The organism is Pantoea sp. Taur (genome assembly GCF_009830025.1).
GTDB lineage: Bacteria > Pseudomonadota > Gammaproteobacteria > Enterobacterales > Enterobacteriaceae > Pantoea > Pantoea communis.
In genome coordinates this window covers 1-115343 of record NZ_SZZZ01000005.1, presented here as the reverse complement: position 1 = coordinate 115343, position 115343 = coordinate 1, and the positions used below count along the sequence as shown (strand labels likewise).

General features: G+C 51.3%; 94 protein-coding genes, 1 tRNA gene, 1 riboswitch and 1 other annotated feature (1 of these 97 running past the window's edge). Of the genes, 45 read left to right on the top strand and 50 right to left on the bottom strand.

Annotated elements, in window-relative coordinates:
• Together FD744_RS09250 and FD744_RS09245 are read right to left on the bottom strand one after the other, a co-directional pair.
• Nucleotides 1–1167 carry the 5' portion of an APC family permease gene (locus tag FD744_RS09250; RefSeq protein ID WP_058962044.1) on the bottom strand. Its footprint begins 189 nt before the window's first position, so the window shows 1167 of its 1356 coding nt (coding positions 1–1167); the start codon lies at nt 1165–1167; its stop codon lies off the left edge, out of view.
• 358 nt (nt 1168–1525) lie between these two features.
• A complete protein-coding gene (locus FD744_RS09245) occupies nt 1526–2941 on the bottom strand; it encodes a glutamine synthetase family protein (protein ID WP_058962043.1) in 1416 nt (471 codons plus the stop codon).
• A gap of 213 nt (nt 2942–3154) precedes the next feature.
• On the opposite strand from FD744_RS09245, the gene puuD reads away from it, so the two are divergent.
• The 5 genes from puuD to FD744_RS09220 all read left to right on the top strand — a co-directional run bounded on the left by puuD (nt 3155) and on the right by FD744_RS09220 (nt 7263).
• The gene (puuD, locus tag FD744_RS09240) at nt 3155–3919 is read left to right on the top strand and encodes a gamma-glutamyl-gamma-aminobutyrate hydrolase (protein ID WP_160868057.1); all 765 of its coding nucleotides are present in this window, start codon (nt 3155–3157) and stop codon (nt 3917–3919) included.
• A complete protein-coding gene (gene puuR, locus FD744_RS09235; protein WP_034824711.1) occupies nt 3916–4473 on the top strand; it encodes an HTH-type transcriptional regulator PuuR in 558 nt (185 codons plus the stop codon). The genes puuD and puuR overlap by 4 nt, the downstream gene beginning before the upstream one ends.
• 24 nt (nt 4474–4497) lie before the next feature.
• Nucleotides 4498–5775 (top strand): FAD-binding oxidoreductase, encoded by a 1278-nt coding sequence (locus tag FD744_RS09230; RefSeq protein ID WP_097116677.1) that lies wholly within the window; start codon nt 4498–4500, stop codon nt 5773–5775.
• 208 nt (nt 5776–5983) lie between these two features.
• On the top strand, nt 5984–6340 hold the full coding sequence (locus FD744_RS09225; protein ID WP_084935105.1) for a GtrA family protein: 357 nt from the start codon (nt 5984–5986) through the stop codon (nt 6338–6340).
• Nucleotides 6340–7263 (top strand): glycosyltransferase family 2 protein, encoded by a 924-nt coding sequence (locus FD744_RS09220; RefSeq protein ID WP_160868056.1) that lies wholly within the window; start codon nt 6340–6342, stop codon nt 7261–7263. The genes FD744_RS09225 and FD744_RS09220 overlap by 1 nt, the downstream gene beginning before the upstream one ends.
• A gap of 106 nt (nt 7264–7369) precedes the next feature.
• Here the strand turns inward: FD744_RS09220 and FD744_RS09215 are convergent, their stop codons facing one another.
• On the bottom strand, nt 7370–8197 hold the full coding sequence (locus FD744_RS09215; RefSeq protein WP_160868055.1) for an SDR family oxidoreductase: 828 nt from the start codon (nt 8195–8197) through the stop codon (nt 7370–7372).
• A gap of 180 nt (nt 8198–8377) precedes the next feature.
• On the opposite strand from FD744_RS09215, the gene hisL reads away from it, so the two are divergent.
• The 12 genes from hisL to FD744_RS09155 all read left to right on the top strand — a co-directional run bounded on the left by hisL (nt 8378) and on the right by FD744_RS09155 (nt 20230).
• The gene (hisL, locus tag FD744_RS09210) at nt 8378–8425 is read left to right on the top strand and encodes a his operon leader peptide (RefSeq protein WP_100396937.1); all 48 of its coding nucleotides are present in this window, start codon (nt 8378–8380) and stop codon (nt 8423–8425) included.
• Nucleotides 8401–8522: a sequence feature (His leader region), on the top strand. Its footprint overlaps the gene before it by 25 nt.
• A gap of 54 nt (nt 8523–8576) precedes the next feature.
• Nucleotides 8577–9476 carry an ATP phosphoribosyltransferase gene (hisG, locus tag FD744_RS09205; protein WP_034824735.1) on the top strand — a complete coding sequence of 300 codons (900 nt, stop codon included), beginning with the start codon at nt 8577–8579 and terminating at the stop codon, nt 9474–9476.
• 4 nt (nt 9477–9480) lie between these two features.
• Nucleotides 9481–10788 (top strand): histidinol dehydrogenase, encoded by a 1308-nt coding sequence (gene hisD, locus FD744_RS09200; RefSeq protein ID WP_160868054.1) that lies wholly within the window; start codon nt 9481–9483, stop codon nt 10786–10788.
• Nucleotides 10785–11855, top strand: coding sequence for a histidinol-phosphate transaminase (hisC, locus tag FD744_RS09195; RefSeq protein WP_160868053.1), 1071 nt, complete (start codon nt 10785–10787; stop codon nt 11853–11855). The genes hisD and hisC overlap by 4 nt, the downstream gene beginning before the upstream one ends.
• Entirely contained in the window at nt 11852–12919 is a 1068-nt protein-coding gene (gene hisB, locus FD744_RS09190; RefSeq protein WP_160868052.1) for a bifunctional histidinol-phosphatase/imidazoleglycerol-phosphate dehydratase HisB, read from the top strand. Before hisC ends, hisB begins: the two co-directional genes overlap by 4 nt.
• Nucleotides 12919–13509 (top strand): imidazole glycerol phosphate synthase subunit HisH, encoded by a 591-nt coding sequence (gene hisH, locus FD744_RS09185; protein WP_034824743.1) that lies wholly within the window; start codon nt 12919–12921, stop codon nt 13507–13509. The genes hisB and hisH overlap by 1 nt, the downstream gene beginning before the upstream one ends.
• Complete coding sequence (gene hisA, locus FD744_RS09180) at nt 13509–14246, top strand: 1-(5-phosphoribosyl)-5-[(5-phosphoribosylamino)methylideneamino]imidazole-4-carboxamide isomerase (RefSeq protein WP_160868051.1); 738 nt, start codon at nt 13509–13511, stop codon at nt 14244–14246. Before hisH ends, hisA begins: the two co-directional genes overlap by 1 nt.
• On the top strand, nt 14228–15004 hold the full coding sequence (hisF, locus tag FD744_RS09175; RefSeq protein WP_058962036.1) for an imidazole glycerol phosphate synthase subunit HisF: 777 nt from the start codon (nt 14228–14230) through the stop codon (nt 15002–15004). The genes hisA and hisF overlap by 19 nt, the downstream gene beginning before the upstream one ends.
• Nucleotides 14998–15609 carry a bifunctional phosphoribosyl-AMP cyclohydrolase/phosphoribosyl-ATP diphosphatase HisIE gene (gene hisIE / locus FD744_RS09170; RefSeq protein ID WP_034824749.1) on the top strand — a complete coding sequence of 204 codons (612 nt, stop codon included), beginning with the start codon at nt 14998–15000 and terminating at the stop codon, nt 15607–15609. The genes hisF and hisIE overlap by 7 nt, the downstream gene beginning before the upstream one ends.
• Before the next feature lie 172 nt (nt 15610–15781).
• Nucleotides 15782–16579, top strand: coding sequence for an ABC transporter substrate-binding protein (locus FD744_RS09165; RefSeq protein WP_160868050.1), 798 nt, complete (start codon nt 15782–15784; stop codon nt 16577–16579).
• Between the two features lie 170 nt (nt 16580–16749).
• Nucleotides 16750–17865: a succinylglutamate desuccinylase/aspartoacylase family protein gene (locus FD744_RS09160; protein ID WP_160868049.1), complete on the top strand. Its 1116-nt coding sequence runs from the start codon at nt 16750–16752 to the stop codon at nt 17863–17865.
• A gap of 319 nt (nt 17866–18184) precedes the next feature.
• A complete protein-coding gene (locus FD744_RS09155) occupies nt 18185–20230 on the top strand; it encodes a hypothetical protein (protein ID WP_160868048.1) in 2046 nt (681 codons plus the stop codon).
• A 56-nt stretch (nt 20231–20286) separates the two neighbouring features.
• On the opposite strand, the gene gndA is transcribed toward FD744_RS09155, so the two are convergent.
• The 29 genes from gndA to wbaP form a co-directional block, all read right to left on the bottom strand.
• Entirely contained in the window at nt 20287–21699 is a 1413-nt protein-coding gene (gene gndA, locus FD744_RS09150; RefSeq protein ID WP_160868047.1) for an NADP-dependent phosphogluconate dehydrogenase, read from the bottom strand.
• Between the two features lie 129 nt (nt 21700–21828).
• Nucleotides 21829–22740, bottom strand: a complete 912-nt coding sequence (locus tag FD744_RS09145; RefSeq protein WP_160868046.1) for an NAD-dependent epimerase/dehydratase family protein — start codon at nt 22738–22740, stop codon at nt 21829–21831.
• Nucleotides 22737–23987, bottom strand: coding sequence for a glycosyltransferase family 4 protein (locus FD744_RS09140; RefSeq protein WP_160868045.1), 1251 nt, complete (start codon nt 23985–23987; stop codon nt 22737–22739). Before FD744_RS09140 ends, FD744_RS09145 begins: the two co-directional genes overlap by 4 nt.
• On the bottom strand, nt 23984–24964 hold the full coding sequence (locus tag FD744_RS09135) for a glycosyltransferase family A protein (protein WP_160868044.1): 981 nt from the start codon (nt 24962–24964) through the stop codon (nt 23984–23986). The genes FD744_RS09140 and FD744_RS09135 overlap by 4 nt, the downstream gene beginning before the upstream one ends.
• 22 nt (nt 24965–24986) lie before the next feature.
• Nucleotides 24987–26273, bottom strand: a complete 1287-nt coding sequence (locus tag FD744_RS09130) for a hypothetical protein (protein ID WP_160868043.1) — start codon at nt 26271–26273, stop codon at nt 24987–24989.
• Between the two features lie 5 nt (nt 26274–26278).
• On the bottom strand, nt 26279–27112 hold the full coding sequence (locus tag FD744_RS09125; RefSeq protein ID WP_160868042.1) for a glycosyltransferase family 2 protein: 834 nt from the start codon (nt 27110–27112) through the stop codon (nt 26279–26281).
• Nucleotides 27109–28335, bottom strand: coding sequence for an ABC transporter ATP-binding protein (locus FD744_RS09120; protein WP_160868041.1), 1227 nt, complete (start codon nt 28333–28335; stop codon nt 27109–27111). Before FD744_RS09120 ends, FD744_RS09125 begins: the two co-directional genes overlap by 4 nt.
• The gene (locus tag FD744_RS09115; RefSeq protein WP_160868040.1) at nt 28325–29173 is read right to left on the bottom strand and encodes an ABC transporter permease; all 849 of its coding nucleotides are present in this window, start codon (nt 29171–29173) and stop codon (nt 28325–28327) included. The genes FD744_RS09120 and FD744_RS09115 overlap by 11 nt, the downstream gene beginning before the upstream one ends.
• A 40-nt stretch (nt 29174–29213) precedes the next feature.
• Nucleotides 29214–30167 (bottom strand): glycosyltransferase family 2 protein, encoded by a 954-nt coding sequence (locus FD744_RS09110; RefSeq protein ID WP_160868039.1) that lies wholly within the window; start codon nt 30165–30167, stop codon nt 29214–29216.
• Nucleotides 30148–30696 (bottom strand): dTDP-4-dehydrorhamnose 3,5-epimerase, encoded by a 549-nt coding sequence (gene rfbC / locus FD744_RS09105; RefSeq protein WP_160868038.1) that lies wholly within the window; start codon nt 30694–30696, stop codon nt 30148–30150. The genes FD744_RS09110 and rfbC overlap by 20 nt, the downstream gene beginning before the upstream one ends.
• The gene (gene rfbA / locus FD744_RS09100) at nt 30696–31577 is read right to left on the bottom strand and encodes a glucose-1-phosphate thymidylyltransferase RfbA (protein WP_160868037.1); all 882 of its coding nucleotides are present in this window, start codon (nt 31575–31577) and stop codon (nt 30696–30698) included. Before rfbA ends, rfbC begins: the two co-directional genes overlap by 1 nt.
• A 40-nt stretch (nt 31578–31617) precedes the next feature.
• Complete coding sequence (rfbD, locus tag FD744_RS09095) at nt 31618–32505, bottom strand: dTDP-4-dehydrorhamnose reductase (RefSeq protein ID WP_160868036.1); 888 nt, start codon at nt 32503–32505, stop codon at nt 31618–31620.
• Nucleotides 32505–33584, bottom strand: a complete 1080-nt coding sequence (gene rfbB / locus FD744_RS09090) for a dTDP-glucose 4,6-dehydratase (protein ID WP_034824771.1) — start codon at nt 33582–33584, stop codon at nt 32505–32507. The genes rfbD and rfbB overlap by 1 nt, the downstream gene beginning before the upstream one ends.
• 433 nt (nt 33585–34017) lie before the next feature.
• Complete coding sequence (gene galE / locus FD744_RS09085; protein WP_160868035.1) at nt 34018–35031, bottom strand: UDP-glucose 4-epimerase GalE; 1014 nt, start codon at nt 35029–35031, stop codon at nt 34018–34020.
• A gap of 44 nt (nt 35032–35075) precedes the next feature.
• Nucleotides 35076–35969: a UTP--glucose-1-phosphate uridylyltransferase GalF gene (gene galF / locus FD744_RS09080; RefSeq protein WP_034824775.1), complete on the bottom strand. Its 894-nt coding sequence runs from the start codon at nt 35967–35969 to the stop codon at nt 35076–35078.
• A 443-nt stretch (nt 35970–36412) separates the two neighbouring features.
• On the bottom strand, nt 36413–37753 hold the full coding sequence (locus FD744_RS09075) for an MOP flippase family protein (protein ID WP_045832317.1): 1341 nt from the start codon (nt 37751–37753) through the stop codon (nt 36413–36415).
• Nucleotides 37750–38973 carry a glycosyltransferase gene (locus tag FD744_RS09070; protein WP_034824779.1) on the bottom strand — a complete coding sequence of 408 codons (1224 nt, stop codon included), beginning with the start codon at nt 38971–38973 and terminating at the stop codon, nt 37750–37752. The genes FD744_RS09075 and FD744_RS09070 overlap by 4 nt, the downstream gene beginning before the upstream one ends.
• 3 nt (nt 38974–38976) lie before the next feature.
• Nucleotides 38977–40239, bottom strand: a complete 1263-nt coding sequence (wcaK, locus tag FD744_RS09065) for a colanic acid biosynthesis pyruvyl transferase WcaK (RefSeq protein WP_034824781.1) — start codon at nt 40237–40239, stop codon at nt 38977–38979.
• A 197-nt stretch (nt 40240–40436) separates the two neighbouring features.
• Complete coding sequence (locus FD744_RS09060) at nt 40437–42647, bottom strand: phage tailspike protein (protein ID WP_034825254.1); 2211 nt, start codon at nt 42645–42647, stop codon at nt 40437–40439.
• A 179-nt stretch (nt 42648–42826) separates the two neighbouring features.
• Complete coding sequence (locus tag FD744_RS09055; RefSeq protein WP_034824783.1) at nt 42827–43861, bottom strand: glycosyltransferase; 1035 nt, start codon at nt 43859–43861, stop codon at nt 42827–42829.
• An 85-nt stretch (nt 43862–43946) separates the two neighbouring features.
• Nucleotides 43947–44699, bottom strand: a complete 753-nt coding sequence (locus tag FD744_RS09050) for a glycosyltransferase family 2 protein (protein WP_058961436.1) — start codon at nt 44697–44699, stop codon at nt 43947–43949.
• Nucleotides 44700–44772: 73 nt separating this feature from the next.
• Nucleotides 44773–45690: a glycosyltransferase family 2 protein gene (locus FD744_RS09045; RefSeq protein WP_034824786.1), complete on the bottom strand. Its 918-nt coding sequence runs from the start codon at nt 45688–45690 to the stop codon at nt 44773–44775.
• A gap of 69 nt (nt 45691–45759) precedes the next feature.
• On the bottom strand, nt 45760–46848 hold the full coding sequence (locus FD744_RS09040) for an acyltransferase (protein ID WP_236699772.1): 1089 nt from the start codon (nt 46846–46848) through the stop codon (nt 45760–45762).
• Between the two features lie 126 nt (nt 46849–46974).
• Nucleotides 46975–47706: an SGNH/GDSL hydrolase family protein gene (locus FD744_RS09035; protein WP_160868034.1), complete on the bottom strand. Its 732-nt coding sequence runs from the start codon at nt 47704–47706 to the stop codon at nt 46975–46977.
• A 12-nt stretch (nt 47707–47718) separates the two neighbouring features.
• On the bottom strand, nt 47719–48855 hold the full coding sequence (locus FD744_RS09030) for an EpsG family protein (protein WP_160868033.1): 1137 nt from the start codon (nt 48853–48855) through the stop codon (nt 47719–47721).
• Nucleotides 48856–48917: 62 nt separating this feature from the next.
• The gene (gene wzc / locus FD744_RS09025; protein WP_034824794.1) at nt 48918–51089 is read right to left on the bottom strand and encodes a tyrosine-protein kinase Wzc; all 2172 of its coding nucleotides are present in this window, start codon (nt 51087–51089) and stop codon (nt 48918–48920) included.
• Between the two features lie 12 nt (nt 51090–51101).
• The gene (locus tag FD744_RS09020; protein ID WP_034824796.1) at nt 51102–51536 is read right to left on the bottom strand and encodes a protein-tyrosine-phosphatase; all 435 of its coding nucleotides are present in this window, start codon (nt 51534–51536) and stop codon (nt 51102–51104) included.
• A gap of 9 nt (nt 51537–51545) precedes the next feature.
• Nucleotides 51546–52676 (bottom strand): polysaccharide export protein, encoded by a 1131-nt coding sequence (locus FD744_RS09015; protein ID WP_155287990.1) that lies wholly within the window; start codon nt 52674–52676, stop codon nt 51546–51548.
• Between the two features lie 298 nt (nt 52677–52974).
• Entirely contained in the window at nt 52975–54408 is a 1434-nt protein-coding gene (gene wbaP, locus FD744_RS09010) for an undecaprenyl-phosphate galactose phosphotransferase WbaP (RefSeq protein WP_160868032.1), read from the bottom strand.
• Nucleotides 54409–55199: 791 nt separating this feature from the next.
• On the opposite strand from wbaP, the gene FD744_RS09005 reads away from it, so the two are divergent.
• On the top strand, nt 55200–56765 hold the full coding sequence (locus FD744_RS09005) for a TerC family protein (protein WP_160868031.1): 1566 nt from the start codon (nt 55200–55202) through the stop codon (nt 56763–56765).
• 49 nt (nt 56766–56814) lie between these two features.
• On the opposite strand, the gene asmA is transcribed toward FD744_RS09005, so the two are convergent.
• From asmA to udk, 3 genes are all read right to left on the bottom strand, one after another.
• Entirely contained in the window at nt 56815–58617 is a 1803-nt protein-coding gene (asmA, locus tag FD744_RS09000) for an outer membrane assembly protein AsmA (protein ID WP_160868030.1), read from the bottom strand.
• Nucleotides 58618–58752: 135 nt separating this feature from the next.
• Complete coding sequence (gene dcd, locus FD744_RS08995) at nt 58753–59334, bottom strand: dCTP deaminase (protein ID WP_034824828.1); 582 nt, start codon at nt 59332–59334, stop codon at nt 58753–58755.
• 87 nt (nt 59335–59421) lie between these two features.
• A complete protein-coding gene (udk, locus tag FD744_RS08990; protein ID WP_034824830.1) occupies nt 59422–60060 on the bottom strand; it encodes a uridine kinase in 639 nt (212 codons plus the stop codon).
• A gap of 229 nt (nt 60061–60289) precedes the next feature.
• Between udk and FD744_RS08985 the strand changes: the two genes are divergently transcribed.
• The 3 genes from FD744_RS08985 to yegD all read left to right on the top strand — a co-directional run bounded on the left by FD744_RS08985 (nt 60290) and on the right by yegD (nt 65032).
• Nucleotides 60290–60904 carry a phosphatase PAP2 family protein gene (locus tag FD744_RS08985; RefSeq protein WP_034824832.1) on the top strand — a complete coding sequence of 205 codons (615 nt, stop codon included), beginning with the start codon at nt 60290–60292 and terminating at the stop codon, nt 60902–60904.
• Between the two features lie 148 nt (nt 60905–61052).
• Nucleotides 61053–63617 (top strand): diguanylate cyclase, encoded by a 2565-nt coding sequence (locus FD744_RS08980; RefSeq protein ID WP_160868029.1) that lies wholly within the window; start codon nt 61053–61055, stop codon nt 63615–63617.
• 62 nt (nt 63618–63679) lie between these two features.
• A complete protein-coding gene (yegD, locus tag FD744_RS08975; protein WP_160868028.1) occupies nt 63680–65032 on the top strand; it encodes a molecular chaperone in 1353 nt (450 codons plus the stop codon).
• Nucleotides 65033–65163: 131 nt separating this feature from the next.
• Here yegD and FD744_RS08970 read toward each other — a convergent pair whose 3' ends face one another.
• Both FD744_RS08970 and FD744_RS08965 read right to left on the bottom strand, forming a co-directional pair.
• Nucleotides 65164–66504, bottom strand: a complete 1341-nt coding sequence (locus FD744_RS08970) for a carbohydrate porin (protein ID WP_160868027.1) — start codon at nt 66502–66504, stop codon at nt 65164–65166.
• 213 nt (nt 66505–66717) lie between these two features.
• Nucleotides 66718–67680: an aldo/keto reductase gene (locus FD744_RS08965; RefSeq protein ID WP_160868026.1), complete on the bottom strand. Its 963-nt coding sequence runs from the start codon at nt 67678–67680 to the stop codon at nt 66718–66720.
• 239 nt (nt 67681–67919) lie between these two features.
• Here FD744_RS08965 and FD744_RS08960 point away from each other — a divergent pair, with 239 nt between their 5' ends.
• The 10 genes from FD744_RS08960 to yegS all read left to right on the top strand — a co-directional run bounded on the left by FD744_RS08960 (nt 67920) and on the right by yegS (nt 82196).
• Complete coding sequence (locus FD744_RS08960) at nt 67920–69146, top strand: MdtA/MuxA family multidrug efflux RND transporter periplasmic adaptor subunit (protein WP_160868025.1); 1227 nt, start codon at nt 67920–67922, stop codon at nt 69144–69146.
• The gene (locus tag FD744_RS08955; protein ID WP_160868024.1) at nt 69146–72268 is read left to right on the top strand and encodes an MdtB/MuxB family multidrug efflux RND transporter permease subunit; all 3123 of its coding nucleotides are present in this window, start codon (nt 69146–69148) and stop codon (nt 72266–72268) included. The genes FD744_RS08960 and FD744_RS08955 overlap by 1 nt, the downstream gene beginning before the upstream one ends.
• Nucleotides 72265–75333, top strand: a complete 3069-nt coding sequence (mdtC, locus tag FD744_RS08950) for a multidrug efflux RND transporter permease subunit MdtC (protein ID WP_160868023.1) — start codon at nt 72265–72267, stop codon at nt 75331–75333. The genes FD744_RS08955 and mdtC overlap by 4 nt, the downstream gene beginning before the upstream one ends.
• Nucleotides 75334–75403: 70 nt before the next feature.
• Entirely contained in the window at nt 75404–75637 is a 234-nt protein-coding gene (vapB, locus tag FD744_RS08945; RefSeq protein ID WP_034824846.1) for a type II toxin-antitoxin system VapB family antitoxin, read from the top strand.
• Nucleotides 75637–76035 (top strand): type II toxin-antitoxin system VapC family toxin, encoded by a 399-nt coding sequence (locus FD744_RS08940; RefSeq protein ID WP_034824847.1) that lies wholly within the window; start codon nt 75637–75639, stop codon nt 76033–76035. The genes vapB and FD744_RS08940 overlap by 1 nt, the downstream gene beginning before the upstream one ends.
• A gap of 16 nt (nt 76036–76051) precedes the next feature.
• On the top strand, nt 76052–77458 hold the full coding sequence (locus FD744_RS08935) for an MFS transporter (RefSeq protein ID WP_160868022.1): 1407 nt from the start codon (nt 76052–76054) through the stop codon (nt 77456–77458).
• The gene (gene baeS, locus FD744_RS08930; protein ID WP_160868021.1) at nt 77455–78846 is read left to right on the top strand and encodes a two-component system sensor histidine kinase BaeS; all 1392 of its coding nucleotides are present in this window, start codon (nt 77455–77457) and stop codon (nt 78844–78846) included. Before FD744_RS08935 ends, baeS begins: the two co-directional genes overlap by 4 nt.
• 3 nt (nt 78847–78849) lie before the next feature.
• The gene (gene baeR / locus FD744_RS08925) at nt 78850–79557 is read left to right on the top strand and encodes a two-component system response regulator BaeR (RefSeq protein WP_097116631.1); all 708 of its coding nucleotides are present in this window, start codon (nt 78850–78852) and stop codon (nt 79555–79557) included.
• A 139-nt stretch (nt 79558–79696) separates the two neighbouring features.
• Nucleotides 79697–81064 carry a tRNA 5-hydroxyuridine modification protein YegQ gene (gene yegQ / locus FD744_RS08920; RefSeq protein ID WP_058961409.1) on the top strand — a complete coding sequence of 456 codons (1368 nt, stop codon included), beginning with the start codon at nt 79697–79699 and terminating at the stop codon, nt 81062–81064.
• 232 nt (nt 81065–81296) lie between these two features.
• A complete protein-coding gene (gene yegS / locus FD744_RS08915; RefSeq protein WP_034824860.1) occupies nt 81297–82196 on the top strand; it encodes a lipid kinase YegS in 900 nt (299 codons plus the stop codon).
• Between the two features lie 356 nt (nt 82197–82552).
• Here the strand turns inward: yegS and FD744_RS08910 are convergent, their stop codons facing one another.
• Entirely contained in the window at nt 82553–83674 is a 1122-nt protein-coding gene (locus tag FD744_RS08910) for a Gfo/Idh/MocA family protein (RefSeq protein WP_160868020.1), read from the bottom strand.
• A 308-nt stretch (nt 83675–83982) separates the two neighbouring features.
• On the opposite strand from FD744_RS08910, the gene FD744_RS08905 reads away from it, so the two are divergent.
• The 5 genes from FD744_RS08905 to FD744_RS08885 all read left to right on the top strand — a co-directional run bounded on the left by FD744_RS08905 (nt 83983) and on the right by FD744_RS08885 (nt 89333).
• A tRNA-Asn gene (locus FD744_RS08905) sits at nt 83983–84058 on the top strand.
• A 510-nt stretch (nt 84059–84568) separates the two neighbouring features.
• Entirely contained in the window at nt 84569–85579 is a 1011-nt protein-coding gene (locus FD744_RS08900) for a Zn-dependent oxidoreductase (protein WP_160868019.1), read from the top strand.
• Between the two features lie 172 nt (nt 85580–85751).
• Nucleotides 85752–87035, top strand: a complete 1284-nt coding sequence (locus FD744_RS08895) for an MFS transporter (protein ID WP_160868018.1) — start codon at nt 85752–85754, stop codon at nt 87033–87035.
• A gap of 52 nt (nt 87036–87087) precedes the next feature.
• On the top strand, nt 87088–88548 hold the full coding sequence (locus FD744_RS08890; protein WP_160868017.1) for a mannitol dehydrogenase family protein: 1461 nt from the start codon (nt 87088–87090) through the stop codon (nt 88546–88548).
• 98 nt (nt 88549–88646) lie between these two features.
• Nucleotides 88647–89333 (top strand): GntR family transcriptional regulator, encoded by a 687-nt coding sequence (locus FD744_RS08885; RefSeq protein ID WP_034824871.1) that lies wholly within the window; start codon nt 88647–88649, stop codon nt 89331–89333.
• 213 nt (nt 89334–89546) lie between these two features.
• Here FD744_RS08885 and fbaB read toward each other — a convergent pair whose 3' ends face one another.
• The 3 genes from fbaB to thiM form a co-directional block, all read right to left on the bottom strand.
• Nucleotides 89547–90599, bottom strand: coding sequence for a class I fructose-bisphosphate aldolase (gene fbaB, locus FD744_RS08880; RefSeq protein ID WP_045832840.1), 1053 nt, complete (start codon nt 90597–90599; stop codon nt 89547–89549).
• A 207-nt stretch (nt 90600–90806) separates the two neighbouring features.
• A complete protein-coding gene (gene thiD, locus FD744_RS08875; protein WP_160868016.1) occupies nt 90807–91607 on the bottom strand; it encodes a bifunctional hydroxymethylpyrimidine kinase/phosphomethylpyrimidine kinase in 801 nt (266 codons plus the stop codon).
• Nucleotides 91604–92389, bottom strand: a complete 786-nt coding sequence (thiM, locus tag FD744_RS08870; protein WP_160868015.1) for a hydroxyethylthiazole kinase — start codon at nt 92387–92389, stop codon at nt 91604–91606. Before thiM ends, thiD begins: the two co-directional genes overlap by 4 nt.
• 33 nt (nt 92390–92422) lie before the next feature.
• Nucleotides 92423–92518, bottom strand: a riboswitch (TPP riboswitch).
• Nucleotides 92519–92837: 319 nt separating this feature from the next.
• Here thiM and FD744_RS08865 point away from each other — a divergent pair.
• Nucleotides 92838–93041, top strand: coding sequence for a hypothetical protein (locus FD744_RS08865; RefSeq protein ID WP_160868014.1), 204 nt, complete (start codon nt 92838–92840; stop codon nt 93039–93041).
• A gap of 17 nt (nt 93042–93058) precedes the next feature.
• Here the strand turns inward: FD744_RS08865 and FD744_RS08860 are convergent, their stop codons facing one another.
• The 4 genes from FD744_RS08860 to FD744_RS08845 all read right to left on the bottom strand — a co-directional run bounded on the left by FD744_RS08860 (nt 93059) and on the right by FD744_RS08845 (nt 97857).
• A complete protein-coding gene (locus FD744_RS08860; protein WP_160868013.1) occupies nt 93059–94024 on the bottom strand; it encodes a fimbrial protein in 966 nt (321 codons plus the stop codon).
• Between the two features lie 10 nt (nt 94025–94034).
• Nucleotides 94035–96572, bottom strand: a complete 2538-nt coding sequence (locus tag FD744_RS08855) for a fimbria/pilus outer membrane usher protein (protein WP_237449377.1) — start codon at nt 96570–96572, stop codon at nt 94035–94037.
• A 61-nt stretch (nt 96573–96633) separates the two neighbouring features.
• Nucleotides 96634–97314, bottom strand: a complete 681-nt coding sequence (locus FD744_RS08850; RefSeq protein ID WP_160868012.1) for a molecular chaperone — start codon at nt 97312–97314, stop codon at nt 96634–96636.
• Between the two features lie 51 nt (nt 97315–97365).
• Entirely contained in the window at nt 97366–97857 is a 492-nt protein-coding gene (locus FD744_RS08845; RefSeq protein ID WP_160868011.1) for a fimbrial protein, read from the bottom strand.
• A 492-nt stretch (nt 97858–98349) separates the two neighbouring features.
• On the opposite strand from FD744_RS08845, the gene FD744_RS08840 reads away from it, so the two are divergent.
• Nucleotides 98350–99054 (top strand): response regulator transcription factor, encoded by a 705-nt coding sequence (locus FD744_RS08840; protein WP_160868010.1) that lies wholly within the window; start codon nt 98350–98352, stop codon nt 99052–99054.
• Here FD744_RS08840 and FD744_RS08835 read toward each other — a convergent pair.
• The 4 genes from FD744_RS08835 to ahpC all read right to left on the bottom strand — a co-directional run bounded on the left by FD744_RS08835 (nt 99020) and on the right by ahpC (nt 106055).
• The gene (locus FD744_RS08835) at nt 99020–101329 is read right to left on the bottom strand and encodes an ATP-binding protein (RefSeq protein WP_160868009.1); all 2310 of its coding nucleotides are present in this window, start codon (nt 101327–101329) and stop codon (nt 99020–99022) included. The two genes, FD744_RS08840 and FD744_RS08835, sit on opposite strands and share 35 nt — an antisense overlap.
• A 112-nt stretch (nt 101330–101441) precedes the next feature.
• Nucleotides 101442–103724, bottom strand: coding sequence for an ATP-binding protein (locus FD744_RS08830; RefSeq protein WP_160868008.1), 2283 nt, complete (start codon nt 103722–103724; stop codon nt 101442–101444).
• Between the two features lie 128 nt (nt 103725–103852).
• A complete protein-coding gene (gene ahpF, locus FD744_RS08825; RefSeq protein ID WP_160868007.1) occupies nt 103853–105421 on the bottom strand; it encodes an alkyl hydroperoxide reductase subunit F in 1569 nt (522 codons plus the stop codon).
• A gap of 70 nt (nt 105422–105491) precedes the next feature.
• Nucleotides 105492–106055: an alkyl hydroperoxide reductase subunit C gene (ahpC, locus tag FD744_RS08820; RefSeq protein ID WP_034824884.1), complete on the bottom strand. Its 564-nt coding sequence runs from the start codon at nt 106053–106055 to the stop codon at nt 105492–105494.
• Nucleotides 106056–106310: 255 nt separating this feature from the next.
• Between ahpC and FD744_RS08815 the strand changes: the two genes are divergently transcribed.
• Entirely contained in the window at nt 106311–106763 is a 453-nt protein-coding gene (locus tag FD744_RS08815; RefSeq protein ID WP_058961431.1) for a GNAT family N-acetyltransferase, read from the top strand.
• Here the strand turns inward: FD744_RS08815 and apbC are convergent.
• Complete coding sequence (apbC, locus tag FD744_RS08810; RefSeq protein ID WP_034824889.1) at nt 106760–107872, bottom strand: iron-sulfur cluster carrier protein ApbC; 1113 nt, start codon at nt 107870–107872, stop codon at nt 106760–106762. The genes FD744_RS08815 and apbC overlap by 4 nt on opposite strands.
• A gap of 88 nt (nt 107873–107960) precedes the next feature.
• Between apbC and metG the strand changes: the two genes are divergently transcribed.
• From metG to sanA, 6 genes are all read left to right on the top strand, one after another.
• Nucleotides 107961–110048, top strand: a complete 2088-nt coding sequence (metG, locus tag FD744_RS08805; RefSeq protein WP_283215549.1) for a methionine--tRNA ligase — start codon at nt 107961–107963, stop codon at nt 110046–110048.
• Nucleotides 110049–110105: 57 nt separating this feature from the next.
• Complete coding sequence (locus FD744_RS08800) at nt 110106–110480, top strand: CidA/LrgA family protein (RefSeq protein WP_034824894.1); 375 nt, start codon at nt 110106–110108, stop codon at nt 110478–110480.
• On the top strand, nt 110473–111165 hold the full coding sequence (locus FD744_RS08795; protein WP_058961433.1) for a CidB/LrgB family autolysis modulator: 693 nt from the start codon (nt 110473–110475) through the stop codon (nt 111163–111165). Before FD744_RS08800 ends, FD744_RS08795 begins: the two co-directional genes overlap by 8 nt.
• A 124-nt stretch (nt 111166–111289) precedes the next feature.
• A complete protein-coding gene (cdd, locus tag FD744_RS08790; RefSeq protein ID WP_160868006.1) occupies nt 111290–112186 on the top strand; it encodes a cytidine deaminase in 897 nt (298 codons plus the stop codon).
• 160 nt (nt 112187–112346) lie between these two features.
• Nucleotides 112347–114044: an NAD-dependent malic enzyme gene (locus FD744_RS08785; protein ID WP_034824900.1), complete on the top strand. Its 1698-nt coding sequence runs from the start codon at nt 112347–112349 to the stop codon at nt 114042–114044.
• Between the two features lie 136 nt (nt 114045–114180).
• Nucleotides 114181–114900: an outer membrane permeability protein SanA gene (sanA, locus tag FD744_RS08780; RefSeq protein WP_034824903.1), complete on the top strand. Its 720-nt coding sequence runs from the start codon at nt 114181–114183 to the stop codon at nt 114898–114900.
• Nucleotides 114901–115343: the final 443 nt, after the last annotated feature.

Sequence of the window (115343 nt, the reverse complement as noted above, 5' to 3'; positions counted from 1 at the left end):
CGTCTTGTTACGCTTTTCACGGATCCAGAACTGCGCAATCACGGACAGGTTGACGAAGGTGAATGCCACCAGCGCACCGAAGTTGATCAGCGCAGTGGCGGTCACCAGGTCGAAGTTAATCGCCAGCAGTGCCACAGCACCCACCAACAGCACGTTCAGCGACGGCGTGCGGTATTTCGGATGCACGAAGCCAAAGAAACGCTGCGGGAACACGCCATCACGGCCCATCACATACATCAGACGGGAAACGCCCGCGTGTGCCGCCATACCGGAAGCCAGTACGGTAACCACAGAGAAAATCAGGATGCCGATCTGCAAGGCTTTACCTGCCACGAACAGCATGATTTCAGGCTGTGAAGAGTCCGGATTCTGGAAACGCGAGATGTCCGGGAAGTACAGCTGCAGGAAGTAAGACACACCGATAAAGATCACACCACCAATCAGCGCGGTCAGGAAAATCGCGCGCGGGATAGTACGTTCTGCATCTTTGGTCTCTTCTGACAGCGAACTGATGCCATCAAAGCCGAGGAACGAGAAGCAAAGTATGGTTGCACCGGTAATCATCGGCACCACATGGGCATTCTCAGACCAGAAAGGCTTGCTGCTGGTCAATGTTCCTGCGCCAACACCGTGCGCCACACCGTAAACCACCATACCAGTAATCACCACCATCACCACAACCTGCAGCACGACGATCACGCTGTTGAAGTTGGCAACGGTTTTGATACCACGGAGGTTAGAGATGGTCATAAAGGCCACCAGCAACACCACGAAAATCCACGACGGAATGCCCGGCACCAGCGTCTCAAAGTAGCTTTTCGCCAGCAGGATGTTGATCATCGGCATGAACAAATAGTCCAGCAGTGATGACCAGCCCACCATAAAGCCGACGTGCGGACTGATAGCCTTCTGAGCATAGGTGTAAGCGGAGCCCGCAGATGGGAAGCGGCGTACCAGCTTGCCGTAGCTCACGGCAGTAAACAGTATCGCGATCAGCGCGAAAGCATAAGCGGTGGCGACGTGGCCGTCGGTCAATCCAGAGACGATACCGAAAGTATCAAACAGGGTCATTGGCTGCATATACGCCAGGCCCATCATGACAACCGGGATCAAGGTCAGGGATTTTTTCAGGTGTGCACGCTGTGGTGCGGCGGTGTTAAGCGACATTGTTCAGGCCCCCAACAGAGGTGATCTGCGGGATACTGCGCAAAGTGCTGCAGTGAGAAGTGATATTAGTGTTTGCGATTGTCGCCGCGCCGTAATCATCACGAAAGCGAGAACCAGCTTGCGCTGGTGCAATTGTAAACAGCCCCATCTTTGTTTTCCTCAAATCTCACGCCCAAGCGTGTTGTCAGTATCTATCTATCCGGATGCGTGTCCGGCCTCGGTAATGTGTGTGTGTACTGCAATCTGCAAAAAAATAACCGACGTGATAAGCGTCGGTTATGTTTCGAATTTTGCAGGGGACGTATTCTGCCCCAACTTATGCCATCGGCACAAGACGTTAGCGAAATTCTTCTGCGAGTCAGGCGTTCTTCAGCATCCAGTCAATCTCCGTGGCGGTGATAAGCCGTTCAAACTGCATTAACTCGTTCTGTTTGCAGCTGTGCCACACGCCGCTGAAATGCTCACCCAGCAGTTTTTGCAGAGGATAGCTATTCTCGAATTCGTACAGCGCATCGCTCTGTCGCACCGGCAATGGCAGCCCTTCTGCCTCATGTCCATTGCCCTGCACCGCATGCGGTAAGGGTAGCTGATTATCCAGACCGTGCAAAATACCGGCAAGAATTGTTGACACGACCAGGTAAGGATTTGCATCCGCACCGGCCACACGATACTCCACGCGATGGTTATCCACATCGCCGCAGGGAATACGTAAAGCAACGGTGCGATTGTTGTGCCCCCAGGAGGCCTGTAACGGCACGTAGGCTTCAGGTAAGAAGCGGCGATAAGCGTTCACGTTCGGTGCCAGCAGCGCCATTGAAGCCGGCATTAAATCGATCATCCCGGCTAACGCGCGTTTTAACAGCGGCGAATCGCTACCGTCGTCGAGCGAGAAAGCGTTGTGATCGGCGGCGTCCAGCATGCTGATGTGCACATGCATGCCACTGCCCGCATACTCTTCATAGGGCTTGGCCATAAAGGTCGCTGTCATGCCATGATTTTCAGCCACCTGGCGCACCAGACGTTTGAGCAAAATGGCATGATCGCAGGCTTTTAATACATCACGGGTGTGATGCAGATTGATCTCAAACTGGCCCGGCGAGGCTTCCGCCAGCGCACCATCAGCGGGTATGCCCTGCTGTTTGGCAATATCGTCGATATCACGCAGAACATCAGCGAAATGGTCGAGATTATCCACCGAATAAACCTGACTCTGGATATTACGTTCGTCACTGCCCGGCGCGCATGGCGGCTGGATGTACCCTTCCGCATCGCGCTTTTTATCGACCAGATAGAACTCCAGCTCTACCGCTACCACCGGGAATAGCCCTCGATTGCGTAGCTGCTGCCACAAGCGATTAAGGACATTGCGGGGTTCAACGTCAAAGGGAGTGCCATCTTGGTTACACATTGTCAGCAGCAATTGCGCAATGCGTTCAGGATCGGCGGCAGAAGGAATTAAAGTTCCGGGAACCGGGATACAGAGGTTGTCGGGTTCGCCCAGTGACTGTCCGAGTCCGGCTTCTTCGACGGTATTTCCGAGGATATCCATGGCGAAAACCGAGGCCGGGAAGTAACACCCTTTTTCCAGTTTTGCCAATGCAGAGATGGGAATGCGCTTACCGCGAAAGACCCCATTTAAATCATTAAGAAGAATATCGACATACTGCGTTTCAGGATGGCGTTCCAGCCAGGATTTAACCTCCAGCTGGAACGCGCTTGTTCGTTTCTCTTCACTATGCCGCGTGAAGTCTTCTACTTCTACGAGGTTCGTCATGTTCCCACCCGCCCTTTACCGTTTAGTATTGGTTCGCGCAATGCTCAAAATAACAGCCACTCTTCTAACATAGCGCTAACGCAAAAAGTGTGCAAATGTAACAATTCTATTGAAAGAACGAACAACCGGTTGCTAGATTGACAATATATTGCACACTTTTCAGGCCGGATGCGCAAAAACGGTGAAAATATTGAACAGCAACGCGGAGACGTTATGGGCATTATTTTTGACAAACCCTTGATTGGCGTAGTGATGTGTCAGAACCACATCGGCAGCCATCTCGGGCAAACGGTTCACAATAAGTATCTCGATGCCATCGTGCTTGCCGGTGGTGTGCCCTTGCCTTTGCCGCATCAACTGATGCATGCCCCTCATCTATTAGAAAACAGTATGACGCTGCTGGACGGCATTTTGCTTACCGGCAGCCCGAGTAATATCGAACCCTGGCATTACGGTGAAGAAGGTAAAGAGGAGCATGCCGATCCGGCGCGTGACCGCCTCGCCTTCGGCATCATCACTCATGCGATTGGCAAAAAGATGCCGATTTTCGGTATTTGCCGTGGCTTGCAAGAATTAGTGGTGGCCAACGGGGGTTCCCTGTATCGCCAGCTGCATATGACGCATCTGTTTCAGGAGCATCGTGAAGATGATGCGCTGCCGCTCGAACAGCAATATGCGCCGGTGCATGAGGTTCAGCCTGAAGCGGAAGGTTTGTTGAGCCAGGTGCTTGGCAGCGCGCAATCCTTTGCCGTGAACTCTCTACATGGACAAGGCATCCGCGAACCCGGCCCGCAGCTGCGTATTGAAGCGCGTGCGCCTGATGGGCTGATTGAAGCGGTGAGTTTGCGCCAGCACCCGTTTGCCCTTGCGGTGCAGTGGCATCCGGAGTGGCACTCCGATCACGACCCGGTTTCGCAACGCCTGTTTGCGGCCTTTATCCACGCGGCTCTCTGTTATCACAAGGAAAAACAGCCATGAATGATGCCACTCTGGCGCCCGGACGACGTTTATCCCAAATCCGGCAGGAGATGGGATTGTCTCAGCGTCGCGTCGCTGAGTTGTCAGGACTAACGCACAGTGCTATCAGCACCATTGAGCAGGACAAAGTCAGCCCAGCGCTGAGTACCTTGCAGAAATTGCTGAAGGTGTACGGCTTGTCGTTGTCAGAGTTTTTCTCGGAGCCAAAGGTAAACAGCACGCCGCGCGTGATCGTACGTCCGGAAGAGTGCGTGGAGATCGGCAGCCTCGGCGTGTCGTTGCGTTTGGTGGAGAACGGCGCTGAAAAACGTGCGCTGGCGATGTTGATTGAACGCTACGAACCGGGTTCCAGCACCGGAGAGAAACTGCGTCATCCTGGTGAAGAGACCGGCACGGTGCTGGAAGGAGAAATCACGCTGGTGGTTAATGGTCAGAGTTATCACCTTTATTGTGGCGAGAGTTACGTGATCGATACCGGCTTGCCGCACAGTTTTACCAATACGTCTGAGCTGCCGTGTCGCATCGTCAGTGCGCACACCCCAGCGAATTTCTGAGTTCACGCGCTAAAGGAGGATGTGATGCAACATGTGGGAAGTTATTACGCAGCAACCGCGAATGCGCATGAGCCGTGGCCCGAACTGCAGGAATCGGTGCAGTGTGATGTCTGTATTATTGGCGGCGGATTTACCGGCCTCTCCTCGGCGCTGTTTTTGACCGAAGCCGGTTATGACGTGGTGCTACTCGAAGCGGCGAAGATTGGTTTCGGAGCCAGCGGTCGTAACGGCGGCCAGGTAGTGAATTCTTACAGCCGCGATGTGGATGTAATTGAACAACGCTACGGCAAAGACGTGGCGAAGATGCTGGGCAATATGATGTTTGAGGGCGCGGAGATTATTCGCGATCGCATTGATCGTTATGCCATCGCCTGCGATTACCGGCCCGGCGGCATTTTTGCGGCGTTGAACCAGCGCCAGATGGGCCACTTACGCAGCCAAAAAGCCAACTGGGAGCGCTATGGTAACCATAATCTGGAGCTGCTGGATGAGCGCGCGATTCGTCGCGAAGTGGCGACCGATCGCTATGTCGGCGGCTTGCTGGATAAGCGCGGCGGGCATCTGCATCCGTTAAACCTGGCATTGGGTGAAGCGGAAGCGATTCGCCGTCACGGTGGGCGCATCTATGAACAATCTGCGGCACTGGAAGTAAAGTATGGCGAGCCGCATCGGGTAAAGACCGCTAAAGGTGAAGTCACTGCCACCTTTGTGATTTTTGCCGGTAATGCTTATCTCCCCTCACAACTGGAACCGCGCCTGAGCCGTAAAAGCATGCCGTGTGGCTCGCAAATCCTCACCACTGAACCATTAAGCCGCGACCAGGCGTTGGGTTTATTGCCGAACAATCACTGCGTCGAAGACTGTAATTATCTGCTGGATTACTTCCGCCTCACCGCCGATAACCGCCTGCTGTACGGCGGCGGTGTGGTGTATGGCGCCCGCGAGCCGGATGATATTGAAGCATTGATCCGCCCTAAGTTGTTACGCACTTTCCCGCAGCTAAAGGATGTGAAATTCAGCCATCGCTGGAGCGGTAACTTCCTGCTGACGCTGTCACGTATGCCGCAGTTTGGGCAAATCGAGAAGAATGCGTTCTTTATGCAAGGGGATAGCGGACATGGTGTGACCTGTACCCATTTATCGGGGCGATTGATTGCGGAGGTGCTGCGTGGGCAAGCGGAACGATTTGATGCCTTTGCGAAGCTGCCGCATTTGCCGTTTCCGGGTGGCAGACGGTTTAAAGTGCCGCTGACGGCGATGGGTGCGGTGTGGTACGCGTTAAGGGATCGGTTGGGGGTTTAATGAAAAGGGAGCACAGCTCCCTTTTTAAACAAGGGTGTATATTTTTAAAAACACCAGCAATCTTCATTCCCCATTCCCCATTCCCACCATAAAACCTCTCCCTGACATAACCTGCCCACTTAACGTTTCACCAACGTTCATTTACCAAAACTTGCTATAACGCTAAGGGAATGCGAGGATCAGGCACTTTAATTTTTAGGGTTATGCAATGCTGCGGTTGTTTGCCAGATATACATCTGTCGGGGTGATTAACACCCTCATCCATTGGGCAGTATTTGGCGCACTCTTCGCGAGTGGCGCGAACCAATCTACGTCTAACCTTGCGGCCTTTTGCGTTGCGGTGACGTTTTCCTTCTTCGCGAACGCCAAGTGGACCTTTAACGCCGAAGCGACGACTGCCCGATATTTTCTTTATATCTTTTTCATGGGCGCGATGGCGCTTTCGGTCGGATGGACAGCAGACCGCCTACACATAAGCCCAATAGTGACACTGATTTTCTTCTCTGCACTCAGTCTTGTTTGCGGCTTCGCCTATTCGAAGTTTTTCGTGTTTAGGAAGAGTTAATGAAATTTTCTTTGATCGTCCCAGTGCTTAATGAAGAGGAAGCTATTCCTCTCTTCTACCGAGCAGTGCGTGAGTTTGCATCGTTCCAAACTCATCAGGTGGAGTTGGTGTTTATCAATGACGGCAGCACTGATCGGACTGAAGCCATTCTTAATGAAATCGAGGCCGATGATGAATTGGTGAAACATATTTCATTTACACGAAACTTCGGTAAAGAACCGGCGCTTTTTGCTGGGCTAGAAGCAGCAAGCGGTGATGCGGTAATTCCAATTGATGTAGATTTGCAGGACCCTATTGAAGTCATCCCCGAGATGCTCGAAAAATGGCAACAAGGTGCGGATATCGTTCTTGCTAAACGCGTTGACCGCAGTACGGACTCCCACCTGAAACGCAAAACGGCCGAGTGGTTCTACAAACTTCACAACAAGATTAGCTCACCGAAAATTGAAGAGAATGTGGGCGATTTTCGTTTGATGTCGCGTGAAGTAGTAGAAAACATAAAATTGCTGCAAGAGCGCAACCTCTTCATGAAAGGCATTTTGAGTTGGGTGGGCGGTAAAACTGATATCGTGGAATATGCGCGCGCTGACCGTGTCGCAGGTACAACGAAATTCAATGGTTGGAAGTTGTGGAATTTAGCGCTTGAGGGAATCACTTCTTTCTCAACGTTTCCTCTTAGAATTTGGACATATATTGGTTTATGCGTAGCTGCAGTGTCATTTATTTATGGCGCATGGATGTTAATAGACACTCTTTTCTGGGGGAACCCTGTTAAAGGTTATCCTTCGATAATGGTATCAATGCTTTTCTTAGGCGGAATCCAGTTAATTGGAATCGGCGTTTTAGGCGAATATATTGGAAGAATCTATATAGAGAGTAAAAATCGCCCGCGATACATAGTCTCAAAGAAAAATAAAAAATAAATATATTTAAAAAATGGTTTGGAATAATAGCAGTTGTTATTAAAACACCCTACAAGCTACAATAGTTGCCTGTAGGGTGTTTGAAAACTGAATTAAAATAAACGATTCACTCCAGCGGCATCTTCATCGGGTCATCGTAACTGTACTCAAATCCCAGCTCATTACAGATCTTCGAGCCATCTACCACCTTCCCCGCAGACCGCTCCGGCTCAGCAACGAACGTCGGTGCGACCAACGCCAACTGCTTCGAGACAAACGGATAAAAATCATCACGCGCCGGGTGTTTCGAGGCACACAGGTTATACACCCGCCCCCCTTTAGGCGTTTGCAGCAACAGTACAATCGCATCCACCACATCATCGAGATGCACCAGATTGACCGCATGGCCGCCGTTTTCCAATCCCGTTTTACCGGCGAGGAATCGACCTGGATGGCGATTCGGCCCCACCAGTCCCGCCAAACGCACTATATCAACGCTAGTACCCGGCAGATCGTGCAACCAGTTTTCCAGTTCCACCAGCGTCTTACCCGCCACACTTTCTGGCTGCAGCGCACTGCTCTCTTTCATTACGCCCGAACCGGTGCCATACACCGATGAAGAACTGGTAAAGATGATGCGCGGCACCTTGTGCGCTAGTGCGGTATCCACTACGTTCTGTACCGCTTGCATATAGTCTTCGCCACCCTGCACGGTGCGGCTGGCAGGCAAAGTCACCACTAGCGCGTCCACCGCCATCAGCGTGGCTAATTCATCTGCTTCACACTCAATTTCCGGGGTGAGCACCAGTTGAAACGCCTCAATACCGCAACGGCGCGCGGCATCGACACCATCGGGTGAGGTTTTGCTGCCGGTGACCTGCCAGCCGCGTGCCGTCAGCGCCATCGCCAGCGGCATACCCAGCCATCCCAGACCTACAATCGCGACTTTTTTCATACCGACTCCTGCTTTCCAGCGCTAAGACACTTCATCTTAATCCCAGCGATTATGGCAAACCAGCGCAAACTGTTGCGGAAGGTTCCGAGAACTGACGTTAAAAAAGGGTTGCCAAGCGCCGCCATCTTCGTTAGGTTAATCAGCACGCAAATGAATACTCATTCAGCAACGGAATTTACTATGACACGCGTTCAGTTCAACCACCATCATCACCATCATCCTGACTAGTCTTTCAGGCGATGTGTGCTGGGAGACGATTAGGATCTTCCAGTGGTGCGAACGCAAAGAGAGCCCCCGGAAGATCATCTTCCGGGGGTTTTTTTATGGGCGAACGCAACCCCACTGAGTTCAGACAGGATTGAATAAGAGGACAGGAACCATGTTAGATAACACCCGTATTCGCATAGCTATGCAGAAATCTGGCCGTTTAAGTGATGAATCACGCGAACTGCTGGCCCGCTGCGGTATCAAAATCAACCTTCAGCAGCAGCGTCTGATTGCGTTTGCGGAGAACATGCCTATCGATATCCTGCGTGTACGTGATGACGATATCCCTGGCCTGGTGATGGATGGCGTGGTGGATCTCGGCATCGTCGGTGAAAACGTGCTGGAAGAAGAGCTGCTGGACCGCCGCGCACAAGGCGAAGACCCGCGCTACTTCACCCTGCGTCGTCTCGATTTCGGCGGTTGCCGCCTGTCGCTGGCGATGCCAGTGGATGCGGAATATACCGGCCCGCAGTGCCTGCAGAACTCACGTATTGCCACCTCTTATCCGCACCTGCTGAAGAAATATCTCGATAAGCAAGGCGTCTCCTTTAAGTCTTGCCTGCTGAACGGTTCGGTGGAAGTCGCGCCACGTGCGGGTTTGGCCGATGCCATTTGCGACCTGGTATCGACCGGTGCCACCCTTGAAGCCAACGGCCTGCGTGAAGTGGAAGTCATCTACCGCTCTAAAGCGGTACTGATTCAACGCGATGGCGAGCTGCCAGCAGCCAAGCAAGAACTGATCGACAAAATGATGACGCGTATTCAGGGCGTGATCAAAGCGCGTGAATCTAAATACATCATGCTGCACGCGCCGAGCGAGCGCCTGGAAGAAGTGATCGCCCTGCTGCCAGGTGCCGAGCGCCCAACCGTATTGCCACTGGCTGGCGAAGTGAGCCGCGTGGCGATGCACATGGTGAGCAGTGAAACCCTGTTCTGGGAAACCATGGAAAAACTGAAAGCGCTGGGTGCCAGCTCGATCCTCGTACTGCCAATCGAAAAAATGTTGGAGTAACAGCATGAGCACAATCATGACCCCGATTGACTGGCAACAGTGTGATGAACAACAGCAGCAAGCGCTGCTGATGCGCCCGGCAATTTCTGCTTCGGCGAGCATCAGCGAAATCGTGCGCGATGTGCTGACGCAAGTAAAAGAACAAGGCGATGATGCGCTGCGCGAGTTCAGCGCGCGCTTCGACAAAGCGCAGGTGGAAAACCTGCGTGTCACGCCAGAAGAGATGCAAGCCGCCAGCGACCGTTTGAGCGATACGCTGAAGCAGGCGATGGCAGTGGCTGTCGGTAATATCGAAACGTTCCATAACGCGCAGATTCTGCCCGCGGTGGATATTGAGACGCAACCGGGCGTGCGCTGCCAGCAGATCACCCGTCCGGTACAATCGGTTGGGTTGTATATTCCTGGCGGATCTGCCCCGCTGTTCTCCACGGTATTAATGCTGGCAACCCCAGCCCGTATCGCCGGTTGTGGTCGTGTGGTGCTCTGTTCGCCCCCGCCGATCGCCGATGAAATTCTCTATGCGGCGCAACTGTGCGGCGTAAAAGAGGTGTTTCAGGTCGGCGGTGCGCAAGCGATTGCTGCGCTAGCCTTCGGCACCGAAACTGTACCAAAAGTGGACAAGATCTTTGGCCCAGGCAACGCCTACGTCACCGAAGCGAAACGCCAGGTGAGCCAGCGTTTAGATGGCGCTGCTATTGATATGCCTGCTGGCCCATCAGAGGTTTTGGTGATTGCTGATGAAGGTGCCACACCGGCATTTGTCGCTTCTGATCTGCTATCACAAGCAGAGCACGGCCCGGATTCACAGGTTATCTTGCTGACCCCTTCGCTGAAACTGGCAGAAGGCGTGGCGCAGGCCGTGGAAGAACAGCTCGCGCAGTTACCACGCGCGGCCACCGCACGTCAGGCGCTGGCGAGTAGCCGTCTGATTGTGTTGCGCGATCTGGCGCAGTGTGTGGAAATCTCCAACCTTTACGGTCCTGAGCACCTGATTATTCAGACGCGCCAGCCACGTGATCTGGTTGATGCGATCACCAGCGCCGGTTCGGTGTTCCTCGGTGACTGGTCTCCGGAATCAGCGGGTGATTACGCCTCAGGCACCAATCACGTATTACCGACTTACGGTTATACCGCCACCTGTTCAAGTCTGGGATTAGCCGATTTCCAGAAGCGTATGACGGTGCAAGAGTTGACGCCACAAGGCTTCCTCAATCTGGCTGCCACCATTGAAACTTTAGCGGCCGCTGAGCAGCTGGAAGCCCACAAAAACGCCGTTACCCTGCGTGTTGCCGCGCTGAAGGAGCAAGCATGAGCATTGAAGATTTAGCCCGCGCCAATGTGCGCGCGTTGACGCCGTATCAATCGGCGCGTCGTTTGGGGGGTAACGGTGATGTGTGGCTGAATGCCAACGAATTCCCGCTGCCAGTGCCCTTTGAGCTGTCTCAGCAAACGCTGAACCGCTATCCGGAATGCCAGCCGAAGCTTGTGATTGAGCGCTATGCGGCTTTTGTCGGTTTATCGCCGGAGCAAGTGATTGTCAGTCGTGGTGCTGATGAAGGCATTGAGCTGTTAATGCGCGCCTTCTGTGAGCCGGGCAAAGATGCGATTCTGTTCTGCCCGCCGACATACGGCATGTACAGCGTGAGCGCGGAAACCATCGGCATCGAGTATCGCACCGTGGCAGCATTGGATGACTGGCAGCTGAATCTGCCCGCCATTGCCGAACAGTTAGACGGCGTGAAAGTGGTCTACATGTGCAGCCCGAACAATCCGACCGGCAACCTTATCAATCAAGACGATATCCGTAAACTGCTGGAGATGACCGCCGGTAAAGCACTGCTGGTCGCCGATGAAGCCTATATCGAGTTTTGCCCGGAGGCGACTCTCGCCGGTTGGTTGAAAGAATATCCACATCTGGTGATCCTGCGCACGCTATCAAAAGCCTTTGCGCTGGCTGGCCTGCGCTGTGGCTTTACGCTGGCCAACAAGCCCGTGATCGACCTGTTGATGAAAGTGATCGCGCCTTACCCGCTGGCGACCCCGGTTGCTGATGTCGCAGGACAGGCGCTGAGCGAAGAAGGCATTGCGCTGATGCGTAAGCATGTCGCCGAACTCAACGCCAATCGTGCATGGCTGTTTGAACAACTGCCACAGCTGAGCGTGGTGCAGCAGGTGTTCCCGAGCGAAACCAACTACATTCTGGCGCGCTTCACTGATTCGCCAAAAGTGTTTAAAACGCTATGGGATCAAGGCATTATTCTGCGCGACCAAAACAAAAACCCCGGCCTTGCGGGATGCCTGCGCATCTCCATCGGCACCCGTGAAGAGTGCGAGCGCCTGATCGCCGCGCTGCAAGCCTTATCAGTGGAGCAAGCATGAGTCAGAAGACCCTTTTTATCGACCGCGACGGTACCATCATCTCTGAGCCGCCAACGGATTTTCAGGTTGATCGCATGGATAAACTGGCGTTTGAAAAAAACGCCATCCCTGCGCTGCTGGCCCTGCAAAATGCCGGCTATCAGCTGGTGATGATCACCAATCAGGATGGTCTGGGCACCGACAGCTTCCCACAGGCTGATTTTGATGGCCCACACAATCTGATGATGCAGATTCTGACTTCGCAGGGCGTGAACTTCAGCGACATCTTGATCTGCCCGCATAAGCCGGAAGAAAACTGCGATTGCCGCAAGCCGAAAACCAAAATGGTGGAAGCCTGGCTGGCACAAGGCGCACTGGACACCGCAAACAGCTACGTGATTGGCGATCGCCTGACCGATATCCAGCTGGCTGAGAACATGGGCATTCAGGGCCTGCGTTACGGTGCAGAAGGTATTGACTGGGACGCGATCCAGGCACGCCTGACCAAACGTGACCGCCATGCGCTGGTGCAACGCAACACCAAAGAGACGCAGATCAAAGTGGAAGTGTGGCTGGACCGCGAAGGCGGCAGCAAAATCAATACCGGTGTCGGCTTCTTTGACCACATGCTGGATCAGATTGCCGTACACGGCGGCTTCCGCATGAACATCGACGTGAAAGGCGATCTCTATATTGACGATCACCACACCGTGGAAGATACCGGTCTGGCGCTGGGTGAAGCGCTGCTGAAAGCGCTGGGCGACAAGCGAGGCATCGGCCGTTTCGGCTTCGTGCTGCCGATGGATGAGTGCCTGGCGCGCTGTGCACTGGATATCTCTGGCCGTCCGCACATCGAGTTTAAAGCCGAGTTTAGCTATCAGCGTGTCGGCGATCTCAGTACCGAGATGGTTGAGCACTTCTTCAGCTCCCTCTCCTACGCCATGATGAGCACCCTGCACCTGAAAACCAAAGGCAAGAACGACCATCATCGTGTGGAAAGCCTGTTTAAAGCCTTTGGCCGCACACTGCGCCAGGCAATTCGCGTGGATGGCAACACCCTGCCGAGTTCGAAAGGAGTGCTGTGATGAACGTGGTGATTCTCGATACCGGGTGCGCCAACCTGTCATCGGTAAAGTGGGCGATTGAGCGCCTCGGCTACACGCCAGAGGTGAGCCGCGATCCGGATGTGGTGCTGCGTGCCGACAAGCTATTGTTGCCGGGCGTGGGCACCGCGCAAGCGGCCATGAACCAGTTGCAGGAGCGTGACCTGATCGATCTGATCAAAGCCTGTACCCAACCGGTACTCGGCATTTGTCTTGGTATGCAGTTGCTGGGTCGCGGGAGCGATGAGAATGGCGGCGTGACCACGCTGGGTCTGGTGGATGAACCGGTCTCGCTGATGGATACCCAGGGTTTGCCCTTGCCACATATGGGCTGGAACCAGATCACTTCGCAAGCTGGCAACCACCTGTTCCGTAATATCCCGGACGGCAGCTACTTCTATTTTGTGCACAGCTACGCCATGCCAGTGAATGCCGCCACCATCGCCCAGTGCGATTACGGCCATCCGTTCACCGCTGCGTTGCAGAAAGATAATTTCTTCGGCGTGCAATTCCACCCGGAGCGTTCTGGCAAAGCAGGCGCGCAGTTGCTGAAAAACTTCCTGGAGATGTGATGATTATCCCCGCATTAGATTTAATCGACGGCAAAGTGGTGCGTCTGCATCAGGGCGACTACGGTCAGCAACGCGACTACGGTAGCGATCCGCTGCCACGCCTGCAGGATTACGAACGTCAGGGCGCGGAAGTGCTGCACCTGGTGGATCTCACTGGCGCCAAAGATCCGGCTAAACGCCAAATCCCTCTGCTCACTACCCTGCTGCGTGGCGTGAATGTACCGGTGCAGGTCGGTGGCGGTATTCGCAATCGTGAAGACGTTGCAGCCTTGCTGGCGGCCGGCGCGACTCGGGTGGTGGTGGGCTCCACGGCAGTGAAACAGCCAGAGGAAGTGAAAAGCTGGTTCAACAAGTTCGGCGCGGATGCCATTGTACTGGCGCTGGATGTGCGCATTGACGCCAACAATCGCAAAGAAGTGGCGATCAGCGGCTGGCAGGAAGCGGCGGGCGTGACGCTGGAAGAAGTGATTGGCTGGTATCAGCCGGTTGGCCTGAAGCACGTGCTGTGCACCGATATCTCCCGCGATGGCACCTTAAGCGGTTCTAACGTGGCGCTTTATAAAGAAGTGTCGGATGCCTTCCCGAATATCGCGTTCCAGAGTTCCGGCGGAATCGGCTCGCTGGATGACATCGCGGCCTTACGTGGCAGCGGCGCGCAGGGCGTGATCGTCGGTCGCGCATTGCTGGAAGATAAATTCACCGTAGCGGAGGCGATTGCATGCTGGCAAAACGGATAATTCCTTGTCTCGATGTGCGTGATGGGCAAGTGGTAAAAGGCGTGCAGTTCCGCAACCACGAAATTATTGGCGACATCGTGCCACTGGCGCAACGTTACGCGCAGGAAGGCGCAGACGAGCTGGTGTTCTACGATATCACCGCCTCATCGGATGGCCGCGTGGTCGATAAAAGCTGGGTGTCCCGCGTGGCGGAAGTGATTGATATTCCCTTCTGCGTGGCGGGCGGTATCAAGAGCGAAGAAGATGCCGCACGCATTCTGCAGTTCGGTGCGGATAAGATCTCCATCAACTCTCCGGCGCTGGCTGACCCGACATTGATCACGCGTCTGGCGGATCGCTTTGGTGTGCAGTGTATCGTGGTGGGTATTGATACCTGGTTCGATGAAGCCACCGGCAAGTATCACGTCAATCAATATACCGGCGATGAATCACGTACCCGTGTCACCACCTGGGAAACCCTGGATTGGGTACAGGAAGTGCAGAAGCTAGGCGCGGGCGAAATCGTGCTGAACATGATGAACCAGGATGGCGTACGTAATGGCTACGATCTGGTGCAGCTGAAGAAAGTGCGTGAGGTATGTAAAGTGCCCCTCATCGCTTCTGGCGGCGCGGGCACCATGCCACACTTCCTCGAAGCCTTTGAACAGGCAAACGTTGATGGCGCACTGGCTGCTTCAGTGTTTCACAAACAAATTATCAATATCGGCGAGTTGAAAAACTTCCTGATCGACAACGGTGTGGAGATTCGCGCGTGTTAACTGCAGAACAACTGGCCAAATTGGATTGGGCCAAAACCGCGGGCATGATGCCCGTCATCGTCCAGCACAACGTTTCTGGCGAAGTGCTGATGCACGGTTATATGAATGAGGAAGCGCTGCAAAAGACGCTGGCGGAAGGCAACGTTACCTTCTTCTCTCGCACCAAGAACCGTCTGTGGACCAAAGGGGAAACCTCCGGTCATTTCCTGCAGGTGGCGAGCATCACGCCGGATTGTGATAACGATACGCTGCTGGTGCTGGCAAACCCGATTGGGCCAACCTGCCACCTCGGCACCTCAAGCTGCTTCTCACCGGCGGCGCCAGATTGGGCGTTCCTCTATCAGCTGGAGCAGTTGCTGGCATCGCGTAAGAGCGCCGATCCGGAGAGTTCTTACACCGCGAAACTCTATGCCAGCGGCACCAAGCGTATCGCGCAGAAAGTCGGTGAAGAAGGCGTGGAAACCGCGCTGGCTGCTACGGTGAACGATCGTCACGAACTGACCAACGAAGCCTCTGACTTGCTGTATCACCTGATGGTGTTGCTGCAGGATCAGGAGCTGGATTTGAGCACGATTATTAATAATCTGCGGGCGCGTCATAAGTAACGAGATTCCCAGCTAATGCTCAGGCGCACTTCGGTGCGCTTTGTTGTTTCTACGCCAGAAAGCTTCACCCACTCATAATGGTAACGTGATGAAAATAATCTGCTAATTGCCATGGCGGACAGTGATCGGTACTCTGCGTTATTCCACATCACGAAAAAAGAAGACCGAAATTATGGCAAGTTCTTGTTTTACTGCCCGCCTGCGTCAGACGCTGGCGCTGGCTGTGCTGGCAGGTTGCGCATTTGGCGCACAGGCAAAGATTGAACAAGTACGCTTCGCTGTTGATCCCACCTACCCTCCTTTCGAATCCAAAACCCCGCAGGGCAAGCTGGTGGGTTTTGATATCGACCTGGGCAACGCGCTGTGCGAGCAGATGCAAGCCAGGTGCGTGTGGGTTGAGAGCCAGTTCGACGGCATGATTCCAGCGCTGAAAGCCCGCAAGTTTGATGCCATCCTGTCGGATATGGGTATCACGGAAGAGCGTCTGAAACAGATCGACTTCACCGTTCCGCTCTATGATACGCACACCCAATTGATTGCACGGAAAGGCTCCGGCCTGCTGCCAACGGCCGAATCTCTGAAAGGCAAGACAGTTGGCGTTGAGCAGGGAACCGTGCAGGAGCGCTATGCACTGGCAAAATGGCAGCCACACGGCGTGAACGTGGTGCCTTATGGCGATCAGGCACAGGTTGAAAGTGATTTGATCTCTGGTCGTCTGGATGTGGTGTTTACCGATGCAGCTCAGGCAGCTAACGGCTTCCTGAAACATCCGCAAGGCAAAGATTTCGAGCTGGCTGGCCCGATTGTGGAAGACCCGATTATCGGTCCAGGTACAGCGATTGGACTGCGTAAAGGCGATGAAGAGCTGAAAACAGCCCTTGATAACGCCTTTGCTGAAATCAAGAAAAACGGCACTTTTGACAAGATCCAGAAGAAGTACTTCGCCACCGATATCTCGATCCAGCATTAATCAATGCAGGGGCGGTCTTCAGGCCGCCCTGTTCGCGCTGCTAACATGAGCAAGCGCAAATTTAGCGGCTTCATACCCGCTCATTTTCACAGCAGCACTATAATTCCAGTCAATAAAATTAATCAGGCACGCCGTTCAGCGTGCCGTAGATACAGGACATCGACCGCGCCATGCAACAACAACATCATCCCTTGTTAAGTGCTTCCCTCGGTACACAGCGCGAAATCGTCAGCTTTCATTTCGGTACCGATTCGCAGCAGCGAGTTTACATTCAGGCGGCACTGCACGGTGATGAATTGCCGGGAATGGCAGTGGCGTGGTTCCTGAAACAAAAACTGCTGGCGCTGGAATCAGCCGGTCAGCTTAAGTCCAAAATCACCCTAGTGCCGGTGGCAAATCCGCTGGCGATGGGGCAACACTGGCACGGCAGCCATTTGGGTCGATTCCATACGCTTTCAGGTCAGGATTTCAATCGCCGTTTCCCGTCGTTAGGCGATACCCTGGCTGAAGAGTTGGCCGGTTCGTTGACGCAGAGTGAATATGAGAACAAACGGTTGATCCGTGATGGCATTGATCGCCACTATCGCGACCGCGTTGCTCGTACCGAACTGGATGCGCAGCGCTTCACGCTAATGCGTATGGCCAGCCAGGCAGATTTGATGATTGATCTGCACTGCGACTGGGACGCATTGCCGCATCTCTACACGACCCCGCATGCGTGGCAGGATATCGAGCCTTTAGCGCGTTGGTTAGGTAGCGAAGTACAGCTTCTGGCCCAAATCTCTGGTGGCGAGCCGTTTGATGAAGCCTGCTGCGAGCCGTGGTTAAAGTTGGCCGAGCGGTTTGGTGGTGAGTATCCGATGCCACGGGGTTTGTTGCCAGTGACGCTGGAGTTACGTGGGGTTGCTGATGTGTCGCCTGGACAGGCTGAGAAGGATGCGGATGCGATAATTAATGCGCTGATTGAAGGCGGCTATATAGCGGGTGACGTGGGTGAGTCACCTGCTCTGATCAATCCTGCGACACCGCTGGCAGGTTGTGAGTATATCCATGCGCCGCATTCAGGGCTGTTGTTGAATCGCCGTGAGTTGGGCGAATGGATCAAGCCGGGTGAAGTGGTAGCGGAGATTGTGGATCCGATTACCGACCAGGTGACGCCGCTGGTGGCGGAGTTTGGTGGGGTGCTGTACGCGAGGAACCTGATGAAGTTTGCTACGGCGGGAATGCTGGTGGTGAGACTTGCGGGGGAGAATGCGGGGCGTGAGGGGGAGTTGTTGGTAGTATAGCGAATGTAAATGCCGTCACTGACGTGAGCAACCATCAACAAATTCCATTGAAAAATGGTATATGTTAATCTCGGCGGCGATGCACCTCCTTGAAAAGGAAGTATTTACCATTTATTAAGCAGTTGTCTATATGAGCACTGATATGTAACAAAAAAACATAATGAATTTGATAAAGATAAGTTAACGTCCTTAAAAATCATTTTGAATAGCTTAATTATCACTCAATAAAGCTGGTTACAGGTGAAATCAACTTTTTAATTGTATATTGAAAAGAATTTCCTTGTTAAAATTCGAAATACTCTAATGCAGGAGTTATTTAGTGGTCATAAAAAAAGTTAGCACTGTCATAGTTTTGGCAGTCTTTATAATAATAGGTTGCTTAATTTCGCATTATAAAGCTCCCTATGCTTTCGGTTCAGGCGATCATACCCTATTTCATGCTTTTGGGCACTGGATAGCAAATGGTGAGGTCTTCACAAGAGACTTCATCCATTTCCGTACCCCAGGCCCCTATTACTACTATGGGATTATGCAGTATATTTTTGGGCAGACGTTCCTTGTCACAAGCACATCATTGCTCATGGAATCCCATGTTTTTCAAATGATCGCGAGTTTTATATTAACTTTGATTTTCTCAAGAAGTATTTTAGGTAAAGCATCATTATCGATGGCGATAGCCGTAGGTATATTTTTCTTAATAGCCCCGCCAATTTATCAGTTAAGAACTGCTCTCCCTGCTGCTGCACTGGCCATGTATATCTTATCGATGAGTACTGAGCAGCCGTTCAAAAAAAATATTCATACATTTTTGAGTGGCTTGCTGCTTGGCCTATCATTTTGGTTTGGACAAGAACTATTCATATTTCTTTCAATCAGTATTTTTGTAGCTGAATTTTCAGCAGGAAATCACTTAGCGCTTAAAGATAAGTTTTCAAGAATTATATTGCTAGGTGCATCATCATTACTGGTGATCATTGCCGGGATAGCCTATTTCTATATTAAAGGTGTAAACATAAAGGAATTCCTTTATAACACACTTTACTACGCCTTTTTAATCCAGCCAAAAGGAATGGATGTCCCGTTCCCAGATCTGGACCTATCTTCCTTAATATATTATATTTGGATCGCGTACTTTGTAGTTGCAATGCTAATATTTAGCATATCCAAAAAATTGTTCACACCGACTGGTGTTGCATTTACAGCCTATGCTTCACTTCGTTTGATTTCTATGTTTGGTAGGGCAGATGTATTACATTTACTGTTTGCCATATCTGAACTCGTCATAATGGGTATTATTGCATTAAGACTTTTACCAAGCTGCATTAAAAACATTAGCAAAAGGGATATTTTAAACACTATTGTTTTATTCATTGTAAGTGTTATTGTTTTGCACTTTGCAATTAATGGTAGATCGAGTATTTTACTAGTCATGCCTTTCGTGTTGTTGGCCATGAGTCATATAAGCAAGGATGGGAATGTAAACAACAATTTTAAAGTGACGCTTAATCCATTTTTTTCAGCAGCAGGACTATGTATAGCGATAGTCTCTTTATATCCTCTATCTACAAATGCAATAAAGTTCACATATAATGTATTTTTTATAGAACCTCATAATACATTTTTAGGTGTTCAACTTCCTGAAGCAACAAGAAAAGAATTTGTAGAAATCAGAAAAATCATTGAAGATGAAAAACCAAAAAATATATTTAGCTATCCTATACGTGCAGAATACTATGCACTAACTAACAATCATGCGACACGCTTTATTGAATTCGCGATGCAAACGACCCCCGATGATATAAACGGTGCAGTCAATGATTTAGAGAAAAGCAAACCTGATCTAGTTATTCAAGATTTAGACCAAACCATCAACCTTTCACCTATTCTTTCAAAACTATCCAATTATATAAGCATGCATTATACGCCAATTAAGATAATTCAAGGCGTCAACAACTTAGAAGTCTACAAAATTAAGAAAGTACCTGATGGTAGAATCAGACTTTTCGATAACGTTTACATCTACAATCCTGATCATACGCATACAACTGCTGGGCTAAGAACCCAACAAGATGGTGCTACAGTACCTGTTATAGCAACAAACAAAGGTGATAGCAGGTTTGTGATTTCTGGTGACGCACGTACCGTCTACCTACAAATATATCCTGAGCCAAATTGCGCTGAAACAGGAAAAGTCACTATTACTAAAGGAACGAATTCCTACACTAAGAATATATCTCTAGCAGATGGAAGAGTCAGAATTGATTTGGCAGATGGGAATGATCAAACTGAAATTCTTCTATCAAGTGGTGAGGAAGGAAAATCGATTTTATGGCTAAATCCTGAAGTTGAGTTAGAAGATAAGTAAATTGCAGACAAAAAAAAAGCCTTCCCAAAGGAAGGCTTTTTTACTAAAAATATAACTTAATTATCCAGCCACTCAGTATGGAATACGCCATCTTTATCAATGCGCTTATAAGTATGCGCACCGAAGTAGTCACGCTGAGCCTGAATCAGGTTAGCTGGCAGAACTTCTGAGCGATAGCTATCGTAGTAAGCTATGGCTGCCGAGAAGGTCGGAGTCGGGATGCCATTCTGAATCGCGTATGATACAACATCACGCAGCGCCTGCTGATACTCATCAGCAATGTTCTTGAAGTAAGGATCCAACAGCAGGTTAGCGATATTCGCATTGCTCGCATAAGCATCAGTGATTTTCTGCAAGAACTGAGCACGAATGATGCAGCCAGCACGGAAGATCTTAGCGATCTCACCGTAGTGTAGATCCCAATTATTCTCTTCTGAGGCTGCACGCAGCTGAGAGAAGCCTTGAGCATAAGAAACGATTTTGCCCAGATACAGTGCACGACGCACTTTCTCAACAAACTCCGCTTTGTCACCGGTGAAAGCTTTAGCCTGAGGACCGCTCAAAACTTTAGAAGCTGCAATACGCTGCGATTTCAAAGAGGACAGGTAACGAGCGAATACTGATTCGGTGATCAATGACAGTGGCTCGCCAAGATCCAGAGAGCTCTGACTAGTCCACTTACCGGTACCTTTGTTAGCTGCTTCATCCAAAATCACATCAACAAGATATTTACCGTCTTCATCTTTCTTAGTGAAGATATCTTTGGTGATGTCGATCAAGTAGCTGCTCAGCTCACCGTTGTTCCAGTCGGTGAAAGTCTTGGCCAACTCTTCGTTGTTCAGACCCAGTGCACCTTTCAATAACGCATAGGCTTCTGCAATCAGCTGCATGTCACCGTATTCGATACCGTTATGCACCATCTTCACATAATGGCCAGCACCATTTGGTCCAATGTAAGCAACACAAGCCTCGCCATCTTCTGCACGTGCAGCAATTTTATCCAGAATCGGCGCAACCAACTCATACGCTTCTTTCTGACCACCAGGCATGATGGAAGGACCTTTCAACGCACCTTCTTCACCACCGGAAACACCGGTACCAATGAAGTTGAAGCCTTGGTCGGACAATTCTTTATTACGACGAATGGTGTCTTTATAGAAAGTGTTACCGCCATCGATCAGGATATCACCTTTATCGAGGTGTGGAGTCAGGGAAGCGATAGTTTTATCCGTCGCTTCACCAGCCTGTACCATAAGAAGGATGCGGCGTGGCTTTTCAAGCGACTCAACGAACTCTTCAACGGTGTAGAAGGGGGCAAGTTTCTTGCCCTGATTCTCTGCGATGACTTCATCAGTCTTTTCTCGAGAACGGTTGAAAATAGATACAGTGTAGCCGCGGCTCTCAATGTTAAGAGCCAAGTTGCGACCCATCACAGCCATACCTACAACACCGATTTGTTGCTTGGACATTACATACTCCTGTCTTGGTGATTACCCCAACCCTGTATACAGATCAGTGGCGACTGAAATTATGATACCGCAATGAGCTAAAAATTTAACAGCTAAAAAATTCTCCGATGAGCACAAAAAGTAAAAGCACTAATCTTTGCTCAACTTATCTGCAATTAAACTTGCAAGCCCTTCACGTATATCGATATTTGGTTTCCATTCTAGAAAACTATTTGCCTTACGGATATCAAGGATATTGCACTGAACATCCACTTTTCTGGGTGGTTGATAAATTACTTCAGAATTAGTCTCAGTTAGTTCAAACATCAGGGAAAGAAGGTCTTTTAACGATAAGCCTTTGCCACTGCCGATATTGAAGATGTCAGCCTTGCTGTCAGCGGCTAGAGCGTGTGCAAACGCACTAGCAACATCTTGGACATGAACAAAATCTCGAATAACAGAACCGTCGCCCCAGATTTCGATTTTTTCATGTGCCAAAATTTTCTTAAGGAAAATCCCAACAACTCCTTGGGGCTTATTGACATTTTGCCCTGGCCCATAAGGGTTGCTAAGCCTTAAACTTACAGAAGGAATATCATGCAAGTCATAATACAACTTCAGATAGTGTTCAACGGTGACTTTAAGAATACCGTATGAACATTTTGGAACTAAAGATGCATCTTCTGGAATATGATCATCATGATCTCCATAGACTGTGCCGCCAGAAGAAGAAAATATGACTTTTGTTTTATGACCAGAATCTTTTATTGCCTCTAATAATTTAATCACTGGCAATAAATTTTCTATTACATCAAGCTCTACATTTAGATTTGACGGCTGAGGTAATAGAGTTGAGACTAAATATACTACCGCATCAACACCTTCAAGAATTCGAGAGAAATCATCATTCGTAACATCAAAGGAGTGATAGATTGTGAAATGTGAGTGCGTTGAATTTGCACTTCGATCTGCTGCATGTATACCATATCCCAACTTCATGAAATGATCACATACATTTTTCCCAATAAATCCATTAGAACCAATTACTAGAACATTGCTCAACTGGAGATCGCCTCTAGGTAAGAGGCTAGTTTTTTACCCTCATCATTCCAATTTGTGCTGTTCGCAAAATCAATTCCCTTGCTTCTCAGTTCATTTAACTTGCCATCATCTCTCAACAATTGAATTATATTCTCTGCGATTATAACCGGATTGGGTGAACTTAGTTTTGCGTTGTTATCATTGAGGAGCCATTCAACATTTTCACCCTCGTTTGAAACCACAACACAACCACAAGCCATTATTTCCAAGGGCAATAAAGACAAGTTTGTGAAAGATAATACTAATGCGATATCACATTGGCTATAGATATCGGGAAGTTCTTCTAAGGAAAGCAATCCGGCATTTTCGAATTCGTGCTCGAACTTAAAATCATTCATATCCCAACCTGCGAAAATGAACTCAACACCAGGATATTCTTTCGCCACTAAATCTAATGCAATTAAAGCCGTTTCAAGCCCACGACGGATTGTAGGTGGCCTAAAATAACAAAATATCTTCTTTTTATTATTAGTTACTTGTAAATTTCGAGGGTAATATAAATCTCTATCATAAGAGAAGCTAACGCTATGTGTTGTCATGCCATATTCATTTTTAAGTTTATTAGCGAGCCAATCTCCAGCACAGACCCCAGTAAATCCAAACTTATATGTTTCCTCAGCAAAAGCATATTCACTACCACCGGCATAAAATGATGGCTCAAAATCCTGAACAAAATATAATTTATGATATGTCTTTGAGAAAGCACGAAGAAAATATGCTGTCGTCCAACCAGTTGCAAAAGAAAACTCTGCTTCCGGTAAATCTTCAATTCCGAAATATATATCTGCTTTCAGTTCAAAAAAATGTTCATTTATTAGATCTTTAGCTTTTGATTCACTCGAATGACGATGTTCACCCACTAAACAAATGTTATTTTTATACCCCAAATTTTCAAGCATAGAAATGAAGCGAAAAATATTAAGATGCCCTCCTGAACCAATGCCAAAGTCTGGAATAAGCCAGTTAACAACATTCTTTCTATCCATTGGGATGATTTCTTGTAAAACACCCGCATCCTTGAAAGTCAAAAAATCATAAAAACCAATAACATCACGCTTGTTAAAAATGGAAATTTTAGAGACTAGAGTAGTAGCGTTTCCATTCGCATCCTTTTGCTTTAATTTTCGCAAAGTCCGGCTAAGTACTCCTTTAGCCCCTTCGGTTTTATAAATACGTAAAATCATTGAAAACACTGACAATAAATTCATTTTTTCTTCCTTTTAATTGCATTATCCAGTGAAATCAATCTATATACGGTATGATTAGAATAAAAGTTTCCACCCAGGTAAAAACCTAACTGCTTGAGAAAATGCCATGCGGTAATGTTAAAGAAGCCAACTTTATTTGTCTTATGAGCAGTCGTTTTTTGATACGCCAAATCCCGTTTTGAACAAGCGAGAGTTTGGTATGCAATATTTAAGACACTCGGACAAAGATTATAGCCAAATAGCTTTTTCAAAGCCCTGGACTCATCGTATGAACGTTGTAATGTTTGCTTAAGGCTGTAATTGTGTGAGTGATATACTATTGCATCGTCAGCATAGGCTTTCTTATATCCTAGCTCGATAATTTTTTTTGCCCATAACTGATCTTCGGCAAAATCAACTTCAGGGTAAGGACATATCTGCCAGACGCTTCTTCTCAACGCTGCATTATTGTCTGAAAAGTAGTGCAGCCATTGTTGATAGCCTATATCTTTGGCGTATCTATCTTTATCATCTAAATGAACGACTCTCGGTCCATCGGCGAAATTATCAAAATGCAGTTTAAGATCTCGCTTAGTGAAAATTGACGCATCTCCGTATGCATAATGACGACCAAATACTGCTGCGATACTCTCATCTTCATGGAAGGGAGAAATGATATTTTGCAACCAATTGCCATCAACAGGCTCGGCATCATGCGTAATCATTACAATATATTGGCCAGAAGAATTCTGGATGGCAAAATTTCGTGTTTTGCCATGGCCAAAATCTGAAGGTTCAATTTCGATAAGTTTAATTTTATCCGATTTTTTACTATTAATATAATCAATAGTCCCATCAGAAGAACCAGAATCAACTACAATAACTTCATACGGATAAATAGTGTTTTGGCTAAGCACTGAATTAAGAACTGACTGGAACACCTTTCCAGGATTTTTCGTCAGAATGCACACTGATACGAGATTATTAACTTGTTCCACTTAGAATCCTCAAATACCAAAACTATTTTTTAATATTAAACTTTTTAGCTAATGACTTAATAAAGTAATAACTCTTTAACAATTTGGATTTTTTCGCGTATATTAGTTGCTGCATTGCTTCAACGTGTTCTTTTCTTTCAATTTCGAGTGCTGACGCTATTTTTAGCAACTCATCTTCAACACTAAATCTTTTGGCACTTTCAGCTTCCCATGCATATTTGTATTCACATAACTGCAGCTCTGCTTTCTCGCGCCTCTGACTTTCCTTTTGATATGCTAAAGATAATTCATGCTGTCTTCGTGAGTCTCTTAGAAAAACATCCACTATCCTGGAAAATATTTTCTTTTCTGTCGCAGTTGTGGTATGACTTAAGCTGATAACACTTCTTGATAGGGCATCTAACACACCAGAAAGGTTCTTATCTAAGGAGAACTTATCTTTTGCAAATTGAAAATTCTGTTCCAACTCAGCAACTGAAGGAATGAGTTCATCTTCAATTTTTTTACTTAATTCTTCGGCAGTATACGTTGAAGGACTGCACCGACCGGAAAAATTTTTGTCCGCTGCTGTAATTATGTTTTCTTCGGTAATCCATCCAGGACCACCGAAATGATCATAGCAGAATACTGGGACTTTCAAGGCGAGACAATATTGAACCGTTTTACCGATGGATATACATAGTTTATAATTCGACAAAACCTGAGGAGTAATTCTATCTTCAATATATCCTGTACCATAAATATCAACTATAGTGCCCTGACTCTCAAGAATATCTTTTAACTCTAGTAATTCTGAAGGAATATGATTTGAGACTATTAAAACCTTTCCCGAGTTAGCACTTCTTTGATTTACCCAAAAATCTCTGGGTATAGAATTTGGCAAAACAATTGCCTTACTTGAATAATCAGGGTAATTCTCATTAAAATAAGATAAGTTTTCTTCTGAGTTAGTTGTAATAATATTTAAAGGACAAATCTCAATTGGAGGTGTTTCTAAGGGTTCAAAATGTGATAAAGATGAAAAAACAGTATATTGAGTAGAATAGTTCCACTTAGAAAACAACGCATAAAATGTCGGCTGATGAAATATCCATATAACATCCCAGCTTGTATAAATTAATGCGCTATCATCAAAAGTCGCTAATTTTATACCGTGCTTGATACATTCATCTTTGTACCTTTCCGATTCAAAGAAACATGCGATCGAAACAACATTTCCCTGTAAAGAGAGCTCAATTGCATACTCAAGGACTGTTATTTCCGATCCGGCAAGGTCTTGAAACCGTGAAGTGGCAATTAATATTTGCATAGAATTTAAAAAGTAGTAGTTGAATTACTAAAAAGGTCATTTCCCCATAAGTATAGCGGTCGACCAAAATCTGAAATAGTATGCAACGCCTTCCCTTTACGAGAACTCCACTTCACTCCGTAAGGATCCCAGGGAAAGTTATTAACGTAATAGTTGCATGTCTCTTCCCAATGTTCATAAGAAAGCGATTTTCCGTAATGTTGACAAAAGAATTTCACTTCGACATTATCAACGCAAGAAGGCTCTCTTGCATCGAGTCCTAAATATTGTATTGATGGCTTGTTTTTCCATAACATCAATATGTTTCGGCATTCCGGGCCAAAATATTGACGAAAATTCATCAGTTCCTGATTTTTTACGTATGGTTTATCATCATTTTGGGTCATGTATGCATCATACAGTTGAAAACGAATTCCATCTGGTTGTGAATCATAATCATCACCAGACACGAATTCTCTTATCTCTCCGACATATCTCTCATCAGCATCACAGCACATGCACCATTTAAAACTGAGATATTTATTTGCAAGTTGGAGCAGTAAACCTCTATGTCGGGTCTCAGAAAGCAGTCTGTTATCAACTCCCTGACGCCATTTATTATTCTCAACAATCAAGAATACTTTATGATTATTCTTTAAAATCTCCCGAGTACTATCATCGCTACAATCATCATAAACACAAATATAATCAGCAAATCTAGATATGTGGTCTAAAGTATTCTGAAGCAATAGTTCTTCATTGCGAATACGCATCACAACGACTAAATCATGCTTTTTAGTTATATTGTAATCACCTTTCCGAATCCATAACGATTCATATTGATCTAATTGCCAGTTCATATACCTTTCCATTCATGTTCGCAGCGGAGTATGCCATCTACTTTTGCAAGCCCAGATGAATTCCTTTCCATTTCAATTCTGAATGATGTGACATACTCAACTTTATCATAGGCAAACATCCCCAACTCATCAGATACTGAAGCAGTAATGTGGTATTCTCCAGGCCCAAAATGGTTGTCAGGAATGACTAAATCAATTAAAGAAGAAGGTTTGGAAATAATAATTTCATCTCTAAGGGTGTTTAATATAGAAACAATAGTTCCCTTGGAATCATAAATTATAATCCCAATACCATACTTCAAGTCCGGTTCGGAGAAATCCAACTCAAAGTTGATTGTTATTTCATCGCCCATTCTGTAACTCATTTTAGAACAAGTTACTGAATTCAATGTCAACTTTTTATCATTGATTGGGCTGTTGTTTGTCTCATTTATTCCACGAGATGGAACAGTCTTGCTCTTACCTTCAGTCTCACTTTGATAGGCATCACAAACGTCTAAACGTTCGCCCATCATTTTAATCACACCTTTTTCCAACCAAATTGCCGTTTCACAGAAATTACGTACGGCTGAGAGTGAATGAGATACAAAAAGAATTGAAGTCCCTTTGTCTCTAATCTCTTTCATTTTAGTGAACGACTTTTCCTGAAAAGCCATATCACCAACACTTAGAGCTTCATCCACGATTAAAATATCAGGTTCGACTTGAATAGCCACCGAGAATGCCAATCGAGCGATCATACCACTTGAATAGGTTTTAACTGGCTGGTCTATAAATTCACCAATACCTGAAAACTCTACGATTTCACTATATTTTTGATCAATTTCATTTTTAGTGAGACCTAATACTGCGGCATTTAAATATACATTTTCTCTTCCTGAAAAATCCATGTTGAAGCCGGATCCCAGTTCAAGAAGCGCCGCAATCCTACCCTTAACTTTAATCCTCCCTCCTGATGGATTTAAAGTTCCACAAATCATTTGCAAAATAGTTGATTTACCAGCGCCGTTATTCCCTATAATTCCAACAGTCTCACCTTTATTGATCTTAAAAGAAACGTCTTTAACAGACCAAAATTCACGGTAATATTGGTTCGAACCACTGCCAAAAACTTTCTTTAATGGCGGCAAGATAAATTGTTTGAGTCGCGCGCTTGGGGAATTATAAATGTGATAACACTTACTCACATTCTCAACATTTATGACTGTTTCTTTATAAGACATCAGCGAATCCTTTACGTGTTTTCTGGAACCAGTAATAACCAGCCCAGCACACACATAGTGAGCACAGCAAATAAATTACCAGTCCTTTGAAGTCAGGCATAACACCCCAAATAAGAACATTCCTTACTTGCTCAATAATAAATGTTAAAGGATTTAAAAGTAGCCAAGGTCTTAATAAAGCAGGGACTGCAGAAGCAGGGTAGAAGATGGGAGATAAAAATGTCAGTATTGTTGTTAAAATTGTAATACTTTGACCGATGTCGCGGATATATACACCTAGCGATGCCAGCAGCCATGATAGTCCACTCGCCAACACTATAAGAGGTATAAGGACAATTGGCAGTAAAAAGGCTGTCGTCGGGATAGAATGCTTAATTATCAATATCGCAACTAATAGCACAAAAATACTAATGAGCGTATTAAAAATACACACGCAGATATTTATAACCGCCATTATTTCAAGGGGAAAAACCACCTTCTTTACATAGTTAACATTACTTGTGATAAGTGAAGGTGACTTATTTAATACTTCAGCAAGAAATGCATGAGTTAATAAACCTGCAAATAGGACGATTGCAAATTCATATTTTGACTCGTTGCCTCCCACGCTCCACTTAGCTTTAAAGACCACAGAAAAAAGAAATGTATAAATAGTTAGCATTACCATTGGCGTAATAACTGACCAAAGTAAACCTAAAGATGAACCTTTATATTTACTTAATATTTCTCTTTTTGCCATTTGATGTATGAGATGGCGTTGTTTATACATTGCATGTATCATGCTTTTAAAGGCGACCGGGTGCGCTGCATCCGATGCATGTTCTTTAATCTCGTGCATTATATTCTCTTCACCAACATATTCTTTTTTTAGAGTGAAATCATATTTTATTCAGTAAAATTGCCAATATTAGAGCAATCGAACCAACTAAAGTCTGTCTATACAATCTTAATTTAAGCAATATATAGGATCTTTTAAAGAAACCACTATCACGACCAACAATAAATCGATTCAAAATATCTTTATTATCACCTGAGATGAATTTATCCATATGTGATAGCGCGTTGATATTTTTTTGGTTCCAGCCCTTAAGCTTACCTTTTAATAGTCCTTTTAAACGCAAGCATCTTGCCATCCAACCAGTGTTCGAACCGACAAGATTTTTTGTATGTTGTCGGTAGCGAATTTTGGATTCTGGATCATATATAACAACACCATTTGCCGCGCAGATTAATATGTATACCCACCAATCATGTGAGACAATATCACATTCTTCCGGGGTACATTTGACTATATTGAATGCCTGACGATTCAAGACCATTGTATTGCCACCAGCAATACTTTGAACTAGGGCATTCCTGAGGTTAGGTTTCTTACAAAATAATGGGGACTCACCAATAATGTTATTATTTTCATCTACTAACGTTGTTCTACTACAATACACCTGAGGTTTAGTCGAGGCGCCATCTCTTTTCAAGACTTTTACAGCAGTTGATAACTTATCCTTTAACCAAATGTCATCTTGATCGCAAAAAGCATAATACCCAAAATCTCCAGGTATGTTTTTCATGACATTCATAAAGTTTGCAGCAAAACCCTTCTTAGGCCCTTGAACTATAATTAGCTTTTCTTGGCCTAACGCACGCTGATATTCATTCAAAATTTCGAGCGTTGTATCATTTGAACCATCATCAGATACAAATAAAAACCAATCATCATATTCTTGCGAAATAATGGAATCAATTTGTTCCCTAAGATATTCATCTCCATTATATGTGCAGAGCATTATGGCTAATTTATTTTCATTATTCATATTAAGGATATAGCTCTGCATTATTCAAAGTTAGTCCTTTCATATCTTTCGCCGACAATATACTTTCATTAGCCTTTGGCCAGGCAATATTTATTTTCAAATCATTCCATGCTAAGCATCGCTCACTTTCAGGCGAGTAGTAATTTGTTGTCTTGTATACAAATTGTGCTCGCGCTGACAACGTCATGAACCCATGCGCAAATCCTTCAGGAATCCAAAGTTGTTTTTTATTTTCAGCGCTTAATACTACCCCTACCCACTTTCCAAAGGTTTCCGATGATTTTCGAATATCAACTGCCACATCAAAAACTTCACCTTCTACACAGCGTACAAGTTTGCCCTGTCCATGTGGAGCAAGCTGGTAATGTAAACCTCTAACAACACCATACTGAGAGCTTGAATGATTGTCTTGTACGAAATCGATAGATTGGCCTACCGCATCATCAAATATTTTTTTATTGAAGCTCTCATAAAAATAGCCTCTTTCATCACCAAATACTTTAGGCTCAATAATTTTGACGTCAGGAATTTCAGTATCAATAATCTTCATTATAATTTTCCGTTGTATAACGCCATCAAGTATTTGCCATAATCATTTTTGAGCAGCGGCTGTGCGAGTTCTTTCAACTTTTCTGCATCAATGAAGCCCATACGATAGGCAATCTCTTCAGGGCAAGCCACTTTCAATCCTTGGCGGGTTTCAATCGTCTGAATAAAGTTATTCGCTTCCATCAAACTTTGATGTGTTCCGGTATCAAGCCACGCATGCCCACGTCCCATGATTGAGACAGACAGTTCACCCTTCTCAAGGTAGAGGTTATTGATATCGGTGATTTCCAGCTCACCTCGTGGAGAAGGCTTAAGGTTTTTAGCCAGTTCAACAACGCTATTGTCATAGAAGTACAGGCCGGTCACTGCGTAGTTACTTTTCGGCTCAGTTGGTTTTTCGACCAAGGAAATAGCTTTACCGCTTTTATCGAACTCAACCACGCCATAGCGCTCTGGATCATGAACACGATAAGCAAATACAGTGGCGCCCTGCTCTTTATTCGATGCATCTTCAAGCTGTTTATGCAGGTCGTGACCATAGAAGATGTTGTCACCGAGAATCAGTGCGCAGTTGTCGTCGCCAATAAATTCCTCACCCAAAATAAATGCCTGAGCCAAACCATCTGGGCTTTCCTGGACCACATACTGCAGATTCAGACCCCACTGGGAACCATCACCAAGCAGGCTTTCAAAACGTGGTGTATCTTGCGGGGTGCTGATGATCAGGATATCGCGGATTCCCGCCAACATCAGCGTGCTCAACGGGTAGTAAATCATTGGCTTATCATAGATGGGCAATAACTGCTTACTCACTGCCATCGTTACTGGGTAGAGGCGTGTTCCTGAACCGCCAGCAAGGATGATTCCTTTTTTACTCGTCACAACGTTATCCTTCAATTTGTTAATCTGACTCTAACAACACTCAGTGATAAATCTCATCCAACATACGAATAACCCCAACCTTCCATTCAGGGAGGGTTAGATTAAATGCTGTCGTGAATTTACTAGTGTTCAGTCTGGAATTTAGTGGGCGTTTTGCTGGCGTCGGAAAAGCGCTGGTATCAACGGTGTTGATGGCTGTGGCTTTGATCGGTAAGCCCTTTTCACGCACATGCGCAATGACTAAGTCTGCATAGGCATGCCATGTGGTAACACCCGAAGCAATCAGGTTGTAGATTCCGCTCTTTTCAGGTTCAGCCAATGTGGTTCTGATTGCGTGCGCGGTGCAATCTGCGATCAATTCAGCACCCGTTGGTGCGCCGAATTGGTCATTAATCACCGACAAGCTTTCGCGCTCTTGCGCCAGGCGGATCATGGTCTTGGCGAAATTATTGCCTTTGGCAGCATAAACCCAACTGGTGCGGAAGATGAGATAGTTTGGGGCGTGCTTAACAATCGCTTCTTCGCCCTGACGTTTGGTTTTGCCATAAGCATTGAGCGGAGATGTCTTATCATCTTCGCTCCACGGGCGTTCACCGCTGCCATCAAAGACGTAGTCGGTCGAGTAGTGAACCAGTAGAGCGTTTACATCACGCGCTGCAATCGCCAGCGCTTCAACACTGGCGGCATTGATCAGCTCAGCATTCTGTAAATCGCTCTCAGCTTTATCTACCGCGGTATAAGCGGCAGCATTGACGATCACATCAGGCTTGATATCGCGCACTGAATTCGCGATACCCTCTGGATTAGTCAAGTCACCACAGAAGTCCATGGAGTGGCGGTCTAGCGCAATGACATCACCCAAAGGTGCCAATGCGCGTTGGAGTTCCCAACCCACCTGACCATTTTTACCCAATAGCAAAATTTTCATTAGCTACGTTTCTCGTAGTTTTGTTCAATCCAATTCTGATAGGCACCGCTTTTCACGTGCTCAACCCACTCATGGTTGTCGAGATACCACTGAACGGTTTTGCGTAAGCCCGTTTCGAAGCTTTCCTGCGGTGTCCATCCTAAATCTTGCTCAATCTTCGCTGCGTCAATCGCGTAACGGCGATCGTGACCAGGGCGGTCAGCAACATAGGTGATTTGTTGCGCATAAGGCGTGTCTTTCGGACGCAATTCGTCCAGTAATTCACAGACTTTGTGCACCACTTCCAGGTTTTGCTTCTCGTTGTGGCCACCGATGTTGTATGTGGTGCCCGTTTTTGCCTTGGTCACCACGGTATACAGTGCACGCGCGTGATCTTCGACATACAACCAGTCTCGAATTTGGTCGCCCTTGCCATAAATCGGTAAAGGTTTGCCTTCCAATGCGTTGCTGATAATCAGAGGAATGAGTTTTTCCGGGAAATGATACGGGCCGTAATTGTTGGAACAATTAGTTACCACCACTGGCAAACCGTAGGTACGTCCCCAGGCGCGAACCAGGTGGTCACTCGCAGCTTTGGTTGAAGAATAAGGGCTGCTTGGCGCATATGGCGTTGACTCGGTGAACATCGGAAGCTCGCCTTCCATTTCATCTGGATGTGGCAAGTCACCATAGACCTCATCTGTTGAGATGTGGTGGAAGCGGAATGCGCTTTTGCGCTCTTCTGGCAGTGCCATCCAGTACTGACGGCTGGCTTCGAGTAGGGCGTAGGTGCCAACAACGTTGGTCTGTACAAATTCAGCAGGCCCGGTGATCGAGCGATCTACGTGGCTCTCTGCTGCGAGATGCATCACCGCATCCGGCTGATGTTCGGCAAAAACTTTAGACAACGCAACGCCGTCGCAAATGTCGACATGGCAGAAGGTGTAACGAGAGTCGTCACTGACCGTTTTCAGCGATTCAAGGTTGCCCGCATAGGTCAGTTTATCAACGTTAATCACCTCATCACTGGTGTCATTGATAACATGACGGACCACAGCTGAGCCGATAAAACCTGCACCACCAGTAATTAAAATCTTCATGACGTTGGACTGTTCCTGACATTGCGACCGATATCCCGGCCAGAGGAGAAATAAACACCCCACATTAGCAATGGACAAAGCTACCGCCCTTGGGTTGCAGCTCCCAACATGCTGATGTGTGTAATACCGATCTTTAAGCTTAGTGCGATTTAATCGAGCTGAGCACTATTTGCTTGAAATAATTTTAATTCTTCAGAGTTAATTAGAAAGAATTGATTATTTCGGAACTTGAATTTTACCACCGAGGTCATGTGAACACGAACGAAATGGCCTTTGGCATCAAGTGATGGTTCAATTATTAACCGATTGTGCGATGAGGTGTAAGAGGATCGTCTACCTGTGACCAAACTGAAGCAATCAGAAAGTGACGAAAAGCAGGAGTAAGTCAAATCAGACGCAAAAAAAAGCGGACATCAAGTCCGCCTTCATCGTATTACTTAAACCCATCCGGGTTCTTACTCTGCCAGTTCCACGTGTCGCGCATCATCGCATCGATTCCACGCGTTACTCGCCAGTTCAGCTCGGTGTTTGCCAGACTTGCATCTGCCCAGAACGCCGGCAGATCGCCATCACGACGCGGCTTAAACTCAAACGGAATCGCCTTACCAGAAGCCTTCTCGAACGCTTTAATCATTTCCAGCACCGAGAACCCTACCCCGCCGCCAAGATTATACGCCTTGTAACCGCTGACTTTCGGCAGATGATCCAGCGCCTTCAGGTGCCCTTCGGCCAAATCCACCACGTGTATATAGTCGCGCTGGGCTGTGCCGTCTGGTGTGTCGTAATCATCGCCAAACACGCCCAGCTTCTCCAGGCGACCAATTGCTACCTGAGCGATATACGGCAGCAGGTTGTTAGGGATGCCGGTTGGGTCTTCACCAATCTCGCCAGACTCATGCGCGCCAACCGGGTTAAAGTAGCGCAGCGCGATGGCTTTGAAATTCGGGTCAGCTTTAGCGAAGTCGCGCATCACGAATTCGATCATCAGCTTAGAGGTGCCGTACGGGCTTGTGGTGCCACCGATTGGCGTGGTTTCCACGTAAGGAACCGGTGCATCGGCGCCGTATACTGTCGCTGAGGAGCTGAAGATAAAGTTCCACACGCCAGCAGCGCGCATCTCTTCCAGCAGCACCACGGTGCCTGCCACGTTGTTCTCGTAGTATTCCAGCGGCATGCGCGTGGATTCGCCCACGGCTTTCAATGCTGCGAAGTGAATCACTGCTGAGATATCGTTAGCTGCGAACAGGTCACGCAAGCAGGCGCGATCGCGGATGTCGCCTTCAACGAACACCGCTTTCTTGCCCGACAACTTCTCCACGCGATTGACGGCTTCGCGCGAAGCATTGCAAAGGTTATCCAGGACCACAACGTCGTCGCCGCGCTCTAACAGCGCCAGCACCGTATGGGAGCCGATGTACCCTGCTCCGCCCGTTACCAAAATAGCCATGTGTACTCCTTTAAACCGCGCAAGCGGCGCGGCATGAGAATGGATTATTTCGCCAGAATTTTCTGGATAGCTTCGCGGAAATCACGACCCTGTGCGTTGTTACGCAGACCGTAAGAAACGAATGCCTGCATGTAGCCCATTTTTTTACCACAGTCGAAGCTGGTACCGGTCAGCAGTTGTGCATCAACCGGTTTCTTCTTGCTGAGTGATGCGATGGCATCGGTCAGCTGGATACGGCCCCATGCGCCCGGCTCAGTTTTTTCCAGCTCTTGCCAGATATCCGCAGACAGCACATAACGACCGACCGCAGTCAGGTCTGAATCCAGCTGGCCCGCTTCTGGTTTTTCAACGATGTTGGTGATGATGCTGATGTCGCCTGGGTTATCGATCGGCTGCTCGGTGGTCAGAACACCGTATTCGGTCAGGTCTTCGCCCGGCATGTGTTTCGCCAATACCTGTGAGTGACCGGTTTCTTCGAAGCGCGCGACCATGGCGGCGAGGTTATAGCGCAGGTGGTCAGCCGTAGAGTCATCCAGCAGCACGTCTGGCAGCACGACGACAAATGGGTTATCACCGATCATTGGACGTGCACACAACACTGAGTGGCCAAGGCCCAACGGGTTCGCCTGACGCACATTCATGATAGTCACGCCAGGAGGGCAAATTGATTGCACTTCGCTCAGCAACTGGCGTTTTACGCGCGCTTCAAGTAACGCTTCCAGCTCATAAGTGGTGTCGAAGTGGTTTTCCACTGCATTTTTGGAAGCATGGGTGACCAGCACAATCTCCTTGATGCCCGCCGCTACGCACTCGTCAACGATGTATTGAATCATCGGTTTGTCGACGATAGGCAGCATCTCTTTCGGGATGGCTTTCGTTGCAGGGAGCATATGCATACCGAGACCCGCAACCGGGATTACTGCTTTAAGCTTGGTCATATTTATTCCATTTCATGAAGTGAATACGTGGGGTCGATTATGCAGGATCGGCCGGTGCAGCAAGTATAATCTTTATCTGAAAATCCGGCACTAACTCTCTGTCACAACATAAAAAATCGCCAAAATGGCGGGCTACCGCTTCGCCTGACACACTGAAAATGAACCGGCTAAACTGCTGAAAAACAGTGAAGGATTCACGATAAAAGCCAGGATGATAAGACCATTGATTTGCAGAATGGATGCAGAGGATTTTGCCCAGGATGCTCGGGTTTGATGACGGCTAATGATGCTTCGCAGCAATATCGTAGAGACAGGATTTATCGCACATGCAGACAGTATCACTGCCGCTATAAATGCACCGCTACAGGATCTGAGCGGGCCGTCAGCATAAAGCCCCTGCCCGCTCAGATCGCGCCAATAACACAACGTCGTTAGCGCAACGCTTATAGCCAACCCTCAAACCATTCCGGCATCACGAACAGATTGAAGTGATTCACCAGCATCATCAGGCCGACAAACACCACCGACACCGAAACCCACTGGCGGGCATACGGCATAAAGCGGATACCAATCACCGGCTTGATAAAGAACGGATGGGCGAAGGCAGAAATCAGCACCTGCGAGATGGACAACGTCAACGCCACATACAGCACGTTCGGCCAGATGTAGGTTGTCGCCAGTACCACGACCACCACCAGACTCGCCACGATATTCCAGTAAAACTCGACGTTAGTCTTGCCGTTCGCCTGGGAAATCGCGCCGGTTAAGCCCCCCATCGGACGCAGCATGCCGAACAGCAGCATCAGCGGAATCAGATGGTAAACCTGCTCATGCGATGCGCCATACAGCACGCGTACGATGACCGGAGAGAGAATGCCAATCGCCAGATACATCGCGCTGCTGAACAACATGATGACGAAGGTGCCTTTCAGGAACAGATTTTTCAGCTGCTCCGGATCGTGCTGCTTCTCGGCGAAACGCGGCAGTGCCAGACGGTTAATCACCGGCGATACCAGTTTCAGTGGCTGCAGAATCAACTCTTTTGCCAGCGAGTAGATCCCCAGCATCTCCGCGCCCATCACTTTACCCACAATCAGTGCATCCGCCTGGGTACGCAGTTGGTTGATGGTCTGAGAACCGAGCTGATAAATGCCGTAACGCACCGCGCTGATGAAGGTCGCCCCTTCAAACTCCCACGTCGGGCGCCACGACTTCTCCCCGAAGTAGATCATGCACAGGATGCGCGTAAAGGCATTGATGAACAGCCCAAGGATGGCCGCCGCCACCGTGAGCGAAGTGAAGTAGAGCATCGCCACGGTACAGATGAACGCGAACAACTTGGTGGCCATCTCAATCTTCGCCAGCGTCACCATACGTTTGGATTTCACATAGTGCGCCTGATACTGCGACAGATGTCCCAGCACGAGGAAGTTGAGGCTGGTAAGCATGATCAGCCCGGTCAATTCAGGCAGGTGATAGAACCACGCCACCGGGAAGGCAATTGCCAGCATAATCAAGCCGGTACACAAGCTGAGTGAGACGTTGACCCAATAAATCGTACTCTGCTGGCGGCGGTTGATGTCCTGGCGATGCACGATGTAGCTGCTCATCCCCATATCCTGCAACACCGTTGCCACCGCCAGAATGGCGTTGATAATGGCTAATAAACCCAACTCATGCGCTTCCAGTTTTCGCGCCAGAACGCTGAGCTGTAACACCTGCAGCAATGCCGCGAAGCAGGTACTGCCAAACAGCCAGACGGCCTGTTTTTTTAATCCGCTCACACCATGCGCTCCAGAATTTTAGCCAGCTCGCCATAAGCGATGTGCTGATTGAACTCGGTTTCCACTTTGTGTCGCGCAGCAGCCACGACCGGCGCGACATCGACATCACCGCGTGACAGACGCAGCAGCGTGTCAGCCAACTCTTCGGCATCGTTTTCGGAGACCAGCCAGCCGCTGACGTTGTTCTGAATCAGCTCCGGGATGCCGCTGTGATAGGTCGAAACCACCGGCAGCCCCACCGCCATCGCTTCCATCAACGCCACCGGAATGCCTTCCATGTCGCCATCGGCTGCGGTTTTCGACGGTAGCAGGAAGATATCAGCATCATTCAACGCCTGACGAATCTCTTCCTGCGGCTTGAAACCTGGCATAGTGACAAAGGCTTCCAGTCCGGCACGCGCGATGTGTTCACGCATCATGCCGTCCTGCTCACCGTTGCCGATGATGGTGAACTCGAACTGCCCACCGTTGTTGCGCAGAATTTCGCTGGCTTTTACCGCCACGTCTAAGCCCTTTTTCTCGGTCAAACGCGCGACCGAAACAATTCGCAGCGGCTGATGAAACGCCTCACGCGGCCTGAAGTTAAACTTCTCAGGCTCGATGCCCATGCGCGTCACGTGCACCTTCTCGCGTGGACAACCCATCTCAATCAGCTTGTTCTCCCACAAATGGCTGATGGGTAACATCAACTCGCTCTGTTTGAACAGGTTGACGTAATCGAGCTTGTGCTCTTCGAGAATGTGACGGCGCGAAATATCCGCGCCGTGGAACACCGTCGCCTGCTTGCCTTTCAGCACGCCAAGCTCACGCAGTTTGTTGGCCAGCGCACCGGCATAACCAAAGTGCACCAGAAACACATCCGCGGTGAAGGTTTGCTTCGCGTTAGCAACAATCGCGGGCAGCAGCAGCTTTTTCGCCTGCTGGCCGTAGCGGCCGACGTTGAGTGATTTGATTAACGCCGGCTTCGCGATTTTCGGCAGCATCAAACCAATGCGCTGCGTCAGCTTATCGAGATTCGAAACTTTCTCTTCCGGCAGTAAATAGTGAGTTTTCGCCGCCAGATTGTAATCATCGAACGCGGCGTGGCGATTGATCATATCGCCCGGAAACACGGAGATGATCTCCACGTCATAGCCTGCATCGATGAAATGCGTTACCTGATTGAGGACAAACGTCTCAGAGGCAACCGGAAAACGCATGGTGAAAAAGGTCAGCTTCATCACTTACCCCAGCACGTTGAGAATTTCTGCCGTAATGCGGTTACCAATTTCACGCTCCTGCGCCACCGCGGTATCCACTTTGCGCTTCACATTGTCGTAATCGGCCAGCACGGTTTGTACTTTGTCGATCAGCGAGCCATCCATCAGGCTTTGCACGTCGGTGGCCATTTGCGGCAGTCCAAGCTGCTTCATCACACCGAGCGATTTGTGCTCATAGTTGATGGCCACGGCTGGGGTACCGAAGTTCATGGAAATGATGGCGGAGTGCAGGCGGGTGCCAATAGTCAGGTGACAATGGCTTAGCAGGATACCGAGTTCGAGGTCGTTGAACTCGTCCATGATGACATGGTAATGCTCGGGATTTTCGACGTGGTCGCGTAGCGTCAGCGCCACCATCCGGTCATCTTTGGCGTAGCTGTCGATGCCGGTACAGGTAGAGAAAGCCACCACCTGATAGCCTTCAGCAATCATCGCATTGATGACTTTCCCAAAGGCCGCTTCGTACTCTTTCTGCGTCACGCCGAGACGTTTATCGAACGGTGCCAGTTCACGCACGGTGATGGCGATGGTTTTACGCGCGCTGATGATGTTTTTCCAGTGCAGCAGGTTGTGGCTCGGATTCTCCACATCGCGTGCTTTCACCAGGAAGGCGGTATCGACGCCCTTCTTCACGCGGCTGGTGGTGACGCCGTCTTGTTTCAGGCGATCGAAGCTGACCTCTTCACGCAGCACCAGGCTATCGACGCGATCAAACACGAAATTGGCCAGCGCATTCACGCGTGGGTTCTCAAAGGGTCCCACGGAGTGACCGACCATGTGCAGCGGCTTTTTCGCCATCAATGCACAGAGCGCGTGGTCAAACTGCGTCACACCATAAAGATCGACGAAGAAGGAACCGCCCACCTGAATGATGGCGTCATACTGTTCCAGACTTTTGGTGAACTGCGCCAGATGGGGCGGCACAGAGAACGATTTGTACAGGCCACCCTTGCCCAGATGCGCCATCATGATTTCGGGCATCAGGCGGTTGGCCACTTTACGTTTAACGCTGCCCACCAGCCCTTTCGCTGATTTGCTGTTATGCAGAAACAAGGAATCCTGCTGGATATCCTGTTGCAATAAGTACCCGGAGCTTGTTGGATAACGACTGATCACATCAATATCGAGGTCGCCACGCGCAGACTGCAAAGAGTCGATCAGTCCACGTAAAATCGCGCCATCCCCACGATTTCCACAGGTATGGTTTCCCACCAATAAAATCTTCATAAACACTCCAGAAAAATTTTTTTAATTTTTTACAAGCCACGTCATTTCCTGCACGGGCAAAGTGAACTCTGTGTTAAAAAACTGCAATGGGAACAATGTCCAAAATAGAAAATCTGTCCTCAAACGGGCGACCTGCAGGCCGCTCCCAACCTTTCCCGGAGAGGGCGCAAACGGCTGCGTCCTCTCCGGTTAGTGCATTACGACTTCACCGCAAAATAGGGTAACGCCACCTGTTCGCCGTTAATCACCACCGAGACAAATCCTTTCGGCTCACGCGTATCTACCTGCTCCGGTTTCAGCGCGCGCGAGGCCAGCAGCAGATCGCCCTGCTCGTTACCGCCTATACCCGCTTTACCGTTGTGCAGACTGAAGCGCTGCGGTGCTTGCTGGCTGCCGCTGGCAGGACTGCCCTGCGCCATGGTGGCATCCACACGCGCACAGCGTCCGGTAAGGAAGCGGTCCTTGGCGGTGCTTTTAATCAAAATAGCGGTGGTGGGTGTCCAACCAGCCAGCTTGACGAACACTTTCGTGTCCGTCTCTGAGCGCGGTTCAAAGCGGACATCCACCACGGGTGAACTGCCTTCGGCAGACCAGCTGGCTTCCGCATTTTTGGTTTTGCGTTGCAGATGAATAACCGCACGACCGCCGGTGCCTTTACCATCAATGACGTTCATTAAGGGCTGATTAGCCGTGCCATTATTGAATTGCGATTGACCAAACACCTCGATCTCCCAGCTGTCTCCCACCGTAGGTGAGTAGAAGTTGCCGAGTTCAAACCAGGTTTCCTGGTTGGTGTTATTCGCCAGGCGGAAGCGTGAGGTGATGTAGTTGTATTTCAGGCTGCCATCGATGGCGACACCGTAAGATTCCACGCGCGTTGATCCCATCTCCCAGATGTTGAGCCAACGCTCGCCTTCCATCGAGTTGTCGATCCAACTCCCCGCCTGCAGGTTGGTCTGGCGCATGTTCAGTCGCGAGTTGTGCGCAATCAGCGGATTTTTACAGTCTTCAATGCTGAGCGCATCGATAATCCACTGCCCATTGGAAATGTCACCGGGAAACTCACTGTGCTCGATCCAGCCGTTATGAATGATCGACTGGCTGCAACGTGGCAGATTCAACACCTTACCGCCTTTACAGTGCTGAGCGTTGAAGTTGGAGAGTTCAATCGCCGTGCTGTGATCCCAGGCGCCCGCCTTTTGGCCCGACCAACTGGCTTTGATCACATCACCGGTACAGGCATTGGCGTACCACTGGTCGATTTTACAATCCAGCGTATCCAGTAAGCTCAACGACACTCCGCCAACCTGATTGAGTCGCAGGCAGGCACCACGGAAAAATTGCCCGCCGGGACACGTGTTGCGGAACAGCCCCTGCTTATTCGGTCGCTTGTCGTTTTGACCGTTGAAAATCAGATTGGAGATTTCAGTCCAACGCGCGTTCACCTGGAACAGGAATTCAGAGCGACCGTCTGAAGTCAGCGTGGTCGCCGGGAAATAGCCAAAATTGACCATCGCGCCGGAGATACGGAAGTAGCGTCGTTCTTCATTACCGAAATCGCACTCGGTGACGAAGAAATTGCCTGCCGGGAACTGCACACAGATCTGCTGATTGGCATCAATTGACCATTGATACATGGCTTTTATCGCCGGTGCGGCATCGGTTTTGGCATCGGCAATAGCGCCAAAATCGAACAGCGTCAGGCGGTTAAAATCTTCAACCACGCGACGCCAATAGAAGCCTTTACCACTGAAGATAACGCCGCCATCATCTTTGCCGTCACCAAAAGCGCCAACGAATTCCCCGCCGCCCACTTCTAAGCCTTCATGCCAGCTTTTCAGCTTGATTTTGGCACCCGCGAACAGCGGACGCGTTTTTCGTAACTCCTCAACCGACGGGATTTCGCCAATCAGCTGATAGCCATTCGGCTGCGCCAGACGCTGGCTAAAGTTACTCGGATTGGGTCGTGAAACATCTGCAATCGAAAACAGCGTATTCCCTTGATCGTCTTCCACCACCATGGAGTGAGCAGGATTGGCGATCAACGCTGCATTATCGTGGATGAATTGCGCGAAGTTGCCCTTATTTAGCGCAATAGGCTGACTGATTTGTGACACTTTACCGCTGGCATCGCGCAGGAAGACTGGAATCTGATTGCCCGCTTTGCTGGCATCCTGACCGGCCTGCCCGATCCACAATTTGCCCTCAAAGTTCTGCCAGAACTGTGGTGGCATGGTGTAGACGTTTTCTGGCGTTAAAATTGGTACATCGCCCTGCGGTACGCTGGACGGATCGACAGCTTTCAAAGCAGGTTGACCACTTTTTGCCGCGTAGCTGGAAAATGCACTCACCGAGAGTGCGGCAACAATGGAGGAGGCTGCAGTTTGCAAGACTTCTCTTCTTTTCATGCTTTTAATCCCGTGGTCATGGGGCTGCGTAACAGCCATAAATGTGATCCCGGAGGCATTTAGCCGTCATACTTCACGCCACAAGGGCGTTGGCTGCCTGCCTTCGCCCCTGTCAATTACTCAAGTAAGCTCACGGGGACTCAAGCATTTGCCGCCTTCCTGCGGCATGAATTATTTGGCTAAACCAGGGCTAGCCAGCTTTGTTTGATCTGGTTACCGTCAAACTTCAGCGCAGTTTCTTTGGTTTTTTCGCTCATGGCATAGAACAGGCTATCGTCACTCGCCAGCTGTTCCATCCGCGCCAGAAACGTCGATTTGTCATTCATCGGCACCAGGAAACCATCTTCCCCGTGGTTGATGATTTCCTGCGGGCCGGTTGGGCAGTCATAAGCCACTACCGGCAGTGACCAGGATTTCGCTTCGAGCAGCACCAGCGGCAAACCTTCATAGCGCGAGGTCATCAGCGCCATATCGCTGTCGCGGTAGTAATCGTTGATGTTGCTGACTTTGCCGACAAAGTTAACGCTATGGGTAATGCCCAACGCCGCAGCCTGATCGTGCAGTTGCTGACGCAGTTCGCCGTCACCCGCGATCACCAGCTTCCACTCAGGATGGGTTTTGCTGAAATCAGCCCAGATATCCAGCAGCAGGTCGAAGCCTTTTTGATTGTCCAGACGCCCCACCGCCAGCGCCTGACGGCTGCGGCTTTGGCGCTGAAAGGCCTTGTACACCACCGGATTGGGGATCTGCTTGCTGGCGATATTCCAGCGGCTGAACACCTGATGATCTTTGTCCGTCAGCACGATGACCTGGTCGTAATAGCGCAGCAGCATCCACTTCAGCGCTTTGATCGGCTTGCTGAAGGAGTTAATCGCGATGTGTTCACAGGCGTAGGCTTTAAAGCGTTTTTTCTTCATCGCCATCAGGTTCCAGAAGGCGAACATCACGCTCAGGCGGCCCATGCTGATCAGAAATACGCTGTCGAAGCCTTGCTGATGAATGCTTGCCACAGCGCTTTTAATCGGGTTGCTGTGCCCTTCAAAACTGACGATCTCTTTCACGCGATCGAACGGATAAAAGGTTTTGCCGTGTCCTTCCAGCGAATAAATGGTGACGGCGTGCTGCTCTCCGAGGCACTCCGACATGAAATTACAGATGTTTTCCGTGCCCGCGTAGGAGTAGGCATCCTTAATCACTAAAACGATCTTTTTCATAAAACGCTTTCCACCTCAAAATGTGAACTTAAGGCCCAACGCCTTCGTGCTGCTCACGTCGTAACAACACGAAGGATGCCGGGTCTTAACGATGTTTCAGGGTGAAGAGAACGCCGTTCACCATATACCAGCCGTAATAGTAATAGATTTTTAACGGATTGTTTTTATAGATAATTCTTAATAATTCGAGGTGCCATTTCGCCGCTTTATTCTTGTTGCGCGAGAGGGAATCGCCCAGCTCGTAATAGTTGACCAGCGTCTTCTGGATCACCCGAGCTTGCTTGTAGCGGAGGAACAGTTCGTAGAGGAACAGGAAATCTTCATGTCCTTTACGCTGGAAGAAGATGCCCTGAGGGGGACGGCGGAAACACACGGAAGAGAAGCAGACGCGATACTGCTTCTTCACGAAGTTTTCCTGCTGCAGATAGGGTTTGCTGTAGAGAATATCGTGGTCGGCGGTTTTGGTTTTGTAGTGATAATGCGTGATGACAAAATCATCACCCGCCGCGATCGCCGCAGTCTGTTCGGCGAGTTTATCGACGTGCCATTCGTCGTCACTGTCGAGAAACGCAATAATCTCTTGTTGCGCGGCACGCAGACCCACGTTACGTGTTTCCGCCGCACCGAGGTTGACTTCATTGTTAAGAATGGTGATGCGCGCATCAGTGCAGTGTTCGCGTACATAGGCCAGCGAATCATCGGTGGACTGATCATTTATTAAATAAAGATGCCAGTCGCTATAGGTCTGATTGACGATCGACTCTACCGCACGCAATACCGTTTTACGCGCGTTATACATCGGCATCACGATACCGACGGTGCCAACATGATTTGTCATTTGCATACCCGGAGTGTCAGAAACCAAAAAATTGCTCCCGGTGCGGGAGCAAGTGAAATTTTTATAAAGTGAATCAGGAGACGGCTCGCCCGCCAGAGAAGCGAGACTTCACCTTATCGAACAGTCGATTCAGGAAATAAGCCCGGTTATCACGATTGGTCAGGAAGAAGTAGCGCGCGAAACTGAGGCTCGCCTGCAGTGATTTACCATCCATCTTGTAGCGCAGCGGCAGCTTGAACGCCTTATAGGTATGGACGTCACGTGCCGTGAGGTGCGGCTTCATGGTGTCCAGCCAGAAGAAGGAGTACTTCACCGACTCGCCTTTGTGTTTGGAACCAAATTTGGTCACCAGATGGTAGGTAGCGAGCGGCTTATCAATCATCACAAACTCATAGCCCATGCGGTCAGCACGGATGCAGAAATCATAATCCTGATGGCGAATATAACGCGCATCAAAACGGATTTTATCGGCATCTTCACGCTTCAACACAATGGTGCTGGTTTGAATAAAGCCGTAACAGCCAAACAGATATTCAGCGATGGTTTCATTCTTGCCCGGTGCCTGCATCGGCATCACCTTGAGGAAACGGCCATCCTGATGAATGTTCACCTGGCTGAAAATCAGATAGTTCGACTTACCCTGTGCTTCAAGTCTGGTGATGGTGTCATACACGGTGAGCAGCTTATCAACGCCCCACTCATCATCTGCATCGAGGAAGCTGATGAAATCACCCTCAGCCAGTTCGATACCTTTGTTACGAGCGCCGGCACCGTTGAGTTTCACCTCAGACAGCTCAAGTTTGATGTCCAGATCCTGATAACGCTCACTGCGCACCACCTGTGCCAGCTCAGCGGCATCAGCCGATTTGTCATCCACGATGATGACTTCAAAATTGCGATAGGTTTGCGCTTTGACGCAATCCAGCGTCGTTACAATCGACTTCGACGCGTTATACGCGGGAATTACAATTGAGAAACGAATATCCTGCATTGCCAGTACCTCTAAAAACTTCTGGTTAACAGTAATACGAATATTAAGCGAAGGTAATCAGTCAAATTCTTAATTTTCGGCTGCTGCTTTGGTTGCTGCTTTAGACTTACCGCCACTGCTGCCGATAAACGGTTTTTCCACCCAAAGATAGGTCATTTTTGCGACATAAAACGCCGCAACAAAGAACAGTGTAGATAACAGCGTGAACATCCAGTAATTATGCGGATATAACGTCGGTGGGATTTGCTCAATACCGTACAGCACGACGCCATGAATCAAATAGAGGCTATAGCTCACTTCACCAATCGACATCAAGGTCTTATTTTCCAGCAGTCCCATCAGCGAATTACCGCTGCTGACAATAAAGAAGATCACCGTCAGGGATATCAGGAAGAAGACATAGAAGAAGGTATTCGAGGTGAAGAACAGAGAGAATGCTGCCAATCCAAGACTGAGGATTGCCGCACTGCGGGAATGGCGTAAACCAGCAAATCTATCGCGGAATTTATAAGCAAAATATCCCATCGCAAAGCCGAGTACCGGACGCGGATCGGTATAGGTTTTCCCATACAAGCGTAATGCGACGGCAATGATGAAAATAACGCCGATGGACGAGAGGATCAGCAGAGTTTTGTATTTCCCGCGCGTTAATCGATTGAGGAAATAAATCACGGGAATAGACAAATACAGCAACCATTCCAGACGCAGCGTCCACTCCACGCCGGAGTTCACCACCGCCGTAGACATCTCGCCAACGTTGTAGCTGCCAATGAACAACAGCCATAAAACAGCGTCTTTCAGCGCTTGCAAAGGCGGCACCAGCGCACCTTGCAGCGCCCCAATGGTAAAGATAACGAAACCTGAGAACCAAAACATCGGGACGATACGTCGAACGCGTGAACGCCAGAGTTTTCCACTCAGCTGTGCAGGGGTGAGCGTATCGTTATCCAGCCAGCGATAGAACAGGAAAGCCGAAATCATAAAGAACAGCAAGACGCCGAATTTACCCGAATTCACAAAAAAGTTGCCTTCAGAGAACCAGGCAAAATAGTTTTTATCATATATCCACGGTTGATCCAGCCCGTAGATATAATGAACAAAATGAGAAAAGGCGACAATACTGGCAAGAAAAGCACGCAGGCCAGAAATACTCTTCACGCCTTTATCATTATAAATCCCGCGATGATAAGAGCAGGCATGTAAAATGAGCAATGCAAGGCAGAACGAAACCACCATAATCATGATGTACATATCAGGATCCCTTATAAAATCGACACAACAAGGTTAGGGGCTTTGCTGCGCAAGACTTTGCTGAACAAGTGGGCTAACAATACTAAAGGTACGATCCGCTTTGGCCTTATACAGTGACTCCAGCGGATGAATACAGTCGTCAGACATCTGCGACTGCCAATCACGATCTTCTTTAATCACGCTATACTGGTGAACCACGGCAACCTGCTGCTGCTTAGCCACCTGGTTAAGTTGCCAGACGTAGGGCCAAACATTCCAACGTTCCGCTTTGCCGCAAATGGGATTCGGCTCCTGCAAAATAACCTGTTTATGGTTCTGCTTCGCCACTTCAACCAGGCGCGTGATAATCCGCCTATACTCTTCAGGGCTTTCAAGGTGCACCTTCTTATCCTTGAAAAAATAGTGTCGGGCATCGTTAATGGCGTAGTTGATCAGAACGATTTTAGCCGGGGAGGTTTTCATTAAGTCCTCCCAATGGCTTTGATCATCGCCGCCATGCGGGTACAACAACTCAGCGGCCTGCGCACCGGGAACGCCGTGGTTTTTCACCACGATGTTGACCCGATCGCCATACTGCTGTTGCAGCATTTGCGTCAATTCACCGATTTCACTGGCTTTGGTGATGCTGCTTTTTCGGTCTTTGCTGATGACACCCGCGGTAGTGGAATCACCAAATGCGTCAATCTGCAACGTGCTTAAACCCGGTGCCGCCAGCGCCGCAATCGGTGCCAGCGCGAGGGCTAAAACCATCAATTTTCTCGTCATGTTACCTCTCTGTTACCTAAAGATTTTGAACTCCTGCGCCACCTCGTAGCCGACAACGGCCTGTTTCTGCGAGATGGTGTTGTAGTAGAGGTAATAAACAAGAAAGAAACTGAACATCGCGAACATCGCCGGCTTGAGCAATTGCCGTGATTGATAGATCAACGAGGTCAGTAGAATAGGCTCAACTTGCAACAGGTAGTTGGAAAGCCTTGCCCCGGATGAATAGTTATAGAAGAAGATCCTGATTGCCCCGCCCAGCGCGAAGGTCACAATCATCAGATAGTTAAAACGCCACTGCTCAGCGTTGTTGCGTTTCAATTCATCGCTGAGCATGAAGTAGACAAACATACACACCAGCATGATGTTTTTAAGGTTAGAAACCGAGAAGATGCTGCCATCCGCGGTATTCGATGCTTCAGCACTGTAGCCTTCCGCCCTCTCCCCCATCGCGCCCATATGCGCACTGATCAAGCTGATAAAGTTTGTCCCGCCGAACTTCGACATCGGGATACTCAGAAAGATAATCAGCACCGGCCAATAGCGCCATTGACGGATAAACAAGAATGGCAAGACCGTAACCACCATAATTCCGGTGTTGTGGCTGAAGAAAGAGAGCAGGAAAAAGCCGAACGCTCCCAAGTAACGCTTCAGATACAAACACCAGAGCACACCCAAAAACAGCGCAGAACTGAGACCAAAGCGAATCTGGTTCATGTCTTTGTTGATATAGATATGGGCAGAATAGAGTGCCAGCGCAAGGATCGGGTACGGTGACATTTTGCGGAAGAACACCGCATTGGTCACCACCGCCAGAATGCTGAATACAAATAAGAAGGTGTCAGCATTACTGGAAATCAGACTGGTTAGCCAGGCGATGGCAAAAATCAGCGGCTCATAACGGAAGAGCTCCACGGTGGCGCTAAAGCCGTTGATCTGCAGACTTTGAATGAAGCCGGTATAAAATGTCCGATACTGCAGGTCATCCATGCCGGTACCCAAACCGCGAATCCCGGCAAACACAATCAGGATAGCGGTGGCAATACACAGCAGGTAGAGCATCAGACCCGAAGTGCGCTCATCTTTTTTGACAATAAGCTCACTCAATGAAATCAGAAGCAACAATCCGGATATAACCCAATAGGGTGCCATGGTGTCATTCCTTACGCAAAAAGAGGCGGCAGATGCCGCCTCTAAGTCAATAACAGGGTGCGTTACACTTTCTGTTTATATTCGTAGTTGTAATAGTCGTAACCATAACCGTAGGAGTTCGCCGCTTTACGCACCACGGCGTTCAGGATGACACCCTTAATCTCAATACCGTTCTGGGCGAAGCGCTTGTAGCTGACATCCAACTCTTTAGTGGTGTTGGTTTCGAAACGCGCCACCATCAGCGACGTACCGGCCAACTTACCGATGATGGAAGCATCGGTCACCGCCAGAATCGGTGGGGTATCAATCAACACCAGGTCGTAGTTCTTGCTCGCCCAATCCAGTAACTCACTCATGCGACGATGCATCAGCAGTTCAGACGGGTTCGGTGGTACCTGACCGCGTGGCAGGAAATCAAAACCGTACACGCCTTTCTGAATCATGGCCGGGGAGAACTCACTCTTGCCGGACAACACATTGGAGAGACCCATTTTGTTTTCCGAACCAAGCAGCTCATGGGTATAACCACGGCGCATATCACCATCGATGAACAGCACGCGCTGGCCTGCTTTCGATACCAGGGTCGCCAGGTTGGCACAGATAAAGGTTTTACCAATACCCGGGCTGGCACCGGTAATCATCAGAATGTTGTTTTTGGCTTCCATCATCGCGAAGTGCAGGCTGGTACGCAGGCTGCGAATCGCTTCGATGGAGAGGTCGGTCGGATTACCCAACGCCAGCAGCGTATTATGTGGGTCACTCTTCTCTTTGTGACCACGGCGCGCCAGGGCTTCGGTATCTTTCTTACGTTGCCACTCTGACAGCGGTACGCTGGCATAGACGTTCATGCCCAGCTCTTCCAGCTGCTCAGGATTCTCAATACCGTGATGGAACAGCGCTTTCAGCAGCACCAGACCCACAGAGAGAATCAGACCCAGAATAAAGCTGGCGGCAATAATCAACAGTTTCTTCGGTGCCACCGGGCTACCGGCGGTTTCCGCACGGTCGATGATGCGCACATCACCCACGGTACTGGCTTTACTGATTCCCAGCTCTTGCTGGCGATTCAGCAACTGCATGTAGATTTCCTGACCTGACTGCACATCACGTGTCAGACGCAGAATTTCCTGTTGGGTTTGCGGCATACCGGCAATTTTCTTGTTCAGTTTTGCCTGCTCGTCTTCCAGGGTTTTGCGTTTTTCCAGCAGCGCGCGGTAAGTCGGGTGATCTTTGGTGTAGAGCTGTGACACTTCAGCTTCTTTGAAGGTCAGTTCGTTCAACTGGCTCTGCACGCTAACGGATGAGTCGAGAGCCGATTTCGCTTCCAGCGACATATCCACCGATTCATTCTGGCGGCGATAGGCGTTGAGCTTGTTCTCCGCATCATCCAGACTGCTACGCACTTGTGGCAGCTGGTTGCGCAGGAACTCCAGGCTCTTCTCAGCCTGCTCAGATTTCCGGTCAACGTTCTGCAGCAGATAGTTATTCACGATCTGATTCAGTACCTGGCTGGCACGCACCGGATCTTCATCCTGATATTCCAGACCCAGCACACCGGTCGTTTTGCCTTTATCGGCGACGGTAAGTGCGTTTAACACCGCTCTGATGGCCTGCAAGTCAGTGAGTTTGGTGACGTTGAAGCTGGTCCCTTCATCAGCCTGGATACCGCTGACCAGCATAGTGACTTCACCATGCTGCTCCAGCTGACCCACGCGGCCTTTGAACAGCTCATCACCCTCGCTGGTCACGGTATAAGTCTGTGGACCTGTCACTTCCAACTGCACCGTACGCTTATCGATAGTGCGCGGAATTTCCAGGCGAGAAATGGCGATTTCAGACGGCTTGTTGCCCATCAGGCGCGACAGACCTTTACCAATCACCGGGAAGTAGTTCTGCTCCACCACGGTATCCAGACCTAAGTCATTAACCGTTTTGCCCAACACCATACGGGATTCAAGAATTTGAATCTCTGTGTCGGAAGCGGGTGTCGTTGGAATCACATCCTGCAATTCATTCAGAACAGAAGCCGTGTTTTTCTGCTCTACCTGAACCATGGCATCGGCGCTGTAAATAGGCGTTGCAAACAGTGTGTAGAGCGTTCCTGCCAACATGAAGAAGGCGGTAACGGCCACGATGATCCAGCGATGATCAATTAGCTGTCCCACAAGATGCGCCAGATCCCATCCACTCGAATCTTCTTTTGGCGCGGTCATAACCTTGTTTTTAATATTCATGGGTATTCCCAACTATCGGCTTAGTACGTTGACCCATTTCTGGGTAGCGTTTTCCAGTAACCCGTAGACCTCTTCGAAGGCCTCGCGACTTTTTTTGTACGGATCCGCAATTTCCTGCTGATTGAGCCAGTGCCCAAGGAGCATGGTTTTTCCGCGTGCGGCTGGGTCGATGCGATTGACCTGCTCAACGTGGCGCTTCTCCATCACCAGAATCAGGTCATAGTCACGGCACATACTGGCCGTTAACTGCTGAGCATGATGGCCTTCCAGCGATACGCCGTGTAATGCGGCAACATCGCTGGCAGTCTGGTCCGCCGGGAACCCCTTCAGAGCGCCTAGCCCTGCAGAAGCCACCCGAGTTGAAGGTAGCGCGCGTTGGAACAGACGCTCCCCGGTTGGGGAGCGGCAGATATTACCGACGCAGACGACTAACACGGACTTGATCATACTGAAACCTTAGTTAGACCAGTTGCGGAAACGCAGTGCTGCGGAGCTTGCATCGTCGATACCCACGATGGTTGGCAGCAGCCCAGAAATCACACGGTTCCAACGGGTAATTGGTGTGGCGGTGACGTAGACGATGTCGTACGGCTCCAGTTGGAATTCAGTCCCCATCACCATCGATGCCGCATCTTTGGTATTCAACTGATAGATGTTGGCGATCTTGGTGCGGTTGGCACCACGAATAGGGCGAATAACGAAGACACCGGTAGCATCGGACGTGGTTTGATCCATCCCAGCCGCATTACCCAGCGCTTCGGCCAGCGTCATGCCGCTACGGTCCATTTTCAGCGTGGATTGCTGTTTCACTTCGCCCATCACGAAGACTTTCAGATCATCGTTACGTGGGACGTAGAGAATATCGCCCGGATACAGCAGATGGTTCTGGCTCAGGTCGCCGTTTTGCATCAGCGCCTGCAGCGAAATGCGCTGCTCTTTGCCCTGGTGCGTCAGCACCACGTTACGCCAGTCTGCATCGGCAGCTAAGCCACCGGCAGCGTTGACGGCATCGAGTACGGTCAGCGGCACGTTAGTGATCGCCTGCTGGCCGGAGGTGGTCACCGAACCGGTCACGTAGGTTTTCTGTGAACGGAACGCCGCGACATTGACATCCACCTGTGGGCTTTCAATGAACTGCGCAAGGCGGCGCGCAATTTCAGCGCGGATTTCCGTTACGGTGCGGCCGGCTACACGCACTTTACCGATGTACGGGTAGAAAATCGTGCCATCGGCCTGTACCCAGTTACCGGTGTCACTGGCGCTACGATACTGACCCGCTGGTGTGGTCAGCTCCGGGTGGTCCCATACGGTAACGTTCAGCACGTCGCCAATGCCCACGCGATATTCGTAGCTTTGAATTTCGGTCTGCAGCGCCGGGTTGGCCTGCGCAACCAGTGGCTTCGGACGCATCTGTTCAACCAGACGCGGCGTCAGCGGGAAGACGTTGACGTATTTATCGATGTCAAAGTTGCTATCCTGTTGCTCAATGACATCTTTTCCGCTAGTGGAAAGGTGCGAACCTGGTTCAATGGTGCACCCGGAGAGAAAAGTTGCGGATACCAGTAAAGGTATCAATTTAATTTTCATTATCATCTGATTCTTCGCTATCAGTTAATGATTGATAGAGGCGAAAACGCCGCTGTGTAGCGTCTTATAAAAAAATAAAACTGACGGGTTAAACACTGAAACTGTGGGTCATTATCATGCGCTCCCTTGGTTTTATGTTGTCACCGTGCCCTGAGACGACATCAATTAAAGTCGGTGATTACCCTGCCGGCAAAGCACCGACTCTATTCAGGCTCGATAATGGCAGTTGTCAGTTAAGGCACTCCCAGCACCGGCATTTCAGACGGGGATAATGATTTCGTCCCCTGCCCTTCTACTCTCAATAAGCGCCATCGCGTTTCAGTACGACACCCACTGTCTTAAACAGGATCGCGATGTCATTCCACAGCGACCAGTTTTTGACATACCACGAATCGAAATAGACGCGCGTTTCATAGTCAACGTCGTTACGACCGCTAACCTGCCACAATCCCGTCATGCCGGGTTTCGCCATCAGGTAATAATCAACATCACCGGCATAACGACAGAGTTCGTCTTCAATCACTGGACGTGGGCCCACCAGGCTCATGTCGCCGCGTACCACATTCCACAGCTGCGGCAGTTCATCCAGACTGGTTTTACGGATGAAGTGGCCAACTTTGGTAATACGCGGGTCATTCTTCAGTTTGAAATCTTTATCCCATTCGGCGCGAGCGACCGGATCGGTGCGCAGGACTTCCTCCAGCACCTCTTTCGAGTTGATCACCATCGAACGGAATTTAAGGCATTTGAATTTACGTCCGTTCAGGCCGACACGTTCATGACCGTAAATCGGTGGGCCGCCATCGCGTCCAACCATAAAGCCGAGGACCAGCAGCGCCGGTGACAGCGCAATAATGATGCCGAGTGCGCCGACGATGTCGAAAGCACGTTTCAGGAAGCGCGAAGTGCGTTTCGCCAGATTATTGTTTACGCGCAGAATCATCACTTCATGGCTGAAGATGTAGGCCATGTCGGTACCGTAAAGGGGCACGCCGCGCAGAGTTGGAATCACTGAGACTGAACGGCAGTTATGCATTGCCAGCATTTTCAGCCAGTTGTCACGATGCTGGCTCTGTTCAAACTCCACAGCCACGATGAACTGGGTTTCGCTGTGCGTCAGCTGCCACAGCTCTTGTTCATTGTGCAGTACCGGTACGCCAGAGATGCTGGCCTGCGGGCAACTGCCATCAACATCGAAGAACGCAATCACATCAAACCCCATCACCTCTTCGCTCTGCAGCGCCTGCCAGGCTTCTTCAGCATTACGGCTACTGCCGATGATGATGGTTTGTTTTTTCCACATACCGAAGTGATTCAGTACGCGTTTAGAGATGGCGCGCGCCAGCGGAATTAATATCAACGCCAGAATCCAGGTGGTCACCCAGACAAAGCGCGACATCTGCCATTGCGATAATGCTGAAATTGACAAATCGATGACAGAGAAAATAAGAATGGTACGAAATATCTCTTTCAGCTCAAACCAGAATGGCTTGCGATAGGTGTAATGACGCAGGCGAACCCAGAACCAGCCTACGCAAATAATCGATAAACAAACGTGGGTGGCGATTTTTAAGTGCAGGTATTTTTCAGATATATCTGCCAGTGGAGAATCTGTGAACGAATTAATCACCGCCAGAGCAATAAACAATGCCGCGTTGAAACAAATTAAATCCGAGCACGCCAGTAAAATTTTAGTGAGGAGACTTTTATATGTAATTTGGTTATCGCGCATATTTAACTCTTTTATTTTATTTCCCTAATCCCTAACGCCTCTGCCCTGTGTAATAAATGAGCGATATATCCACTGCTAACGGGGAGGCAATCTGCGGCAAACGCTCCGGTGTTTATGCCAATTCTCTTTTTAGTAAAGCCAAAGAATTGCAATAAATACCAACAGATTAGTCTGACTTCCCTTGCCACGATTTAGCCCTAATCTGAACGGAGAAAAGCACTTCAGGCACGCTACCGCCCTTGGCTGTCGCTGCCAATACCGCTGCAATCGCATCTATTTTCATCGCATTCACTGAGATTATTCTTAGCCAGCGGCAGGCTAATCCCGTGCACGATCACAATTCATAACATTAAGAAGCTAAACAGCGCGCTATTAACAACTTCGGCGCAGACATTTACTAACACGTTGCTATACTAGTTATTACTGGCTTGTTTACAAGTAGGCCCCGTGTCCCCTGCACTATTTTAGGAAAAAGACTACCAGCCATAAGTATTGATGCCATCCCTTTCAGCCCATTCCTGCGTAAAATTCAGAATAATTCGATACTCACCTTCGGACTGCTTCGCATTAAAAACGTACGCTTGCGCGTGAATATTAGAATTAATCGTCACTATCACGATGCGGTGAAGTTTATCCATACATTCATCTTATCGACGAAATGTACCTTCTCAGAATATGCCTAAAACTCAGGACAACAGGGTGATATCGCGCGATTTGCCTCATTTGTACCTTGCCTGCTGATTCACTATCATCAGACAAAACGCATTTTCAGACATTCAGGTGATGAAAGCATGATGGAGTGGATCCTCGATCCGTCGCTCTGGGCAGGATTAGTCACGCTAATCGTTCTCGAGCTGGTGCTGGGTATTGATAACCTGGTTTTTATTGCCATCCTGGTCGAAAAGTTACCGCCTGCGGCGCGTGACCGTGCGCGCGTAATCGGTTTGCTGTTGGCGTTGCTGTTGCGACTGGTGTTGCTGGCATCGCTTTCCTGGCTGGTGACTCTCACGCAACCGCTATTTACCCTGTTCCAGCACAATTTCAGCGCCCGCGATCTATTGCTGCTCTCCGGCGGGCTGTTTCTTCTTTATAAAGCCACGACGGAACTCAATAGTCGTCTGGAAGGCAGCGACGAAGAGAGTGGTCAAAGTAAGAACGGTGCTAAATTCTGGCCAGTGGTCGCGCAAATTGTGGTGCTGGATGCCATCTTCTCGCTTGATGCAGTGATTACCGCTGTAGGCATGGTGAACGAACTGCCGGTGATGATGGCGGCGGTCACCATTGCCATTTTACTCATGCTGCTGGCGAGTAAGCCGCTCACGCGCTTTGTGAATGGTCATCCAACCATTGTGATTCTCTGCCTGAGTTTCCTGCTGATGATTGGCTTCAGTCTGGTGGCGGAAGGCCTCGGCTTTATTATTCCGAAGGGCTATCTCTACGCGGCGATTGGTTTCTCAATCGTGATCGAGATGTTTAATCAGCTGGCGCTGTTTAATCGCCGCCGCTTCCTCACCGCCGGACGCCCGCTGCGCCAGCGTACCTCTGAAGCCGTGCTGCGCATATTGCGCGGTGAAGCCCAGCGCGCCGAACTGGACGCCGATACCGCCTCATTGCTCAGCGACAGTGATGAAGGTGCGTTATTCAATCGCCAGGAGCGGCGCATGATTGCCCGCGTACTCGGTTTAGGGCAGCGGCACATCAGCAGCATCATGACGTCACGCCACGATATTGAGCACATCGATCTCAGTGAAGATCCCGCCGCGATCATGGCTAAGCTGGATAACAATCAGCACACCCGCATCCTGATTACCGAACGCGGGCACGATCCGCTCGGCGTGGTGCATGTGATTGATTTGCTCCATCAGTCGCTGCACAGCCATTCTCTCGATTTACGTGCTTTGGTGAAACAGCCGCTGATCTTTCCCGAACGCCTGACGTTATTGCAGGCACTGGAGCAGTTCCGTCACGCCCGCACCCATTTTGCGTTTGTGGTCGATGAGTTTGGATCGGTGGAAGGCGTGGTCACCCTGAGTGACCTGATGGAAACCATCGCCGGGAATCTGCCGAATGAAGGTGAGGAGATTGATGCGCGTTATGATATCCAGCCGATGCCGCATGGCGGTTGGGTGGCGAACGGACATATTCCTCTGGAAGATTTGGCAGCCTATGTGCATTTGCCACTGGATGAGAAACGTAATTACCACACGCTGGCCGGATTATTAATGGACAGCCTGCAACATGTGCCTGAAGAGGGAGAAGAGTTACAGGTAGGGGATTATTTATTGCGTACGCTGCAGGTGGAAAATCATCGGGTACAGAAAGTGGAGATTGTGCCCGCGCCTGAGCCTGGGCGGTAACAGACGCCGTTATGCCCATCAAACCAGGCATAACGGCATTTAACGTGGATTAAGGTTGTTGCACCGCAGGCTTTTGGCGATCCAGCCACTCGTTAAGGCGCGACTTCGCTTCACTCTGCAACTGCTGGCGCACCACATCGTCAACCGGCAGTGAGTACTGCAAGTTGTTCCAGCCACCGTACATCCGCAGTGGAATTGCCTGGCCATTGAGCAGAGTCGCTAACTTATCGTCGCCTTTCCAGCCGCGCAGCATCATATTGAAGGTGACGTCGAGCTGTTGGTTCACCACATCAACCGTGCCTTTGGTCTGCACTGCCAGGCGGTTACTGCCACCCTGCAGATCTGGCATGACAACCTTGCCCTGATTCAGGCTAATACGACCGCTCAGCTGCTGAATCCCCTGATCGTCCGGCTCATCATTGGTCACGCTATTGCTCACGCGCGCCACGGCACGGCGCACCATCTGTTGCAGATTAAGCTGGGCGAGTTGCAGGTTGCTAGCCTCCAGCTCGGCATTACCCTGCCAGTTACGCTTCGCTTCATCCACGCTCAGGCCCGTGCCGCTGAGATCGCCTTTCAGGGAGACCGTGCCCTGCAAACTCTCCGGCAGTTCCAGCGCTTTCATTAAAGGTGCAATGGCGATGTTTTCAATTTCCGGCTGCAGGGCGACTTTCGTCACCGGCTGGCGGATATCAATGCTGCCCGGGATCGAGAAGTGCCCATCGCCGATTTTCCCCTGCAGTTTGTTCAGGGTCATCAACCCTTCCTGATTGCTGGCATCGATCTGCAGATTGCTCAGCGTCAATCCGCGCCACACGCTGGAATCCGCATTCAGGCTCAGCGTCAGATCCATTAGATTCAACGGTGAGTCAGCATTGGTGCGCGTGCGTGGTTCGGCAATCACCGGCGTACGGGTCACGCTGGCATGCTGCGGAGTGCTGGTATCGTTGACAGGCGCACTGGCCATCAGATTATCGAGATTTAGTGTTGTGGCATGTAAAGCCAGATTGAGCTGCTGCGGTAGCGTTAAACGCCCCTCGGCACTGCCATCCAGCGTGCTGTCATTGGCCGTCAGCTGCATCTTTTGCAATGAGAACTGCTGTTTGTCAGCGTTCCACTCGCCCTGACCGCTCAGCGCACCTTTAATGCCCTGTGGCGGGAGGTTAGCGCCGTCCAGCGTGTAATCCATCTCTTCTATCTGCCCCACCAGCCGATGCGGATACTGCGCCACATTCATCTGCCCTTTAAGGTTGACGCTAACATTGCGCTGATTGCGTGAAATGCGCGTGGCGAGTTCGATGCTGGCATTTTTGCTGGCATCCTGATCGAGGTTGAGATTGAGATTACGGAAGTTATATTCATCGCCACCGGGCTGCTGCCAGATCAGCAGACTGTCGGCGAGGCGCAGTTTAGCAATGTCGAATGACCAACCATTGGTGCGCGTCACCACCGGTTCCGCGTCCGTGGGCGCCACCGGTGAACCGCTCGGTTTCTGGGCGGCGCTATCAGGCGTGACGCGAATCACGGCATTTTTCAGCATCACCTGGCTGACGCTTAGCTGATGCGACAGTAGCGGCCAGAGGTTGACATCCAGACGCATATTTTCAGCAGTGACCATCGGCTGACTGGCGCCAGGTGCGGTCAGGCTCATGCGCCCGGCGAGAATACTGAGTTGCGGCCAGACGTGCCAGCGCAGGCCACCGCTGACTTCAAGTTGATAACCACTGCGCTGTTCTACCTGCTGTACCATATAGGTACGAAAGTCGTTGGGATTGACCAGCAACACCAGTGCCGTCATGCCCGCCACGACCACCACTAACAGGATGGCCAGCGTCGTTATCACTCTTCTCATAATCCCTCATCACCGTCATTCTTCATGCTGCAGCGGCGTTGGCTGCGTTCATTTACCCCAGTCACACACTGATGCCAGCTACCGGGGATTCACCCTCTTACCGCTTTGCCGCACGTTGAATCATTTAGGCGAACATCAGTCTTTGTCGATACGGCTGGCATCGGCACCCTGCTGACCACGATATTTTGCATCTTCGCGGCGGTTATAAGGGCGTGCCGCCGGGCCAGACAATGGCTCGAAGCTCAATGCGCCAATCAGCATGCCCGGGCGCAGCGCCAGCGGCAGCTTACCGGAGTTGTAGAATTCCAGCACAATGCGGCCCTGCCAGCCTGGATCGATACGGTGTGCCGTCACGTGCACCATCAAGCCCAGACGCGCCAGCGAGGAGCGGCCATCCAGCCAACCCACCAGATCATCCGGAATCGTGACCGATTCCAGCGTCACTGCCAGCGCTAACTCACCCGGATGCAGGAAGAACGCTTCCCCTTCCGGCAGCACAATCTCATCGCTCATTACGCGATCCAGTGCGGCGCTGACTTCGTGTTTTGGACCACTCAAATCAATAAATGGCGCAGTGTGACCACTGAAGGTGCGGAACTGATTGCCGAGGCGCACGTCCACGGTTGCGCCATTAATGCGCTCAACCGGTGGGCGCGGATCAATCGCCAGTTTACCGTTGTCGAGCCAGGCTTCAATGTCGCGATCGCATAATCTCATCGCAGAGTCTCCATGCTTTAAGTGTAGCGAAAGGTCGCCACTGTTGTGACAACCTTCACGCGTCACGTCCATCCGGACGCAGTATTTTCAAAGATATTGGTTAATCTTGGCTTTGAGAATATCGATGGCGATGCGGTTCTTCCCGCCACGCGGCACGATAATGTCAGCGTATTGTTTGGAAGGCTCGATAAACTGCAGGAACATTGGACGCACGGTCTTCTGATACTGGCTCATCACCGAATCCATGGAACGACCACGCTCATTCACATCGCGCTTCATGCGACGCATCAGACAGATATCCAGCGGGGTATCTACGAAGATGGAGAAGTTCATCTCCTGACGCAGACGCGCATCGGTCAGCAGCAGAATGCCCTCAAGGATGATCACTTTTTTCGGCTTAAGATGAATACAGTCACTGGTGCGCGTGTGTTCAACGTAGCTATAAACCGGCAACTCAATATCCTGACCCGCCTTTAACGCGCGCAGATGCTGCAACAGCAGATCGTGGTCCATCGCGCTGGGATGGTCATAGTTGGTTTTCACCCTCTCTTCCATGGTGAGGTGGCTCTGATCTTTGTAGTAGGCATCTTCGGGGATCACACCGATATGCTCGTCACCGACCTGGTCACGGATTTCACGATAGAGCGTGCTGGCAATAAGACTTTTTCCGGATGCGGATGCACCTGCGATGCCAACGATCACGCACTGATGAGACTTGTCAGTCATACTTTTTTAAGACCTGATAACTGGAGCCAATTGAAGCCGAAACCGCAATGGGCCGATTGAGAGGGTTAGTTGGCGGCAATTATAGGTATTTCACCTGTTTGATGCCAGAGAAATGGGCCCGCCGCTTTTCAGAATATCCCCTTTTGCAGCCAGATGCTTAATCGATACACTGTTCTCCTGCCTGAGTGGTGTACCCCCCAGGTTGACTCAATAAAGCCCAAGGAAAAATATGAGTTGGAAAACCCTGACCTATTTTGGTGACAGCATGTTGCTGATCCCGACCGCCGTGATTATCGCGCTGGTGTTGCCGTGGAAAAGCGACAACCGCCAAACTGTCTGGTATTGGCTGCTCGCTTTTGGCCTGGCGGGCCTGCTGGTTAGCCTGTCTAAAATCCTGTTTCTTGGGTTTGGCATTGGCAGCGCCAGATTTAACTTCACCGGATTCAGCGGCCACAGCGCCATGTCAGCAACGCTTTGGCCGGTGATGATGTGGCTGGTTTCGGGCCGCTTCCCCACCTTTTGGCGCGCATTCACCATCGGTATTGGCTATCTGATCCCGATGATGGTCGGCCTGTCTCGCCTCGTGATCCACGCGCACTCCTTCAGTGAAGTGCTCACCGGCCTGATGCTGGGCTTTACGCTGAGCAGTGCATTCCTGTTGACACAGCGCCGCACCGCTCTGAAGGGCTTCAGCCTGGCGCAAGTGTGTGTCGCCCTGCTGGTGCCGCTGGTGTTGATGAGTCATGGCCGCGTGGCCACCACGCAGCAATTTCTTGAACGTTTTTCCGCCCATCTTGCCGGATTAGAAAAACCCTATACGCGCGCCGATCTGTTTCGCGATTAATCTTTTTTTGCCAGGGCCAAAACATTCATTGAATCAGGGCTAAACTAGATTCTGCGCAGACATCTGATGCAGATGTGCTAGCATGCAAAACAGAGAATGATTGGCGCATTTTTCGACGTGTAACGAATGCGCGCTGCTGGATTCGTGCATGACCCTGGAAATATTAACCTCACAGGATAGACCGCAAAGAAAATGGCTCAACGCACTGTTTCTGGGAGCATTGGCCTTTTTACTGACGCTATTTTGTCTCGAACTGATTGTGGTCAGCGGACGCATTTCCCCGCTTTGGTACTCCACCGCCCTGATGACGGTGGTGGTGTTCCGCGCCCCTTCAAAACATGTTCCGCTGCTGCTGCTCAGCTGTGTCATCGGCACCTCGCTGGCCAATTTAATCGTCATCGGTCCGGCGCTGAGCAACCTTAAATTTGCCATCCTGAATATGGTGCAGGCGATTCTCGGCGGCCTGATGTTGCGCGCGCTGCTGGATCGCAGAAATCCCCTGAATTCGCTGCTCGATTGGGTGCGATTTGCCGTCTGCGCCGGGTTGATTGCGCCGCTGATTGGCGGTGTGGTGGCGGTCTGGATGCTGCAGGTGGGGCATCGTGCGTCGTTGCCCTTCTTTTCTACCTGGGTGATCTCCGAAGTGATTGGCGTGCTGGCATTCGGCCCCGTGCTGTTGTTATGGCCCAACAAGCCGCTGCGTCAATTAATCACCCCCGGTCGTCAGCTGGAAACGCTGATGACACTGATCGTCACCCTACTGGCCAGCTATTTGTCGCTGCGTTTTCTGCCGTGGCCGTTCACCTTTATTGTGGTGATCCTGTTTTGGTGCGCGGTGCGGCTACCGAAATTCGAAGCCTTTTTACTGTTCTTTCTTAATGCCAGTTTTATCTCCATTCTGCTGGCATTCAGTTTCGTTAACCTGGCACAGACGGGTCTGTTGCTCGGCCAGGTCAGCACCTGGTTGCCATTCCTGTTAGTGCTGCTGCCCAGTCATGTGATGGCGCTGGTGATGGATGCGTTCCAGCGCGAAAAGCATCATATCAGCGAGAGTGAGACCCGCTTCCGCCATGCGATGGAGTATTCGGCGATTGGCATGGCGCTGGTGTCGCCCAATGGCGGCTGGCAGCAGGTCAATCAATCGCTATGTCACACGCTGGGCTTTCCGGCGGACGAGCTGAAAAAACTCACTTTCCAGCAGATTACCCATCCTGATGATCTCAACAGCGACCTGCAACAGCTGGAGCGTTTGGTGGCGGGTGACATCATGAGCTACACCATGGAGAAGCGCTATTTCCGCAAAGATGGCGAAATTGTCTGGGCGAGTTTGACAGCATCCATGGTGCGCGATGCCAATTTCCAGCCGCTCTATTTTATTGCACAGATTGTCGATATTTCTGAACTCAAACAGAGTGAGCAGGTGAATCGTCGCCTGATGGAACGCATCACGCTGGCGAACGAAGCGGGCGGTATCGGTGTGTGGGAGTGGAATCTGCTGACCGGTGAAATGCTGTGGGACAAGCGGATGTATGAACTGTTTGCGCTCGGTCCGCATCAGGTACCCACTTATGATGTTTGGCTACATCTGCTGGATCCTGCCGAACGTGAAACCGCCGCGCTCACCGTGCAGCAGGCGATTGAACGACGCAGCGCATTCCACATGGAATATCGCGTCAATCTGCCCAGCGGCTCGCGCTATGTGCGCACCGAGGCTAACCGTATCCTGAGTCAGGATGGTCAGATTGAACGTATGCTCGGCATCTGCCAGGACATCACGCCACTGCGTGCGCTGAATGAAGCGCTGTTCCAGGAAAAAGAGCGGATGGCGATTACTCTCGCCTCCATCGGTGAAGGGGTGATCAGTACCGACGATGAGATGCGTGTGACCTTTATGAACCCGGTAGCCGAAACCCTCAGCGGTTGGACACAGGATAAAGCGGCGGGTATGCCTATTACCGAGTTGCTGAATATCACGCGTGGTGCAAAAGGCCCCCGCGTGGAGAATCTGTTGCTGTGCAACTTATCGGGCGAGAGAACGACTCCCGATCTGGAAGAGGGGCTGGTACTGCATACCCCCGATGGTACAAAGGTGGAAATTCATTACAGTATCACGCCATTGAAAACCTTAACCGGCGCCAGCATCGGTGCGGTGATGGTTATTCAGGATGTCAGTGAATCGCGCAAAATGATGAAGCGCCTCAGCTACAGCGCCTCGCACGATATGCTGACGCGCCTGCCAAATCGCCACAGCTTTGAACAGCAATTAAAACGCATGGTGAATGATGCGGCAGCCAATCACAGCCAGCACGTGCTGGTGTTTATCGATCTCGATAAATTCAAAGCGGTGAATGACAGTGCGGGACATGCGGCGGGCGATGCCTTGCTACGTGAACTGGCAGAGTTGATGCAAAAGCACCTGCGCAGCAGCGATCTGCTGGCGCGTCTGGGTGGCGATGAATTTGGCGTGCTGCTGCCTAACAGTGACGTTGACCAGGTGCGCGATGTGGTTCAGCGCATTGTCACCTCAGTCAACGAATACACCTTCCTGTGGCACGATCACCCTTATCACGTGGGCGCCAGCGCCGGTATCACGCAGATTGATCAGAACAACTGCATCAGCAATGTGGTGATGTCACAGGCGGATGTCGCTTGCTATAGCGCGAAACATGCGGGCCGTGGTCAGTATCACGTTTATCAGGAAGTTCAAATGTGATCATTGCCAGCCCGCGCTGGCTGCGCTAAAGTCGCCCCCTTTTTTCTGGCATGGGGGATAAAATGTTCATTGGATTCGATTACGGCACGGCCAATTGTTCTATCGCAGTGAGCGATAACGGTACACCGCGCCTGCTGACACTGGAGAACGGTCAGCGTCTGCTTCCCTCCATGATTTGTGCACCCACGCGTGAAGCGATCAGCGAATGGCTGCACCGCCATCATCAGGTGCCGACACCGGATACCGAAGGTACCGCGCTGTTACAGCGCGCACTGCGCTATAACCGCGAAGAAGATATTGAAGTCACCGCGGCAAGCGTGCAGTTCGGCCTGACCGCGCTGCAACAATATATGGTCGATCCGGAAGAAGTGTGGTTCGTGAAATCACCGAAATCCTTCCTTGGTGCCAACGGCTTAAAACCACAGCAAATCGCCTTCTTCGAAGATCTGGTGTGCGCCATGATGCTGCACATTCGCCAGCAGGGCGAAACCCAACTCGACCGTACGATTGAGCAAGCCGTGATCGGCCGCCCGATCAACTTCCAGGGCCTTGGCGGCGAAGAGGCAAACCAGCAGGCGCAGGGTATTCTGTTGCGTGCAGCGAAGCGTGCGGGTTTCCGCGACGTGGAATTCCAGTTTGAACCGGTTGCCGCCGGGCTGGACTTTGAAGCCACGCTGGAGAAAGAGACGCGTGTGCTGGTGGTGGATATCGGCGGCGGTACGACCGACTGCTCGATGCTGTTGATGGGCCCAGAGTGGCGCAATAAAACCGACCGTCGCGAAAGTTTGCTGGGCCACAGTGGTTGCCGCGTGGGCGGTAACGATCTCGACATTATCCTCGCGTTTAAAACCCTGATGCCTTTACTGGGTCTGGGCGGCAACACGCAGAAAGGCACCGCCCTGCCCGCACTGCCGTGGTGGAACGCGGTGGCGATCAACGACGTTCCGGCACAGAGCGACTTCTACTCTGCCGCGAGCGGTAAACTGCTGCGCGATCTGATCCGCGATGCAGAGCAAGGTGACAAAGTGGCGCACCTGCTGAAAGTGTGGCAGCAGAAGCTGAGTTATCGTCTGGTGCGTGCGGCGGAAGAGAGCAAAATCGCCTTGTCCGAATTGCCGGAAACCGAAGCGTCGCTGGCGTTTATCGCCCAGTCATTGCAGGCTGATATCAGCGCCACGCAACTGGAAGAAGCCATCAATCAGCCGCTGGAGCGCATCCTGGAGCAGGTGCATCTGGCACTCGCCACCTGTGAAACCAAGCCGGAAGTGATCTACCTGACTGGCGGCAGCGCACGTTCTCCGGTGCTGCGAGCGGCATTGCAGCAGGCCTTGCCGGACACGCCAATTGCGGGTGGTGATGACTTTGGCTCAGTGACCGCCGGTCTGGCGCGCTGGGCAGAAGTGATGTTCCGTTAACCCGGTTGCAACCACTTTATCGCGCATTGTGCAGATGATTGATCCACTGCCCGATGCGCAATGATATTACGCCGGTAACAAGCAAAAAAATGGCGGCCACCCTGGCCGCCATTTTCATGTGCATCCGCGAATCAGAAATTAATGTTCGCCGCGATACCGCCAACAAACGCATCTTTCACTTCGCTCACTGCACCCGGTGCCACCACATATTGCAGGTTCGGACGCAGCTGCAACCATTTGGTCAGCTGAGCGTTGTAATAGATCTCATAGTTATATTCCGAGCCATCCTGAATCGGCAAATAGGTCGGGCTGTTGAAGTCAGTTTCGCCGTTAGCGTTGTTCTGCTCACGCAGCGAACGGGTATAGGCGCTGTTAACGTGGATACGCGCCGCACCGACACCGATTTCATCCTGTGGACGCGCATCAAAGGGCCCTTTCCAGGTGAAACTGATGGACTGATAGTTGTCGGTTTTCGAGGTTTTGTGGTCGTTCATCACCGCCTGTACCGTCACGCCCAAACCACGGCTGGCGTCCCCGCCCTGCGCTGTCAGTTGCTGTTGCAACAGCACATAACCACCGTAGGCGTGATCCTGGCTTTGATAGGCCCCATCGCGCCAGCTGCCGTAATTATCGCTGTTGGCTGACGAGTAGTAATACCCGATACGGTAGTTACCCGGCAGTTTGTCGGCACCGAAAGTCGGTTTCCAGCCCAGTTCCACCGGCACCATATTGCCTTCGGAATTGCTGGTGTCGAGACGGAAGCCATCGCCGCGATCGTAGTTAGAACTGTTCTGGTTATAGAAGCCGACCTGGAAGAACACTTCCGGCGTGATGTTGAATTTCACACGGCCGCCCCACTGGGAAACCGGCCAGTTAAACCAACGATCGCCACGCCAGTTACCCGCCTGACCACTACCAAAGGCCAGGTTCTGGAACTTACTGTCGAAGTTATCGAAGTCTTCACCGACGGTGACACGACCGGCTTTCAAATCCACCACATCGTTGAACAGCCCTTTACGTAACCAGAACTGCGTCAGACGCCAGGTTTGCCCACGACCGTACACTTCCTGCACCGAAGAGAGCATCCCGGTACGACGATCGGCGACCTGATCGGAAATATTCTGACCGTTACGATCGGTAATGGTCATTTGGAACTCCGCATCCTGCCAATTCAGCAGTTTTTCCAGGTCAAAGTTGGCGCCAAACGCCCACTGATCGCTGTAACGCATGGAAGTGTTGGTATCCGCGCCGCCGCCGAGGTTAGAAGCGCTCTCCATGGTGTAGTTGACGTCGAATTTAATGCCGTCATTTTCCAGCTGCGATCGGGTGCCGCCCCAATCGCCAAACATGTAAGGTGAGTCATAGCTGAATGCATCAGCCGCCATTGCTGATGTACTCAACATCGCAAACATCAGGGTGCCCGCTGCCAGACGGGGCGTATGCTGCACTGCTTTTTTTCTGTTCATGATCATTATTCTTTTGTGATGTAACGGGAAAGGATCGAACAGAGGATAGTGCTGGCGCTATGTCAATTTTTGCAAATATGTGCGCACTCATTGGCAGGGTGATAGTTAATTAACGCAACTGTGACAAGGGTCTATGAATGAATATGTTTTTACAGAAATGGCATTTTTTGCATGGCAAAAAAACAAAATAAAGCGGGACGCCGTCGCGTCCCGTGAGGATTACGCCTTACTGGCGCTCGCCAGTTCCTCGATCTCTTGCTTACTCAACTCTAACTCAGTGGCTTTCACCAGTTCGTTAATCTGCTCCAGCGAGGTCGCACTGACGATCGGCGCGGTGATGCTTGGTCGCGCAATCTGCCACGCCAGCGCGACCTGAGTCGCTGATGCATCGTGCGAAGCCGCCACATCTTCCAGCGCTTCAACAATGCGCTTGCCGCGCTCGTTAAGATACTTCTCGACGATGCCCTGCCCGCGTTTACTCTTGCTGGCATCTTCCGGCTTTTTGTATTTGCCGCTCAGGAATCCGCTGGCCAGCGAGTAGTAGTTAATCACGCCGAGGCCATTTTTAACCGCCACCTGCTCCAACCCACCTTCATAATCCTGGCGGTCATACAGGTTGTATTCTGGCTGTAGCGTTTCATAGCGCGCCAGCCCCTCTTTTTTACTGATATCCAGCGCTTCCTGCAGGCGTTTTGCGTTGTAGTTGGAGGCGCCAATTGCACGCACTTTGCCTTCTTTAATCAGCGAATCAAAGGCTTTCAGTGTATCGACCAGCGGCGTATCCTGGTCGTCGCGGTGCGCCTGATAGAGATCGATCACATCGGTTTGCAAACGACGCAGCGAATCTTCCACTGCCTGACGGATGTAAGCCGGTTTTAGCCCGGTTTTCTCCGGTGAAAGCTCCATCCCGACTTTGGTTGCCAGCACAATACTGTCGCGCTTGCCGCTCTTTTTCAGCCATTTACCGATGATGGTTTCAGACTCGCCCCCTTCATTACCGGGAGCCCAGCGCGAATAAACGTCCGCGGTATCGATAAAGAACAGTCCTTTTTCTACCAGCGCGTCGAGCAGTGAGAACGAGGTTTTCTCGTCGACTGTCCAGCCGAAAACGTTGCCGCCAAAAGTGAGAAGCGGAACCTGAATACCACTGTCGCCAAGCTGACGGGTTTTCTGTTGACTCATTTTGTTCTCCTTATTGAAACGAGACATGACTGCCTTTGAGCTTAGCAAAGGAAATCGCTGCGCTTATGCGTTTTCCTGCCAAAATGTTTACACAATATGAATACTTAGCCCGCTAGCGGAGATATTCTTAATTCCTTCAATTTTTGCCCGGCCCGGGCGTCTACAATCATTTCGTTTGCGAAACGGCCATTTTGCTTTCGCATTTGGGGAATACGAAACCGCTGGAGAGCAACATAGCAATGAACAGCCGAATGAAAAAAAGCCTGATAACCGTTGTCGTGATTGCCGCACTGGCGGGTGGATATTATTGGTGGCAGCATCCTGCGGAACCGAGTAAGCAGCCGCAAGCCGAAGGCCAGCAGCATCATGGCCGCGGCGCAGGCGGGGCTAATCGCCGTCCTTTAGCACCGGTGCAGGCCGCTGCCGCAACGACCCAGAGCGTGCCCTACTATCTCAGCGGGCTTGGCACCGTTACCGCCGCCAATACCGTGACGGTACGCAGTCGCGTTGACGGCCAGCTGATGGCATTACATTTCAAGGAAGGTCAGCAGGTCGCAGCGGGTGCACTGCTTGCCGAAATCGATCCCCGCCCGTATCAGGTTGCGTTAATTCAGGCCCAGGGCCAGCTGGCAAAAGATCAGGCCACGCTCGCCAATGCGCGTCGCGATCTCAGTCGCTATGAAAAACTGGCGAAAACCTCACTGGTGTCGCAGCAGGAACTGGACACGCAACGCTCGCTGGTGAGTGAAACGCTGGGCACGATTAAAGCCGATGAAGGTAACGTCGCCAGCGCGCAACTCAATCTCACTTACAGCCGCATTACCGCACCGATCGCCGGTCGCGTCGGGTTGAAGCAGGTTGATGTCGGAAATTACATCACTTCTGGCGATACCACTGGCTTAGTGGTGATCACCGAAACCCATCCGATTGACGTGGTGTTCAGCGTTGCCGAAAACAACATTAGCCAAATCCTCAAGGCACAGAAAAGCGGCCAGCCGCTGATAGTCGAAGCCTGGGATCGCAGTAACAAAACTCTGCTCACCAGCGGCACGCTGCTCAGCCTCGATAACCAGATTGATGCCACCACCGGCACCATCAAACTCAAAGCGCGATTTGATAATCAGGATGACACGCTGTTCCCCAATCAGTTTGTGAATGCGCGTTTGAAAGTGGACACGCTGCAGGATGCGGTGGTTATCCCAACGGCTGCGCTGCAAATGAGCAACGACGGTCACTTTGTCTGGGTGGTCAACAGCGAAAACAAAGTGAGTAAGAAGCGCGTCACCGCCGGCTTGCAGGACAGTCAGAAAGTGGTGATCAGTGCCGGGCTCGACGCCGGTGAGCGGGTGGTCACTGACGGATTGGATCGTCTGACCGAAGGTGCCACCGTTGAAGTGGTATCACCGCAAAGTACCGCCACACACAGCACGCGCGCCGCCCAGCCTGCGCGCGGAGAGCGTCAATAATGGAGGTGATGCCTCAGGACAGCAGTGGCGGCCCGTCACGCCTGTTTATTCTGCGCCCGGTGGCGACCACGCTGCTGATGATTGCCATTCTGCTGGCGGGCGTGCTCGGTTACCGCTTTCTGCCGGTATCGGCGCTGCCCGAAGTGGATTACCCGACAATTCAGGTGGTCACGCTCTATCCCGGCGCCAGCCCGGATGTGGTGACGTCCTCGATTACCGCCCCGCTTGAACGTCAGTTCGGCCAGATGTCAGGGCTGAAGCAGATGGCATCGCAGAGTTCCGGCGGTGCCTCGGTGGTGACCTTGCAGTTCCAGCTTTCACTCTCTTTGGATGTCGCCGAGCAGGAAGTACAGGCGGCGATCAACTCTGCCACCAATCTGCTGCCCAGCGATCTGCCCAACCCGCCGGTCTACAGCAAGGTCAATCCTGCCGATCCACCGATCATGACGCTCGCCGTCACCACCACCAGCATGCCGCTGACCCAGGTGCAGGACATGGTGGAGACGCGCGTGGCGCAGAAAATTTCACAGGTCACCGGCGTCGGTCTGGTGACGCTGTCCGGCGGGCAACGCCCGGCCGTACGCGTGAAAATGAATACCCAGGCACTGGCCGCGTTAGGCTTGACCAGCGAAACCGTGCGCACCGCCATCACCAACGCCAACGTCAACTCCGCCAAGGGCAGCCTGGATGGCCCAACGCGATCGATTACGCTGGCCGCCAACGATCAGATGACCTCCGCCGAGGATTACCGCAAGCTGATCATCAGCTATAACAACGGTGCGCCAGTGCGTCTTGGTGATGTCGCCTCCATTGAACAAGGTGCGGAAAACAGCTGGCTTGGGGCCTGGGCTAACCGTCAGCAGGCGATTGTGCTCAACGTACAGCGCCAGCCTGGCGCCAATATCATCGCCACTGCAGACAGCATCCGTGCGTTGCTGCCCTCCCTTACCGCCACACTGCCCAAATCGGTAGACGTGAAACTGCTCACCGACCGCACCACCAATATCCGTGCATCGGTGGCGGATACGCAGCACGAGCTGATGCTGGCGATTGGCCTGGTGGTGATGATCATCTATCTGTTTCTGCGTAACGTGCCTGCCACCATCATCCCGGCCGTGGCGGTACCGCTGTCGCTGGTCGGGACGTTTGCGGCCATGTATTTCCTCGGCTTCTCGATCAATAACCTGACGCTAATGGCACTCACCATTGCCACCGGCTTTGTGGTCGACGATGCCATCGTGGTGATCGAGAACATCTCGCGCTATATCGAAAAAGGCGAAAAGCCGATGACGGCGGCGCTGAAGGGCGCGGGTGAAATCGGCTTTACCATTATCTCCCTCACCTTCTCGCTGATTGCGGTGCTGATCCCGCTGCTGTTTATGGGCGATGTGATTGGTCGCCTGTTCCGTGAGTTTGCTGTGACGCTGGCGGTGGCGATTCTGATCTCAGCCGTGGTGTCGCTCACGCTCACGCCGATGATGTGTGCACGCATGCTTAGCGCCGAATCGCTGCGCAAGCAGAACCGCTTCTCGCGAGCCAGTGAAGCGATGTTTGATCGGGTGATTGCCGGTTATGGCCGCTGGCTGACCCGCGTATTGCAGCATCCGTGGATCACACTGTCGGTGGCGCTCGGCACGCTGCTGCTGACGGTAGTGATGTGGATTGCTATACCGAAAGGCTTCTTCCCGCAGCAGGACAACGGCATTATTCAGGGCACCTTGCAGGCGCCGCAGTCGGTGTCGTACAGCAGCATGGCGGAACGCACGCGCGATGTGGCGTCGATCATCATGAAAGATCCGGCGGTGCAGAGCATGACGTCATTTGTCGGCGTCGATGGCACCAATGCGGCACTGAACAGCGCGCGTTTGCAGATCAACCTTAAACCGCTCAGCGAGCGTGATGACCGCATTCCCGCGGTACAGAAACGCCTGCAGCAAGAGATTGATAAAGTGCCTGGCGTCTCACTGTGGCTGCAGCCGGTGCAGGATCTGACTATTGAAACCCAGGCGAGCCGCACGCCGTACCAGTTCACGCTGCAATCGGGCTCGCTGGAATCACTCAGCACCTGGGTACCGAAGCTGCTGGCACAACTCAATAGCTTGCCGCAGCTGCGTGACGTCAGCAGCGACTGGCAGGATCAAGGCCTGGAAGCCTTTATCCGTGTCGATCGTGACAGCGCCAGCCGCCTCGGCATCACCATGGCGGATGTCGATAACGCGCTGTATAACGCCTTCGGTCAACGATTGATCTCCACCATTTATACTCAGGCCAATCAGTATCGCGTGGTGCTGGAGCAGAACAATGAGCAAACGCCGGGCCTGGCCAGTCTCGACGGTATTCGACTGACCAGCACCGACGGCGGCAGCGTACCGCTCAGTGCCATCGCGCAGATCGAAGAGCGTCATGCGGCGTTGAGCATTAACCACCTCGATCAATTCCCGTCAGCCACCTTCTCGTTTGATGTCGCCGAGGGCTATTCACTGGGCGAAGCGGTGAAAGCCATCAGCGCAGCCGAAGATCAGGTCGGCATGCCCGCCGAAATGATGACGCAGTTCCAGGGCAGCACGCTGGCGTTTGAAGCGGCGCTCACCAGCACGGTGTGGCTGATTATTGCGGCGGTGGTGGCGATGTATATCGTGCTCGGTGTGCTGTATGAGAGCTTTATCCATCCGATCACCATTCTCTCCACGCTGCCAACAGCGGGGGTGGGCGCGCTGCTGGCGCTGATGCTGAGCGGCAACGAGCTGGATATCATCGCCATCATCGGCATTATCTTGCTGATCGGTATCGTGAAGAAAAACGCCATCATGATGATCGATTTCGCGCTGGCCGCCGAGCGTGAGCAAGGTATGGCACCACGTGAAGCGATCTATCAGGCCTGTTTACTGCGTTTCCGTCCGATTCTGATGACCACGATGGCGGCACTGCTCGGTGCCTTGCCATTGATGTTGAGCACCGGTGTAGGCGCAGAGCTGCGTCATCCGTTAGGGATTGCCATGGTCGGCGGCTTGATCCTCAGCCAAATCCTGACGTTGTTTACCACGCCAGTGATCTATCTGCTGTTTGACCGACTGGCCCACGCCACGCGCCGTCGCTTTAAGCGTTCCGAGGCGCAGCCGTGAAGTTCTTCGCGCTTTTTATCCATCGGCCAGTGGCGACCACGCTGCTGACGCTGGCGATTGCGCTGGCCGGTATTCTCGGTTTCCGTCTGCTGCCGGTCGCCCCGCTGCCGCAGCTGGATTTCCCGGTAATCGTGATTACCGCTTCGCTGCCCGGTGCGTCGCCGGAAACCATGGCTGCTTCGGTGGCCACGCCGCTGGAACGTTCGCTGGGGCGCATTGCCGGTGTCAGTGAAATGACCTCCACCAGTTCTCTCGGCAGCACGCGCGTGATTCTGGTGTTCGATTTTGACCGCGATATCAACGGTGCCGCGCGTGACGTGCAGGCCGCCATCAACGCCGCCCAAAGCCTGCTGCCGACCGGCATGCCAAGCCGTCCGACCTATCGCAAAGCCAACCCATCGGATGCACCGATCATGATCCTGACGCTGACCTCGGATATTTATAATCCCGGTCAGCTGTATGATTACGCCTCAACGCAACTGGCACAGAAGCTGTCGCAGATTCAGGGCGTTGGTGATGTAACCGTGGGCGGCAGTTCATTGCCTGCGGTGCGCGTCGATCTTAATCCGCAGGCGCTATTTAATCAGGGCGTATCACTGGATGCGGTCCGTACTGCCATCAGCAATGCCAACCAGCGCCGTCCGCAAGGGGCGATTGATGATGTGCAGCAGCGCTGGCAGGTACGCACCAACGATGAGCTGCAAACCGCCAGCGAATATCAGCCGCTGGTGGTGCATTACAGCAACGGCGCGGCGGTCCGCCTGAGCGATGTGGCTAACGTGCAGGACTCGGTGCAGGACGTGCGTAACGCCGGGATGACCAATGGCAAACCGGCGGTGCTGCTGGTGGTGCGCAAATCGCCGGATGCCAATATCATTGAAACCGTGGATCGCATCCGCAGCGAGATGCCGCTGCTGCATGAGGTGATCCCCGCCGCCATCGATTTACAGATCGCTCAGGACCGCTCCCCCACCATTCGCGCCTCGCTGCAGGAAGTGGAGCAGTCATTAATGATTGCGGTGGCGCTGGTGATCCTTGTGGTGTTTGTCTTCCTGCGCGATGGCCGTGCCACCCTGATCCCGGCCGCCGCCGTGCCGGTTTCGCTGATTGGCACCTTTGCCGCCATGTATCTGTGTGGATTCAGCCTCAACAACCTCTCGCTGATGGCGCTGACCATCGCCACCGGATTCGTGGTCGATGATGCGATTGTGGTGCTGGAAAATATCGCGCGTCACGTTGAAGCGGGGATGAAACCGCTACAGGCGGCGCTAACCGGCGTGCGCGAAGTGGGCTTTACCGTGCTGTCGATGAGTCTGTCGCTGATTGCCGTGTTCCTGCCACTGCTAATGCTGGGCGGCATTATCGGGCGCTTCTTCTCGGAATTTGCCATCACGCTGTCGGTGGCGATCCTCATCTCGCTGTTTATCTCCATCACCCTGACGCCGATGATGTGCGCCTACCTGCTGAAGCCGCAGGAAAAGCGCAGCCAACCGCGCACGCGGGGTTTCGCTAAAGTGATGCTGAGCGTGCAAAACGGCTACGCGCGCTCGCTGGGTTGGGTGCTGAATCATGCCATCTGGGTGCTGATGCTACTGCTCGCCACCGTCGGGCTGACGGTGTATCTGTTTATCTCGATCCCCAAAACATTTATGCCGGAACAAGACACCGGGCGCTTAAACGGTTTTATCTCGGCGGATCAGAGCATTTCGTTCCAGGCGATGCGTGGCAAGCTGCAGGACTTTATGAACATCATCAAAGCCGATCCGGCGGTGGATAACGTCACCGGCTTTACCGGCGGTTCGCGTACCAACAGCGGATCGATGTTCGTGTCACTTAAGCCGCTGTCGGAACGCAGTGAAAACGCGCAGGAAGTGATTGCACGCCTGCGCACCAAGCTGGCGAAAGAGCCCGGTGCCAACCTGTATCTCAATGCGGTGCAGGATATTCGCATCGGTGGACGTGAATCCAACGCCAGCTACCAATACAGCCTGCTGTCGGATAATCTCGCTGACCTGCGTGAGTGGGAGCCAAAAATTCGTCAGGCGTTTGCTGCACTGCCGGAACTGGTCGACGTGAACTCCGATCAGCAGGACAAAGGCAGCGAAATGGATCTGACCTACGATCGGGAAAGCATGGCGCGGCTGGGTATTCAAGTCTCGGCCGCCAATGCGCTGCTGAACAACGCCTTTGGTCAACGGCAAATCTCCACCATTTACCAGCCGCTGAATCAGTACAAAGTGGTGATGGAAGTCGATCCGAGCTATACGCAGGATATCAGCGCCCTCGATCAGATGTTCGTGATCAACAGCGATGGCAAAGCCATTCCGCTGAGCTGGTTCGCCAAATGGCAACCAGCTAACGCGCCGCTGTCGGTCAACCACGAAGGTCTGTCGGCCGCCTCAACGATTTCGTTCAACCTGCCGGAAGGCGTGTCGTTATCTCAGGCTTCAGAGGCGGTTGAACGCACCATGACGGCGCTCGGTGTGCCCTCCAGCGTACGCGGCAGCTTTGCCGGTACGGCGCAGGTGTTTGAGCAGTCACAATCCAATCAGCTGTATCTGATGCTGGCGGCGATTGCGGCGGTGTATATCGTGCTGGGGATTTTGTATGAGAGCTACGTGCATCCGCTGACCATTCTCTCTACTCTGCCCTCGGCCGGCGTTGGCGCGCTGCTGGCGCTGGAACTGTTTAATACGCCGTTCAGTTTGATTGCGCTGATAGGAATATTGCTGCTGATTGGCATCGTGAAAAAGAACGCCATCATGATGGTGGATTTCGCGCTGGAGGCACAGCGCAATGGCAATCTCAGCGCGCGTGACGCCATTTTCCAGGCCTGTCAGATGCGTTTCCGCCCGATTCTGATGACCACGCTGGCAGCGCTGTTTGGTGCGCTACCGCTGGTGCTGACCAGCGGCGACGGTGCGGAATTGCGTCAACCGCTGGGCATCACTATTACCGGCGGCCTGGTGATGAGTCAGCTACTCACGCTCTACACCACACCGGTGGTGTTTCTGATGATGGATAAGCTGAGTCGGCGTAAAAAAGCGGCATTGATTACCGAATGACATGCTATACACCTTTGCTACATAGCATAAAGCGAGTAAACTTTATCCAGTCACTATGAAGGAGGTTTATATGTCTCAAGGTACAGTGTTTACAAATAATCGTACGCAAAACGTGCGTATTCCTGCTGACGTGCGCTTTCCCGACAACGTGAAAAATGTCACGGTGCGTGCGATTGGCAAAGAGCGCATTCTCACACCAATAGAAAACGCCTGGGATAGCTTTTTCCTCGATGGCCCCAGCGTAAGCGATGATTTTATGAATGAGCGTGCGTCACAGGAGCAATCTGACAGGGAAGATTTTTAATGCATCGCTATATGCTGGATACCAACATAGTTATCTATGTCATCAAACGCCGCCCGATTGAGGTTTTGGAACGCTTTAATGCCAATGTCGGGCGCATGGTCATCTCATCGATTACGCTTGCTGAACTCGTTCATGGTGCGGAGAAAAGTGCTTTTCCTGAAAGGAATTTACGCACTGTTGAAGACTTTATTTCCCGTCTGGACGTACTCAGTTACGACCAAAGGGCAGCATTTCAATACGGCTCGATTCGCGCTGACCTGGAAAAGAAAGGCACACCCATCGGTCTGAATGATTTACACATTGCTGCACACGCGCGGAGTGAAGCGCTAACACTCATTACCAACAACCTGCGCGAATTTTCACGGGTGAACGGGTTGATCAGCGAAAACTGGCTTTAATATAACGGTAATCTTCATGAACTCGCAAACCGCTACCGTGCGCTGGCAGCTGTGGATCGTCGCCTTCGGCTTTTTTATGCAGGCGCTGGATACCACTATCGTCAACACCGCCATCCCTTCAATGGCGCGTGACCTCAATGTCAGCCCACTCAACATGCACTCGGTGATCGTGTCGTATGTGCTGACGGTGGCCGTGACGTTGCCGATCAGCGGCTGGCTGGCGGATCGCTTTGGCGTGCGTAACATTTTCTTCTGCGCCATTGTGCTGTTCAGCATCGGTTCGCTGCTGTGCGCCTTCTCTACCTCGCTCGATCAGCTGGTGATGGCGCGCGTGGTGCAAGGCGTCGGCGGGGCGATGATGGTGCCGGTCGGGCGTTTGACGGTGATGAAAATTGTGCCGCGCGAGCAGTACATGTCGGCGATGACCTTTGTGACCACGCCGGGGCAAATCGGTCCGCTGCTCGGTCCGGCGCTGGGCGGGATTTTGGTGCAGTACGCCAGCTGGCACTGGATCTTCCTGATTAATATTCCGGTCGGCATCATCGGCGCGATTGCTACGCTGATGCTGATGCCGAATTACACCATGCAAACCAAACGTTTTGATTTTCTCGGCTTCGTGCTGCTGGCAGTGGGCATGGCGACCCTGACGCTGGCGCTCGACGGCCAGCGCAGCACCGGCGGCTCCCCGCTGCTGCTCGGCGCACTGATTCTGGTCGGCGTGTTCTCCCTGCTGTTTTACCTGATGCACGGCCGCAACAACGACAACGCGCTGTTTAGCCTGAAGCTGTTCGACAACCGCATCTACTCGATTGGCCTGCTCGGCAGTTTCACCGGACGCATCGGTAGCGGCATGCTGCCCTTTATGACACCGATCTTTTTGCAGGTGGGCCTCGGCTACAGCCCGTTCCACGCGGGTTTAATGATGATTCCGATGGTGCTGGGCAATATGGGCACCAAACGCGTGGTGGTGCGCATCGTTAACCTGTTTGGCTATCGCAATGCGCTGGTCGGGGCGACTATCGCACTGGCGCTGGTGGTGTTGCTGTTTCCGGCAGTGGCGCTGCTCGGATGGGTGTGGATGCTGCCAGTGGTCTTGCTGCTGCAAGGGATGGTGAATGCCATCCGCTTCTCCTCGATGAACACCTTAACCCTGAAAGAGTTGCCGGATGATCTGGCTTCGAGCGGCAATAGCCTGCTCTCAATGATCATGCAGCTGTCGATGAGTATTGGCGTCACGGTGGCAGGCTTGCTGCTGGGTGCGTTCGCCCACGGTGCCGTGACCAACAGCGCGGCCGCGCATCAAACCTTTATTTATACCTATCTGTGCATGGCGCTGGTGATTGTGTTGCCAGCTCTGGTGTTCTGGCGCGTACCCAAAGATGTGAGTAAGAACGTGGATCTCAGAGGCAGGAGAAAAGCATGAAGCAGCCGGTGAAACTCGGCATTGGCGCCAAGCTGTTTGTGGCGATATTTTCCACCTGCATGCTGGTGATCATCACCATGCACTGGGGCGTGCGCCTCAGCTTTGAGCATGGTTTTGTTGATTACATCAAGAAAGGCAATGAACAGCGTTTAACCCTGCTAAGCGATGCGCTGGCGGATCAGTACGAGCAGCACGGCGACTGGGATTTTTTGCGTAACAACGATCGGCTGATTTTCACCATTCTGCGATCGATGGAACAGAACCCCGGCAGCAGTACGCAGTTGCCGCCACACGGCTGGCGCACTCAGTTCTGGATTATCGATCAGCAGTATAAGGTCTTGTCCGGGCCACACTCGCCGGTGCCGCCGGAAGGCACGCGGCGCAACATCACCACCAGCACCGGCAAAGTGGTGGGTTGGGTGATCGCCTCGCCCGCTGAGAGGCTGACGCGCAGTACCGATATCAACTTTGATTTGCAACAGCGGCGCACCAGCTGGATGATCGTCACGCTCACTACGCTGCTGGCGGCGCTGGTCACCTGGTTACTGGCGCGCGGCTTATTGGCCCCGGTGAAACGGCTGGTGGATGGCACCCATGAACTGGCGGCAGGCAAATTCTCCACACGCGTGGAAGTGGGCAGCAGTGATGAAATTGGCCAACTGGCGCGCGATTTTAACCAGCTCGCCAGTTCTCTGGAGAAGAACGAAAGCAATCGCCGCGCCTTTATGGCCGATATCTCCCACGAGCTGCGCACACCGCTGGCGATCATGCGCGGTGAGCTGGAAGCGATGCAGGATGGTGTGCGCAAGCTGACGCCGGAAGCCATCACCTCACTGCAGAGTGAAGTGGTGGTGCTCACTAAACTGGTGGATGATTTGCATCAGCTGTCGCTGTCTGACGCGGGCGCCCTCGCCTATCGCAAACAGCCGGTGGATGTGGTGAATCTGCTGGAAGTGGTGGCAGGCAGCTTTGGCGAACGCTATCGCAGCCGGGATTTAACCCTCACCCTTGCACTGCCGACCAAAGCGGAAAGTTTTGGCGATCCGGATCGTTTGATGCAGTTGTTTACCAATCTGCTGGAGAACAGCCTACGTTATACCGATGCCGGTGGCGAAGTACGGGTCAGCCTGCAGCAACACGGCGAATACTGGAAGTTGCGATTTGCCGACAGCGCGCCCGGCGTCGATGCTGAACATCAGGCACATCTTTTTGAGCGTTTTTTCCGTGCTGAAAGTTCACGCAATCGCGCCAGCGGCGGCTCTGGATTGGGCCTGGCGATCTGTAAAAACATTGTTGAAGCACATAGCGGCAGCATTTCTGCGGAGCACTCTGATTTAGGTGGGCTGCAAATCGCGCTAAACTTGCCGTATGTTCCTCACCAGAAATAGCTTATGAGCCCGGATAATCACGATCCCCTGATTCTTATTGTTGAAGACGAACCGAAACTGGCGCAGCTGATGATCGATTATCTGCAGGCGTCCAACTATCGCACCCACCATATTGCCGATGGCAATGAAGTGCTGAACTACGTGCAGCACTCACCGCCGGATTTGATGCTGCTGGATTTGATGCTGCCGGGTCGCGATGGCTTAACGCTGTGTCGTGAAATCCGCCGTTTCTCTGAGCTGCCGATCATTATGGTGACAGCACGCACCGAGGAGATCGACCGCCTGCTGGGGCTGGAAATCGGCGCGGATGATTACATCTGCAAACCGTTCAGCCCGCGTGAGGTGGTGGCGCGCGTGAAAACCATTTTGCGCCGTGTAAAACGTTCGCCGGAAGAAGCGCAGCTCGCCTCGCATCTGCTGATTGATGAAGGGCGTTTTCAGGCCAGCTGGCGCGAACAGCAACTGGAACTGACGCCTGCTGAATTCCGCTTGCTGAAAACCCTGGCGCTGGAGCCGGGTAAAGTGTTCTCGCGCGAACAGTTACTGAATCATCTTTATGACGATTATCGCGTGGTCACCGACCGTACTATCGATAGCCATATCAAAAACCTGCGACGCAAGCTGGAAAACCTTGATGCGGAGCAGCCGTTTATTCGCGCGGTGTACGGCATGGGCTATCGCTGGGAAGCGGACGTCTGTCGCCTGATGTAGCGCTCGCTTGATGTAGATCAATTTACTTCAGCGGCGGCCCTGCCTACAATTCCCCACCTTTTGCAGGGCCGTTTGATGCGGCTCATGCACCTGCCATCGCCGATGGCATGCTGACCTGACATCAGTGAGAATTCCCTCCATGTTTAAACCCGAACTCCTTTCTCCAGCGGGATCGCTGAAGAATATGCGCTATGCCTTTGCCTATGGCGCAGACGCGGTGTATGCCGGTCAACCGCGCTACAGCCTGCGCGTGCGTAATAATGAATTCACCCACGAAGTGCTGGCCAAGGGCATTGAAGAAGCGCACCAGCTGGGCAAGAAATTTTACGTGGTGGTGAACATCGCGCCGCATAACGCCAAGCTGAAAACCTTTATCCGCGACCTGACGCCGGTGGTGGAGATGCAGCCCGATGCGCTGATTATGTCCGATCCCGGCCTGATTATGCTGGTGCGTGAAGCTTTTCCGGAGATGCCGATTCATCTGTCGGTGCAGGCCAATGCGGTGAACTGGGCGACGGTGAAGTTCTGGCAGCAAATGGGGCTGACCCGCGTGATCTTGTCGCGCGAGCTGTCGCTGGATGAGATTGCTGAGATTCGCCAGCAGGTGCCAGAAATGGAGATTGAGATCTTCGTACACGGCGCACTGTGCATGGCCTACTCCGGGCGCTGTCTGCTTTCCGGTTATCTCAATAAGCGCGATCCGAATCAGGGAACCTGCACTAACGCCTGCCGCTGGGAATACAAAGTGGAAGAAGGCAAACAGGATGAGGTGGGCAATATTGTCGGCTTCCATCAGCCGGTTGAGGTGCAGGAGCCCACGCTGGGCGTTGGCGCGACGACCGACCGTGTATTCTTGTTAGAAGAGAAGATGAAGCCCGGTGAAGTGATGAGTGCCTTTGAAGATGAGCACGGCACTTACATCATGAACTCAAAGGATTTGCGCGCGGTGGCACACGTTGAGCGTTTGAGTCAGATGGGCGTACATTCGCTGAAAATTGAAGGCCGCACTAAATCCTTCTACTACTGCGCCCGCACCGCGCAGGTGTATCGTCGTGCTATTGATGATGCGGCAGCGGGCAAGCCGTTCGATCCGGCGCTGCTGGAGACGCTGGAAGGTTTGGCGCATCGTGGCTATACCGAAGGTTTCCTGCGTCGTCATACGCATGACAGTTATCAGAACTATGAACAGGGTTTCTCGGTATCCGAGCGCCAGCAGTTTGTGGGAGAGTTTACCGGTGAACGTCGCGGCGACTGGGCGCAAATTGCCGTGAAGAATAAGTTTTTGCTCGGCGATTCTGTGGAGATCATGACGCCGCAGGGCAACCTGAACTGTACGCTGGAATCGATGCAAAATGATAAAGGTGCAGCGGTAGATGTCGCGCCGGGAGATGGACATAAGGTGTGGATCCCGGTGCCGGAATCAGTGGATCTGGCCTTTGCTTTGTTAATGCGTAATTTCACTGACGGCAACAGCACCTACGATCCGCACGGAAAAAAGCGCACATAATGAAAAGAAAGGCGCGAAGTTAGAACAGGATCACAGACCGCCGCTGCGCCTCGCTTTAGAATCCCGCCTGCTGCTAACGAGTAACAATAAACAGCAGGTAGTACCAGGAACCACCTCATTCACCCGCCCGGCTCCCCCGTGCGGGTTTTCTTTTTTTCATCGCCCGCCGATAAAGTTCCTCGCCCACCTATGCTATAACCTCTGCATCGTATTTCGCCTCAAGGAACTGATTATGCAAAATAAACCACTGACGCTGCTGATCCTCAATGGGAAAGGCGCGGGCAATGAAGATTTGCGTGCGGCGGTGAATACGCTGCGCGATGAAGGTTTTAATCTGGCGGTACGCGTGACCTGGGAAAAGGGCGACGGTGACCGTTACGTGCAGGAAGCGGTGGCGTTGCAGGCTGAAACCGTGGTAGCGGGCGGCGGCGATGGCACCATCAATGAAATCGCCACAGCGCTGGCGGCAGTGCCTGCAGAGCAGCGTCCAGCACTGGGTATTCTGCCGCTTGGTACGGCCAATGATTTCGCCACCAGCGTGGGGATTCCAGAGGAGATGGAACCGGCGCTGCGTCTGGCGGTGTTGGGTAAAGCCAGCGCGATTGATTTGGCGCGTGTAAATGGCGATCGCTACTTTATCAATATGGCGACCGGCGGCTTTGGCACGCGTATTACCACGGAGACGCCGGAGAAATTGAAATCGGCTTTAGGCGGCGTGTCCTATTTTATTCATGGTTTGATGCGAGTGGATGCGCTGAAGCCGGATAGCTGTGAGATCAGCGGTCCGGGATTTGAGTGGCAAGGTGATGCACTGGTGATCGGCATTGGTAATGGTCGTCAGGCAGGTGGCGGACAGAAGCTGTGTCCGGATGCGTTGATCAATGATGGGCAGCTGAATCTGAGCATCGTCACCGCGCAGGAGTTGTTGCCGACGTTGCTGCATTCGCTGACGCGTAATGATGAGAATCCGAATATTGTCTCGGCGCAGTTGCAGTCGCTGAGCATTCGTTCACCGCACGAGATGACGTTCAATCTGGATGGCGAACCGCTGACCGGCAGCGAATTTGAAATTGAAGTGATGCCAGGCGCGCTGAGCTGCCGCCTGCCGCCGCAGTGCCCGCTACTGGCGTGATGTTTGTTGGTTAGAGGCGGGTGAAATGCAGTCTGGATTGCTGGTGGTGATGCAGCCTGGGTTGCTGGTGATAACGCAGTCTGGGTTGCTGGTGATAACGCAGTCTGGGTTGCTGGTGATAACGCAGTCTGGGGTCGGTTTGGGGCTGGCGGTCCTCGCGCCGCTGACGCGGTGCCTTCACTTCACTCGTCAGCCGGACGGACCGGCGCAGACGGAACATCCCTGTTCCGGCTGCGCCTTTCGCCAGCATCCATGCTGGCTCTCCTGGCTTCCTCATTCCGTTCAGCGCTGCGAAATGCCATCCCCAAACCGACCCCAGCCTGCTCATTAACTTGAGTGCGTGCTGCAGTAGGGCGTTACACCTTCATCCAGCGACGTTCGACGGCGGATACTGCTACCGCTTCTAATACCTTCTGCACCTGCAAACCTTCGGCAAAATCTGGCCACATACGATCGCCGGCTGCGATACCATTGATCAAGTCACGGATCTCAACGGTTTTCTGATCGTTAAAACCAATACCGTGACCCGCTGATACGCAGAAGTTGGCGTAATCCGGATGGGCCGGGCCAGTCAGAATGGTTTTGAAGCCCTGACGTCCAGCAGGCTCATCATGGATATACAACTCCAGCTCGGCCATGCGCTCCTGGGTGTAGCGTAGCGTACCTTTGGTGCCGGTGACCACGTAGGTGAGACCCATTTTGCTGCCACAGGCGATACGCGAGGTTTCAAACACGCCGTGCGCACCGTTTTTAAAGCGCAGCAGCGCGCTGGCCTGATCTTCGTTCTCTACCGGCAGCAGACGTGAATGGTCTTTGGGATCGGGCCGCTGTTTAATTACCGTCATCATATCGCCGCTGACTTCTTCGATGTCGCCCACCAGATAGTGCGCCATGTTGACGATATGCGCCGCCAGATCGCCTAACGCACCCAAGCCGGCCAGCGCTTTCTGGCAGTGCCAGTCAAGCGGGGTTTCCGGGCGTGCCAGATAATCTTCGTTATGCGTGCCGTAGAAATGAATCACTTCACCAATTTCACCACGCGCAATGATTTCACGCGCCAGTTGGCTGGTCGGGTTTTTCATATAGTTGAAGCCCACCAGCGTTTTGACGCCTGCCTGCTGCGCGGCCTGCACCATCTCTTCTGCATCTGCCACAGACAACGAGAGCGGCTTCTCAGAGTAAACGTGTTTGCCGTTACGGATCGCTTCCAGCGCCATCTCTTTGTGCAGGAAGTTCGGGGCACAGATGTCGACCACATCAATATTGGGATCGCGCACCAGCTCGTGCCAGTCGCCGGTTGATCGGTCAAAGCCAAAGGTTGCCGCCTGTTTCGTGGCCAGTTCAGGATTCACCTCTGCCAGCATTTCACGCACGATTTCGCCTTTCAGCGCAAAAACAGTGGGAGCCTGCGCGTAAGCAATGGCGTGACAACGACCAATGTAACCACTGCCGATCATTCCGATTCTGACTTTGTTCATGCTGCACCTGGAGTTGTGGGTGGGAATTGTTCTGGAATATATGTTTCGCTTTTGGCCGCCACAACGGCGAAATGAAATATCTGTGATCATACATGCGAGGTATCTGACAAAATCGACAAATCAGAATGTAATTTTGCATAACATTAGTGACTTGCATCACAAAGCATCCCGTCATGGGGGGTGATTCAGCGTGCTATGGCCGAGAGAATCGCAAAATTGACGCTTTATTCAGCAGTTAGTTAAAAATGTAGAAAAGGCCTTTGACAACCCAGAGCCTGCTCGTTACTATGCGCCCCGTTCCAAACGATTCCTCTGTAGTTCAGTCGGTAGAACGGCGGACTGTTAATCCGTATGTCACTGGTTCGAGTCCAGTCAGAGGAGCCAAATTCTTGAAAAGAGCAGCCTATCAGGCTGCTTTTTTTATGCCTGCAATTTGGGAGGCGATGAATGGAATAGTTGGGCGATGTCCTATCTAAAGTCATTGTCGGCTCAATCTGAAAATCTCAGCCAAACCTGCACATCTCATCACAGCCTGAACATCTCAAACCCAATTCAACACCCCAACATAGCTTGAAGACCTCATATCAGTCTGAACATCGCAGCCCACTCAACACCTCAACCCTGTTTGAATATCTTCGGCCTGCCTGGGAATCTCAACCCAAACTAAAAATCCCACATCTCAAATCTCTGCATATTTCAGCCCCACTCCAACTCCACTGCCCCATCTCCCAAACTGCCACAGTTCTTCGCTCCCTCTTCCTGCACTCTGTGACTCTCTTCACAACTCTTTAACGCCGACTTGTATGGTAGTATTAGCAAGCGTATTTTTCATTCATTGCATTCCCGTTGCTGCCAAATCCACCGATTAAGTGTGTATCTGGCAAGGAGTAGATGATGAAAAGTGTCGTAATTGAACAACCGGGTGAATTGGTAGTGGCAGAACGCGCATTGCCTGAACCAGCCGCAGGCGAAGTGCGCGTCAAAGTGCAGTTTGCCAGTATCTGCGGTTCAGATGTGCACATCTGGCACGGCCACAACCCATTCGCCAAATACCCGCGCGTGATTGGCCACGAATTCTTTGGCTTGATCGATGCGGTGGGTGAAGGCGTGGATGCCGCGCGTATCGGCGAGCGTGTGGCGGTGGATCCGGTCGTCAGCTGCGGACACTGCTACCCCTGCTCCATCGGTCGCCCAAACGTCTGCAAAGAACTGCAGGTAATCGGTGTGCACCGTGACGGTGGTTTCAGCGAATTTGCGGTGGCTCCAGCTAAAAACGCTTTTACTCTGCCCGCTTCTATTCCGGACAAACTCGCCAGCCTGGTGGAACCGTTCACCATCGCGGCGAACATCACCGCCTTCCTCAAACCGCAGGCCAATGACGTGGCGCTGATTTACGGCGCAGGCCCGATGGGCTTAACCGCCATTCAGGTGCTGAAAGGCGTCTACGGCGTGGAAAAAGTGCTGGTGGTGGATCGTCTGCCGGAACGTCTGGCGCTGGCGCAGGAAAATGGCGCTGATCAGGTGTTCAACAACAGTGAGATTCCGCTGGCCGCACAGCTGGAAGGCGTGCAGCCAACATTGATCATCGATGCCGCCTGCCATCCGACCATTCTGGCAGAAGCCGCTGCCCTCGCCTCTCCGGCGGCGCGTATTGGCCTGCTCGGCTTCTCCGGTGAGCCTTGCAGCATCACGCAGCAGGCGTTAACCAGCAAAGAGTTATCACTGTTTACCTCGCGCCTGAACAGCAATCGCTTCCCGCAGGTGATTGAGTGGATGGAGAAAGGTCAGATTCAGCCAGAGAAATTAGTCACCCACTATTTCCCGCTGGCCGAGATTGAAAAAGCGATGACGCTGTTCGAAAAAGATCCGCGCACCTGCTGCAAAGTGATTCTGCACATGGGTTAAGTTAATCTTCACACCAGGTGTCCTTAATCCGGTGCGTACCCGCCGGCCAATATAATAATCCTCTCAATGCTTCAGGCTGTATCAAAGCGGCAAGTGTTTCAATCCCCGAAGGGGATGAGATTAAACAGGCCACACAGAAACAGATTGAAGCATGATGGGAAACGGAGTTTCTATGTTAAAGAATCTACGCTGGACCCTCGTACTGCTGTTGTTCCTGGTTTATATGATCAACTACCTCGATCGTATTGCCCTTTCTCTGACTGTACCGCTGGTAGAAAAAGACCTGATGATCAACGCCGAACAGTTCGGCATGATTTTCGGTAGCTTCTTCTTTGGCTACGCGCTGTTTAACTTTATCGGTGGCCTGGCGACCGATAAATTCGGCCCAACTATCGTGCTCGGCACCGCCGTCGGTATGTGGTCGCTGTTCTGCGGCATGACCGCGCTGGCAACTGGCTTCTGGTCGATGATGATTCTGCGTGTGCTCTTCGGCATGGCAGAAGGCCCGATTTGCGCTTCTGCCAACAAAGCGATTAACGGCTGGTTCCCGAAAAAACAGGCTGCTACCGCAATGGGCTTACTCAGCGCCGGTTCGCCGCTGGGTGGCGCGGTGGCAGGCCCGATTGTGGGTTATCTGGCGTTGTCATTTGGCTGGCGTCCAGCGTTCGTGGTGATCTGTGTGATTGGCCTGGTGTGGATGGGTTTGTGGTTCTTCTTCGCCGCTGATAACCCGGCGCGCAGCAAAAAAGTCTCTGAAGAAGAGCGCGCGCTGGTCGAGAAACTGAAAGCAGAAGAACCGGCTGATGTCATCGACCCGACCGGTAAAGCACACGGTATGGGTTACTACCTGCGCCAGCCGATTATCCTGGTCACGGCCTTCGCCTTCTTCTGCTACAACTATATTCTGTTCTTCTTCCTGAGCTGGTTCCCGGCTTATCTGGTACAGGCGCACGGTCTGGATATTAAGTCGATGAGTATCACCACCATGATCCCGTGGATTGTCGGCTTCGTCGGCCTCGCATTGGGCGGCTGGATTTCGGATAAGATTTTCAACATCACCGGCAAGCTGCTGTTGTCGCGCAAAATTGTCCTGGTGGTCTCGCTGCTGGCTGCCGCCATCTGTGTAGCACTGGCGGGAACGATTAAAGAGGTGAATTCCGCGGTGATCATGATGTCGATCTCCATCTTCTTCCTCTACATCACCGGTGCGATTTACTGGGCGATTATTCAGGATGTGGTGCACAAAAGCCGTGTCGGCAGCATCAGTGGCTTTATCCATCTGATTGGTAGCCTGTCCGGGATTGTTGGGCCGATTGTCACGGGCTATATCGTGCAGCACACCGGTAAATTCGACAGCGCCTTTATTCTGGCGGGCTGTGTCGCCGGGATTGGTGCGATGCTGGTGCTGTTTGTGATTCGCAGCCCAAAGACCGTAGATAAACCGGTGTCCGCATAACAGATTGACCATAATGGGGCGCTCAGCGCCCCGTTTGCTAAAAGGAAAACGCATGTTAGAGCTTGATCGCCTCCCCGCCGACGTCCAACGTCCCGCTTACGACCGCAGCCAGTTAAAAACCCGCATGGTACATATCGGCTTTGGTGCTTTTCACCGTGCCCATCAGGCGCTCGCGACCGATAAACTGGCAACGAAAGGCAGCGACTGGGGCTACTGCGAAGTGAACCTCAACAGTGGCGCATTGATTCAGGCGCTGCGTCAGCAAGACCTGCTTTATACCCTCACCGAAATGGCCGATAGCAGCCTGCACACCCGCGTGATTGGCGTGGTGACGCAAGCGCTGCATGGCAAAGGCGACGGCATTGATGCGGTGATTGAGGCGATGAGCCAGCCAGATGTGGCGATTGTCTCGATGACGGTGACCGAGAAAGGCTATTGCTACATGCCTTCCAGCGGCAAGCTCAATCCGGATCATCCTGATATCGTGCATGACCTGGAAAACCCCACGCAGCCGCGTTCGCTGCCGGGCCTGATTCTGGCGGCGATTATCCGTCGCCGCGAACGTGGATTAACGCCATTCAGCGTAATGTCCTGCGACAACATGCCAGAGAACGGTCACGTCACGCGCAATGTCGTCACCCAGCTGGCAGAACGCCATAGCCACGAACTGGCAGAGTACATTCAAACGCACATCACCTTCCCCTCCACCATGGTGGATCGCATCGTTCCCGCCATGACCGATGCGGCATTTGATGCGCTGGAAGCGCGCTTAGGCAGCAGCGATCCGGTGGCGGTAGAAGCCGAGCCTTTCTTCCAGTGGGTGATTGAAGATAACTTCGTTAACGGCCGCCCGGCGTGGGAAAATGCCGGTGCTGAGCTGGTGAGTGATGTATTGCCGTTTGAAGAGATGAAGCTGCGCATGCTGAACGGCAGCCACTCGTTCCTCGCCTATCTCGGCTTCCTCGCCGGCTACGAACACATCAGCGATTGCATGGCCGATAACCACTTCCGCACGGCGGCACGCGCGCTGATGTTACAGGATCAGGCCCCGACGCTGCGTACTCAGGGCGTGGATCTCACCGCCTATGCCGACTCGCTGATCGCTCGCTACGAAAACCGCGCCATCAAGCATCGCACTTATCAAATTGCCACCGATGGCACGCAGAAGTTGCCACAGCGTTTGCTGGACAGCGTGCGCTGGCATCTGCGTAACGGTACCTCGTGTGACTATCTGCTGCTGGGTGTGGCGGGCTGGATGCGTTACGTGAGCGGTGTCGATGAGCAAGGTCAGGCGATTGAGATTCGCGATCCAATGAAAGAACAATTGGCGAGCATCGTTGCGCACAGTGATGAGGGTGCACAGCGCGTCGAAGCCTTACTGCGGATACAAGCGGTATTTGGCGATGATTTACGTTATCAGACCGCCTTTGTCTCGCGCGTCACCGAGTTGTATAACCAGCTTAATACCCAAGGTGCACGCGCCACGGTACAAGCCCTTGTGACACAGGCATAAGTGCCTTCACAAATGTGTAGCGCAGATGCAGCGTGCTGATTAGACTGAACCTTTCTCATCGGGCTGGCGTAGGCCAGCCGTAATACGGATATTGCTGCATGTCGATTGCCTATACCATTACCACCAGCGAACCCGTAAATCAGCAGATCTATCGTTATCTGCGCAAAGATATCGTGACCTGCGCCATTCATCCCGGCTCGTTGCTGTCGGAAAAAGAAGTGTCCGCGCGCTTCAATGTGTCGCGCCAGCCAGTCCGCGAAGCTTTTATCAAACTGGCGGAAGCGGGCCTGGTGCAGGTGCTGCCGCAGCGCGGCACTTTCGTGCGTAAAATTTCCGCCCAGCGTGTGGCCGACGGTCGTTTTATCCGTGAAGCGGTGGAGATCGCCGTGGTGCGTCGTGCTGCACAGGAGATCACCCCCGAGGGCTTGATGGCGCTGGAGCACAATCTTCAGTTGCAGCGTCTGGCGGCAGAACGTCACGACAGCCAGGCATTCTTAGCGCTGGACGATGAGTTTCACCGCCTGATTGCCGAAGGAATTAACTGCCTGCTGGCGTGGGAAACAGTGGAGAACATCAAAGCCACCATGGATCGCGTGCGCTTCCTGACATTGAGCGAAGTGTCGCCACCGGAAAGCTTGATTCAGCAGCATGAAAACATTTACCAGGCGTTAAAAGCGCAGGATGTTGAGGCGGCAGAAGCGGCGATGCGTCGTCATCTGCAGGAGATGATTTTAACCATCACGCCGATTGCTGAGCGTAATAGCGAGTGGTTTGAAGCGCCTTAGATTGTCTGCGATTAGATGCCCTCAACCTGGTCCTCTCCCATATAAAGGGGGAGACCCAAGCAAAGTGCGATTGGCGAGCGAGTGAAGCGCGTGTTGCCGCTCAATAGAGAGCTTTGCAGATAAGATTTCGTCCCCATGCTCTCGATCAATCCCCAATCATTACTCCGCTGACCGATTCCCCTCCCGCTTGCGGGAAGGGATTTGGGCAATCAATTACGCAATTGTGACATCTTTCGCCAGATAAACATCCTGCACCGCATTAATCAGCTGTACGCCCTCTTTCAGCGACTTCTTAAACGCCTTACGGCCCAGTATCAGCCCCATACCGCCCGCACGTTTGTTGATCACCGCAGTACGCACCGATTCGGCAATGTCGGTATCTCCGGCTGATGCGCCACCAGAGTTGATCAATCCCGCACGGCCCATATAGCAGTTTGCCAGCTGGTATCGCACCAGATCGATCGGGTTCTCTGTGGTCAGCTTGCTGTAGACACGCTCATCGGTGTGACCGAATTTCACCGCCTTGTAGCCGCCGTTGTTCTCGGCCATTTTCTGCTTGACGATATCTGCGCCAATGGTCGCCGCCAGATGGTTGGCCTGGCCGGTCAAGTCAGCGCTGGCATGGTAATCCACGCCGTCTTTCTTGAAGCCATCATTGCGCAGATAGGCCCACAGCACGGTCACCATGCCCAGCTCATGCGCACGCTCAAAGGCCGCCGAGATCTCTTCAATCTGACGGCGAGATTGCTCAGAACCAAAATAGATGGTCGCGCCCACCGCGATGGCACCCAGGTTGAATGCCTGCTCGACGCTGGCATACAGCGTTTGATCGTATTGGGTGGGATAGCTCAGGGTTTCGTTGTGGTTCAGTTTCACCATAAACGGAATACGGTGTGCATAGCGGCGTGATACTGAAGCCAGCACGCCATAGGTGGATGCCACGCAGTTACAGCCGGCTTCAATCGCCAACTCAACAATGTTCTTCGGATCGAAGTAAGCCGGGTTGGCGGCAAAAGAGGCGCCCGCTGAGTGCTCAACGCCCTGATCGACCGGCAGAATCGACAGATAGCCGGTGCCCGCCAGACGACCGGTGTTATACAGGGTTTGCATATTGCGTAATACGGCAGGAGAACGATTGTTGTCGATCATCACACGATCGACGAAATCCGCGCCCGGTAAATAAAGGCTGTCCGCTGGAATGGTCATGCAGCGATGTTGAAGAAGTGAATCCGCTTCTTTGCCCAATAACTGTACGATGTCCGTCATGTTGGCTCCTGAAATAAATGGCTGGAATGGAACCGGCAATGGCCGATTCGCCCCCAACAGCCTGGACCGAAAAGCGCCAGGCTGGCAAATTGCTGACTCCATTTTTCAGACGGATACGCAGTAAAAAAATTCTGCCACCTTGCTAGGGGCGGCCTTCAGTTTGAATCCTGCAACGCAATGGCACGCCCTAATGGCCGTTCTGCTGCCCTACCACCACTGATGGAAGTGATGAACCGGACCAATGCCCTTGCCGACTTCCAGCGAGTCGGCGTGCAGCAAGGCCTGCTGCAGCCAGGCTTTGGCTTCGGTGACTGTGTCCGCCCAGTTATCGTGACGTGGACGCAGCGCCGCTAAAGCAGCGGACAGTGAACAGCCGGTGCCGTGGGTATGGCGCGTATTGACGCGCGGTGCGGTAAAGCGCTGACGTCCTGCGCGGGTGATCAGCCAGTCCGGGCTCTCAGCATCGCTAAGATGACCGCCCTTCATCAATACCGCTTCACAACCGAGATCCAGCAGCGCATCGCCCTGCATCAGCATGGTTTTCTCATCCTGCGCCATATCACGGCCCAGTAACGCAGCCGCTTCCGGCAAATTGGGCGTGATCAACGACACCTGCGGCAGCAGCAGTTCACGCACGCTGGCGACCGCATCCGGCGACAGCAGCGGATCGCCACTCTTGGCAATCATCACCGTATCCAGCACCACAAACGGCAGGCTGGCGCGTTTCAGCCGCTCGGCCACCACTTCGACAATCGCGGTTTCCGACAGCATGCCGATTTTGGCGGCATTGATACGCACATCGTCCAGCACCGAATCCAGTTGCGCGCCCACGAAATTGGGTTCAATGCGATACACCGACTGCACGCCGCAGGTGTTCTGCGCCACCAGCGCGGTGATCACACTGGTGCCATACGCACCCAGCGCGGAGAAGGCTTTGAGATCGGCCTGAATGCCCGCGCCACCGCTCGGGTCAGTGCCTGCAATGGTCAACGCGTTGATGCGTTTCATATGGCAACCTCCAGCGTCCAGAGGTTATCGAGGAAAGCCGCGACAAAGCTGCCAGGTCCCTGAACAGCACGCGCCGCCTGCTCACCCGCCAGCGACATCACGCGACATGCCGCCGCCACATGCTGCAAGCGGTCGCCCGGCAAACTGCTGAACGCCGCGACCACGGCGGAAAGCGCACAGCCGGTGCCGACCACGCGCGTCATCAGCGGGCTGCCGCCGGGAATGGCCAGCGTGCGTTTGCCATCAGTGACGTAATCGACTTCACCGGTGACCGCCACCAGCGTGTGGTAATCCTGTGCCAACTGTTGCGCCGCGCTCAGTGCGGCATCGGCCTGATGCACGCTGTCCACGCCGCGCCCGCCCGCAGCCTGGTTAGCCAGTACGAGGATTTCCGAGGCGTTACCACGAATCGCGGCGGGATGCAGGCTCAGCAACTGCTGGCAGAATTCGGTACGGAATGAGAGTGCGCCCACGGCCACCGGATCGAGCGTCCATGGCGTGCCGACTTTAGAGGCTGACTGCACCGCCGCCAGCATCGCATCGCGACGGTCGCGGGTTAAGGTCCCGACGTTGATCAGCAGCGCATCGGCAAAACTCACGAACTGCGCGGCTTCCTCGGCATCGATCACCATCGCGGGAGAGGCTTGCAAAGCCAGCAGCACATTGGCGGTAAAGGTTTGCACCACATCATTGGTCATGCAGTGCACCAGCGGTGCCTGCTGACGCAGCAGCTGCAGGGATTGCGCGAGTTGCGCGGAGGTAAGAAGGTCAGGCTGTGTCATAAAACTCCCAACCGGCGATCAAGAAGGCGAATGCGGTCAGGCATCTGACTTCCCTACGCTGGCATTATCCAGATCAGGTCAGCGGGTGTATCTCAGCCCTGTTTAACAGGGGCACCCCGAGTCATGGCATGGTGAACATGCCGCACACAGGATAAGGCGAGCGTGAAGGATTGTAAATCGTGAGGCAGCGCGATCAAGGAAAAATGCGCTGTATCAAGCTGAAGAGATTTTCGAATTTATCCACAATGGATAGAATGTGGATGCAGATCAATTGACGTTAAAATATAAATTCAATAAATAAATAAATTTATTAATCTTTTCATACCAAAAAATGTTAATTAAGGTATCTGTAACTCTTGTTTGATTAACATCAAACTATTCAACGGCAAAAAAAGGCCTAATTCCCCTCCGGACATAAACGCCATCTCACCCATTTCCGGACGCGAGAATGAAATTAGATTTTTTCAGTTGGATCCCGCACGCTCATAAATGGCACAACATCGTGGTCAGTCGCAAGGGTGCGGTCGCGCCCACAGGGCGCATCCACTACTCAACCCATATTCAGGCACAGTGCAAACGCTGTGGTGAGCGCATTCACAAAGTCTATTATCGTGATATCAGTAATAATGAAGCGCGCCGCTGGCTGGGTTAAAAACTGATTAAATATAATTAATTATATGTTATCGTGAATGTTCCCGTCGCAGAAAAATTACCGGATTTGACTACATACTCCATTTGATAATAACGCGCCATAAACGGTATAGATCCACTGCCTCTGCGAACATAAAATACATCATTAAGTTTTATAGGCTTGTCATTATGTATAATTTGAATACCTACACCTGAGGCATCAGTTACCGGATTACTCGAGGTAGGAGCCAAAACTCCCTCACTGACTAGTGAACCTGCAGCACCGGAGAATTGCATGTACACATTCATTGAACTAAAGTCACATGCCACTGCAATATTGAAAGGTTGCGGATTCAGTGAGTGCCCCTTATATTTAAAGGCCCCAGAATTGAACTTTCTCATATTAACCGTTAAATTTTTCGTGTTTAGTATACACGTTGGACGCTGAACATGTATGTATCCAGACATCGTTATTGTTGCAAATGGAGTTGCTGAACCCTCCATACGCAATTGAAAAACATTACCAGATAATTCAGCAAAACCATACGGCTCCCCCCCTTTTCTAACGAAGTTGGCTTCAACATAAAAATCAGAAGATACTTCAGGTGTTAATGATGCACTCGCAAATGTCACCGGGGTATTTTTAATAACAACACCGATTGCCGCGGTGCCAATATATCCATATACCCCAACCCCTCCATTGTCCGTAGAAATAACGCCTTGCGGAGTTGCTGAATGGCCAGGCACTATTTCAATAATGACACGCTCTGGCGTAATACAATCAGCTATCTTCGTACTACCAATATGATTAAAATAAGAATTAAATGAAGCAATCTTATCCGAATAATTGATATAATTTCCTGATGCATGTATATTTATTTTCGCTCCATCCCAAGATGGATGCACTGTACAGTTAGCGGCCTGGCTCAATGATGAATATCCAGCCACACATATCAAAAATAATTTAAAACACCAATGCCGCATAAATTTTGTCAGAAAAATCATTTTATTAATCTCATTTGCAAATCGCGTTAAAGGACTGCAGAACATCATCTAATTTATTTTCCGGTAAGGTATATACAGTTTCACATTGGTGTTTATTGTCATATCCCCATTTAACAAAGATAGTCCCCTTAGCTGGCATGCCGCTAAAATAAACCTGACCATCAGGACCGACAATACCGTTATGATCTACTTCACCTTTGTTTTTTTTCAGTGAAGCCATAGCACCAAAAGGTACTGGTTTTCCATTCCAGCTGAGATTCATTACCACACGACTGCCGATACGCGTGGTAAATTCTGCAAGCCCTAACGCGCCGCGCGTGGGTATAACAAGACGCGAATGCTGATCAACATCAACATTATGCGGCATAGAAGCCGTATCCAGAGCGATGTTGTTTTTACGGTATGCGCTGGCATAAGGTACAACGGCATAACCCCAGCTATCGGTGGCTATTTCAGATTGGTTGTAAACATTAATCCCCTGCGCCCCCTTGGCCTTAATGAGCACTGCCGTATCGCCAATCGGACGTGCCAGCGTCATGCCATAAGGATGAATAACCACGGCACCTTCCGCACCATAATTCAATTGATGCTGCATACGGCTATAATTGTAGCCTACATTTAAATTACCTTTGCTACCACGATAACTGCTGTTTAAGGTGCCACTTTCTCCAGTAGCGCGATTAGCAAAGCTTTGCTGAGCACTATAAAGCAAGTTGTTATTTTCAAGAGCGCTACCACTTATCCCGACCTGCTGACTATTGCTGCCATCTTTTCTGGCTGACGTATTTATGGTTGCCCAACTATTAGGCAGCCACTTACTCAAAGGTATCTGAATACTTAATGCGATTTGTTGATCGTGGCCTCGCCCTGACTGGCCCTGGCTGTAAGCATAATTTAGGTTGTAACCAATCCCATTGATATTGGTACCAAACCCGGCACTAATACTGCGGTCATGGCCTCGGTCTCCCCAATACTCTTGCTGATAAGCATTAACATAAACACTACCTAAACTGCCTATCGTTTGACTGACACTAATATTAGCCCGACTGCGTCTGTTGTTATTTCGGTTTACTTTTCCTGCATCATCGAGAACAAATTCATTGATTTCACGGAGATCGTAAAATCCGCTTGTTGAATAGCGATAGCCGGCTAAAGTAAAATTTGTTCCGGTGCTAAGAATGCTTTTTGAATACTGAAATCGATATGATTGTCCTTGAGAACGTTGTCCACTTGGCAATCTTGAACGAGCATATGTTCCATCAAATGATACAGAGCCCCAATCACCCAAACTATGCCCGATTCCAATTAGTAATGATTGATAATTACTTGATTGCTGAGTTCCACTATAAACGGTTGAGCTGAAAGGCAAACCGTAGATGAGCGTTGATTCAACGACTTCAGGTGTTTCTCCCCCCTCAGTGGTAGAACGATATTTACCGGCTGTCACGGCATATTTTATCTGCCCTTCGCGCACCATAATCGGCACCGCCGCAAACGGATAGACCGACTCATACTCAGTTCCATCCGCTTCAGTAATCGTCAACTGCAAATCACCGCTGCTGGATGTGGGGTAGAGGTCAGATATTTCAAAAGCTCCAGGCGGAACGTAGGCCTGATAAACAATATGACCGTTCTGACGAACCGTGACCTGCGCATTAGATTTTGCGATACCGCGAATGACAGGTGCATAGCCTCGCTGGCTATCAGCTAGCATTGTGTCATCCGAAGCCAGTTTTAGGCCTCGCAGCTGTACACTGTCAAAAATTTGCCCAGGAGTCCAGACATCCCCCAAAGACATCTGGCTTCTTAAGCTGTGAATATCTCGCTCAAGCTGAGTACCTAAAGTGTTCCATTTTTTACTACTTTGTTCGGTCCAGGTTGAGTAATTGCGCAGACGCCAGGCGTGCCAGTTTATACCGCTACGGAGATTAACAAATGCCGTGCGCGAATTATTTCCACCTGTTTTTGAATAGGTGTCTGCGCCGCTCATGCTGTAGTTGAGCATAAATGCAGTTATGCCCTGATCCCAGAGTAAAGGATCAACCGTATCACGAGCTTTGCTTTCCAGACCTGCTTGCGGAATACTGATATCTAATCTTTGTTGGTTAAAATCGAAAACGCTGAAAGCCCCCGGTAAAAACTCCTGCAGTTTCGAGATTTTTTCATCTGGAGATTTTTGACTTAATACTGGATAAGCGCTCACTCTCACACCAAGCAACGCAAGATCTTTTACAGTAAATTCTGGCTCAAGCTTATTATCCACTATTAAGAAATTAACATCGCGCGTTTCAATCAGGATATTATTAAGATAAATATCGACTCGATAGACCCCCGGAACCTGCTGCCCCTGCCCAATAAATCGACTAATATCAACAGATGAAACACCATCTTGCAACTCAAGGGCATCCAGTTCAAAATACTCCTCAGCAAATGAGTACGTTGAATTAAACAATGCAGTGATTAAAAATGCAATTTTTCTGAAACGAAACGTATGGACGTTAAGGTCATGAGCGGAAGTGGTTTTATTATATTCGTGAAAAAACATCATGACCATTTCTCTCTTAAATAGATCGTGCAGGCTTCAGCACTCTTACAAAGAAACGCTGATGTTATAAATTAATTTTTCTGTTAGGCATTACCCCACCAAAATCATTGATGGAATTCCATTCAACCTGAGCAGGTACACCCTGCGGTATTTTCCAGCGTTGTGTTTCTCCCGGTTCAAGCATCATCGCTTCTTTTATCTCTTGCCCTCCCACACTGACTCTCTGCATCGAAATATAATAAGGCGTGGGGTTATTGGCTTGTAACTCATTACCTACACGCGAAAACTTTATTTCTTTATAAGCATCGGCGGCATTACCCGCTAAATTTGTCGGGCGATAGATAAGCTTGATACGCGTTTTTATTGAAATATTTATACGGTTTTCATCTGTTTTTACTGTTGAAGGGATTGCTTTAACACTTAGCCAATACAGAGACTCTTTATCCTGAGGCAGCGTATTTGATGTATGGACAATACGAAGCATATTCTCTTGTCCACCAGCCAATCGAAACAGCGGTGGTGTCACCATGAAAGGAACTTTATCACCTTTTTGACCGTGTTTATCCTCAACCCATGATTGGACTAAAAATACGGCTTTATCATCATTATTGTATACTCGGGTTGACACCTCTTTTTTTGTCGCATCAAAAATAACACGCGTCCCGCCGAGTACCACGCTAGCATGGGTTTGCTGAATAAAACCAAACAATATAGCGAGTAAACACACCGGTTTTACCCAGTTCATAATACTTTCCTCAATAAATAAAAAGTGGGAGGCTACACCCTCCCGTCGTAATTACAGGTACGATATGTGGTAAGTTACATTTGATTCGAAATTACCCGCCTCGGCTTCACCTGTCGCCACCATTTTGGCAATGTATTTAGCCGAGCCTGTTGTTGAAAGGGTGATATCTTTAGCCGAAACTGAATAAGGCACAGGCGTCACGCCATCGGCTTCATAAATCCCTAGAGCAACATTAGCTGCAGGTGTAGTAGCCGTGTTTTTATGCAATCCAGTATCGGCTGTATCGCGAACACCATCAAATGCAACACGTGCTTTTGTCAGAGCGCCACATGCGGCGAAATCAAAAGTAATTTCCTGTGGGTTAGCTGTATTACCTGCAGCGCCCAATACAGCGGTTTTGACAGCACCCATGTTAACGGCAGTGTGACTCGCCGTTACAGTGCAAGTGGTATCCTGGAGTTTACCCGTAAAAACAATTTTACCTGTATCAGCCTGAGTTGTTGCAGTAGCCAGCAGAGATAAAACAAGCAGAGTCTTTTTCATCATTTATTCCTTATTGGGATTCGTGACGTCATTTGACGTTGAACGTTAAAAAATGCATTTGAAGTGTATCTATCAGCCGGTGGTTTAATATTTAAACCACTTCCGTATCGAATGTGTAGATAATAAAATAATGACCAGATCCGTTATACAAGAGCACTCTCAATATCTGAGTGGGTAATTTAAAATTCACCTCATATAATCAAAATAAAATTAACAACAAGAGCACTCCCAAAAAACTTATAAAATAAAATCCAAATGCTCGCGCATGGGAGATTCACTGATTTCAGTTGAAGCTATCTGGAAAGTTATTCGGTGGGTTATGGAAGCAACAGGAAAGGCCTGTCATTAAAAATAACGACAATGCCATATCATCACGTTACATTCCTGTAACATGAATAAATCACCCAAGATTGCGCGGTGTTTGGAATCTACCCTCTAATGCGAAATGCAGTACACTTATCTCTTAAACATTGATTAGCAGGACGATTTTTGATGAATATTTCTTCTCGTAAACATGTCTTTATCGCGCTGCTGGACGACCATGCGCTGGTGCTGCGTGGGCTAAATGACGTTTTGAGTGATAACCCTGATTTCAATATCGTTGGCACCTTTACCAGCAGCAATGAGCTGCTCAACTGCCTTAAAAACACCCATATTGATGTGGTTATTGTCGATTATGAACTGGCGCCATCGGATTTGGATGGTCTTAACCTTATAAAAACACTGATGCGTCACCATCCAACCTTATCCATTTTGGTGGTTTCAGCGCATTACAATCCGGCCACGGTGGCGTTGGCCCTGCGTGGTGGTGCCAAAGGGTTCATTGGTAAGAATCGTCCCTTTGAAGAGATTCAAAACGCAGCGTTGGAGGTCAGTCGTGGTCGTACGTTCATTGAGCCACAGATGGCACAAGAGTTGGCGCAGCAGCAACAGCGTGGCGAAGTGCTACTGACCGGCAATTATAATGAGGAGAATGTCCAACATGCCCTTAGCCTTGCGGCACTCTCCCCGAAAGAACAAGAAGTGATTCGCTGTTTTCTGACTGGCATGACGGTTACGGAGATAGCGGAAAAATTTAACCGCAGTCTAAAAACCATCAGCGGTCAGAAACAGAGCGCAATGAGGAAACTGGGATTAAAGGCTGACCATGAGCTGTTTATTGTTAAGGATGAATTGCTGAAGTCACTGCAGATTTAAGGCTTTCAAACCAACCTCTACTCAACTCGCGCGTCAGTTCACTTTCAGAACGAAGTTCACTCTCAATATGAGTGGCTAGTCGAGCCAGAGTTGATCGTTGGTACATCTGCGCCGCTCCACGTAAACGATGCGCATAATAGCGCAACAGCTGCCGATTTTGTGATTCACTGGCTGTGTAAAAACCTGCCAGGTCTTCCTCTAAACAGCGCTGTAATTCGGTATAGTTTGTGACCAGTTGAATTGTTGGTGCTTTGATTACGACAGGCGAGGCCAGGTGACACCAGCGGCGCAAGCTTTTCGCCAGTGTTGGTAGCACAATCGGTTTACTGAGCACTTCATCAATCTGGCTCTCCTCACATTGTTGATAATGCGTATCATCACTCATGGCAGAAATTGCAATGATCGGTATTTTCTCAACATCGCGTGCTTTCTCCAGGATACGGATTTGTCGCGCCACCTCGTACCCGCTGATATCCGGTAAGTTGATGTCAAGCAGAATGGCATCGTAATAATTTTCCTCCTCCACCAGCCAAAGAGCCTGCTGGCCATTAATGGCGACTTCAACCTGGCAACCCAGGGTTTCCAGCTGCGCACGAACCATACGCTGCGCAGCTGGGTGATCCTCTACTAATAAAATCGACGTATCACTGGTAAAACGCGGTAGGTCGGGTTCAAGCACTTGCTTGACCGCATCGCATTTTTTCATCTCCAATTGCAGTGTAAAAATGCTGCCCTCCCCCAGTCGGCTATGGCAACGTAATGTTCCACGCATTAATGTCACCAGTTGATAGCTGATCCACAATCCCAGGCCACTACCGCTATAGCGACGATCGGCAGCATGATCAACCTGTGACCATGCTGCAAAAAGGTTGTGCTGTTGATCTTTCGCAATACCAATTCCTGTATCTGACACTTCCAATGTCATCAGGCAACTATTGTTACCCTTAATCTCCCCATCGAGTGTTAATGAGACCACACCTGTTTCTGTGAATTTAATCGCGTTGGAAAGTAGGTTGTTCGTAATTTGGCGAAGTCGATTGGCATCACCCAACATCCATATACCCCGTATACGATCATCAATAGAGACTAAGAGCCTGAGCCCCTTCTGTTCGGCCATTGGCCGATAACTTTCGCAAACGGTGCTAATAAGGGTATCGGGTGCCAACGGCGCCTGAACAATGTTTACACGTCGTGAACTGAGTTGACTGTGTTCAAGAATATCATTGAGTAACGCCAGGAGACTTGAAGCTGACGAATTTGCTAGTGCAAGATACTGTTCACGCTGCTCACTGTTCACCGGGCGCTTTAACAGTTCGAGCGCTGCTATCATCGCATTCATCGGCGTGCGGATTTCGTGGCTCATCATCGCTAAAAATTGCGTTTTACGTGCTTCACTCGCTGTAGCTTTACGACGCAAATACACGGCACGTGGCAATAAAAATGCCAGTAAAAGCAACAAAAGAGCGAAAATACCGATTTCTAATTGGTATAAAGAGAGAATCACGCCGATGGAGGGATATCCCAATTTCATATCACTGGCCCAGCGGTCATAGATTTTATTGGCTTCTTCGGCAGGAATAGCCGCTAACGCTTTATTTACGATATTGAGTAGCTGTGGCTCAGCATCGGTGATCGCCATACTGAGACCTGCCATCATCTCTGGAATCTGTCCGGCAATGGTTAATTTGTCTGAAAAATAGCGATACAACAGCGGCCGCATGACGAGATCGGGCCCTAATCCGACATCGGCGGCATCGTTATATACCGCTTCAAATACCTCTCGAGTGTGTGGCATTGGAACCAGTGTGATATCGGGAAACTTCTCTTGCAACCAGTGTTCAAAGTATGTGCCACTTCTTACTGCCACTCGCTTCCCTTTAAGTTGTTCAAGGGACTGAATGATGCCACTGCTATTATGAGCGACAATTAATGCCGTGGTGGAGAGCCAGCGATGGCTGAAAGACCAGCCGGTTGATTGTATCGAAGTCAATAACTCTGGAGCTAGTGCGGTAATGAGCTGTGCCCGTGGCCCATCACGATGGCTAAGAATAAATTTTAATCCACTGATTTCACTAATCTTATCGAGATACTCGCGGCTTAAACCAATATGTTTTTCTGACTCTTTATAATCAAGTGGCCAACTCGCAATAAAACTATAAGGCACTTCCGGATGGTCTTTAATCCAGCGCTGTTCATCAGGCGTTAGCATCAACGTTTGTGCCAATGCCGTTGGCAGTACTAACATGATGAGTAGAGTGGTCACTAAAATATGCATTAATTCATAACCCAAATTAAAAAAAATATAACTGGTCGATACAGCCAGATATTTCGTGGGTTATTTGATTGAATATGCATCACCTGGAATACGGGAGCACTCTCAAAAGCATTTATCTATTCAATTGATAAACGCTTACTTCTGTTCGCCATTGCAATATTTGCCCATCTTCGATGGGCATTTTTAATTGCAATCGCGTTTCTATTGCTGTGGTTAAATCTGCAAGCCCATCAATATGATAGAGTAGTGCCACGCCACGCATTCGATGCGCGTAATAGCGCATGTTCTCATAGTCCAACACATCACAAGCAGATAAGAAGTTCTCTCTATCTTGTTGCAACCATGCCCTACCTTCTTCATTGAGCTCGGCAACAACATCAACTTTAGCGCTATGTTGACCTAACACAGCAGCCAACTCGCGGAGCCTGATAGGTTTCACTAACACTTCATCCATACCGCTCGACTTGCACCTTGCATGATGTTCAGATGAACTGACGGCTGAGATAGCTACTAATAATGTAGGATCAGCATGATGTCGGGCTTCAAAGAGACGTATTTGTTCTGCTAGCCAATAACCATCTTTCCCTGGCAAATTGCAATCCAACAGAATTGCGTCGTAATAATTTTCCTCCTCTAGCAATTGCATCGCCAGTTCGGCACTCACCGCCAGTTCATAATGACACCCTAATTCATGCAACTGGCCTGCTAATACCTGCTGATTCGCGGGGTGATCTTCCACAATCAATACGGCGTATCCATCAGCAACTTGAGGCAATGCTGTATTTATAGACTGTTGCGGTACGTCTGTTCTCAGAAGCGGCAGTGTACAGGTAAAGGTGCTGCCTTTTCCTTCCTCGCTCAGGAGCGTTAAATCCCCTTTCATCTGCCTGGCTAACGTCCGGCTGAGATAAAGCCCCAAACCACTCCCGCTGCGCAATCGGTCACCACGGGATTCAGCTTGCTGCCATGCTTTAAATAAGCGTTGTTGATCCGCCGCCGCGATGCCAATTCCTGTATCAATAACACGTAAAATGAGCATTGATGAGGGTTGTGACGACCAGCTAGCTTCAAGTGTGATTTCACCTTGATCGGTAAATTTGACGGCATTTGAGAGCAAATTATTAACGATTTGACGCAAGCGATGCGCATCAACCTCCAGCCATAATTGGGCTAAAGTGGAATCTGGAACAAAATTCAGCTGTAGTCCTTTGCGCTCCGCAGGCAAACGCTGGCTGTCACAGACGGCGGAGAGCAGAGTAGAAATATCGCAAGGGCCGATAAAAAGCGGAACCTGCTGCTGGGAGAGTTTACTATGGTCTAAGACGTTATTGAGCAGTTCAAGCATATCTTGCGAAGACGAAAGCGCCAGCGACTGATACTCCTGCTGACTTTCAATTGAAACCTGCTTTTGTTGCAACAATTCCAGCGATGCAATAATAGCATTCATTGGGGTGCGAATTTCATGACTCATCACAGCAAGAAATTCTGCTTTGCTGCGTTCACTGGCCTGTGCACGCTTACGCGCTTTTATTGCGATATATAATGCCATTATCAGCAACAGCAACATAATGCCGCCAATAACCAACGGGAAGCGATATTGCCAGGCAACAAACAATAAAGTTGGCGTGCCAAGATCAATTTCGCCGACCCAGCGGGCGAACATGGCTCGAGCTTGCTCTGCTGTGACCTGCTCCATGCTCCTATCGAGGATATCACGCAGCTCTGGATAAGCCGGTTCCACCGCCATACTGATGCCCGTCGCCAGCTCAGGGACTTGTGCCACCATCGCTAATTGATGAAGAAAATGTCGCTGTACTACGGGAAAGGCCACAATGTTTGAAGCCAGGGCTGCGTCGGCATGTCCTTCTTCCACCGATTGCAACGCATCTATAATGTTTGGGGCAAGTTGCAGTTTGATCTTAGGAAAATGTTGCTGTAGCCAAGGTACAAACTCAGAAGTTGCATCAATCGCGACGCGCTTACCTTCCAACTGCTTCAACGTGCGTAATCTGACGGCCTGTTTGGGTCCGATTATGACTGCTAACGTATTCGCCCACGGAAAACTCAGCAGCCAGCGTTCTTTATCTTGCGGGGCAATGAGGTCTCGCATGATGCCACTGAGCATCATTGGAGGATGAAGTAAGGCCTGTTCGGCTGGAACATAAATAAAGGTCAGTCCTGTTCGGCGTTGCACTTCATCCAGCACCTCTCGGCTTATGCCTATGTGTTTTCCATTTTGGATATAATCCTGCGGCCAATGCGGGGTAAAGGTATAAGTGATTACCGGATGCGACTTTATCCAGCTCTGCTCAGATGGGGTAAGTTCAATATCCTGCGCCTGAACAGCATTTAAGCTTAACCATAAGTAGATAATTATCCCCGTAATCCACTGCATCCACTTTCCTTTTGCCGATGTTCAGTCAGATAGTTTGAAAGTGTAGTCGCTCCGCTTCGATACTGGCAGGCAAAAAAAAGCCCCGTAACATCCGTTACGGGGCTGCTGCGTGGCTATCGCAATAAAACTTATTCAGCCGGTTGGGTGCGGATCAGGTAATCGAACGCGCTGAGTGAGGCTTTCGCGCCTTCACCGCTGGCGATGATGATCTGCTTGTACGGCACCGTGGTGCAGTCACCCGCTGCGAACACGCCTTTCAGGCTGGTTTCGCATTTGGCATCGATAATGATTTCGCCCATCTTGTTACGTTCTACCGCGCCTTCCAGGAAGCTGGTGTTCGGCAACAGACCAATCTGCACGAAGATGCCGCTCAGCGCGATTTCATGGCTGGTCTGGTTGTTACGGTCGATGTAGCTCAAGCCGGTGACTTTGCTGCCGTCGCCTTTCACTTCGGTGGTCTGCGCATTCAGAATCACATCGACGTTTTTCAGGCTGCGCAGTTTGTCCTGCAGCACTTTGTCGGCGCGCATTTCGCTGGCGAATTCCAGCAGCGTCACGTGTTCAACCAGACCCGCGAGGTCGATAGCCGCTTCAACGCCGGAGTTACCGCCGCCGATAACTGCAGTGCGCTTGCCTTTGAACAGCGGGCCATCGCAGTGTGGGCAGTAGGTCACGCCTTTGGTGCGATACTGCTCTTCACCCGGCACGCCCATGTTGCGCCAGCGTGCGCCGGTGGCAATGATGATGCTGCGTGATTTCAGCACTGCGCCAGACGCGGTTTCAATCGCGTGCAGACCGCCCTCTTTCGCCGCAGGAATCAGCTTGATGGCGCTCTGGGTGTCGATGACGTCAACATCGTAATCATCAACGTGGGCACGCAGTGAACCGGCCAGCTTAGCGCCTTCGGTTTTCTGTACGGAGATGTAGTTTTCGATGTCCACGGTGTCGAGCACCTGGCCACCAAAACGCTCGCCCATCAGGCCAGTGCGGATACCTTTACGTGCAGAGTAAATCGCTGCCGCTGCGCCGGCTGGGCCGCTGCCGACGATCAGCACTTCATAGGCGTCACGCTTGTTCAGCTCTTCTGCTGCACGTTTCTCAGCGTTGGTGTCCACTTTGCCAACGATTTCCGCCAGGCTCAGACGGCCCTGACCAAACTCTTTGCCGTTCAGGAATACCGCTGGAACGCCCATCACGTTACGTTCGGTGATTTCGTTCTGGAACATGCCGCCGTCAATCGCGGTGTGGCTGATGCGTGGGTTCAGCACCGCCATCAGGTTCAGCGCCTGTACCACGTCAGGACAGTTGTGGCACGACAGCGAGTAATAGGTTTCGAAATGCAAGTCGGTATCCAGAGCAACCACTTGCTCCAGCAGGCTCTGCGACTCTTTCGAAGGGTGTCCACCGGTCTGCAGCAGGGCCAGCACCAGTGAAGTAAATTCGTGACCCATTGGCGAACCGGCGAAGCGTGGGCCGCTCTGGCTGCCTGGGTTAGTGATCAGGAAAGAGGGTTTACGAACCGGACGATCATTCTCTTCACGGAAGCTGACTTTTTCTGACAAGCTCGCGATATCGGCTAACAGAGAACGGATCTCCGCAGATTTAGCGCCATCATCCAGTGTGGCAATCAACTCAACCGGTTTCGTTAATTTCTCAAGGTAAGCCTTGAGCTGTGTTTTTAAATTGGTATCGAGCATAGTGAGTTCCTGTCAAGAAAATCGGGTGCCGTAGCACCCGATTGAGAAAGATCGAATGGCTGGGTGTGACTTAGATTTTGCCAACCAGGTCCAGAGATGGAGCCAGTGTTGCTTCGCCTTCTTTCCATTTAGCTGGGCAAACTTCACCTGGGTGAGAAGCCACATACTGAGCCGCTTTGATTTTGCGGATCAGGTCAGATGCGTCACGGCCAATGCCTTCAGCGGTGATTTCGATAGCCTGGATGATGCCCTGTGGGTCAACAATGAAGGTACCGCGATCCGCCAGACCTTCGTCTTCGCGCATGATTTCGAAGTTACGGGTCAGTGCGCCAGTTGGGTCGCCGATCATCGCGTATTTGATTTTTGCGATGGTTTCGGAAGAACCGTGCCAGGCTTTGTGGGTAAAGTGCGTGTCAGTAGAAACAGAGTAGATGTCTACGCCCAGTTTCTGCAGTTCTTCGTGATGGTCTGCCACGTCACCCAGCTCAGTTGGGCAAACGAAGGTGAAGTCAGCCGGGTAGAAGAAGAATACACTCCATTTACCTTCAACGTCTTTCTCGGTTACGTCGATGAATTCGCCGTTTTTGAACGCTGCGTTTTTGAATGGTTTGATTTTGGTATTAATGATGGACATGGTGACCTCCGTTAAAAGATGTGATGCAAGTTACAGTTTTTCCGGGCCAACTTCTAATATGCAGTCGTTATCAATCAGATAATCAAAAGCTATCAAAGTGCTGATGCCAGATTCCATGCGGCTTGCCGCGGCATTCTACACAGAAAGCCTGATGATTTGACAGGCTTTATCTTTTTTCGTCGGCTAGTGTTACCTGGGGTTGCCATTTAAAGCGACCGCCACGCTACCTACCCTTGTTTATGATGGAGCCCGTGCTTGGACATTCGATTATTTGAGGAAGCCGACCGCCCTTTTCTGCGCACACTGTTTCTTGCAGCACGTCGTCACAACTGGACCTGGCTGGATGGCGATGACTGGGCACTGGAAGATCTGGATGGCGTGATTTTGGGGGAGACGGTGTTAGTCGCGTTGGTCGATGGGCATCGTGCCGGGTTCGCGGGCATCCTTCCTAATGACAACTTCCTGCACAGCCTGTATGTCGATCCCGACTTTCAGGGCCGTGGGGTTGGCAGCGCCTTGCTGGAAGCCGTCCAACAGCGCTTTACCTCAACCGGCGTGCTGAAATGTCTGATGCTGAATGAGTTAGCGCAGGCGTTTTACCTGAAACATGGCTGGCAGCGTGAAGCCACCGGTGAGAGCGAGCAAGGAAAATATGTGCTGATGCATTTTCCGCTGACGGCGCGCGCCAGCGGAAAAGTGAAGCGTTAAACCGCGCGGAAGGCAATGTCGGCCGGAATCACGTCACCCTGCCAGTAGAGCTGTGCCGCCACGCGTCCGGCTAACTGACGGTACAGTGCGGTGAATTCGCTGTCCGGACGGCGGATCACCGTCGGTTCACCATCATCCAGATCCTCACGCAGATTAATGTGCAGCGGCAGTTGCGCCAGCAGCTGCGTGTGGTAATCCGCCGCCAGTTTCTGCGCGCCGCCGGTGCCAAAAATCGGCTCGTGATGACCGCATTCGCTGCAAATATGAATGCTCATGTTCTCCACCACCCCCAAAACCGGCACGCTGACCTTTTCAAACATCACAATGCCTTTACGCGCATCAATCAGGGCGATGTCCTGCGGCGTGGTGACCACCAGCGCGCCCGTCACCGGGACGTTTTGCGCCAGCGTCAACTGGATATCCCCGGTGCCCGGTGGCATATCGAGAATCAGGTAATCGAGATCCGGCCACATCGTCTCGTTCAGCAACTGCATCAGCGCTTTGCTGGCCATCGGGCCGCGCCATACCATGGCATTTTCATCGGTGACCAGGTAGCCAATCGAGTTAGTCGCCAGTCCGTGCGCCATGATCGGCGCCATATGCGTACCATCCGGCGAGGTTGGCCGCTGGCTCTCAGTGCCGAGCATATTGGGAATCGACGGGCCGTAAATATCGGCATCGAGAATACCGACCTTCGCACCTTCGGCAATCAGCGCCAGCGCCATGTTCACCGCGGTGCTGGATTTGCCCACGCCGCCTTTACCGGAACTCACCGCAATGATGTTCTTCACACCTGTTGCGCCAGGATGATTTTTCACGCGCTTCAGCGTGGCAATGTCGTGACGCAAACGCCAGTCGATAGCGCTGGCGTGGGTGAGACGCAGCAGTTCGGCGCTGACTTGTGCCTTCAGCTCTTCAAACGCGCTGGCCCAGGCAAACGGCATCACCAGTTCGATGTGCAGCTTGCCGTCGAGCAGTGCCACATGGCGCAGGGCTTTCAAGGTCGTCAGATTGTGATGCAGCGTCGGATGTTCAAAGTCACTCAGCACGCCGATAACCACCGCGCGCAATGCTTCGGGTGAATGATGTTCCCGGGATTGTGAAGTCATCCCAACTCCTTGTGTTTTCATCACGCCAGATATCGGCGATGTGCTTTCAATAATATCAGATGCCGTCTAGTTGTGTTTACGCCAGAGGGTGCTTCGGGTAACATCTAAGCCCGATTTTTATTCACGGAACGCTACGCAAACTATGACTCAAGTCGCTAAAAAAATTCTGGTAACGTGCGCACTGCCGTACGCAAACGGTTCTATCCATCTCGGTCACATGCTTGAGCACATTCAGGCTGACATTTGGGTCCGTTACCAGCGAATGCGTGGCAACCAGGTTTACTTCATCTGCGCAGACGATGCCCATGGCACGCCGATCATGCTGAAAGCCCAACAGCTCGGTATCCCACCTGAGCAGATGATTGCCGAGATGAAGCAGGAGCACGAAACTGACTTCGCTGGCTTCGACATCAGCTACGACAACTATCACTCCACGCACGGCGATGAAAACCGTGAGCTTTCAGAGTTGATCTACGGTCGTCTGAAAGAGAACGGTTTTATTAAGAACCGTACCATTTCACAGCTGTACGATCCGGAAAAAGGCATGTTCCTGCCCGATCGTTTTGTCAAAGGCACCTGCCCGAAATGTAAGTCACCGGATCAATACGGCGATAACTGCGAAGTGTGCAGCGCGACCTACAGCCCGACAGAGTTGATCGATCCGAAATCTGTGGTTTCCGGCGCGACGCCGGTACTGCGTGATTCCGAGCACTTCTTCTTCGACCTGCCTTCATTCAGCGCGATGTTGCAGACCTGGACCCGTTCAGGTGCGTTGCAGGAGCAGGTGGCGAACAAAATGCAGGAGTGGTTCGAATCGGGCTTGCAGCAGTGGGATATCTCCCGCGATGCGCCTTATTTCGGTTTCGAAATTCCAGGCGCGCCGGGCAAATACTTCTACGTGTGGCTGGATGCGCCAATCGGTTACATGGGTTCCTTCAAGAACCTGTGCGACAAGCGCGGTAACATCGATTTCGACGAGTTCTGGAAAAAAGATTCTTCTACCGAGCTGTATCACTTCATCGGTAAAGACATCGTTTACTTCCACAGCCTGTTCTGGCCTGCAATGCTGGAAGGCAGCAACTTCCGCAAGCCGACCAACCTGTTCGTGCACGGTTATGTGACGGTGAACGGCGCGAAGATGTCCAAATCACGCGGCACCTTCATTAAGGCCAGCACCTGGCTGCAGCATCTTGATGCGGACAGCCTGCGTTATTACTACGCAGCGAAACTCTCTTCACGCATCGACGACATCGACCTGAATCTGGAAGATTTCGTGCAGCGTGTGAATGCTGATATCGTCAACAAGGTGGTGAATCTCGCGTCCCGCAACGCTGGTTTCATTACCAAACGCTTTGGCGGCAAACTGGCGAGCGAATTGGCCGATCCGGCGCTGTATCAGACCTTTGTCGATGCCTCAGAGAAGATTGGTGAAGCCTGGGCGAGCCGCGAGTATAACCGCGCGATTCGTGAAATCATGGCGCTGGCGGATATCGCTAACCGCTATGTGGATGAGCAGGCACCGTGGGTGGTGGCGAAACAGGAAGGCCGAGATGCTGACCTGCAAGCGATCTGCTCAATGGGTATCAACCTGTTCCGCATTCTGATGACCTGGCTGAAGCCGGTGCTACCTTCACTGAGCGCGCGTACCGAAGCCTTCCTTAATACGGAACTGAGCTGGGATGCGATTGCACAGCCGCTGCTGGATCACGATGTGGCGCCGTTCAAAGCCTTGTATGGCCGTATCGAAATGGCCAAAGTTGAAGGCCTGATTGAAGCCTCTAAAGAAGATGCAGCTGCGGCGAACAAGCCAGCAGTAACCGGCCCTCTGGCGGATGCGCCGATTGGCGAGGCCATCACTATCGACGATTTCGCTAAAGTTGATATGCGTGTAGCACTGATCGAGAAAGCCGAGCTGGTTGAAGGTTCTGACAAGCTGCTGCGTCTGGAGCTGGATCTTGGCGGTGAGAAGCGTCAAATCTTCTCGGGCATTCGCGCGGCCTATCCGGATCCGTCAGTGCTGGTCGGCAAGATGACCATCATTGTCGCTAACCTGGCACCGCGTAAGATGCGTTTCGGCATCTCAGAAGGCATGGTGCTGTCAGCCGGTTCTGGTGGTTCAGACCTGTTTGTGTTGTCCGTTGATAGCGGTGCACAGCCTGGAATGCAGGTGAAGTAATTGAACAAGCCGCCTTCAGGGCGGCTTTTTTATCGACCCTCTGTTGTGGAGCCTGTCGTGCTAACTGCTTGCTGGCACTATTTGCGTGCCTTTGTGATTATCTATGCCGCGCTCTATGCCGGAAACGGTATTGCAGCCCTGCTGCCGTTTACCATTCCGGGCAGCATTATCGGCATGCTGCTGCTATTTACCTTGCTGGCGCTGCAAATCCTGCCGGTCGGTTGGGTGAAACCGGGCTGTCATTTGCTGATACGTTATATGGCGCTGCTGTTTGTCCCGATCAGTGTCGGCGTGATGGGTTATACCGATATCCTGAGCGCACAGTTTGGACCGATTGTCGTCTCCTGCGTGGTAAGTACCTTTATGGTGCTGTTAATCGTTGGCCTGAGCGCCGAACGTTTGCAGCGCCCGAAGGAGCAGCCTCATGACTGACGCCTGGTGGTCACTGCCGCTCACCGTGGTGGCGTATCTGCTGGCGCGTAAGCTGGCGGCCAAAATCAATATCTCGATCATCAATCCGCTGTTGGTGGCGATGGCGATTGTGATTCCGATCCTGCTGCTGACGCATATCCCTTATAGCCGCTATTTTGCCGGCAGCACCTTCCTTAATCAGCTGCTGCAACCTGCGGTGGTCGCGCTGGCCTTGCCGCTGTATGAGCAGATGCATCAGATTCGCGCGCGCTGGAAAACCATCATCAGCGTCTGTTTTATTGGCAGCATCACCGCGATGGTCTCCGGCACCGCTATTGCGCTGTGGATGGGAGCTACGCCAGAAATTGCCGCGACGATTATGCCGAAATCCGTTACCACGCCGATTGCCATGGCGGTATCCGGTTCGCTGCACGGTATTCCCGCCATCAGCGCCATCTGTGTGTTGATTGCCGGCGTGCTCGGCGCAGTGTTCGGCCATATGCTGCTAAATCTGTTTAAGGTGCACAGCAAGTCTTCACGCGGCCTGGCGATTGGCAACGCATCGCATGCCTTAGGCACGGCGCGCGCGGCAGAGATCGATTATCAGGAAGGGGCATTTAGCTCTTTGGCATTAGTGATTTGCGGCATTATCACATCGCTGCTGGCCCCCTTCCTTTTCCCGCTGCTGATGCACTGGTTGGGCTAAAACTTGCGAGAGATCTCGCAAAGTTGAAACAACTCAATCAGCTTACATTGTCATAGCGACACAGATCACATATAACCCCATAGGCGGCGCATCGCCGCTAACGCGTTAATGAGGTCATCACATCATGCATCCACGATTTACTGCTGCTTTCTCCGCCCTGCCCGCTGACTTGCAAACTGCGATTCATCCCTTGCTGGATGCAGCTGATTTTGACGGCGTACTGCGCCCGCGAGACGTGGCGCGCCTGAAGCAGGATACGGGGCTGGATGATGATGCCCTGGCGCTGGCGCTGCTGCCGATTGCCGCCTGCTGTGCGGTCGCACCGGTGTCTCACTTCAATGTGGGTGCGATTTCACGCGGAGTGAGTGGTCACTGGTATTTCGGTGCCAACATGGAATTCGAACATGCGCCGCTGCAGCAAACCGTGCATGCGGAGCAAAGCGCCATTATTCATGCCTGGCTGCACGGCGAAGAGAAACTGGATGCCATCACCGTCAATTACACGCCTTGCGGCCACTGCCGTCAGTTTATGAACGAGCTTAACAGCGGCACGGCGATCCGCATCAGTCTGCCAGGTCGTGCAGTGAGTACATTGGGCGATTATCTGCCGGATGCGTTTGGCCCCGCCGATCTGAATATCACGGAACGCTTGCTGACACCGATTCATCACGGCTTCGCTGCGCAAGGTGATGCCTTACAGCAGGCGGCGATTAAGGCGGCGAACAACAGTCATGCGCCCTACAGTCACAGCTACAGTGGTGTGGCCCTGCGCAGCCAGAGCGGTAAACTCTTCACCGGGCGCTATGCGGAAAACGCCGCTTTCAACCCAAGTTTGCCGCCATTGCAGGCAGCACTGATTATGATGAACATGCGTAATGAAGCGCTGGATACGATTAAACAGGCAGTTTTAGTCGAATGTGAGGGCAGCACGTTAAGCCAGCGCGATGCCACGCGCGCTACGCTGGCGGCACTGGGCTGTGAAGATTTCTCACTTACTTTAGTTTCGAAAACATCAGTTTAGTGATCCTTTCATCGCTTTTGTGACTTTCTATTAACAAAAGCTGTACATCTGCAAGAATCCTCATAGGATCGGGCGCCAGAACTACTTCACAAGAAACAGGTCTGGCGTTACCTTTTCCCGGTGACACGTCAGAAAACACTGCAACCGGAGCAAACACTGCATGGAACTCGACTACGAAAGTAAACGTCCGCTGTATATTCCTTACGCGGGTCCGATTCTGCTGGAATTTCCGCTGCTGAACAAAGGCAGCGCCTTCACCCTGGAAGAACGCAACGAATTTAACCTCAATGGCCTGTTACCCGAAGCTGTTGAAACCATCGAAGAGCAGGCAGAGCGTGCCTGGCGTCAGTTCCTGGATTTCAAAAACAATAACGACAAGCACGTCTATCTGCGCAACATCCAGGACACCAACGAAACGCTGTTCTACCGCCTGCTGGATAATCATCTGGAAGAGATGATGCCGATTATTTATACCCCAACCGTCGGCGCGGCCTGTGAACACTTCTCTGAAATTTATCGTCGTGCGCGCGGTGTTTTCATCTCGTATAACAACCGCGATCGCATTGAAGATATGCTGCAAAACGCCACCAAGCAGAACGTGAAAGTGATCGTGGTGACCGATGGCGAGCGTATTCTCGGCCTCGGCGACCTCGGCATCGGCGGTATGGGTATCCCAATCGGTAAGCTGTCGCTGTATACCGCGTGTGGCGGGATCAGCCCGGCGTATACCCTGCCCGTGGTGCTGGATGTCGGTACTAACAATCAGCAGTTGCTGAATGACCCGCTGTATATGGGCTGGCGTCATCCGCGTATCACCGGTGAAGAGTACGAAGCCTTCGTTGATGAGTTTATCCAGGCAGTGAAACGCCGCTGGCCGAACGTGCTGCTGCAGTTTGAGGACTTCGCGCAGAAGAACGCTATGCCGCTGCTGGAGCGCTATCGCGATGAGGTGTGCTGCTTTAACGATGACATTCAGGGCACTGCCGCCGTCACCGTGGGCACCCTGATCGCCGCCAGCCGTGCAGCGGGCAGCCGTCTGTGCGAGCAGAAAGTGGTGTTCCTCGGTGCCGGTTCCGCTGGTTGCGGTATTGCGGAGCAGATCATCGCGCAGATGAAATCTGAAGGTCTGAGCGACGACGAAGCACGTTCCCGCGTGATGATGGTCGATCGCTTTGGTCTGTTGACCGACAAACTGCCTAATTTGCTCGATTTCCAGGGCAAACTGGTGCAGAAGAGTGAAAACCTCAAGGACTGGGATGTGACCAGCGATTCTATTTCACTGCTGGATGTGGTGCGCAACGCGAAGCCAGACATTCTGATTGGCGTGTCAGGTCAGCCGGGTCTGTTCACCGAAGAGATCATCCGCGAGATGCACAAGCACACTAAGCGTCCGATCGTGATGCCGCTGTCAAACCCAACCTCACGCGTTGAAGCCACACCAGCGGATATTATCTCCTGGACCGACGGTGAAGCGCTGGTCGCGACTGGCAGCCCATTTGCACCGGTGACCTGGAAAGGTAAAACCTACCCGATTGCCCAGTGCAACAACTCCTATATCTTCCCAGGTATTGGTTTGGGTGTGATTGCCGCCGGTGCTACCCGCATCACCGATTCGATGCTGATGACCGCCAGCCGCGCCCTGGCTGACTGCTCACCGCTGGTGAACGATGGCGAAGGTCCAGTGCTGCCAGAATTGAAACACATTCAGGGCGTTTCGAAGCTGATCGCTATGGAAGTGGGTAAAGCTGCACAGTTAGCTGGCGTGGCCGTGGTGACCTCAGAAGATGTGCTGTCGAAGGCTGTGAATAATAACTTCTGGCTGCCGCAGTATCGTCATTATCGCCGTACGTCCATCTAAGCAGGCAGCGCAGCCGGTAAATTCAGTACCGGCTGCGCTTAAAATATCGCCAGCCAACCGGCGTAAACTTGCTTAGCGCCCCCACCTCAAGTAGCCTTTAGCCATCCTTTTTTCCGCCAACCGAGTGCTTACGCGCATGATTAAACGCGTTTTCTTTGGTCTGTTTTTCATCATCTTATTGATGGTGGCGACCGCGCTCGGCCTGGATCGCTGGATCAGCTGGAAAACTGCCCCGTTTATTTATGAAGATGTCACCTCGCTGCCGCATCGTCAGGTCGGGGTGGTCTTAGGCACCGCCAAGTATTACCGCACCGGCGTGATCAATCAGTATTACCTTTATCGCATTCAAGGTGCGCTTAACGCGTATAACAGCGGCAAGGTGAATTATCTGCTGTTGAGCGGTGACAACGCGCTGCAAAGTTATAACGAACCGATGACCATGCGCCGCGATTTGATCAAAGCCGGTGTCGATCCTGCCGATATCGTGCTCGACTATGCCGGATTCCGTACGCTGGACTCGATTGTACGCACCCGCAAAGTGTTCGATACCAATGATTTCATCATCATCACACAACGCTTCCACTGTGAGCGCGCGCTGTATATCGCCCAACATCTGGGGATTCAGGCGCAGTGTTATGCGGTGCCTTCTCCGAAAAATATGCTGTCGGTGCGTTTCCGCGAGGTTGGTGCTCGTTTAGGCGCATTAGCCGATTTGTATCTGATGAAACGTGAACCTCGTTTCCTCGGCCCGCTGGTGCCGATTCCGGCGGTGCATGAAGTGCCGGAAGATGCACAGAGCTACCCAGCCGTGACGCCTGAGCAACTGCTGGATTTGGAAGAGAAGTTGCAGAAGTAACGCTACCTGAAGATATTGCGTTGATGCCATCTGGTGTCGCTTGGGTTGTTGTCGTGACGCTATCTGGTGCTGCTTCAGGTTACTGTTATAACGCTGTCTGGTGTCGCTTCAGGTTACTGTTATAACGCTGTCTGGTGTCGCTTTGGGGGCTGGCGGTCCTCGCGCCGCTGACGCGGTGCCTTCACGCCGTTCGTCTGCCTGACGGAACGGCGGGATGGCACATCCATGTGCCGCCCCGCCTTCCGCCCGCATCCATTGTATCTTGAATCCTGCAGTAGGTGATGGTTAGCTACCTTCACCTGAAACAGGGTGAATCTGACGCGTCCATTAAGGTAAGACCTTGTCCCGCAGCTTAGCTCCCCTGTTTCACCTTTCACGCCAGCATTAACTTTGAACGGTTGCCAGGAGCTCAGACTCCGTATGCACAAGGAAAACGGGCGTGA

Excerpts from the sequence above, each read along its gene's own strand:
- FD744_RS09245 (WP_058962043.1), bottom strand. The coding sequence starts at position 2,941 with ATGACGAACCTCGTAGAAGTAGAAGACTTCACGCGGCATAGTGAAGAG.
- puuD (WP_160868057.1), top strand. The coding sequence starts at position 3,155 with ATGGGCATTATTTTTGACAAACCCTTGATTGGCGTAGTGATGTGTCAG.
- puuR (WP_034824711.1), top strand. The coding sequence starts at position 3,916 with ATGAATGATGCCACTCTGGCGCCCGGACGACGTTTATCCCAAATCCGG.
- FD744_RS09230 (WP_097116677.1), top strand. The coding sequence starts at position 4,498 with ATGCAACATGTGGGAAGTTATTACGCAGCAACCGCGAATGCGCATGAG.
- FD744_RS09225 (WP_084935105.1), top strand. The coding sequence starts at position 5,984 with ATGCTGCGGTTGTTTGCCAGATATACATCTGTCGGGGTGATTAACACC.
- FD744_RS09220 (WP_160868056.1), top strand. The coding sequence starts at position 6,340 with ATGAAATTTTCTTTGATCGTCCCAGTGCTTAATGAAGAGGAAGCTATT.
- FD744_RS09215 (WP_160868055.1), bottom strand. The coding sequence starts at position 8,197 with ATGAAAAAAGTCGCGATTGTAGGTCTGGGATGGCTGGGTATGCCGCTG.
- hisG (WP_034824735.1), top strand. The coding sequence starts at position 8,577 with ATGTTAGATAACACCCGTATTCGCATAGCTATGCAGAAATCTGGCCGT.
- hisD (WP_160868054.1), top strand. The coding sequence starts at position 9,481 with ATGAGCACAATCATGACCCCGATTGACTGGCAACAGTGTGATGAACAA.
- hisC (WP_160868053.1), top strand. The coding sequence starts at position 10,785 with ATGAGCATTGAAGATTTAGCCCGCGCCAATGTGCGCGCGTTGACGCCG.
- hisB (WP_160868052.1), top strand. The coding sequence starts at position 11,852 with ATGAGTCAGAAGACCCTTTTTATCGACCGCGACGGTACCATCATCTCT.
- hisH (WP_034824743.1), top strand. The coding sequence starts at position 12,919 with ATGAACGTGGTGATTCTCGATACCGGGTGCGCCAACCTGTCATCGGTA.
- hisA (WP_160868051.1), top strand. The coding sequence starts at position 13,509 with ATGATTATCCCCGCATTAGATTTAATCGACGGCAAAGTGGTGCGTCTG.
- hisF (WP_058962036.1), top strand. The coding sequence starts at position 14,228 with ATGCTGGCAAAACGGATAATTCCTTGTCTCGATGTGCGTGATGGGCAA.
- FD744_RS09165 (WP_160868050.1), top strand. The coding sequence starts at position 15,782 with ATGGCAAGTTCTTGTTTTACTGCCCGCCTGCGTCAGACGCTGGCGCTG.
- FD744_RS09160 (WP_160868049.1), top strand. The coding sequence starts at position 16,750 with ATGCAACAACAACATCATCCCTTGTTAAGTGCTTCCCTCGGTACACAG.
- gndA (WP_160868047.1), bottom strand. The coding sequence starts at position 21,699 with ATGTCCAAGCAACAAATCGGTGTTGTAGGTATGGCTGTGATGGGTCGC.
- FD744_RS09140 (WP_160868045.1), bottom strand. The coding sequence starts at position 23,987 with ATGAATTTATTGTCAGTGTTTTCAATGATTTTACGTATTTATAAAACC.
- FD744_RS09130 (WP_160868043.1), bottom strand. The coding sequence starts at position 26,273 with ATGCAAATATTAATTGCCACTTCACGGTTTCAAGACCTTGCCGGATCG.
- FD744_RS09125 (WP_160868042.1), bottom strand. The coding sequence starts at position 27,112 with ATGAACTGGCAATTAGATCAATATGAATCGTTATGGATTCGGAAAGGT.
- FD744_RS09120 (WP_160868041.1), bottom strand. The coding sequence starts at position 28,335 with ATGTCTTATAAAGAAACAGTCATAAATGTTGAGAATGTGAGTAAGTGT.
- FD744_RS09115 (WP_160868040.1), bottom strand. The coding sequence starts at position 29,173 with ATGCACGAGATTAAAGAACATGCATCGGATGCAGCGCACCCGGTCGCC.
- FD744_RS09110 (WP_160868039.1), bottom strand. The coding sequence starts at position 30,167 with ATGCAGAGCTATATCCTTAATATGAATAATGAAAATAAATTAGCCATA.
- rfbC (WP_160868038.1), bottom strand. The coding sequence starts at position 30,696 with ATGAAGATTATTGATACTGAAATTCCTGACGTCAAAATTATTGAGCCT.
- rfbD (WP_160868036.1), bottom strand. The coding sequence starts at position 32,505 with ATGAAAATTTTGCTATTGGGTAAAAATGGTCAGGTGGGTTGGGAACTC.
- rfbB (WP_034824771.1), bottom strand. The coding sequence starts at position 33,584 with ATGAAGATTTTAATTACTGGTGGTGCAGGTTTTATCGGCTCAGCTGTG.
- galE (WP_160868035.1), bottom strand. The coding sequence starts at position 35,031 with ATGGCTATTTTGGTAACGGGCGGAGCAGGGTACATCGGCTCCCATACG.
- galF (WP_034824775.1), bottom strand. The coding sequence starts at position 35,969 with ATGACCAAGCTTAAAGCAGTAATCCCGGTTGCGGGTCTCGGTATGCAT.
- FD744_RS09070 (WP_034824779.1), bottom strand. The coding sequence starts at position 38,973 with ATGAAGCTGACCTTTTTCACCATGCGTTTTCCGGTTGCCTCTGAGACG.
- wcaK (WP_034824781.1), bottom strand. The coding sequence starts at position 40,239 with ATGAAGATTTTATTGGTGGGAAACCATACCTGTGGAAATCGTGGGGAT.
- FD744_RS09060 (WP_034825254.1), bottom strand. The coding sequence starts at position 42,647 with ATGAAAAGAAGAGAAGTCTTGCAAACTGCAGCCTCCTCCATTGTTGCC.
- FD744_RS09055 (WP_034824783.1), bottom strand. The coding sequence starts at position 43,861 with ATGAAAAAGATCGTTTTAGTGATTAAGGATGCCTACTCCTACGCGGGC.
- FD744_RS09050 (WP_058961436.1), bottom strand. The coding sequence starts at position 44,699 with ATGACAAATCATGTTGGCACCGTCGGTATCGTGATGCCGATGTATAAC.
- FD744_RS09045 (WP_034824786.1), bottom strand. The coding sequence starts at position 45,690 with ATGCAGGATATTCGTTTCTCAATTGTAATTCCCGCGTATAACGCGTCG.
- FD744_RS09035 (WP_160868034.1), bottom strand. The coding sequence starts at position 47,706 with ATGACGAGAAAATTGATGGTTTTAGCCCTCGCGCTGGCACCGATTGCG.
- FD744_RS09030 (WP_160868033.1), bottom strand. The coding sequence starts at position 48,855 with ATGGCACCCTATTGGGTTATATCCGGATTGTTGCTTCTGATTTCATTG.
- wzc (WP_034824794.1), bottom strand. The coding sequence starts at position 51,089 with ATGAATATTAAAAACAAGGTTATGACCGCGCCAAAAGAAGATTCGAGT.
- FD744_RS09020 (WP_034824796.1), bottom strand. The coding sequence starts at position 51,536 with ATGATCAAGTCCGTGTTAGTCGTCTGCGTCGGTAATATCTGCCGCTCC.
- FD744_RS09015 (WP_155287990.1), bottom strand. The coding sequence starts at position 52,676 with ATGAAAATTAAATTGATACCTTTACTGGTATCCGCAACTTTTCTCTCC.
- wbaP (WP_160868032.1), bottom strand. The coding sequence starts at position 54,408 with ATGCGCGATAACCAAATTACATATAAAAGTCTCCTCACTAAAATTTTA.
- FD744_RS09005 (WP_160868031.1), top strand. The coding sequence starts at position 55,200 with ATGATGGAGTGGATCCTCGATCCGTCGCTCTGGGCAGGATTAGTCACG.
- asmA (WP_160868030.1), bottom strand. The coding sequence starts at position 58,617 with ATGAGAAGAGTGATAACGACGCTGGCCATCCTGTTAGTGGTGGTCGTG.
- dcd (WP_034824828.1), bottom strand. The coding sequence starts at position 59,334 with ATGAGATTATGCGATCGCGACATTGAAGCCTGGCTCGACAACGGTAAA.
- udk (WP_034824830.1), bottom strand. The coding sequence starts at position 60,060 with ATGACTGACAAGTCTCATCAGTGCGTGATCGTTGGCATCGCAGGTGCA.
- FD744_RS08985 (WP_034824832.1), top strand. The coding sequence starts at position 60,290 with ATGAGTTGGAAAACCCTGACCTATTTTGGTGACAGCATGTTGCTGATC.
- FD744_RS08980 (WP_160868029.1), top strand. The coding sequence starts at position 61,053 with ATGACCCTGGAAATATTAACCTCACAGGATAGACCGCAAAGAAAATGG.
- yegD (WP_160868028.1), top strand. The coding sequence starts at position 63,680 with ATGTTCATTGGATTCGATTACGGCACGGCCAATTGTTCTATCGCAGTG.
- FD744_RS08970 (WP_160868027.1), bottom strand. The coding sequence starts at position 66,504 with ATGATCATGAACAGAAAAAAAGCAGTGCAGCATACGCCCCGTCTGGCA.
- FD744_RS08965 (WP_160868026.1), bottom strand. The coding sequence starts at position 67,680 with ATGAGTCAACAGAAAACCCGTCAGCTTGGCGACAGTGGTATTCAGGTT.
- FD744_RS08960 (WP_160868025.1), top strand. The coding sequence starts at position 67,920 with ATGAACAGCCGAATGAAAAAAAGCCTGATAACCGTTGTCGTGATTGCC.
- FD744_RS08955 (WP_160868024.1), top strand. The coding sequence starts at position 69,146 with ATGGAGGTGATGCCTCAGGACAGCAGTGGCGGCCCGTCACGCCTGTTT.
- vapB (WP_034824846.1), top strand. The coding sequence starts at position 75,404 with ATGTCTCAAGGTACAGTGTTTACAAATAATCGTACGCAAAACGTGCGT.
- FD744_RS08940 (WP_034824847.1), top strand. The coding sequence starts at position 75,637 with ATGCATCGCTATATGCTGGATACCAACATAGTTATCTATGTCATCAAA.
- FD744_RS08935 (WP_160868022.1), top strand. The coding sequence starts at position 76,052 with ATGAACTCGCAAACCGCTACCGTGCGCTGGCAGCTGTGGATCGTCGCC.
- baeS (WP_160868021.1), top strand. The coding sequence starts at position 77,455 with ATGAAGCAGCCGGTGAAACTCGGCATTGGCGCCAAGCTGTTTGTGGCG.
- baeR (WP_097116631.1), top strand. The coding sequence starts at position 78,850 with ATGAGCCCGGATAATCACGATCCCCTGATTCTTATTGTTGAAGACGAA.
- yegQ (WP_058961409.1), top strand. The coding sequence starts at position 79,697 with ATGTTTAAACCCGAACTCCTTTCTCCAGCGGGATCGCTGAAGAATATG.
- yegS (WP_034824860.1), top strand. The coding sequence starts at position 81,297 with ATGCAAAATAAACCACTGACGCTGCTGATCCTCAATGGGAAAGGCGCG.
- FD744_RS08910 (WP_160868020.1), bottom strand. The coding sequence starts at position 83,674 with ATGAACAAAGTCAGAATCGGAATGATCGGCAGTGGTTACATTGGTCGT.
- FD744_RS08900 (WP_160868019.1), top strand. The coding sequence starts at position 84,569 with ATGAAAAGTGTCGTAATTGAACAACCGGGTGAATTGGTAGTGGCAGAA.
- FD744_RS08895 (WP_160868018.1), top strand. The coding sequence starts at position 85,752 with ATGTTAAAGAATCTACGCTGGACCCTCGTACTGCTGTTGTTCCTGGTT.
- FD744_RS08890 (WP_160868017.1), top strand. The coding sequence starts at position 87,088 with ATGTTAGAGCTTGATCGCCTCCCCGCCGACGTCCAACGTCCCGCTTAC.
- FD744_RS08885 (WP_034824871.1), top strand. The coding sequence starts at position 88,647 with ATGTCGATTGCCTATACCATTACCACCAGCGAACCCGTAAATCAGCAG.
- fbaB (WP_045832840.1), bottom strand. The coding sequence starts at position 90,599 with ATGACGGACATCGTACAGTTATTGGGCAAAGAAGCGGATTCACTTCTT.
- thiD (WP_160868016.1), bottom strand. The coding sequence starts at position 91,607 with ATGAAACGCATCAACGCGTTGACCATTGCAGGCACTGACCCGAGCGGT.
- thiM (WP_160868015.1), bottom strand. The coding sequence starts at position 92,389 with ATGACACAGCCTGACCTTCTTACCTCCGCGCAACTCGCGCAATCCCTG.
- FD744_RS08865 (WP_160868014.1), top strand. The coding sequence starts at position 92,838 with ATGAAATTAGATTTTTTCAGTTGGATCCCGCACGCTCATAAATGGCAC.
- FD744_RS08860 (WP_160868013.1), bottom strand. The coding sequence starts at position 94,024 with ATGATTTTTCTGACAAAATTTATGCGGCATTGGTGTTTTAAATTATTT.
- FD744_RS08855 (WP_237449377.1), bottom strand. The coding sequence starts at position 96,572 with ATGATGTTTTTTCACGAATATAATAAAACCACTTCCGCTCATGACCTT.
- FD744_RS08850 (WP_160868012.1), bottom strand. The coding sequence starts at position 97,314 with ATGAACTGGGTAAAACCGGTGTGTTTACTCGCTATATTGTTTGGTTTT.
- FD744_RS08845 (WP_160868011.1), bottom strand. The coding sequence starts at position 97,857 with ATGAAAAAGACTCTGCTTGTTTTATCTCTGCTGGCTACTGCAACAACT.
- FD744_RS08840 (WP_160868010.1), top strand. The coding sequence starts at position 98,350 with ATGAATATTTCTTCTCGTAAACATGTCTTTATCGCGCTGCTGGACGAC.
- FD744_RS08835 (WP_160868009.1), bottom strand. The coding sequence starts at position 101,329 with ATGCATATTTTAGTGACCACTCTACTCATCATGTTAGTACTGCCAACG.
- FD744_RS08830 (WP_160868008.1), bottom strand. The coding sequence starts at position 103,724 with ATGCAGTGGATTACGGGGATAATTATCTACTTATGGTTAAGCTTAAAT.
- ahpF (WP_160868007.1), bottom strand. The coding sequence starts at position 105,421 with ATGCTCGATACCAATTTAAAAACACAGCTCAAGGCTTACCTTGAGAAA.
- ahpC (WP_034824884.1), bottom strand. The coding sequence starts at position 106,055 with ATGTCCATCATTAATACCAAAATCAAACCATTCAAAAACGCAGCGTTC.
- apbC (WP_034824889.1), bottom strand. The coding sequence starts at position 107,872 with ATGACTTCACAATCCCGGGAACATCATTCACCCGAAGCATTGCGCGCG.
- FD744_RS08795 (WP_058961433.1), top strand. The coding sequence starts at position 110,473 with ATGACTGACGCCTGGTGGTCACTGCCGCTCACCGTGGTGGCGTATCTG.
- cdd (WP_160868006.1), top strand. The coding sequence starts at position 111,290 with ATGCATCCACGATTTACTGCTGCTTTCTCCGCCCTGCCCGCTGACTTG.
- FD744_RS08785 (WP_034824900.1), top strand. The coding sequence starts at position 112,347 with ATGGAACTCGACTACGAAAGTAAACGTCCGCTGTATATTCCTTACGCG.
- sanA (WP_034824903.1), top strand. The coding sequence starts at position 114,181 with ATGATTAAACGCGTTTTCTTTGGTCTGTTTTTCATCATCTTATTGATG.